The sequence below is a fragment of the Brachybacterium tyrofermentans genome (genome assembly GCF_039526165.1).
In the GTDB taxonomy this organism is placed as follows: Bacteria; Actinomycetota; Actinomycetes; order Actinomycetales; family Dermabacteraceae; genus Brachybacterium; species Brachybacterium tyrofermentans.
This window is the reverse complement of the sequence record NZ_BAAAIR010000045.1, coordinates 1-98,749: the sequence shown is the minus strand read 5'-3', so window position 1 is coordinate 98,749 and position 98,749 is coordinate 1. Positions and strand designations below refer to the sequence as shown.

At 71.2% G+C, this 98,749-nt stretch carries 78 protein-coding genes, 2 tRNA genes and 1 pseudogene; 39 read left to right on the top strand and 42 right to left on the bottom strand.

The features are described 5' to 3' along the window. A pseudogene (locus tag ABD093_RS14125) lies at positions 1–523 on the top strand (hypothetical protein); the annotation flags it as partial. A 9-nt stretch (positions 524–532) separates the two neighbouring features. Here the strand turns inward: ABD093_RS14125 and ABD093_RS14120 are convergent. Beyond that, a complete protein-coding gene (locus ABD093_RS14120; RefSeq protein WP_343925337.1) occupies positions 533–2,104 on the bottom strand; it encodes a DUF3375 domain-containing protein in 1,572 nt (523 codons plus the stop codon). Positions 2,105–2,291: 187 nt separating this feature from the next. Between ABD093_RS14120 and ABD093_RS14115 the strand changes: the two genes are divergently transcribed. Both ABD093_RS14115 and ABD093_RS14110 read left to right on the top strand, forming a co-directional pair. Beyond that, entirely contained in the window at positions 2,292–5,309 is a 3,018-nt protein-coding gene (locus ABD093_RS14115) for a glycoside hydrolase family 2 TIM barrel-domain containing protein (protein WP_343925335.1), read from the top strand. A 188-nt stretch (positions 5,310–5,497) separates the two neighbouring features. Next, positions 5,498–6,274: a hypothetical protein gene (locus ABD093_RS14110; protein ID WP_343925333.1), complete on the top strand. Its 777-nt coding sequence runs from the start codon at positions 5,498–5,500 to the stop codon at positions 6,272–6,274. A gap of 80 nt (positions 6,275–6,354) precedes the next feature. On the opposite strand, the gene tgt is transcribed toward ABD093_RS14110, so the two are convergent. Further along, positions 6,355–7,578 (bottom strand): tRNA guanosine(34) transglycosylase Tgt, encoded by a 1,224-nt coding sequence (tgt, locus tag ABD093_RS14105; protein ID WP_377802283.1) that lies wholly within the window; start codon positions 7,576–7,578, stop codon positions 6,355–6,357. A gap of 398 nt (positions 7,579–7,976) precedes the next feature. On the opposite strand from tgt, the gene ABD093_RS14100 reads away from it, so the two are divergent. Genes ABD093_RS14100 through ABD093_RS14080 form a run of 5 tightly spaced genes read left to right on the top strand, consistent with a single transcriptional unit; the run spans position 7,977 to position 18,405 of the window. Beyond that, positions 7,977–10,583 (top strand): acyltransferase family protein, encoded by a 2,607-nt coding sequence (locus ABD093_RS14100; RefSeq protein ID WP_343925329.1) that lies wholly within the window; start codon positions 7,977–7,979, stop codon positions 10,581–10,583. 13 nt (positions 10,584–10,596) lie between these two features. Then, positions 10,597–12,666, top strand: coding sequence for a DUF6541 family protein (locus ABD093_RS14095; protein WP_343925327.1), 2,070 nt, complete (start codon positions 10,597–10,599; stop codon positions 12,664–12,666). 40 nt (positions 12,667–12,706) lie between these two features. Further along, on the top strand, positions 12,707–14,017 hold the full coding sequence (locus ABD093_RS14090; protein ID WP_343925325.1) for a M18 family aminopeptidase: 1,311 nt from the start codon (positions 12,707–12,709) through the stop codon (positions 14,015–14,017). A gap of 18 nt (positions 14,018–14,035) precedes the next feature. Next, a complete protein-coding gene (locus tag ABD093_RS14085; protein WP_343925323.1) occupies positions 14,036–16,252 on the top strand; it encodes an acyltransferase family protein in 2,217 nt (738 codons plus the stop codon). Then, entirely contained in the window at positions 16,249–18,405 is a 2,157-nt protein-coding gene (locus ABD093_RS14080) for an acyltransferase family protein (RefSeq protein WP_343925321.1), read from the top strand. Before ABD093_RS14085 ends, ABD093_RS14080 begins: the two co-directional genes overlap by 4 nt. Positions 18,406–18,435: 30 nt before the next feature. Here ABD093_RS14080 and ABD093_RS14075 read toward each other — a convergent pair whose 3' ends face one another. Beyond that, positions 18,436–18,726 (bottom strand): hypothetical protein, encoded by a 291-nt coding sequence (locus ABD093_RS14075; protein ID WP_343925319.1) that lies wholly within the window; start codon positions 18,724–18,726, stop codon positions 18,436–18,438. A gap of 98 nt (positions 18,727–18,824) precedes the next feature. Between ABD093_RS14075 and ABD093_RS14070 the strand changes: the two genes are divergently transcribed. Beyond that, on the top strand, positions 18,825–19,394 hold the full coding sequence (locus ABD093_RS14070; protein WP_343925317.1) for a hypothetical protein: 570 nt from the start codon (positions 18,825–18,827) through the stop codon (positions 19,392–19,394). 1 nt (position 19,395) lies between these two features. Here the strand turns inward: ABD093_RS14070 and ABD093_RS14065 are convergent, their stop codons facing one another. After that, positions 19,396–20,991, bottom strand: a complete 1,596-nt coding sequence (locus ABD093_RS14065) for a glutamyl-tRNA reductase (protein WP_343925315.1) — start codon at positions 20,989–20,991, stop codon at positions 19,396–19,398. A gap of 286 nt (positions 20,992–21,277) precedes the next feature. Here ABD093_RS14065 and hemE point away from each other — a divergent pair, with 286 nt between their 5' ends. The 8 genes from hemE (at position 21,278) to hemL (ending at position 30,259) form a co-directional block, all read left to right on the top strand. Next, on the top strand, positions 21,278–22,333 hold the full coding sequence (gene hemE / locus ABD093_RS14060) for a uroporphyrinogen decarboxylase (protein ID WP_343925343.1): 1,056 nt from the start codon (positions 21,278–21,280) through the stop codon (positions 22,331–22,333). Then, entirely contained in the window at positions 22,330–23,796 is a 1,467-nt protein-coding gene (locus ABD093_RS14055; protein WP_343925313.1) for a protoporphyrinogen/coproporphyrinogen oxidase, read from the top strand. Before hemE ends, ABD093_RS14055 begins: the two co-directional genes overlap by 4 nt. Before the next feature lie 122 nt (positions 23,797–23,918). Continuing rightward, entirely contained in the window at positions 23,919–24,650 is a 732-nt protein-coding gene (hemQ, locus tag ABD093_RS14050; RefSeq protein WP_343925311.1) for a hydrogen peroxide-dependent heme synthase, read from the top strand. A gap of 37 nt (positions 24,651–24,687) precedes the next feature. Then, positions 24,688–25,932, top strand: coding sequence for a ferrochelatase (locus ABD093_RS14045; RefSeq protein WP_343925309.1), 1,245 nt, complete (start codon positions 24,688–24,690; stop codon positions 25,930–25,932). Then, positions 25,929–26,945, top strand: a complete 1,017-nt coding sequence (gene hemC / locus ABD093_RS14040) for a hydroxymethylbilane synthase (protein WP_193118275.1) — start codon at positions 25,929–25,931, stop codon at positions 26,943–26,945. Before ABD093_RS14045 ends, hemC begins: the two co-directional genes overlap by 4 nt. After that, positions 26,945–27,784 (top strand): uroporphyrinogen-III synthase, encoded by an 840-nt coding sequence (locus ABD093_RS14035; RefSeq protein ID WP_193118276.1) that lies wholly within the window; start codon positions 26,945–26,947, stop codon positions 27,782–27,784. Before hemC ends, ABD093_RS14035 begins: the two co-directional genes overlap by 1 nt. A 70-nt stretch (positions 27,785–27,854) precedes the next feature. Beyond that, a complete protein-coding gene (gene hemB, locus ABD093_RS14030) occupies positions 27,855–28,862 on the top strand; it encodes a porphobilinogen synthase (protein ID WP_193118277.1) in 1,008 nt (335 codons plus the stop codon). 65 nt (positions 28,863–28,927) lie between these two features. Continuing rightward, a complete protein-coding gene (hemL, locus tag ABD093_RS14025; protein WP_343925306.1) occupies positions 28,928–30,259 on the top strand; it encodes a glutamate-1-semialdehyde 2,1-aminomutase in 1,332 nt (443 codons plus the stop codon). Positions 30,260–30,391: 132 nt separating this feature from the next. Here hemL and ABD093_RS14020 read toward each other — a convergent pair whose 3' ends face one another. Next, positions 30,392–30,937 (bottom strand): hypothetical protein, encoded by a 546-nt coding sequence (locus ABD093_RS14020; RefSeq protein ID WP_193118279.1) that lies wholly within the window; start codon positions 30,935–30,937, stop codon positions 30,392–30,394. 133 nt (positions 30,938–31,070) lie between these two features. Further along, the gene (locus ABD093_RS14015) at positions 31,071–32,876 is read right to left on the bottom strand and encodes an HNH endonuclease (protein ID WP_226850531.1); all 1,806 of its coding nucleotides are present in this window, start codon (positions 32,874–32,876) and stop codon (positions 31,071–31,073) included. Between the two features lie 543 nt (positions 32,877–33,419). On the opposite strand from ABD093_RS14015, the gene ABD093_RS14010 reads away from it, so the two are divergent. From ABD093_RS14010 to ABD093_RS14000, 3 genes are all read left to right on the top strand, one after another. After that, positions 33,420–33,493 (top strand) — tRNA-Met (locus ABD093_RS14010). Between the two features lie 166 nt (positions 33,494–33,659). Then, the gene (locus ABD093_RS14005; RefSeq protein WP_319021630.1) at positions 33,660–34,334 is read left to right on the top strand and encodes a pentapeptide repeat-containing protein; all 675 of its coding nucleotides are present in this window, start codon (positions 33,660–33,662) and stop codon (positions 34,332–34,334) included. Between the two features lie 92 nt (positions 34,335–34,426). Continuing rightward, on the top strand, positions 34,427–34,783 hold the full coding sequence (locus ABD093_RS14000; protein ID WP_193118406.1) for a VOC family protein: 357 nt from the start codon (positions 34,427–34,429) through the stop codon (positions 34,781–34,783). Positions 34,784–34,852: 69 nt separating this feature from the next. On the opposite strand, the gene ABD093_RS13995 is transcribed toward ABD093_RS14000, so the two are convergent. Genes ABD093_RS13995 through ABD093_RS13965 form a run of 7 tightly spaced genes read right to left on the bottom strand, consistent with a single transcriptional unit; the run spans position 34,853 to position 43,138 of the window. Further along, a complete protein-coding gene (locus ABD093_RS13995) occupies positions 34,853–35,455 on the bottom strand; it encodes a CoA-binding protein (RefSeq protein ID WP_193118407.1) in 603 nt (200 codons plus the stop codon). Continuing rightward, complete coding sequence (locus ABD093_RS13990) at positions 35,452–36,831, bottom strand: O-acetylhomoserine aminocarboxypropyltransferase/cysteine synthase family protein (protein WP_343925341.1); 1,380 nt, start codon at positions 36,829–36,831, stop codon at positions 35,452–35,454. Before ABD093_RS13990 ends, ABD093_RS13995 begins: the two co-directional genes overlap by 4 nt. Positions 36,832–36,860: 29 nt before the next feature. Then, positions 36,861–38,099, bottom strand: coding sequence for a dimethylsulfone monooxygenase SfnG (sfnG, locus tag ABD093_RS13985; RefSeq protein WP_343925300.1), 1,239 nt, complete (start codon positions 38,097–38,099; stop codon positions 36,861–36,863). A 56-nt stretch (positions 38,100–38,155) separates the two neighbouring features. Further along, positions 38,156–40,243: an acetate--CoA ligase gene (gene acs / locus ABD093_RS13980; RefSeq protein ID WP_343925298.1), complete on the bottom strand. Its 2,088-nt coding sequence runs from the start codon at positions 40,241–40,243 to the stop codon at positions 38,156–38,158. Continuing rightward, positions 40,240–41,172, bottom strand: a complete 933-nt coding sequence (locus tag ABD093_RS13975; protein WP_343925296.1) for an ABC transporter permease — start codon at positions 41,170–41,172, stop codon at positions 40,240–40,242. The genes acs and ABD093_RS13975 overlap by 4 nt, the downstream gene beginning before the upstream one ends. Beyond that, positions 41,169–42,209 (bottom strand): aliphatic sulfonate ABC transporter substrate-binding protein, encoded by a 1,041-nt coding sequence (locus ABD093_RS13970; RefSeq protein WP_343925294.1) that lies wholly within the window; start codon positions 42,207–42,209, stop codon positions 41,169–41,171. The genes ABD093_RS13975 and ABD093_RS13970 overlap by 4 nt, the downstream gene beginning before the upstream one ends. After that, positions 42,206–43,138 (bottom strand): ABC transporter ATP-binding protein, encoded by a 933-nt coding sequence (locus tag ABD093_RS13965; RefSeq protein WP_343925292.1) that lies wholly within the window; start codon positions 43,136–43,138, stop codon positions 42,206–42,208. Before ABD093_RS13965 ends, ABD093_RS13970 begins: the two co-directional genes overlap by 4 nt. A 540-nt stretch (positions 43,139–43,678) precedes the next feature. On the opposite strand from ABD093_RS13965, the gene ABD093_RS13960 reads away from it, so the two are divergent. Continuing rightward, the gene (locus ABD093_RS13960; protein ID WP_193118413.1) at positions 43,679–44,572 is read left to right on the top strand and encodes a C40 family peptidase; all 894 of its coding nucleotides are present in this window, start codon (positions 43,679–43,681) and stop codon (positions 44,570–44,572) included. 166 nt (positions 44,573–44,738) lie between these two features. Here the strand turns inward: ABD093_RS13960 and ABD093_RS13955 are convergent, their stop codons facing one another. From ABD093_RS13955 to ABD093_RS13945, 3 genes are read right to left on the bottom strand one after another with little or no spacing between them, the layout of a single operon-like run. Continuing rightward, on the bottom strand, positions 44,739–45,434 hold the full coding sequence (locus tag ABD093_RS13955) for a GNAT family N-acetyltransferase (RefSeq protein ID WP_343925290.1): 696 nt from the start codon (positions 45,432–45,434) through the stop codon (positions 44,739–44,741). Beyond that, positions 45,431–46,549, bottom strand: coding sequence for a glycosyltransferase family 4 protein (locus ABD093_RS13950; RefSeq protein ID WP_343925288.1), 1,119 nt, complete (start codon positions 46,547–46,549; stop codon positions 45,431–45,433). Before ABD093_RS13950 ends, ABD093_RS13955 begins: the two co-directional genes overlap by 4 nt. Before the next feature lie 10 nt (positions 46,550–46,559). Further along, positions 46,560–47,708, bottom strand: coding sequence for an NAD-dependent epimerase/dehydratase family protein (locus ABD093_RS13945; RefSeq protein WP_343925286.1), 1,149 nt, complete (start codon positions 47,706–47,708; stop codon positions 46,560–46,562). A 154-nt stretch (positions 47,709–47,862) separates the two neighbouring features. On the opposite strand from ABD093_RS13945, the gene folP reads away from it, so the two are divergent. Beyond that, positions 47,863–48,906 (top strand): dihydropteroate synthase, encoded by a 1,044-nt coding sequence (folP, locus tag ABD093_RS13940; RefSeq protein ID WP_226850590.1) that lies wholly within the window; start codon positions 47,863–47,865, stop codon positions 48,904–48,906. Between the two features lie 21 nt (positions 48,907–48,927). On the opposite strand, the gene ABD093_RS13935 is transcribed toward folP, so the two are convergent. Then, on the bottom strand, positions 48,928–52,239 hold the full coding sequence (locus tag ABD093_RS13935; RefSeq protein WP_343925283.1) for an alpha-mannosidase: 3,312 nt from the start codon (positions 52,237–52,239) through the stop codon (positions 48,928–48,930). A 162-nt stretch (positions 52,240–52,401) separates the two neighbouring features. Next, positions 52,402–53,238, bottom strand: coding sequence for a serine hydrolase domain-containing protein (locus ABD093_RS13930; RefSeq protein WP_319021633.1), 837 nt, complete (start codon positions 53,236–53,238; stop codon positions 52,402–52,404). A gap of 246 nt (positions 53,239–53,484) precedes the next feature. On the opposite strand from ABD093_RS13930, the gene ABD093_RS13925 reads away from it, so the two are divergent. The 9 genes from ABD093_RS13925 (at position 53,485) to ABD093_RS13885 (ending at position 64,617) form a co-directional block, all read left to right on the top strand. Beyond that, positions 53,485–54,237: a L,D-transpeptidase family protein gene (locus tag ABD093_RS13925; RefSeq protein ID WP_193118417.1), complete on the top strand. Its 753-nt coding sequence runs from the start codon at positions 53,485–53,487 to the stop codon at positions 54,235–54,237. Positions 54,238–54,573: 336 nt separating this feature from the next. Then, positions 54,574–55,305: an FHA domain-containing protein gene (locus ABD093_RS13920; RefSeq protein ID WP_343925280.1), complete on the top strand. Its 732-nt coding sequence runs from the start codon at positions 54,574–54,576 to the stop codon at positions 55,303–55,305. Positions 55,306–55,312: 7 nt separating this feature from the next. Then, entirely contained in the window at positions 55,313–55,840 is a 528-nt protein-coding gene (locus ABD093_RS13915; protein WP_193118419.1) for an FHA domain-containing protein FhaB/FipA, read from the top strand. After that, positions 55,837–57,228, top strand: coding sequence for a PP2C family protein-serine/threonine phosphatase (locus ABD093_RS13910; RefSeq protein WP_193118420.1), 1,392 nt, complete (start codon positions 55,837–55,839; stop codon positions 57,226–57,228). Before ABD093_RS13915 ends, ABD093_RS13910 begins: the two co-directional genes overlap by 4 nt. After that, a complete protein-coding gene (locus tag ABD093_RS13905; protein WP_343925277.1) occupies positions 57,228–58,619 on the top strand; it encodes an FtsW/RodA/SpoVE family cell cycle protein in 1,392 nt (463 codons plus the stop codon). Before ABD093_RS13910 ends, ABD093_RS13905 begins: the two co-directional genes overlap by 1 nt. Further along, positions 58,616–60,061, top strand: coding sequence for a peptidoglycan D,D-transpeptidase FtsI family protein (locus ABD093_RS13900; protein WP_343925275.1), 1,446 nt, complete (start codon positions 58,616–58,618; stop codon positions 60,059–60,061). The genes ABD093_RS13905 and ABD093_RS13900 overlap by 4 nt, the downstream gene beginning before the upstream one ends. Then, positions 60,058–61,632 carry a serine/threonine-protein kinase gene (locus ABD093_RS13895; protein WP_343925273.1) on the top strand — a complete coding sequence of 525 codons (1,575 nt, stop codon included), beginning with the start codon at positions 60,058–60,060 and terminating at the stop codon, positions 61,630–61,632. The genes ABD093_RS13900 and ABD093_RS13895 overlap by 4 nt, the downstream gene beginning before the upstream one ends. Further along, a complete protein-coding gene (gene pknB, locus ABD093_RS13890; RefSeq protein WP_343925271.1) occupies positions 61,629–63,938 on the top strand; it encodes a Stk1 family PASTA domain-containing Ser/Thr kinase in 2,310 nt (769 codons plus the stop codon). Before ABD093_RS13895 ends, pknB begins: the two co-directional genes overlap by 4 nt. Then, positions 63,931–64,617: an anthranilate synthase component II gene (locus ABD093_RS13885; RefSeq protein ID WP_343925269.1), complete on the top strand. Its 687-nt coding sequence runs from the start codon at positions 63,931–63,933 to the stop codon at positions 64,615–64,617. The genes pknB and ABD093_RS13885 overlap by 8 nt, the downstream gene beginning before the upstream one ends. 87 nt (positions 64,618–64,704) lie before the next feature. Here the strand turns inward: ABD093_RS13885 and ABD093_RS13880 are convergent, their stop codons facing one another. Genes ABD093_RS13880 through ABD093_RS13870 form a run of 3 tightly spaced genes read right to left on the bottom strand, consistent with a single transcriptional unit; the run spans position 64,705 to position 66,394 of the window. Then, a complete protein-coding gene (locus ABD093_RS13880; protein ID WP_343925267.1) occupies positions 64,705–64,884 on the bottom strand; it encodes a hypothetical protein in 180 nt (59 codons plus the stop codon). Then, positions 64,884–65,627 carry a class E sortase gene (locus tag ABD093_RS13875; RefSeq protein WP_343925265.1) on the bottom strand — a complete coding sequence of 248 codons (744 nt, stop codon included), beginning with the start codon at positions 65,625–65,627 and terminating at the stop codon, positions 64,884–64,886. Before ABD093_RS13875 ends, ABD093_RS13880 begins: the two co-directional genes overlap by 1 nt. Beyond that, positions 65,624–66,394 (bottom strand): DUF881 domain-containing protein, encoded by a 771-nt coding sequence (locus ABD093_RS13870; protein ID WP_343925263.1) that lies wholly within the window; start codon positions 66,392–66,394, stop codon positions 65,624–65,626. Before ABD093_RS13870 ends, ABD093_RS13875 begins: the two co-directional genes overlap by 4 nt. A gap of 115 nt (positions 66,395–66,509) precedes the next feature. On the opposite strand from ABD093_RS13870, the gene ABD093_RS13865 reads away from it, so the two are divergent. The 3 genes from ABD093_RS13865 to ABD093_RS13855 all read left to right on the top strand — a co-directional run bounded on the left by ABD093_RS13865 (position 66,510) and on the right by ABD093_RS13855 (position 68,485). Next, on the top strand, positions 66,510–67,103 hold the full coding sequence (locus ABD093_RS13865; RefSeq protein ID WP_343925261.1) for a cell division protein CrgA: 594 nt from the start codon (positions 66,510–66,512) through the stop codon (positions 67,101–67,103). 147 nt (positions 67,104–67,250) lie between these two features. Then, positions 67,251–68,303 carry an LppM family (lipo)protein gene (locus ABD093_RS13860; RefSeq protein ID WP_343925259.1) on the top strand — a complete coding sequence of 351 codons (1,053 nt, stop codon included), beginning with the start codon at positions 67,251–67,253 and terminating at the stop codon, positions 68,301–68,303. A gap of 109 nt (positions 68,304–68,412) precedes the next feature. Beyond that, positions 68,413–68,485, top strand: a tRNA-Arg gene (locus tag ABD093_RS13855). A gap of 204 nt (positions 68,486–68,689) precedes the next feature. Here ABD093_RS13855 and ABD093_RS13850 read toward each other — a convergent pair. From ABD093_RS13850 to ABD093_RS13820, 7 genes are all read right to left on the bottom strand, one after another. Further along, the gene (locus ABD093_RS13850; protein ID WP_343925257.1) at positions 68,690–69,943 is read right to left on the bottom strand and encodes a Gfo/Idh/MocA family protein; all 1,254 of its coding nucleotides are present in this window, start codon (positions 69,941–69,943) and stop codon (positions 68,690–68,692) included. Beyond that, positions 69,933–70,697, bottom strand: coding sequence for a ThuA domain-containing protein (locus ABD093_RS13845; RefSeq protein ID WP_343925255.1), 765 nt, complete (start codon positions 70,695–70,697; stop codon positions 69,933–69,935). The genes ABD093_RS13850 and ABD093_RS13845 overlap by 11 nt, the downstream gene beginning before the upstream one ends. A gap of 470 nt (positions 70,698–71,167) precedes the next feature. Continuing rightward, entirely contained in the window at positions 71,168–71,533 is a 366-nt protein-coding gene (locus ABD093_RS13840) for a hypothetical protein (RefSeq protein ID WP_193118480.1), read from the bottom strand. 53 nt (positions 71,534–71,586) lie between these two features. Continuing rightward, complete coding sequence (locus tag ABD093_RS13835; protein ID WP_193118481.1) at positions 71,587–72,165, bottom strand: histidine phosphatase family protein; 579 nt, start codon at positions 72,163–72,165, stop codon at positions 71,587–71,589. A 6-nt stretch (positions 72,166–72,171) separates the two neighbouring features. Then, positions 72,172–73,881: an FAD-binding oxidoreductase gene (locus ABD093_RS13830; protein ID WP_343925252.1), complete on the bottom strand. Its 1,710-nt coding sequence runs from the start codon at positions 73,879–73,881 to the stop codon at positions 72,172–72,174. Next, positions 73,878–74,885, bottom strand: coding sequence for a lysophospholipid acyltransferase family protein (locus ABD093_RS13825; protein WP_343925251.1), 1,008 nt, complete (start codon positions 74,883–74,885; stop codon positions 73,878–73,880). The genes ABD093_RS13830 and ABD093_RS13825 overlap by 4 nt, the downstream gene beginning before the upstream one ends. Before the next feature lie 4 nt (positions 74,886–74,889). Next, positions 74,890–75,666: an SDR family NAD(P)-dependent oxidoreductase gene (locus ABD093_RS13820; RefSeq protein WP_343925249.1), complete on the bottom strand. Its 777-nt coding sequence runs from the start codon at positions 75,664–75,666 to the stop codon at positions 74,890–74,892. Positions 75,667–75,811: 145 nt separating this feature from the next. Between ABD093_RS13820 and ABD093_RS13815 the strand changes: the two genes are divergently transcribed. After that, positions 75,812–78,088: an HAD-IB family hydrolase gene (locus tag ABD093_RS13815; RefSeq protein WP_343925247.1), complete on the top strand. Its 2,277-nt coding sequence runs from the start codon at positions 75,812–75,814 to the stop codon at positions 78,086–78,088. Positions 78,089–78,410: 322 nt separating this feature from the next. Further along, on the top strand, positions 78,411–79,307 hold the full coding sequence (locus tag ABD093_RS13810; protein ID WP_343925245.1) for a hypothetical protein: 897 nt from the start codon (positions 78,411–78,413) through the stop codon (positions 79,305–79,307). Between the two features lie 116 nt (positions 79,308–79,423). Here ABD093_RS13810 and ABD093_RS13805 read toward each other — a convergent pair whose 3' ends face one another. The 5 genes from ABD093_RS13805 to ABD093_RS13785 form a co-directional block, all read right to left on the bottom strand. Next, positions 79,424–80,290 carry an amino acid ABC transporter ATP-binding protein gene (locus ABD093_RS13805; protein WP_343925243.1) on the bottom strand — a complete coding sequence of 289 codons (867 nt, stop codon included), beginning with the start codon at positions 80,288–80,290 and terminating at the stop codon, positions 79,424–79,426. Beyond that, on the bottom strand, positions 80,290–81,294 hold the full coding sequence (locus ABD093_RS13800; RefSeq protein ID WP_377802279.1) for an amino acid ABC transporter permease: 1,005 nt from the start codon (positions 81,292–81,294) through the stop codon (positions 80,290–80,292). The genes ABD093_RS13805 and ABD093_RS13800 overlap by 1 nt, the downstream gene beginning before the upstream one ends. After that, positions 81,291–82,235 (bottom strand): ABC transporter substrate-binding protein, encoded by a 945-nt coding sequence (locus ABD093_RS13795; RefSeq protein ID WP_343925241.1) that lies wholly within the window; start codon positions 82,233–82,235, stop codon positions 81,291–81,293. Before ABD093_RS13795 ends, ABD093_RS13800 begins: the two co-directional genes overlap by 4 nt. A gap of 75 nt (positions 82,236–82,310) precedes the next feature. Beyond that, positions 82,311–84,506 carry an ABC transporter ATP-binding protein gene (locus tag ABD093_RS13790; RefSeq protein WP_343925239.1) on the bottom strand — a complete coding sequence of 732 codons (2,196 nt, stop codon included), beginning with the start codon at positions 84,504–84,506 and terminating at the stop codon, positions 82,311–82,313. Further along, positions 84,506–86,242 (bottom strand): ABC transporter ATP-binding protein, encoded by a 1,737-nt coding sequence (locus ABD093_RS13785; RefSeq protein WP_343925237.1) that lies wholly within the window; start codon positions 86,240–86,242, stop codon positions 84,506–84,508. Before ABD093_RS13785 ends, ABD093_RS13790 begins: the two co-directional genes overlap by 1 nt. 189 nt (positions 86,243–86,431) lie before the next feature. Between ABD093_RS13785 and ABD093_RS13780 the strand changes: the two genes are divergently transcribed. Together ABD093_RS13780 and ABD093_RS13775 are read left to right on the top strand one after the other, a co-directional pair. Beyond that, the gene (locus ABD093_RS13780) at positions 86,432–87,136 is read left to right on the top strand and encodes a DUF6318 family protein (protein WP_343925235.1); all 705 of its coding nucleotides are present in this window, start codon (positions 86,432–86,434) and stop codon (positions 87,134–87,136) included. Between the two features lie 649 nt (positions 87,137–87,785). Continuing rightward, positions 87,786–88,604, top strand: coding sequence for a hypothetical protein (locus ABD093_RS13775; protein ID WP_343925233.1), 819 nt, complete (start codon positions 87,786–87,788; stop codon positions 88,602–88,604). Positions 88,605–89,037: 433 nt separating this feature from the next. Here ABD093_RS13775 and ABD093_RS13770 read toward each other — a convergent pair whose 3' ends face one another. From ABD093_RS13770 to ABD093_RS13735, 8 genes are all read right to left on the bottom strand, one after another. After that, positions 89,038–89,910, bottom strand: coding sequence for a class I SAM-dependent methyltransferase (locus tag ABD093_RS13770; protein WP_343925231.1), 873 nt, complete (start codon positions 89,908–89,910; stop codon positions 89,038–89,040). 58 nt (positions 89,911–89,968) lie between these two features. After that, positions 89,969–90,193, bottom strand: a complete 225-nt coding sequence (locus tag ABD093_RS13765; protein WP_343925229.1) for a hypothetical protein — start codon at positions 90,191–90,193, stop codon at positions 89,969–89,971. A gap of 11 nt (positions 90,194–90,204) precedes the next feature. Continuing rightward, the gene (locus ABD093_RS13760; RefSeq protein ID WP_343925227.1) at positions 90,205–90,456 is read right to left on the bottom strand and encodes a hypothetical protein; all 252 of its coding nucleotides are present in this window, start codon (positions 90,454–90,456) and stop codon (positions 90,205–90,207) included. A 117-nt stretch (positions 90,457–90,573) separates the two neighbouring features. Next, positions 90,574–92,463 carry an ABC transporter ATP-binding protein gene (locus ABD093_RS13755; RefSeq protein ID WP_343925225.1) on the bottom strand — a complete coding sequence of 630 codons (1,890 nt, stop codon included), beginning with the start codon at positions 92,461–92,463 and terminating at the stop codon, positions 90,574–90,576. Further along, positions 92,460–94,868: an ABC transporter ATP-binding protein gene (locus ABD093_RS13750; RefSeq protein WP_343925223.1), complete on the bottom strand. Its 2,409-nt coding sequence runs from the start codon at positions 94,866–94,868 to the stop codon at positions 92,460–92,462. The genes ABD093_RS13755 and ABD093_RS13750 overlap by 4 nt, the downstream gene beginning before the upstream one ends. Further along, positions 94,865–95,374, bottom strand: coding sequence for a DUF456 domain-containing protein (locus ABD093_RS13745; RefSeq protein ID WP_343925221.1), 510 nt, complete (start codon positions 95,372–95,374; stop codon positions 94,865–94,867). Before ABD093_RS13745 ends, ABD093_RS13750 begins: the two co-directional genes overlap by 4 nt. Before the next feature lie 208 nt (positions 95,375–95,582). After that, positions 95,583–95,909, bottom strand: a complete 327-nt coding sequence (locus ABD093_RS13740) for a branched-chain amino acid transporter permease (RefSeq protein ID WP_343925219.1) — start codon at positions 95,907–95,909, stop codon at positions 95,583–95,585. Further along, positions 95,902–96,942 (bottom strand): AzlC family ABC transporter permease, encoded by a 1,041-nt coding sequence (locus ABD093_RS13735; RefSeq protein WP_343925217.1) that lies wholly within the window; start codon positions 96,940–96,942, stop codon positions 95,902–95,904. The genes ABD093_RS13740 and ABD093_RS13735 overlap by 8 nt, the downstream gene beginning before the upstream one ends. 74 nt (positions 96,943–97,016) lie before the next feature. Here ABD093_RS13735 and ABD093_RS13730 point away from each other — a divergent pair, with 74 nt between their 5' ends. Next, entirely contained in the window at positions 97,017–97,472 is a 456-nt protein-coding gene (locus ABD093_RS13730; RefSeq protein ID WP_343925215.1) for an Lrp/AsnC family transcriptional regulator, read from the top strand. Here ABD093_RS13730 and ABD093_RS13725 read toward each other — a convergent pair. Further along, on the bottom strand, positions 97,447–98,658 hold the full coding sequence (locus ABD093_RS13725) for a VanZ family protein (RefSeq protein WP_343925213.1): 1,212 nt from the start codon (positions 98,656–98,658) through the stop codon (positions 97,447–97,449). The genes ABD093_RS13730 and ABD093_RS13725 overlap by 26 nt on opposite strands. Between the last annotated feature and the right edge of the window lie 91 nt (positions 98,659–98,749).

The window sequence follows — 98,749 nt, the reverse complement described above, 5'->3', positions numbered from 1 at the left end:
ACACCTCGTCCGAGATCTCGCGTCGCGCCACCACCCAAGACTCGCCCGCACGAACACGACACCACTTGATCAACGCGCCCTAGCGCTGCCCCGGCTGATCCCGGCCGCCGGCGAGCTCACCATGGCGTCAGCCGGAATCGCCCAGGCGGTGCTGCTCGCCGCGATCGCACTGCTCGTCGCCACCGGCCATCACGACATCGCCTCGCTGCAGTGGGCGCTGATCCCCCTGGGCATCGCCCAGGCCCTCATGTTCGGACCGGTGCTGCAGACCGTGCTCTCCCGCACCCCGCAGTGGGCGGCCGGAGTGAGCAGCGGCCTGTTCGCCACCGTCCAGCAGCTCGGGCTGACGCTCGGGGTGGCGCTGCTCGGGGGCCTGTTCTGGACCCTGGCCGGGCCCGAGCAGGAGCACCTGGAGCACGCTCTGGTGACGGTGTTCTGGATCCATGTGGTGTGCGCGCTGCTCTTCGTCGCGCTCGCCCATTCCCTCCGGGCGCACCGGGAGACGGCACCGACCGCCGCGTGAGACGCCGCGTCACTCCACGGGCACGTCATCCAGGAAGAAGTACGACGGGACGCGGGCGGCGTACTCATTGCCGTCCAGCTCCTGCCAGCCGACGATCTCCGTGGAGCCCTCGCGCTCCTGCGCATAGTTCGTGGCTAGGAACATCAGCCCGATGACGCTGGCGAGCCCCTGATCGGCGGGCTTCGCCCGCAGCACGTCCCCGATCGAGGCCTGGCCGCTGACCCCGCGCACCTCGTTGACCGAACCGGTCAGTCCCACGATGTCGATGTCGTTGGTGCGCACCAGATCCTGCAGCACCTCGATGCTCAGCGACGTGGCATCGTGCACCTCGGCCTCGGCGGGGGCGCCGGGGTCGGTGGGATCCTTCAGCCGGTGCTGGGCCACGGAGGACAGCTGCACGCGGGAGAGGTCCAGCTCGAGCGGGAACGGGGTGCGCGTGGGGACGTCGTCCTTCTGGGAGAGGGCCACGCCCTGCGCCTCCTGCAGGGCCTCGAGCAGCACGCGGTGCTGGCGGAAGTCCTGGGAGCGCACGAAGCGTGCCAGCGAGCGGTACAGCTCGGTCTTGACGTCGAGCACCTCCTGCGCGGGCTCATAGAGGTCGCTGAACACGTTGGCCAGCTTCTCGCGCTCGCTGCGCTGGAGGGTGCGGGAGAAGTCGCGCTCGAGGAGCCGGTCCACGAGCTCCTGCGTGGTGCGGGTCTGGACCGGGTCGTTGAGCATCCGGAAGAACGCGGTGAAGGTGCGGCCCACGGTGGACTGGCCCAGCAGGTCGTCCCCGGCGAGCAGCTGCTCGAGGATCTCGCCGCGGGAGGACTCCGGGGAGAGGATCTGCTCACGCAGGTGGAGGTCCACGGCGCGCAGGTCCTCGCGGTACTGGAGGAAGTCGCCGGAGAGCTCGGCGGCGATCTGCAGGATGTCGCGCAGGCGGTCGGTGGAGGCCTCGGCGCTGGGGAGCATGAGCTCACCCTCGGCGAGGTTCCGGATCTCGGCCTCGATTCCCTCGCGGCGGCGCTGCAGATCCGCCAGGCGCACGTCGCGGTCGGTCTCCGTCTCCTGGGCGAGGCGCTCGAACTGCTGGACCACGAGCTGTAGGCGGGACTGCGTGGTGGTGGGCCGATGCTCCTCGAGGGAGGAGATGAACTGGATCGCGTCGATCGTCGCGGGGGACGGCTCGAAGGTGGTCTCGGTGTGCTGCGGGTCGTCACGGCGGGTGAGGTAGCCCTCGCGCACCCAGCCGTCGACGTACTCCGCGGCGCTGCGGCCGCTGCGCTCCTCGGCGTCGGGCTCCGCAGCGCCGGCGGCGCCCGCCTGCTCGACGCCGTCGGCCTCCGAGGCTGCGGCCGGATCCTCGTCATGCAGCAGAGCGAGATGCGCGCCGACGCGGGCGATGAGCTCGCTGCGCGCCAGCCGACGGTCCCCGGCCGGGAACACGGACTGCAGGATCGCCAGCACGGCGGGAGCCTTGGTCGCCGCGAGCAGGCGCCAGGTGCTTGCCCGGCGCAGCTGCTCGTAGGCCTCTTTGCGCGCGGAGACAGCGTCGCTGCGGCGGTCGGTCCACCGGTTCGGCTCGGTCGTGGTCACGAGAAGGGAGTCTACCGGCGCGGACGGCAGGGGTCGGCGACCCTCAGTGATCGTCCCGTGCGCTCGCGAACGAGCACCCTGTCGGGGCCGCACTGACAGCCGCTCCGCGTTCCGAGTAGCCTTGGGTACGGGAACGTTCACGAAACCACTCCGGACGTCCCACCCAGACTTCAGGAGGAGCCCACCGATGAGCACACCCCAGCCGCTCGCCGACCCGACCGACCGCTGGTGGGAGGAGCTCCCCGCGGGCCGCAACCGCCTCCGCGGCCGCGCGCACCTGCACTCCGACGCCCGCGAGCTGAGCCTCGACGGCACCTGGGACTTCCGCTACGGGACCCGGGCCGACGGCTCCGACCTCGGCGAGAGCGCCGAGATCGAGGTGCCGGGACTGTGGCAGCTGCAGGGCTACGGCGCCCCGCAGTACACCAACGTCATCTACCCGATCCCGCGCGACGTCCCCCATGTGCCGGACGAGAACGCCACCGGGCACTACTCCCGCACGCTCACGATCCCGGCCGACTGGGCCGGTGAGCTCTCCGGCGGCGCCCGCGTGCTGCTGCGCTTCCAGGGCGTGGACTCCGCGGCGAAGATCTGGATCGACGGGACCGAGATCGGCGTCACCGCCGGCTCGCGCCTCACCCAGGAGTTCGACGTCACCGAGGCGCTCGCCGCCCCGTCGGCCGCGGGCGGGAAGGGGGAGCACCGGCTGGACGTGCGCGTGGTGCAGTGGTCGGTGAACACCTACGTCGAGGACCAGGACATGTGGTGGGCCTCGGGCATCTTCCGCAGCGTGGACCTGCTGCTGCGCCCCACGGGCGGCATCCACGATCTGGTCACCGTCGCCGACTTCGACCCTGCGACCGGTGCCGGCACCCTGCGCGCGACCGCCTACGACTTCGGCGGCGCCGAGCTGCCCGCCACCGTCGAGGTCCCAGGCCTGGACCTCGTCTCCCCCACCGGAGCCGACCCGATCGCCGTGGGCGCGGTGCGGCCGTGGTCCGCCGAGGATCCGCATCTCTACGACGTCACCGTGCGCACCGACTCCGAGACCGTGACCCTCCGCGCCGGCTTCCGCCGCGTCGAGGTGGACGGCGAGATCTTCCGCGTCAACGGCGAGCGCATCGTGTTCCGCGGGGTGAACCGCCATGAGGCGGATCCGGTGGTGGGCCGCGCCCAGCAGCCGGCGAACCAGGACCTCGACGTCGCGCTCATGAAGCAGCACAACCTCAACGCGGTGCGCACCTCCCACTACCCGCCCCACCAGCGGTTCCTCGAGGTGTGCGACGAGGCCGGGCTGTACGTGATCTGCGAGGGCGACTTCGAGACCCATGGCTTCCACGCCGATTCCACCTGGGGCGAGGACGGCTCCGGCGCCGCCGAGGGCCCGGCGCAGAACCCGCTGTTCGAGGAGTCGCTCGTGGAGCGCTCGGAGCGTTTCGTGCGCCGCGACCGCAACCACGCCTCGATCATCATGTGGTCCATCGGCAACGAGGCCGCGAGCGGCCCGGTCACCGAGGCGATGGTCGCCCAGGTGCGCGCCACCGACGACACCCGCCCGGTGATCTACGAGCAGGACTACGCCGCGGAGTACGTGGACGTGTTCTCGCTGATGTACTCCACGGTCGACGAGAGCGAGCAGATCGGGAAGCGGGACCTCTCCCCCGAGTACCAGGACAAGCTCACCAGGATGCTGCGCAGCTTCGCGCTCGAGGTGCCGGAGGGCCACTTCGCGAACCCACCGGCGCTCTCGAAGCCGTTCCTGTGGATCGAGTACGCCCACGCGATGGGCAACGGATCCGGCTCCCTCCAGGAGTACATGGAGCTCACCGAGCAGTACCCGGCGCTGCACGGCGGCTTCATCTGGGAGTGGATCGACCACGGCCTGGAGACCACCGACGCCGAGGGCAACCGCATCTACGGCTACGGCGGCGACTTCGGCGAGCGCCTGCACGACGGCAACTTCGTGGCCGACGGGCTCGTGCTCCCGGACCGCACCCCCTCGCCCGCGCTGCTCGATGCGAAGCACCACTACTCCCCCGTGGGCCTCGTGGTCTCTCCCGGGAGCGTGCGGATCACCAACCGCTACGCCTTCTGCGACCTCACCCACCTGCGCGCTGAGGTGTCCCTGGACGCGCAGGCGAGCTGGCAGGAGCTCGAGCTGCCGGCTATCGCTCCCGGCGAGGCCCTGGACGTGGCACTGCCCGTGCACGACGGCGCGAGCACCACGGTGCGGCTGAGCACGCGTGAGGCGCAGGGCCCCGTCCCGGCCGGGCACCTGATCGTCGCCGCGGACCACGTCGATGCCGAGCGTCGCCGCGCCGAGGTCACCCCGTCGGCCGGAACGCCCCTCACCCCGGAGCAGGCCGAGGACGGCACCTGGGCCCTCGGCCCGGCCCGCTTCGATGACCTGGGCCGTCTCGTGGGCGTCGGCGAGCTGGCGATCGAGCAGGCCGGCGTGGACCTGTACCGCGCCCCGGTGGACAACGAGCGCGCCCGCACCCACTACCCGCTCGAGGCCCGCTGGAAGCGGATCGGCCTGGACGTCGCGAGGCGGCGCCTGGTCGAGATCACGGCCGACGGCGCGACCCTGGTGGTGCGCAGCCGCCTGGGCCTGGACGGCTCGGCGCTGGGAGCGGACGTCACCGAGCGGTGGAGCGCGGAGGCGGGCAGCTCCGAGGGCTCCGGCAGTGTCGGGGTCGAGGTGACGGTGTCCCCGTCGGCGATCTGGCCGGAAGACCTGCCGCTGCCGCGCATCGGCTGGACCTTCGCGCTGCCGTCGGCCCCCGATCAGGTGGAGTACACCGGCTACGGCCCGCACGAGTCCTACCCCGACACCGGCGGCGGCACGACGTTCGCGACCTGGAGCTCCTCCCTCGAGGACTTCCAGGTGCCCTACGTGTTCCCACAGGAGAACGGCAACCGCGCCGACGTGGTCCGGGCGGCGCTCCGGGGAGGCTCCGGCGGCGGTCTGGAGCTGCAGGCGCCCGACGGTCTGGGGCTCGCGGTGCGTCCCTGGTCCAGCGCCGAGCTGGATGCGACGGCTCACGACGGGGCTCTGCATCCCGACGGCCGCACCTGGGTCACGCTCTCGTCGGCGCTGCAGGGCGTGGGCTCGGCCGCCTGCGGACCGATCCCGCTGCCGCAGTACGTGCTCTCCGCACGGGAGGAGACCTTCTCCTTCCGCCTGAGCACGCTGCTCGACTGACGGGGCGGCACGACTGACTCGGCTGCACGACTGAGAGCTCTGCGCAGCTGAGCGCCCACACCCTGAGCACAGGGCGTGGGCAGCAGGGATCCCCGGTGGGGATCTCCCTGTGATCACCGCGTCGCCCCGAGCCGATAGCCTGGCTCGGGGCGTCGCGCGGACTCCCCGGAACACCTTCAGGGGGACGTATGACGCAGGGGTACGGATCGGGCGACGGACAGCGGCCGCAGTGGGGCCAGGGCGAGCAGCCCGGCCAGCAGCCCCAGTGGGGCCAGGATGCCCAGTCGCCCCAGTGGGGCCAGCAGGTCTCCCCGGCGCAGGCCCCGGCCCAGCCGCAGTGGAACCAGGTGCCCTCGCAGGTTTCGTCGCAGCCCGGCTCCTCGGCTCCGAACGGCTACCCGGGTACGGCGCCGTCGGCCCACCCCGGGGCCCCGGGATATCCCGGGTCCGGCGGCATGACCGGGGTCCGCGCGAACACGACTCTCGCCAAGGTCGCCCAGGCGATGCTGATCCTGCTGATCGCCGTGATCGCGGTGCGCGTGATCCGCGAGGTCGTCAGCGTCATCACCACGCTCATCTCCGGAGCGGCGATCTCCGGCGGCTCCATGGACGGCGGCATGGCCGTCGCCGGCGGCGGCGTGGTCCTGGGCCTGCTGTTCCTGGCACTCAACGGGCTGGTCTCGATCGCCCTGCTGGCCGTCTCGATCTACGTGGCCGTGCAGGCCTCCGGTCGCGGCCGCACCGGCGCGATCATCGTCGCCGCGACGCTCCTGGTGGCGGTGGTCCTCTACTGGATCCTCTACGGCATCTACTACGGGGTGATGATCAACGCCACGGACTACTCGATGATCGGGGTCATGTCGGTCCTCTACCTGATCGCCGAGGTCATCCGCTCCCTGATCGTCTTCGCCGCCCTGATCGTGGGCACGCTCATGGCGCGACGCTGGGTGAAGCAGAACGCCTGAGACCGACGACCGCCCCGTTCAGGACCTGAACGGGGCGGAGTCGTCCCTGCCTGGGGCAGAGCCCGCTCAGCGCGGTCCGCTCAGCGGGCCTCGCCGTAGTAGGCGCCCGTGGTCTCCTCGCGCAGGGCGTCGAAGTCACCGCTGATCAGCGACGCCCGGATCTGATCCACCAGGCGCACCACGAAGCGCTCGTTGTGGATCGTGCACAGGGTCGAGGAGATCATCTCCTTGGCGCGGAACAGGTGGTTCACATAGGCGGCGGTGTAGTGCGTGCAGGTGTAGCAGTCGCAGGTCTCGTCGATCGGCGCGAACTGGCGGCGGTACTTCGACCCGGTGAGGTTCACGCGCCCGGTGCGGGTGTAGACGGCGCTGTTGCGCGCCACCCGGGACGGGGAGACGCAGTCGAAGGTGTCGGCTCCCGCGGCGATCGCCACGAACAGATCGTCGACCTCGCTGATGCCCAGCAGATGGCGGGGCTTCGCGTCGGGCAGCTCATCGGTCACCCAGCCCACGATGGTGCCGAGGTTCTCCTTCTCCAGCGCCCCGCCGATCCCGAAGCCGTCGAACGATGACCCCTCCACGTCCATCGCGCCGAGGTCCCGGGCCGCCTGGCGGCGCAGGTCCTCGTGCTGGGCGCCCTGGATGACGCCCCACAGCTGCTGGTAGGGGCGATGGGTGCGCTCGTCGGTGAGGCGGGCGTGCTCGGCCAGGCACCGGATGGCCCACAGCCGGGTGCGCTCGAGCGCCTGCTCCTGGTAGCCGCGGGAGTTCATCAGCGTGGTCAGCTCGTCGAAGGCGAACATGATGTCCGCCCCCAGCCCGTGCTGGATCTGCATCGAGACCTCGGGCGTGAAGCGGTGCACGTCGCCGTTGAGGAAGGAGCGGAAGGTGACGCCGTCGTCGTCGACGTGAGCCAGGCGCTCCTTGCCCTCGGCGACCGCGTCGTCCTCCCCCGAGGAGGTGCGGGCCTTCTCCCCGCCGGAGAACTCGCTGGAGAGCACCTTCTTGAATCCGGCTCCGAGGCTCATCACCTGGAAGCCGCCGGAGTCGGTGTAGGTGGGGCCGGGCCAGTTCATGAAGGCGCCCAGGCCTCCGGCCTCGTCGATCAGGTCGTGGCCGGGCTGGAGGAACAGGTGGTAGGCGTTGGCCAGCAGAGCCTGCGCTCCGAGCTCGCTCATCGACTCCGGGAGCACGGCCTTCACGGTGGCCTTGGTCCCCACCGGCACGAAGGCCGGGGTGCGGATCTGGCCGTGCGGGGTGGAGATCACCCCGGCGCGGGCCTTCTCCCCCGCGCGGGCGACGATCTCGAAGCCGGCGTCCGACGACGCGGCGGCCCGGCCCGTGGGATCAACGGCCGAACCCGTGGGGCCGACGGCCGGGCCTGTGGGATCAGGAGTGCCGGCCGGAGCAGCGGGGGCGGCGGAACGAGGAGGCTGTGCAGTCACCGGCCCATGATCCCACGCCCCCATGACGCGCCCAGTTCCTGGGATGCCGGATCCACTAGGATCCAGCCCAGGACGCACCAGCGGCGAACGTCCCGCCGGGTGCTCCGGCGCAGGCGGCATCACGGGAGGGGACCACGATCACGACGCCCAGCGATCCGTCGACCTCGCGCCCCGACGCCGAGCCTCACCGCTCGACCCACCGCGCCTCCCCCAGCTCGTCCGACACCCCGTCCCACCGCCATCGCGCGGCCCGCCCCGTGAGCGAGGGGGACGCCGCCGCGTCCCCCTGGGAGCAGGCGGCGCTCGACGACACCGCGGGCACAGGAGACGCCGGGAACGCAGAGGGCACCGACGGCACCGAGAGCCCCGCGCCGTCCCTCGCCGACGACCTCGAGGACTGGACGCAGGAGCCCGCGACGGCCGCGCCCCCGCGGCGGCCCTCGCGCTCCGATGTCTCCGCATGGATCGCCGGGCCGCTGCCCACGACGACCTCCTCCCTGGACGACTGGCTGCAGGGCCCCATCGAGCTGCACGTCGAGCGCGAGGCCGAGGACGCCTGGTCCACCGCCGGCTCCGTCACCGGGACCTGGCGTCCTCCTGCCGAGCACGGCCGGTCACGGTCCTCGCAGCCTGACGGCGCGGACGGCGCGGACGGCGCCACGGGCCCCCCAGGCTCTGCAGGATCTGCAGTATCCGCGGACAGCCCCGGCGCACGCCCCGAGGCCGACGACGCACGCCGCGCCGGTCCCGTCTTCCGCCATGAGCTCCATGGCCTGCGCGCCGTCGCCCTCGGCCTGGTGGCGATCTATCACATCTGGCTCGGCCGGGTCTCGGGCGGCGTCGACGTCTTCCTGTTCCTCTCCGCCTTCTTCCTCACCGGGACGTTCGTGCGCCGTCTGGAGAGCGGGCGCCCCCTCGGCATCCCCCGCTACTGGCTGCACACCTTCAAGCGCCTCCTGCCACCGGCCGCGGTGACGATCCTGCTCGCCCTCGCCGGCACCGCCGCCTTCCTGCCGTCCTCGCTGTGGCCCACGGTGATGCAGGAGGCGGTGGCGTCGGCCGCCTACGTGCAGAACGCCCTGCTGGTGTTCCTGCAGGTCGACTATCACGCCCGAGATGCCGGCGGGGCCTCGCCCTTGCAGCACTTCTGGTCACTCAGCGTGCAGGGGCAGGCCTTCGTGGTGTGGCCGCTGATCTTCCTGCTGGTGGTGCGCCGGGCCCGACGGGGGAAGAGCGTGCGCGGGCCGCTGATCGTGCTCGTGCTGCTGATCGGTGCCGCCTCGCTGACCTGGTCGGTGATCTCCACCCAGACCCAGCAGCAGGTCGCCTACTTCGACACCGCCGCCCGGATGTGGGAGTTCGCCGCGGGCTCGCTGCTCGCGCTCGCGCTGCCGGTGATCGACCGGATCACGGGGGCGCATCGCCCGGAGGAGGGCAGGCCTCCCCGGCTCCGGCTGGCCCGCGCGCTGACCGGCTGGGCGGGGATCGCGGCCCTGCTCGCCTGCGGCATCGTGCTGGACGTCTCGACGATGTTCCCGGGCTGGATCGCGATCGTGCCGCTGGCCGCGGCGGGTGCCGTGGTGGTCGCCGGGCACTCCGGGCACCGCTGGGGCGTCGATGCGCTGCTGTCGACCAGGCCGGCCGCCTTCGTCGGCGACATCTCCTATGCCCTGTACCTCGTGCACTGGCCGATCCTCGTGCTCTGGCTGCACCACAGCGGCCAGCAGCGCGCGGGCCTGCTCGACGGCCTCACGGTGCTCGCCGGGTCCGTGCTGCTGGCCTGGCTGGTGACCCGTGCGGTCGACGCCCCGGTGCGTCGCTCCCGCTGGCTCGAGGCCCGTCCCTGGCGCGCCCTGACCGCGATCGCCGCGAGCTTCGCCCTGGTCGCCGTCGCCTCCGGCGGCTGGTGGCTGGTGCTGAACCGGGCGGCGGAGTCCCCGCCCACCGCCGAGCAGGCCCTGCCCACCGACGAGGTGGCGTCCGAGGCGCCCGCCGTCATCCGACCTGCCGGCTGGCAGCTGGGGTCCGAGTGGCCGGATCTGCCCCACAGCTGCGCCGGGCCGTGGGCCCCGTCCGACAGCTTCCCGCACGTGGCCTGCCAGCAGCTGCTCCCGGGTGATGCGGAGCCCGCCGGCACCCTCGTCGTGGTCGGGAGCTCGCACTCGCGCCAGTACATCCCAGCCCTGATCCCGTACGCGACCCAGCACGACCTGCAGATCGTGAACCTGTCCATGGACGGCTGCTCCTTCATCGTGGGCGAGCCGCGCGGCGCCTACTGCCGCGGCTACGAGGACTACGCGCTGTCCTACATGGACCAGATCGACCCGGACGCCGCCCTCACCACCGTCACCGAGGCCCACCCCGAGAGGCCGGAGACCCTGCCGGCCGGCACCGAGGCGGCCGTCCAGGCGCTGCTGGACCGCGGCATCGACGTGATCGGCACGCGGGATGCCCCGCGCTGGGAGCAGGACCAGTACCAGTGCGCCGAGACGATCATCGAGGGCGGCGGCACCCCGGTGGACGCCGACGAGGGCTGCGGCGCCGACGTCGAGGCGAAGCTCGCCGCGGAGAACCCCGCCGCACCCTTGGCCGATCTCCAGCCCGCGACCGCGGACGGTGCGGGGGACGACACCGCTGACGGCGCTGCTGACGGTGCTGCTGACGACGCGGGCGACGACACCGCGGAGGTCGTCCTGCTCGACGTCACCGAGGAGATCTGCCCCGAGGGACGCTGCTCCCCCATCCTCGGGGACACCTACGTCTTCATGGACGACAACCACCTGACCCGGACCTTCGTGGAGGGCACGCTGGTGGCGCCCATGTCCCGGGAGCTCCAGGCGCACGGGACAGCCACCTCCGCATGACACCATGTGCGACATGTGGACCGACGTGATCCCCGGGGTGCTGGCCGCCCTCGTCCTGCTCGTCTTCCCCGGACTGGCGATCCTCCTGTCCACTCGGGTCACGGCTCCCACCGCCCTGGTCGCCGCCCCCGCCGTGTCCCTCGCCGCGATCGCTGCCTCGACCCTGGTCACCCGGGTGCTGGGGGCGTCCTGGGGGCTGCTGTGGGTGCTGGGGACCACGCTCGCGATCGCCGCCGTCTGCGCGGTCTGGACCTGGGCCACGCCGTGGGGCCGACGCATGCCGCGCTGGGCGCCGCTGTCCGGCGCGGCCGCCGCGCAGTACCTGATCGGCCAGATCATCGCCCTGCTGTTCATGGTGCCGCTGTATCTCAAGACCCTGGTCGGGCCGACGACCATCGCCCAACGGTTCGACAACGCCTTCCACCTCAACGCGATCGAGGCGATCCGGCGCACCGGGGAGGCGACCCCCTTCGACACGGGCGCCCTGCTGCGCGGGTCCTTCTATCCCAACGGCTGGCACACGGCGGCTGCCCTGGTGCAGGACCTCAGCGGGCTCGAGCTGCCCCAGTCCGTGCACGCGCTCGCACTGGTGACGATGCTCGGCGTCTGGCCGCTGAGCATGTGGCTGCTGATCGAGGTCCTGGTCAAGCCCTCCCCCGCAGTGCGGCTGGTCGTCGGCCCGCTGCTGCTCGCCTTCCCCGGCTTCCCGCTGGTGCTGATGGACTGGGGGCTGGTGTACCCGACCATCCTCGGACTCGCGGTCGCCCCGGCCCTGGCCGCCGCCCTCGTGCACCTGATCGAGCGCCGGACGCTGCTGAGCGCTCCGGTGCAGTCCTGCCTGCTCGTCGGCCTCACCGGGATCGGCGTGGGCATCGCCCACCCGGGATCTGCGCTGGTGGGCCTGATCATCGTGCTCCCGCTCTCCATCGCCGCTCTCATCCGCCACGTGGACAGCTCGCTGCGCCGCCGGCGCAGCCCCGTCGACGAGCAGGTGCCTGACGCCGAGCCCACGCCCGCACCCGCGTCGACGCCCACGCCCACGCCCACGCCCACGCGTCGCAGCATCCCGCGATCCGACCTCGTCTGGGCTGGTCTGCTCACGGCGCTCTCGGTGGCGATCGCCGGGATCTGGCTGGTGATGACCCCGTCGACCGCCACCGCCCCGTGGGAGTCCTTCGAGACCGTCCCGCAGGCGCTCGGCGAGATCGCCATGGGCGGGGCGATGGGCCGGCCCACCCTCACCGTGGTCGCCCTGCTGTGCGGCATCGGCCTCCTCGGCGCCTTCCTGGGCACGGGCCGCGATCGCTACGTGCTCCTGGCTCTCGCGGGCCCCGGGCTCGTGTACTGGGCCTCGGCCTCCTTCGACGACGGATTCTGGCGAGACACCCTCTCCGGCTTCTTCTACCGCGACAGCTACCGCACCGCCGCGGCGCTGACCCTGGTCGCCGTCCCGGTCGCGGTGAAGGGCGCGGACGTGATCGTCCGCGCTGCGCGCGCGCTGTTCTCCACCGCCGCCAGAGGCCACCTCGAGGCCCGCACGCCCCATCCTCTCGTCGCCGCCCTCGCCTCCGTGCTGGTCGGAGCCCTCGCCTCGACGGCCCTGGCCTCGCACGTCTCCCAGGACAAGGAGATCCGCGCCCAGTTCGATCACGCCTCCGAGGCGTACCGGACCTGGGAGATCTCCGATCTCGTCTCCGTCGACGAGTTCCGCATGTTCGACGAGCTGCCGGGACTGGTCCCGGACGACGCCTATCTCATCGCGGACCCCTGGGAGGGCGGCGGCCTCGCCTACGCCTTCTCGGACCTCGACGTCAGCCGGATCTACATGACGGTGGCCCGCACCCCCGCGGAGAAGCATCTCGACGCCCATTTCGAGGACATCGCCACGGACCCTGAGGTGTGCGAGGCGCTCCCCGAGGGCCGTCCCCTGTACTACCTCGACCTCGACGACCACCGCCTCGGCGACGACGACGCGGAGGAGTCCGGATACCTCGGGTACGACGACATCACCGCCGACACCCCGGGCTTCGACCTCGTGCACGAGGTCGGAGAGGTGCGCCTGTACGAGGTCGACGCGTGCTGACCGTCACGCGCACGTCACCTCTCGATGGTTCAATGTCGTCGTGACTACGTTCTCCGCCGCCGCCCCCTCGCCCCCTGCCCGCGCCACCGCCCTGGACCTCGGTGAGTTCGTCTCCGCCTCCCCGTCGAGCTTCCATGCCGTGGCCGAGACCGCCCGTCGGCTCGAGGAGGCCGGCTTCACCGAGCTGGCGGAGACCGCCCCCTGGGAGGCGGCCGAGGTCACCGGCGACCGCTTCGTGATCCGCGACGGCTCCCTCATCGCCTGGTCCACCCCCGACGGCGTCGACACCGGCACGCCGTGGCGCATCGTCGGCTCCCACACCGACTCCCCGGGCCTGAAGCTCAAGCCGAACCCGCAGCTGGGCGCCGAGGGTCTCGCGCAGGTCGGCGTCGAGATCTACGGCGGACCGCTGCTGAACTCCTGGCTGGACCGTGAGCTGCGCCTGGCGGGCCGTCTCGCCCTGGCCGACGGCACCACCACGCTGGTCGCGACGCCCGGCATCCTGCGCGTCCCCCAGCTCGCGGTGCACCTGGACCGCGCCGTGAACAAGGACGGCCTGCAGCTGGACCCCCAGCGCCACCTGCAGCCGATCCTCGGCTACGGCCCGCTGGACGTGCGCGAGGTGCTGGCCGCCGAGGCGGGCGTCGCGCAGGCGGACATCGTCGGCTTCGACGTGGTGACCGTCGACTCGCAGGCGCCGGCCCTGTTCGGCGCGCACGAGGAGTTCCTCGCCTCCGGGCGCCTGGACAACCTCACCTCCGTCCATGCCGAGGCGCTGGCCCTGATCACGGTGGCCGGCAGCCCTCGCAGCGCGGGCTCCGACCCGATCGCGATGATGGTCGCCAACGACCACGAGGAGGTGGGCTCCGCGTCCCGCTCCGGCGCCGCCGGCCCCTTCCTCGAGGACGTGCTGGTGCGGATGCACGCCGCTCTCGGAGGCGACGAGGCCTCCCGCCGCAGGCTCCTCGCCTCCTCGATGGTGCTCTCGGCGGATGCCGGCCACGCCGCCCATCCCAACTACCCCGAGCGCCACGATCCCGTCACCCGCCCGCGGCTCGGCGAGGGCCCGATGCTGAAGATCAACGCCCAGCAGCGCTACGCGACCGACGCCGTCGGGATCGCCGCCTTCGCCGCCGCCTGCGAGGCGGCCGAGGTGCCCTACCAGCAGTTCGTCTCGAACAATGCGATGCCCTGCGGGTCCACCATCGGCCCGATCACCGCGACCCGGCTGGGGATGACCACGATCGACGTGGGCATCACGCTGCTGTCCATGCACTCCGCCCGGGAGATGTGCGCGAGCGCCGATCCGCTCCTGCTGCAGCAGGCCTGCGCCGCCTTCCTGCGCGGCTGAGCGGGACCCGCTCCCCTGATGTCCCGTTCCTCCCCGGCGCCTTCCGCGACGCCGCCCTCCGAGGTGCCGTCGCTCACCACGCCGGCCTCCGCCTCACCCTCCTCTGCCGCACCGTCCTCCACCGCACCGTCCTCGACCACGCAGGCGGGCCGCTACCGACCCGAGCTGCACGGGCTGCGCGGCCTCGCGATCGGCCTGGTGGTGCTCTACCACGTGTGGTTCGACCGGGTCTCCGGCGGGGTCGACGTGTTCCTCTTCCTCTCCTCGTTCCTGCTGGTGGGGACGTTCCTGCGCCGGATCGACCGTGGGGAGCGGACCCGCCCGGCGGCGTACTGGGGGCGCACGTTCAAGCGCCTGCTGCCGCCGACGGCCGTGGTCTCCCTGGCGACGCTCGCCGGGGTGTATCTGGTCCTCCCGCCGGAGCGGTGGATGCCCGCGCTCGACGATGCGATCGGCTCCCTGCTGCACATCGAGAACTGGGTGCTGATCGGACGGGGGGTGGACTACTACGCGGCCGCGGAGGCCGGCCCGTCGGCCTTCCAGCATTTCTGGTCGCTGTCCATCCAGGGGCAGGTGTTCCTGGCCTGGCCGCTGCTGATCGCGCTGGGCGTGCTCCTGGCCCGCGCGCTGCGGCGCTCCGTGCGCTCCGTGCTCGCGGTGCTGTTCACGATCGTGCTCGTGCTCTCCTTCGCCTGGTCCGTGCACTCGACGGCCACCCAGCAGGACATCGCCTATTTCGATACCTTCGCCCGGCTGTGGGAGTTCGCGGCGGGAAGCCTGCTGGGCCTGCTGCTGCCGGCCTGGGAGGAGCGCTCCGCGGAGCGGCGGCGCCGGCGGGGCCGGCATCGCGGACCGGCGACGGGCGTCTCCTCCTGGCGCGTGGTCGCCGGATGGGCGGGGATCGCGGGCCTGGTCTCCTGCGGTCTGCTGATCGACGTGCAGGGAGCCTTCCCGGGGTGGATCGCGGCCTGGCCGCTCGCCGCCGCCGGGCTGGTGCTCGCCGTCGGCACCACCGGTCACCGCCTCGGCGTCGACCAGCTGCTGGCCACCGGCCCGGCGAAGCTGCTCGGCGACATCTCCTACGGCCTCTACCTCGTGCACTGGCCGCTGCTGACCCTCTACCTCGCCCACACCGGGAAGCAGCGCGCCGGCGTGCTCGACGGCCTCCTGCTGATCCTCATCTCCCTCGCCGCCGCCTGGCTGCTGACCCGCCTCGTGGACACCCCGATCCGGCGGTGGCCGTGGGCATCGGCGAGAGCCTGGCGCTCCGGGGCTGTGGCCGTGATCTGCCTGGCGCTCGGACTGACCCCTGCCCTCGCGGCCCAGCAGTACCTGGTCGCCCAGCAGCGTGAGGCCGAGGCCCGAGCGGTCGCCGACAACCCCGGCGCGCGGGTGCTGGACCCGGACTTCACGCAGCACCCCGATGCGGATCCGTCGGCCGCACCGCTGCCCACCGCCGCCCTGCTCGGGAAGGACTGGGTGAGCGGGGAGGAGCAGTGCACCGGAGATCTCGCCCCGCAGGGCGCGGAGCGGGACACCCTCGATGCCAGCTGCAAGGTGGTGCAGGGCCCCGAGGGGGCGCCGGTGATGGTGAGCGTGGGCAACTCCCGTCTCGAGCAGTTCAGCGCCTCCCTGATCGAACTCGCGAAGAAGGAGGGCTGGACCCTGGTCACGATGTGGAAGGGCGGCTGCGCCTACACCCCCGATGCCACGCTCGATGTGCCCGACTGCAACGCGTTCAGCGCCGACGCGGAGGCCTATCTGGACCGCGTCGCCCCCGACGCGGTCGTCCTGAACACCACCTTCTTGGACCGCGAGGGCGCCGAGGAGGTCATGCCCGGGATGGAGACCACCCTGCCGGAGCTGGCCGCCACCGGCACCCAGGTCGTGGCGATGCGCGACCTCCCCCGGATGCCCGTCGACCCCGCGGCCTGCACCGCGGAGAAGGGCGCCGAGGACCCGGACTGCGCCCCGCCGCTGCCGGAGCCGCTCCAGCAGGAGCGCCCCGATGCGCAGCTGATCGCCGGGACCCAGGGCGCCGCCGGGACGGGGCGCGCGGGCGGGACCGTGGTGCCGCTCGAGGTCAACGACCTGGTGTGTCCCGAGGAGATCTGCACACCCGTGATCGGCAACGTGGTGGTCTCGCTCGACGAGGACCACCTCACCGGCACCTACGGCGCGACGATGCAGGACGCCGTGGACGCCAGGCTGCGCGACGAGGGCTTCAGCTGGTGAGCGCCGCCACGGTGCCCTCGTCCCCGGGACCCTCGACCCCGGGATCCTCGTCCCCGGGCTCGTCTGCTGCGGTCTCGGCAGCACCCCCGGCCTACCGCCCCGAGCTGCACGGTCTGCGCGGCCTCGCGATCGCGCTCGTCGTGCTCTACCACGTGTTCATGGACCGGGTCTCGGGCGGGGTGGACGTCTTCCTGTTCATCTCGGCCTTCTTCCTCACCGGCAGCTTCGTGCGCCGGATGGAGGCCGGGAGGCCCATGGCCCCGATCGCCTACTGGGCGCGCACGTTCAAGCGGCTGCTCGCCCCGGCGGCGGTGGTCGTGCTGGCCACCCTCGCCGCCGTGCGGCTGTTCCTCCCGCCGAGCACCTGGATGCCCGCGATCCACGACGCGATCGCCTCGATGCTCCAGGTCGAGAACTGGCTGCTGATCCACCGGGGCACGGACTACGAGGCCGCCGCGACCACGGCGACCTCGCCGCTGCAGCACTTCTGGTCGCTGTCGATCCAGGGGCAGGTGTTCCTGCTGTGGCCGCTGCTGTTCGCGCTGTGCGCGGTGATCGCCCGCCGCTCCCGCGTGGCCCCGCGCCGCGTGGTGCTGATCGCCTTCACGGTGATCGCTCTCGCCTCCTTCGCCTGGTCAGTGGTCTCCACGGCGACCCAGCAGCAGACCGCCTACTTCGACACCACCGCGCGCATCTGGGAGTTCGCGGCCGGCTCGCTGCTGGCCCTGCTCCCGACCGCCGCCCCGGCCGATGGCACCCGATCCGCGCGGACCCGTCGGCTCCGGGTGGGGCTGGGCTGGGCGGGCCTGGCGGTGCTGATCTCGACCGGGGCGCTCATCGACGGCCGATCGATGTTCCCGGGCTGGATCGCCGCGATCCCGCTGCTGGGCGCGACGCTGGTGTTCCTCGCCGGCACGAGCGGATCCCGCCTCGGCGCGGACCGTCTGCTGCGCTCACGCGCCTTCTCCTTCCTCGGTGACATCAGCTACGGGCTGTACCTGATCCATTGGCCGATCCTGGCCATCGCCCTGGTCGCGACCGAGCGGGAGGCCGCCGGGCCGCTCCTGGGCCCCGCCATCATCGCGATCAGCGTGCTCCTCGCCGTCCTGCTCACCCGCTTCCTGGACACCCCCGTGCGCCGCTGGCCCTGGGCGAACCGTTCGCCCCGACGGGCGGGCATCGTGGTGGTCGCGGTGCTCGCGATCGGCCTGGTCCCGAGCCTCGGCGCCAAGCAGCTCCTCGAGGAGGCGGCGGAGGAGGCCGAGCGTCGGGCGACCGCGGACAACCCCGGGGCGCGCGCTCTCGATCCCGGCTTCGTGCCCCACCCGGAGGCGGATCCCGATGCCGCTCCCCTGCCGTCGGCCGCCACCCTCGCCCAGGACTGGGAGCACCTGCCCGAGGAGTGCTCCGGGGAGTTCGCGCCGGTCGAGGGGATGCTCGAGGGGTCCTGCCGGATGACGGAGGCGCCCGAGGGGGCGCCGGTGATCATCGCCGCGGGCAACTCGCGCCTCGCGCAGACCGCGGTCGCGCTGAGCGGCCCCGCCCAGGAGAACGGCTGGCGGCTGATCATCCTGCGGGCGCCGAGCTGCGTGTTCACCCCGGGCATCGACTCCTATCTGGGCGCTGAGTGCGACGCCCACAACGACGCGGCGCTGGACTACATCGACCAGGTGGGCCCGGAGGCCGTCGCCGTCTCCACCACGATGGTGCTCCATGAGGGGCCCGAGCGGGTGGACCGGGTCACCGAGGAGACGGTGCCCGCACTGCTCGCGGACGGCACCGACGTGATCGCGCTGCGCGACGCCCCGCGCATCGCCGAGAACCCCGTCGCCTGCCTCGAGGCAGGCGGCACGGTCGAGGACTGCACCCAGCCGCTGGAGCGGGACACGATGCCGCAGCAGCGCCCGGACGCCGCGGTGCTCGAGGAGCTGGCCGCCCGCAGCGAGGAGGGCGACGTCGGCGGGGATGGTGGGGAGAGCGGTGAGGTGTTCCCCGTGGACCTGCTGCCGATCACCTGCCCGCAGGACGAGTGCCCGCCGATCATCGGGAACATCCACGTCATGTTCGACGAGGACCACCTCACGGCGACCTACATGGAGTCCGCCGGCCCGGAGACGGAACGGCAGCTCGAGGAGGCCGGCTTCCGCTGGTGAGGCGCGGGCTCAGGGGACGTCGGGCCCGGTTCAGCCCTCGTCGAGGGCGCGCCGGGCGAGCGTCTCGACCCTCGACACGGCGGCACGGACCGGGCCGACGAGCTCGTGGTCGGGCCCGTACTCGCGCTGGGCGTCCTTGAGCAGCTCGTCGACCTGGACGAAGGCGTCCTCGAGCTGTCCCGTCTCGGCGGTGGCGACGGCCAGCTCGGTGCGCAGAGCGATCGCCTCGGGGACGAGCGCGGGGGTGTGGGAGTCGTCGCTGGCGAGCAGCTCGAGCAGGCGGCGGGTGGTGTCGTGGACACGCTGCTGCGGTGTGCTCATCGGGGGCTCCTCCGGAGTGGGACGGCGAACGGGGCAGGAACGATCCTACGGGGCGCGATGCCGCCGTCCGCCTCGGTGCGCAGTAGTCTGAGCAGGCCATGGAGATCAATCCCTACGAGTCGCGTCTGCGCATGCTGCAGCAGATCGACGGGGTGCAGATGCAGCGCGAGGCCTCTCCCGACGAGGAGACCGCCGGGTGTCCGGGCTGCCCGTACTTCTGGACCTGCCCGGTCCCGCATCGCGGCGAAGAGGTCAAGGCTCCCGTCGACATCGAGTTCGCCGATGTCGAGGACGTGCTGGGCCCGCGGGCGGCCTACGCCCCGCGCGATGAGTCCGACGTCGGCTGGACCGACGACTGGGTGGATGAGGACGGCCTGCGCGTCGAGGAGCCCGGCTCCCCCGAGCTCCTTGGCTCCCCGGAGCTCCCTGGTTCCACGGAGTTCCCTGGTTCCACGGACCTCCGGGCGGGGCTCGACGATCCGGACAGGCCCTCGGAGCCGGCGGACGACGTGAACGGTGAGGACGACGAGAACGGTGAGGACGGCGACGTGAGGGAGGCCCCGTCGTCCGCCGAACGCCGGGGGCGCACGTCCCCCCGGAGGTCAGCGGCACCCGCAGAGCGCGGCCGACGGCGCGCGTCGCGCTGGAACTTCTTCCGACGACGCTGAGTCAGGCGTCGCGCCCGCTCCGGCGTGCCGGTGCGGATCCGGAATCCGCCGGGGCATGGTCCACGGGGCACTGCCCCTCGCGCAGCGCGGCCCGGGCGAGGGTCGACACGGAGACGTCCGCCGGGCCCGGGTCGGCACTGCGCCCGCCCTGCCCGACGGCATCTCCCACCGCCGCGCCGACACCAGCGCCGACGGCAGCACCAGCACCAGCACCAGCACCAGCACCAGCACCAGCACCAGCACCAGCGATCGTCGTGCCGAACACGGGCGGGACGGTGCGGTCCACGCGCATCCAGCCGGCCGGGGCCGCGCCGGCCGGCTCGGGCTCGACGTCCGCCGCACCGCGTCCGGAGGAGATATCGATCCCGAAGATCGTGTGGAACGCCTCGACGTAGGCATCGGCGAAACCGGTCTCGGCGAGGTGACGGGCACGCTCGGCGGGCTGGTGCATGACCTTCGCGAGGATCCTGCGCACGCTGCGCTCGAGCACGTCGGCCGTCTCGCCGGAGACCTCGCGGCGCAGGCGGTCGACCTCGTCGTCCGCGGTGTCGGCGACCTCGCGGCGCAGGGCGGCCATCGCGGGGTCGATCCGCCGCACCTCCTGCTGCACACGGAACGCCTCGACGTTCTCCTCGATGATGTCGCGGGCGATCCGCAGCGCCGGATCATCGCTCGCGTCGACCCCGACCTTGAGGTCGGCGAGCCCGAGCACCGTCACTCCCTTGAGGTGGCGCACGAGCGGGTGCAGGTCGGAGCGCAGGGCGAGGTCGAGCACGATGGTGCGACCGGCCGTGAGGAACTGCTCGGGGAACAGCGAGGTGCCCCGCCCGGAGCAGGACAGCACCAGGTCGGCGTCCCGCAGAGTGGAGTCGAGCTCCTCGGGGCCGACCATGCGGGCCCCGTGGCGCTCCGCGAAGCCGGCCGCCCGGCCGGAGGGCGAGTACACCCGCAGATCGGTGACGCCGCGGCGGGAGAGTTCGGCGATCCCGAGCCGCGCGTAGGCACCGGTGCCGACGATGAGCGCGGTGCGCCCCTCGAAACCGCCCAGCTCGACGCCTGCACGGTCCACGGCGACGGACGCCCCGGAGCGACCGGAGGCGCCGACGGGGGCCTGGGTGGCGACCCGCTTCGCGCAGCGGAAGCCGTGCTGGAAGAGGTCGTGGAGCATCGAGGTGGTGCGGCCCGCGAGGCGTGCGGCCTCGTAGGACTGGCGCACCTGACCGGCGATCTCGGCCTCGCCGAGCACGAGGGAGCGCAGCCCGGAGGTGACCTCGTAGAGGTGCTGCGGCACGGGGGTGTCCATCGCGGCGTCGAAGCACAGGGAGACCACGTCGCGTTCGAGGCCGCTGGTGCGGGCCACGGCGTCGATCACGAGGTCCACGCCCTCATGGAAGCGGTCGGTGTCGAGGTAGACCTCGAGGCGGTTGCAGGTGCTCACCACGACGTGGCCGGCGATGATCGGGGCTGCCCCGCTGGTCCCGGTGCGTTCGGCCTGGAGGGCCTCGATCGCCGCGGGCAGGGTGGGTGCGTCCCGGGTGAGGGCGTCGAGCACATCGAGATCGAGGTGCTCGTGGGAGGCACGGAGGGCAGCGAGCATGGGCGCCAGTGTAGGCCCGCCCGCTGGGCTGAATGGCGCTCTCGGATCCGATGTGCACAATAGGTGTGTCATGACACAGAACCCCACGTCAGAGCCTTCTTTTGCCGACATCGCGTCAGATTCTTCGCGACGCATGTCAGATAACGGGATCACCGCAGGCCCGAGCACCGGCACCACCCCTGACGACCTCACCGCGGCACCCTTCGAGACCCCCTCGGACCCCACTGCAGCGGGGTCCGTCCTCCCCTCCGAGCACCCCGCCCGACGACCCGTCGCGGAGGGCGGAGTGTCCGATTCGTCCGTCCTGCGGGAGCTGCGAGGTGACCGAGCAGACACCCCCAGCGTGTGGTTCATGCGACAGGCGGGACGCTCCCTCCCGGAGTACCGCGCCCTGCGCGAGGGCACCACGATGCTCGACTCCTGCGTGCTCCCCGAGATGGCCGCGGAGATCACCGTGCAGCCCGTGCGCCGCCACCGCGTCGACGCCGGCATCTTCTTCTCCGACATCGTGGTCCCCGCCCGCCAGGCCGGCCTCGGCGTCGAGATCAGGCCCGGGGTCGGACCCGTCTTCGACCACCCGATCCGCACCGCGGCCGACGTCGACGCCCTGCCCCCGCTGGGCGATGACTACGAGGCCGCGCTCGACCCGATCCGCGAGGCCGTGCGCCTCACGGTGGCCGAACTCGGCACCACGCCGCTGATCGGCTTCGCCGGCGCCCCCTTCACCGTGGCCAGCTACATGGTCGAGGGCGGCCCCAGCCGTGACCACCTGCGCACCCGCGCCCTGATGCGCTCCCAGCCCGAGGTGTGGGCGCGCCTGGCGAGCTGGGTCGCCGAGCTCTCGGGGCGCTTCCTGCGGGCCCAGGTGCTCGCCGGGGCGTCCGCGGTGCAGCTGTTCGACTCCTGGGTGGGTGCGCTGTCGGAGGATGTATATCGCTCCGGCGTGCAGCGCCACTCCGCAGCGGCTCTCGCCCGGGTCGCCGACCTCCCGGTGCCGCGCATCCACTTCGGCGTGGGCGCCGCGCATCTGCTCACCCCCATGGTCGAGGCGGGCGCGACGGCGATGGGCGTGGACCACCGGCTGCGGCTGGACCAGGCTCTCGACATCCTCCCGGAGGGCACCCCGGTGCAGGGCAATATCGATCCCGCCGTGCTGTTCACCTCCGAGGAGGCACGCTTCGCCGAGGCCCGCGCCGTGCTCGAGGCCGGCTCCCGCGCGAGCGGCCACGTGGTGAACCTCGGCCACGGCGTCGCCCCCGACACGGATCCGCAGGTGCTCACCGATCTGGTGAGCTTCCTACACGAGCAGGACGCTCACCGGCAGGGCACGCACCAGGCATGAGCGAGCGCACCCTCGTCGTCGGCGGCGGACTCGCGGGCCTGCTCGCAGCCCGCCGCCACCAGCGCGCGGGGCACCGGGTGGTGCTCCTGGAGGCCGGCGATCCGGTGGGCGGCGCGATCGCCGACGTCCGGATCGCGCGTGACCCGGACGACGGCAGCACCAGCACGGATCCTGCCGCGCAGCTCGTCCTGAACGCAGGCGCCGAGGCGTACTCGATCGGCTCCGGTGCCGTGGATGCCCTGGTCGCCGAGCTGGGCCTGGCCGAGCAAGTCGTCAGCCCGCGCGAGGGCCTGAGCAGCCGCGTGGTCTCCGCTGCCGGGGTGCACCGGGCGCCGGGCGGCTCGCTGCTCGGCATCCCGGGGCGGCCCCTGGCGGCCGACGTCCGGGCGGTGCTGGGCCTGCGCGGCGCCTTGCGCGCGAGCCTCGAGCGCCTCCTGCCCGCGTCCGTCGGAGCCCGTCCCGGGGCGACCGTCGCCGAGGTGGTGCGCACCCGGCTCGGCGCCGCGGTGCTCGAGCGCCTCGTGGCACCCGTGGTCGGCGGGGTGCACTCGGCCGATCCCGCGACCCTCGAGTTCGCCGCCGCCTCCCCGCAGCTGAGCGCGGGCCTCGCCGAGCACGGCTCCCTCGTGACCGCCGTGCGGCGCCTGCGGGGCCGCAGCACGGGCAGCGCCGGGACCCGCGTCCACACCCTGGCCCCGTCGCTGGGCGCCCTGCCGGCGGCGCTGCTCGAGCAGTTCCTCGCCGCCGGGGGGATCGTGCGCACCTCCGTGGTGGCCACCGCGGTGCTCCGCGGCGCGACCGGGTGGCAGGTCCGCACCGCCGCCGGCGAGACCCTCGAGGCGGATCGTCTGGTGCTCGCCTGCCCGCCCGACACGGCCCACGACCTGCTGACGGCCGAGCCCGGGGAGCAGCAGGCGGGCGCGATCGGTGCCGTGGCACGGATCGCCTCGGCGATCCCGCAGACCCCGTCGGCCCCCGTGCGCCTGGTGGTCCTCGTGCTCGACGCTCCGCCTCTGGATTCCTTCCCCTCTGGCACCGGCGCCCTGGTCGCCCCCGGAACGGCGGGCGTCCGCGCCAAGGCGCTCACCCATGCGAGCGCCAAATGGGCGCATGTGCAGCGCGCCGCCCGCGAGGCGTTCCCGTCGGCCGCGAGCCCGCACGTGGTGCGGCTGTCCTTCGGCCGTCCGGGCGAGGAGCTCCCGGATCCCGCGGGGATCGTCGACCTCGCGCTGGCCGATGCCTCCCGCATCCTGGGGGTCGCGCTGCCGCGCGAGCAGCTGCTCGCCGCGCATGTGATCGACTGGGACCGTGCCATGAGGCAGCCCCGCCCGGGGCACCGCGCCGCCCTCGACGCGCTCACCGCCGTTCTGGGCGAGGAGCCGTCCCTCGAACTCGTCGGCTCCTGGAGAGCCGGCACCGGCATCGACGCGATCGTCCGCGCCGACGCCGCGCTGTCCCCCTGACCCCACGACCGCACGACCGCATGACTGCGCGACCCACGAACCGTGCACCTCCGGAGCATGCACCTCTCGACCCGCTGGACCCGCTCGACCCCTCACGACCCTGCAGTGGAAGGACATTCCTCATGACTGACGCGAAGACCCCCTCGACCGATCCCGAGCAGATCGCCCAGACCACGCGCTACACGAGCTACACGGTGTTCCGCCGGATCTCCGGCCTCACCGAGGACGGCGAGGTCACCACCGAGCAGATCACCGCCGCGCTCGGCGAGGTCACGTCGCTCATCGAGACCGCCTCCGACGGCGACGTCGAGATCCTGGGCTTCTACGACGTCTCCGGCTTCCGCGCCGAGGACGACCTCATGCTGTGGCTCGCGGCCGACAGGCCCGAGGCGCTGCAGGCCGCGCTGCGCGAGTTCGAGAACTCCCTGCCCGGCACCTGGCTGAACCGCGAGTGGGCCTCCGTCGGTGTGCACCGCATGGCCGAGTTCGCCCGCGGCCACGTGCCCTCGTTCATGGTCCCGGAGTTCTCGCGCAAGCAGTGGATCACCGTGTACCCCTTCGTGCGCAGCTACGACTGGTACCTGCTGCCCGACGACGAACGCAACCGCATGCTGCGCGAGCACGGAATGCTGGGCCGCGAGTACCCGCAGGTCAACGCCAACACCGTGGCCGCCTTCGCGCTCGGTGACTACGAGTGGCTGCTCTCCTTCGAGGCGGACGACCTCCACGACCTCGTCGACATGATGCGTCACCTGCGCTACTCCGATGCGCGCCTGCACGTGCGCGACGAGCTGCCCTTCCACACCGGCCGCCGCCTCGACTCCCTCGCGGACGTCGCCGCCCTGCTCGCCTGACTCGCCTGACACCCCACTTCTTGCGAAGGAACCTTCCGTGACTGACCCCACCACGTCGACGCCCCTCCCCCGCACCGTCGACCCTGCCTCTGCGACCCACACCCGTCGCGGAGAGTCCAAGCCCTTCGACGCGATCCTGTTCTCGTCGTTCGGCGGGCCCGACGGCCAGGAGGACGTGATCCCCTTCCTGCGCAACGTCACCCGCGGGCGCGGCATCCCGGACGAGCGCCTCGAGGAGGTCGCGGGCCACTACCGCGCCCTCGGCGGCCGCAGCCCGATCACCGAGCAGAACGAGGCGCTGATCGCCGCTCTCGAGCAGGAGCTCGCGGGCCGCGGCATCGACCTCCCGATCTACTTCGGCAACCGCAACTGGGCGCCCTACAACGCCGACGCGGTGCGCGCGCTGCATGCCGATGGCCACCGCCACGCCCTCGGCCTGGTGACCAGCGCCTACTCCTCGTACTCCTCGTGCCGCCAGTACCGGGAGGACTTCGGGATGGTCCTCGAGGAGACCGGCCTGGTCGACGAGGTGAGCATCGACAAGGTCCGCGTGTACTTCAACCATCCGGGCTTCCTCGAGCCCGTGGTCGACGGGCTCGGCCGCGCGCTGGCGAGCCTCGCCTCCGCCGGGCACGACGCCGAGCGGGTCGCGGTGCTGTTCTCCACCCACTCGGTGCCGACCTCGATGGCCGATGCGTCCGGCCCGGAGGAGACCCGCGTCGAGGGCTCCGGCGGCTGGTACGTCGAGCAGCATCTCGCGGCCTGCCGCTGGGTCATGGACCAGCTGCACGACGATTCGCCGGAGCTTCCCGACTGGCAGCTGGTCTATCAGTCCCGCTCCGGCGCCCCGCACATCCCGTGGCTCGAGCCCGACGTCAACGACGTGATCGCGCAGCTCGCCGAGGAGGATGCGGCCGACGCCGTGGTGGTGGTCCCGATCGGCTTCGTCACCGACCACGTCGAGGTCGTGTGGGACCTGGACACCGAGGCCAAGGAGACCGCCGAGGAGAAGGGGCTCGCCTTCCGACGGGTCGCGACCTCCGGCGAGGATCCCCGCTTCATCGCCGCCCTGGCGGATCTGGTCCAGGAGCGGCTGGATGCGCAGTTCCCGCGCCGCGTGGTGACCGACTTCGGGGGCACGCCGGACGTGTGCGGCGCGAACTGCTGCGTGGGCCGGATGTGCCGCCCCACCACGAGCGCCGTGGATTCGGCCGACGACGTGGCCCGCGCCCGGTCGGAGGCCGCCGCCGGAGCTGCCGCGGCAGCGGGAGCCTCCTCATGACGGCCACGCTCCCCCCTCTGACCATCGGCACCCGCGCCTCGCAGCTCGCCCTGACCCAGTCCGGCCAGGTCGGCTCGGCGATCGTGGAGGGGACCGGTCGCGAGGTGGAGCTCGTGCACGTGAGCACCCATGGCGACCGCGACCGCGTCAGCCCGCTCGCTCAGATCGGCGGCACCGGCGTGTTCGTCACCGCCGTGCGCCAGGCGCTGCTGGACGGCACCGTCGACGTGGTCGTGCACTCCTGCAAGGACCTGCCCACGCAACCGCTCGAGGAGATCACCCTGGCCTCGATCCCGGTGCGGGAGGATCCGCGCGATGCGCTGTGCGCGCGCGACGGGATGACGATGGATCAGCTGCCCGAGGGCGCCCGGGTGGGCACCGGCTCGCCGCGTCGTGCCGCGCAGCTGCTGCGCGCACGCCCTGACCTGGACGTGGTGGGGATCCGCGGGAACATCGAGACCCGTCTGGCCCGGGCGCTCGGGGACGAGGCGGATCTCGACGCCGTGGTGCTCGCCGCCGCCGGTCTGCAGCGAGTGGGCCGGGGCGCCGTGATCAGCGAGCTGCTGAGCGTGGAGATCATGCTGCCGGCGCCCGCCCAGGGCGCGCTGGCGGTGGAGGTCACCACAGCGGCCCTGCACGGTGAGACCGCGGAGACCGCAGAGACTGCGGAGACCTCGCCGGCCTGGTTCGCCGCGCGGCTGGCAGCCGTCGACGATCCCGCCACCCGCGCGGCGGTCACCGCGGAGCGGGCGCTGCTGCGCACGCTCGAGGCGGGCTGCTCCGCCCCGGTCGCCGCGTATGCGGAGATCGCGGACGGCGAGCTCGCGCTGCGCGCATTGGCGATCCGGCCCGACGGCAGCCACGTCGTCGAGGGCACCGCGCGAGTCGGCTTCGACCTCGTCGAGGACGATGCCTCGGGCACCGCCTCGATCCCCTTCCTGCTGGGCGCGGAGCTCGCCGCGGATCTGATCGAGCGCGGCGCCGGGGAGATCCTCGAGGCGGCGAAGGCCTGATGAGCGAGGGCCCAGGCCACGTCGGCCCGTCCCGTCCGGTCCTGGTCACGCGGCCTGCCGGCCGTGGGGACGGTCTGGTGACCCTGCTCGCGCAGCATGGGGTGGTCGTCGAGCACCGGCCTCTGACCCGTCTCCTCCCCGTGAGAGGGCCGGAGGTCGATCTCGCCCGCGAGCGCCTCGCAGCCGGGCAGTACTCGCACCTGGTCCTCACCTCCCGCACCGCGGTGGAGGCCTTCTGCCTCGCAGAATCTCCCTCGGCAGACTCGGCCGGATCAACCGGATCAACCGGATCAACCGGATCGCCCGGTGCGCCCGCGCTCCCCGCCTCCCTCGGCGTTCCCCCGCACACGCAGGTGGTCGCCGTGGGCGAGGGCACCGCGGCAGCGCTGGCAGCGATCGGGATCCGGGCCGACGTCGTCGCCGCCGGCTCCGGCGCTGCCCTCGTGGAGGCGATGCCGGTCGCGAGCTCGACCCCGACGTCCCGGGTGCTGTTCCCTGCCTCCGGCGCCGCCTCGCCCACCGTGCCCGAGGGGCTGCGGTCGAAGGGCTATCGCGTCGACCAGGTGACCGTGTACCGGCCCGAGCCCGTCGATCTCCCGGAGGCCTCCGCGCAGGCGCTGCGCACCGGCGGTTACAGCGCGATGGTGCTGACCAGTCCCATGATTGCGCGCCGTGCGGCGGCGATCGGGATCCACCCCTCCACCGCGATCCTCACGATCGGCGACCCGACCAGCGAGGCGGTGCGTGAGGCCGGCCTGAGGGTCACCCTCCAGGCCGAGGAGCCGACCGACGCAGCCCTCGCCGCCGTCGTCGTGCGAGCGCTCGACCTCGGCCCCTGACCGCCGCTCCTCTTCCCGGATCCCCCGCCCGCTCTTCCACCCGTCCCCTCCATCCGCAAGGAGCCACCCCATGACCCTCCCCGTCGACCGACCCCGCCGCCTGCGCTCGAGCGCCGCCATGCGCTCCCTGGTGCGGGAGAACACCCTGCGCCCGGCGGATCTCGTGCTGCCGATGTTCGTGCGCGAGGGGGCGAACGAGAACAAGCCCGTGAGCTCCATGCCCGGCGTCGTCCAGCACACGATGGATTCCCTGGTGCGCGCGTCGACCGAGGCCGCCGAGCGCGGCGTCGGCGGCGTGATGCTGTTCGGCGTGCCCGAGCACAAGGACGCCGTGGGCTCCGGGGCGACCGACCCCGACGGGATCCTCAACCGGGCTCTGGCGCGCCTGCGCTCCGAGCTGGGCGACGAGACCGTGATCATGGCCGATCTGTGCCTGGACGAGTTCACCGACCACGGGCACTGCGGCGTGCTCGACGCCGACGGCCGCGTGGACAACGACGCCACCCTGCTGCGCTACCGCGAGATGGCCCTCGCCCAGGCCGAGGCCGGCGCCCACCTGCTGGGCCCCTCGGGGATGATGGACGGCCAGATCGCGGCGATCCGTGAGGAGCTCGATGCGGCGGGGCATCTGGAGACCGCGATCTACGCCTACACCGCGAAGTACGCGTCGGCCTTCTACGGACCGTTCCGCGAGGCCGTCGACTCCTCCCTGCAGGGCGATCGGCGCACGTACCAGCAGGATCCGGCGAACGGCCGCGAGGCGCTGCGCGAGCTGGAGCTCGACCTCGCCGAAGGTGCCGATCTGGTGATGGTCAAGCCCGGGCTGCCGTATCTCGACGTGCTGCGCGAGGTCGCCCAGATCTCGCCGGTCCCCGTCGGCGCCTACCAGGTCTCCGGCGAGTACGCGATGATCGAGGCGGCCGCGGCCAACGGCTGGATCGACCGGGACCGCATGATCCTCGAGTCGCTGCTGGCGTTCCGCCGTGCCGGGGCCTCGACCGTGCTGACCTACTACGCGAGCGAGGTCGCCCAGTGGTACCGCGACGGGCTGCCCGCCCACCTGCGCGAGTTCCGCTGAGGCCAGGCACCCCGACCGGCTCACCCAGTCCACCCACCTCCCGCGACCCCTCCAGGAGACCTCCCATGACCAGTGCATCCTCCGCCGACCTCTTCACCCGCGCCCAGAAGGTGATTCCGTCCGGGGTCAACTCCCCTGTGCGCGCCTTCGGATCCGTGGGCGGCACCCCGCCGTTCCTGACCTCCGCGAAGGGCGCCCTGCTGCAGGACGCGGACGGCCGCGAGTACGTGGACCTGGTGGGGTCCTGGGGGCCGATGATCCTGGGCCATGCCCATGAGGGCGTCGTCGAGGCGGTGCGCGAGGCCGCCGGTCGCGGACTCTCCTTCGGGGCGCCGCAGCCCGGCGAGGTGACACTCGCCGAGGAGGTCATCTCCCGCATCGCCCCCGTCGAGCAGCTGCGCCTGGTCAACTCCGGGACCGAGGCGACGATGAGCGCGCTGCGCGTGGCCCGGGCGGCGACGAGCCGCGACGTGATCGTGAAGTTCGCCGGCTGCTACCACGGCCACGTCGACGCCCTGCTCGCCGAGGCGGGCAGCGGGGTCGCGACCTTCGCGATGCCGGGCTCCGCCGGCGTGACGGCGTCGACCGCCCGGGACACCGTGGTGCTGCCCTACGGAGATCGGGAGGCCGTGACGGCGCTGTTCGCCGAGCGCGGCTCCGAGATCGCCGCGATCATCACCGAGGCGGCGCCCGCGAACATGGGCGTGGTCACGCCGCCTGAGGCCGACGGCATCGGCTTCAACCGCTTCCTGTCGCAGACCGCGCACGCGAACGGCGCACTCCTGATCAGCGACGAGGTGCTCACCGGGTTCCGGGCGAGCCGTGAGGGCTACTACGGGGTCGACGGCCCCACCGGGGTCGCTGGGGCGGATGATGCCTGGGCGCCGGACCTCATGACCTTCGGCAAGGTCATCGGCGGCGGGCTGCCCGTCGGCGCCTTCGGCGGCCGGAAGGACCTCATGGGGCTGCTGGCACCGGCCGGTCCGGTGTACCAGGCGGGAACCCTGTCCGGGAACCCGCTCGCCACGGCGGCGGGTCTGGCGACCTTCGCGGGCCTGGACGAGGCGGCCTACGAGACTCTCGGGGCGGCGTCGAGCACGCTGCAGCAGCTGGTGGCCGACGCTCTCACCACGGCCGGGGTCCCCCACGTCATCCAGAGTGCCGGGACCCTGTTCTCGGTGTTCTTCCGCGAGGATCCGGTGACGGGTTATGCGGACGCGAAGGCGCAGGACACCGCGGCCTTCACCCGGTTCTTCCACGCGATGCTCGAGGCAGGGGTCTACCTGCCTCCGTCGGCCTTCGAGGCATGGTTCGTCTCCACAGCGCACACGCCGGAGGTGCTCGATCGCATCGCCGCTGCGCTGCCGGGAGCGGCGAAGGCTGCCGCCTCGGCGTGAGCTGACCGCGGCGTGAGCTGACCGCGCGCCCTCAGGTGAGGGCCCGGGGTCTGGGCACCGGGAGTCGGTGCCCAGACTCAGGGACTCAGGGACTCAGGGACTCAGGGACTCAGTGCCGCATGCCCGAGCTCATCAGGCGTTGCCCGGGGCGACGCTCCGGACGGTCGCTCGGATCACGGCGCGAACTGCGATCACGACGAGAGCGATCAGTGCGAGCAGGCTGACGAGGTGGAGGACCCCGGCCCACGGCGAATGGTCGGCTCCGCCGATCCCGAACGTGTCGGCCAGAGTCATCCCGGCGGGGAACGACGCCACGAAGTACGCCGGTGTGCCGAGCATGAGCAGCCCGAGCATCGCCACCAGCATGCCTGTGGTGGGGATCCGTCCGCGCCACCCGATGATCGTGATGAGCACGGCGATCAGGGGACCCAGCGCCAGGACGACGATCATCAGACCCCACCCCATGGTGTCGGCGGTGTTCCCCACCGCCGCGCTGATCTCTCGCAGCGAGCTGCCCGGCACCGCCGCGAGCGGGTTCAGCACCTGGATCTGAAGGGCTGCGAAGACGGCATAGGCGAGAACCAGCGCCGTGCCCCCGACCCCGATCCATCGAGAAGCCGGATTCGCCCTGGTTCTGATGCTCGGTGAGGCGGCGGCCGAGGCGTAATACGTGGTCATGACGAGATCCTGACACCAGGGGCCCCCACGGCGAGGGAGAAGTTGTGGAGGTCTCGGGGGCGTCCTGGGCATCGGTGCGCGCGGGCCTGGCTCGGGGCGGAGTTCCCGGCCCCGAGGAGACCGCTCCCGCAGATCAGACAGACTCCCGCCCTTCATCCTGGGTGGACCCTCGTCCTCTGCCCTGCGTGGGCCCTCGTCCTCGGGAACTGCGCCGAGGTACGCGACGGCGCTTGCTCACCCGGGTCCTTGTCCTGGTGTCCCCTCGGCGGCGAGATGCACGGATCTGACGCACTCGGCGATAACGGCGAGGGCCGCCGGCCGGTGCCTCCCTGTCGGACGGAGTCGACCTGTTGGATGCGGGCGACTTGGTGGACGCGGTTGACCTGTTGGTTGCGGTCGACTCATCGGGTGGAGTCGATGTGTCGGATGCTCGGGACGAGTCCTGCCCTCCCGACGCCATCGGTGGACTCACGGCCTCCTCGGACGGACCGAGCGGCTCTGGCGTGGTGGTGCGGGTGACGCCGTTGACGCTGGTCCACGTGACGCTGTGCCCCTGGGTCTCCGGAGCATCGTCCCGTTCGACGCTGCGCGTCTGCTGCTCCTTGTCGTTGCAGAAAACACAGTCACCGTCTCCGTTGTCCAGGCAGGTGTGACCGCCCTCGGAGTAGGGCTTGATGTGGTCCGTCTGGCGGATGGGGGCGTCGCAGAAGGGGCCGCGGCAGGTCACGTCGCGCCAGAGGATGAATCGTGCGAGCGCCGGAGGGAAGGCTCGGGCTGTGGACTCCATGGCGACGAGCTCACCGGTGGTGGGGTGCGTATAGAGGCGTCTGAGCTCGGCTCGAACAGCAGGCCCGTCCTCCCCCAGCGCCTCGTCCATCACGTTCTTCTTGCTGCTGAGCGCGGCGCGCAGCTCCTCACGGAGCGATTCGGAGGGCACCGGCCCGTATCCCTCGATATGGGCGATGTCGCCCTGGCTGGGAGTGAACAGAGCACGGTCGGTGATGATCACCCCGATGTCGAGGGTCATGGGGGCCATGCCCGTCTCGCGACCCAGGAGCGTGTCCACGAAGATATCCGCCTGGATGGCCTGGTGACCCCGGCGGTCCCCCTGGGCTCGCAGTTTCTCGGCGTCGAGCGAGAGGCGCTTGCGGATCAGTGCGGCGTCCAGGGAGGGGAGCCGCGCGGAGACGGTCGCCATACCGTGCTCGCCAGGCCGCACTGTGACGTGACGACGGGTGCGGGCATACTGATGCCGTCGCGCCTCCCCCTGTGGGTCCGCTGCCTCGATCTGCCGTGCGACCTCGCGCTTCCATCTCTTGGTGCCCGCACCGTCGAGGGCAGGAAGCCGCTTCGCGAGACCGCGATCCACCTGCTGGCGCTGCTCCGGGGACAGGGGCGCGACGGAGGCGGCTGCGCTGTGGACCTTCTCGAAGGTCACCTGCCCCGTCACGATGGCCTCGAACATCTCCGGCATGGACTCGACCATGCGTCGGCACGAACCCAGGGTGCGCCCGGCACCGGACGGGGAGCGGTGGGTGATCATCGAGATCTCCCGGGTCGCAGCGCGCTCGGCCCGCTTGTCGAGGATCGCCTCCGGGGCCATGGCTGTGATCTCCTGAGCGGCGTTCGCCGCCTCCTGCGCATGGGTCTCGCGACGAATCGATTCCGCCAGGCTCACAATGGCTCGAGCCTCGAGCGCCTCCAGGGCGGAGCGCTGTTCATGGAGCCGCCCGACGACAGCGGAGTAGTGCGCCGACAGCCGCTCCGGGCCGTCGAGAGCGAACATGGCGCCCGGTTCGAGAGCGAGCTCCGCGAGCAGATAGGACTGGTCTCCGAGCAGTTCCGCGAGAGCGACCGGGCCGCCGTGCCGCAGAACATCGAGCTGCCGGCGGGTGGGGTCCCCGTCGTCCGCGTCGACATCCTGCGAATCCGTGTTCATGCCTCTATTGTTCCGCCGGGCACCGACAAAAGAAAGAGCGGGTCACAGAATGTGGATAACCTCCATGCACCTTCTCGGCCCTGCGGATCGCTCCGCTGATTTCACCGCCCGACGACCCCCGACCCCCGACCCCCGACCCCTCAAAGCTCACTGACCGCCCCCGAGCAAGGAGCCTGCACGACATGCCTCACCACGGCACACAACATCCCAGGTCAACAGCACGCACGACATCCCTTCACACCGAGACTCGCCGCACCGCACGCCACTCATCGGCCGCCTCGATACTCCCATTGTGGATAAACCACCCCTGGGGAGGAAAGGTTGGCTATTGCCTCTCCACGACACATTTTCTGATCGCCCACCAGCACGATGTGGAAAACCACCCTGTGGGGAGGAAGGATGATTTCCGTCGAACGTCCCGAAGAACCCGGACGACGCCCCGAGTCAGCAGGAGTCGGCTCATGACAGGATGCTCGACACCGCCGCTCACGGACCTTCAGGATGGGCTTCGTCGCCGGGCGCTCGCCTCCGGACCTGGCGTCACGCTCCGTAGCTCAGCCCGGTAGAGCAGCTCCCCCATAAGGAGGCGGTCGCAGGTTCGATTCCTGCCGGAGCGTCGTCGTCACTCGACAGCCCGTCGGCGCCACCCGTCGGCGCCACCCGTCGGCATCACCCGTCGTCGCAGCCCCACGTCGTCGCCCGTCAGCCCCGCCACGTAGTCTCGGAGTCGTCTCCCGCCACTGCAGTCCCGTCGCTGCAGGAGGCCCCACCCCCGATCTCGAGGTGTCCCCCATCGCACGCCGGAATGCCACCACCAAGAAGCCTGTGCTGAGTCGACTCATCCTGCCCGACCTCGAGCCGGCGGACGCCGATCAGCTCGAGGCTCACGACAGCCACGAAGGGCTCCGGCTCGAGGGGGCGGACCTCTCCGGGCTCGACCTCACCGGCGCCACCTTCACGGAGTGCGAGCTGGTGGGCGTCACGGCGCACACGACCACGCTGACGCACGCACGGCTGATCGAGACGCGCCTGGAACGGCTGAACGCCCCGGTCCTGGACGCGACCCGCAGCACCTGGCGCGACGTCGAGCTGAGCGGGTCGCGGCTCGGCGCGCTGGACATCTACGACGCGGAGATCCGCTCCACCCGGATCGTGGGCAGCAAGTTCGACTGGATCAATCTGCGCTCCTCGACGCTCGAGGACGTGCTCTTCGAGGACTGCACGATCGACGAGCTGGACCTCGCCGGCGTCACCGCCACGCGAGTCGCCTTCGTGAACTGCCGCGCCAGCAGCGTCGCCCTCGCCCACGCCCGATTGAAGGACGTGGATCTGCGAGGGCTCGAGATGGGCGCGATCAGCAACCTCGAGGGCATGTCCGGCGCAACGCTCGACGCCCAGCAGGTCACCGAGATGGCGCCGGCGTTCGCGAGCCACCTGGGGATCCGCGTCGAAGGCTGACCACGCCCTCTCCACTCCCGAGTCCCGGACGCCGACGCTCCTCGTGCACTACGGTGCGAGAACCGCTGGCACCCTGCCGAAGGAGCATCCCGATGACCGGAATCCGCGCTCTCACCCTCGTCCTCGACGAACCGTCCTCGATCGCGAGCGCCCTGCGCGACGCGCTCGGCTGGACCATCGAATCCGATGTCGGCAGTTTCGCCTCGCTGACTGCGCCGGGCAGCATCCCGCTCTGGATCAACGCCCCGGCCCCGGGCGACGAGACGTCCCGCGGCGTCGTGATCCACATGCACTGCGACGACGTCGACGAGGCGTTCCAGCAGGCGATCGAGCGCGGCGCGCTCGCGGTGCGGGAGCCGGTCGACATGGACTTCGGCGAGCGCTCCGCCTGCGTGCAGATCCCCGCCGCCCCCGGCGTCACGATCGACTTCTCGCGCCCGCTGGGTTGATGCCCACCCCGGTCAGCAGAACGCGGGCCGAGGTGATCCCCGACCCGCGCCTGACTTGCGAGCGTACGCTCAGCCGCGCCCGCTGAGGCGCTGTTTCCGCGAGGTGATCTCGCCCGTGTTGAACCCGGCCAGGTGCAGTCCGCCGTGGAAGCGGGCGTGCTCGATCTTCACGCAGCGGTCCATCACCACGTCGAGCCCGGCGGCCTCGGCGATCGCCGCGGCCTCCTCGTTCCACGAGCCCAGCTGCAGCCACAGCGCCTTCGCGCCGACGTCCACCGCCTCCTGGGCCACGCCCGGCAGGTCGGCGTCCTTGCGGAACACGTCCACCAGGTCCGGCACCACCGGGAGGTCGGCGAGCGAGGCATAGGCCGGCTGCCCGAGGATCGTGTCGGCCCGCGGGTTGACGAAGTACACGTCGTACGGCGAGCTCGAGCGCAGGTAGGTCGCCACGAAATAGCTGGCCCGCGAGGGGTTCGCCGAGGCGCCGACGATCGCGATGCTCTTCGCCCGACGCAGGATCGCCAAGCGATCTGGGGCCGACGGACCCTGCCAGGTGCGCAACGGGGCGCCTGCCTCGGTCGCCCCGGTCTGGCCTGACGGGCCCGACGGGGCTGAGGGAACTGGCGGGACGGCGCAGGCCGAGCCCGCACCCTCCACACTGATGCCGGTCATCGTGTCTCCTCCGTCCGCTGGGTCCCTGTCGCCGTGGTGATCGCCTGGTCCAGGTCCCACAGGATGTCGTCGATGTCCTCCAGGCCGACCGAGATGCGGATCAGGTCCGCCTTGACGCCGCCTGCGGCGAGCTGCTCCGGGGAGAGCTGCTGATGGGTGGTCGAGGCGGGGTGGATCACGAGCGTGCGCGCGTCACCGATGTTCGCCAGGTGCGAGGCGAGCTGCAGGTTCGCGATGACCTCCTCGCCCGTCGCCCGGGCGGCAGCGGCTTCTTCCTCCTCGGTCCCGAACTCCCCCGTCGGCCGCACGCCGAAGGCGAAGACGGATCCCGGGCCGAGCGGCAGGTACTTCTGCGCCCGCGCATGGTGCGGATGGGACGGCAGCCCCGCCCAGGTCACGTACGAGATCCGCGGATCCTCCTCGAGCCACTGCGCGACGGCCGCGGCCCCCGCGAGGTGGGCGTCGATGCGCTGCGGGAGCGTCTCGACGCCCTGCAGCAGCTGGAAGGCGGACTGCGCGGGCAGCGATGGGCCGATGTCGCGCAGCTGCTCCGAGCGCAGCTTGGTGAGGAAGCCGTACTCGCCGAAGTTGTCCCACCACCTGATGCCGCCGTACGACACGACCGGCTCGGTCATCTGCGGGAAGTTGCCGTTGCCCCAGTCGAAGCGGCCCGATTCCACGACCACGCCGCCCAGCGTCGTGCCGTGCCCGCCGAGGAACTTCGTGGCGGAATGGATCACGATGTCGGCCCCGTGCTCGAGCGGACGCACCAGGTAGGGGGTCGCCAGCGTCGCGTCGACCACGAGCGGCACCCCGTGCTCATGGGCGAGGGCGGCGAGGCCCTCGAGGTCGGCGATCTCGCCGGAGGGGTTGCCGACCATCTCGACGTAGAGCACCTTCGTCTCCGGCCGGAACGCCGCGCGGAAGTCCTCCGGGTCCGACGAGGGCACGAAGGTGGTCTCCACGCCGAAGCGGCGCAGGGTCACGTCGAGCTGGGTGACGGTGCCGCCGTACAGCTGCGCAGAGCTCACCACGTGGTCGCCCACGCCCACGAGCGCGGCGAAGGTGATGAACTCCGCGCTCATCCCCGAAGCCGTCGCGACCGCACCGATCCCGCCCTCGAGCGAGGCGATGCGCTCCTCGAAGGCCGCCACGGTGGGGTTGCCGATGCGGGAGTAGATGTTGCCGTACTTCTGCAGGGCGAAGAGGTTCGCCGCGTCGGCCGCATCGTCGAAGACGAACGAGGTGGTCTGGTAGATCGGGACCGCTCGCGCGCCGTGCTGGGCATCGGGCGTTCCGCCCGCGTGGAGGGCCCGGGTGCGGAACCCGAAGGTGCGCTCCGGGCTCGGCGCGGAGGCAGCATCGGAACCGGGCACGGCCGATGGGGACTGCTGAGTCGTCTCGTTCACGCAGACACCCCCACCGTCGACGGGTGATCCTCGGGCAGCGTCTCGGCGGTCGCCGCGGCGGCCTCCTCGGCGCTCACGCCGGGCACCACGGGCAGCAGGTCGGTGTTCAGCTCGGTCCCCTGCGCCCGGGCGAGGTCCTTCTCCTTCTCGCGCACGATCGGCATCACGTCGCGGCCGAAGGCGGCGGTCTCCTCGGTGAAGTGGAGGTAGCAGGTCAGCAGCAGGTTCACGCCCACCTTCTTGTACTCGATGATGCGGTCCGCGATCTCCTCGGGGGTGCCTATGAGCTGCGTCTTGAAGCCGTCGTTGTACTGCACGAGGTCCTCGAAGGAGGAGTCGGCCCACATGCCCTTGCCGTCCTTGGTGGAGGCGCCGGCCTCCTGCACGGACTGCCTGAAGCCCTCGACGGCGGGACGGTGCGCCTTGGCGACGATCTCGCGCAGGGTCTCCTCCGCCTCCTTCCGGGAGTCCCGCGCGATGACGAAGCCGTTCAGGCCGAACTTCGGCGCACGACCGGCCTCCTGGGCGGATGCCAGCACGCCGGCGACGTTCTCCTGGTAGCCCTCGAGGGTGCGGCCGTTGGAGAAGTACCAGTCGGCGACGCGGCCCGCGGTGGCCTGTGCGGCGGTGGAGTTGCCGCCGAAGAAGATCTCCGGGTGCGGGCGACCGGGCACGTCGACGGGCTTGGGCGAGAGGGTGAAGTCGTCGATCGAGTAGTACGTCCCGTCCTGGGAGTAGCCGTTCTCGGTGAGCAGACCGCGCAGCGCGGAGATGAACTCCTCGGTGCGCACGTAGCGCTCGTCGTGCTCGAGCCAGGGCAGCCCGAACTTCACGAACTCGTCCTTGAGCCAGCCGGAGACGATGTTCACCGCGGCGCGACCGCCGGAGAGGTGGTCCGCGGTGATCAGCCACTTGGCGAGCACCCCGGGGTGCCACATGCCGGGGTGGAAGGCGGCGATCACCTTCAGGCGCTCGGTCGCGCCGAGCAGGGCGAGGCTGAAGGCGGAGGCCTCGTGCTGCTTGTCCGCGCCGTAGCTCGCGGCGTAGCGGGTCTGGGTCAGCGCGTACTCGAAGCCGGAGTTCTCCGCGACCTGGGCGAGGCGCGAGTTGTAGGGCAGCTGCCAGTCGGTGCGCTGCTCGATGGTGGAGACGACGAGGCCTCCGGAGACGTTCGGCACCCAGTACGCGAACTTCAGCGGCGTCTCGAAGGTCGAGGCGGGGACGGTGGTGGTCATGGGTCCTCCAGGGTCGTGGGTGGGAATCGACGTCGGGGTCCGGGTCGGAGTCTGGGTCAGGGGTGCGGAGCGACGGCCGGGTCGTCCGCGGGGAGCTCGGCGAGCACCGCGGCCACGGCGTCGACCGCCTCCGGGTTCTGCAGGGATGTGACGTCCCCCAGCGGCTGCGGGGTGCGCCCCGCACGCCGGGCGCGCTCGGCATGGACCAGCTGGGCGAGCAGGCGCCGCATGATCTTGCCGGAGCGGGTCCGCGGCAGGTCCGGCACCTCGATCACGAAGCGGGGCTTGGCGATCGGCCCGATCTCCGTGGCGACCCGGGCGCGGAGAGCTCCCGGGTCCAGAGCTGCCGTGCCCGAGGGGATCACGAACACGGCCACGGCCTGCCCGGTGAGCGGGTCCTCGACGCCGGCGGCGCCGACCTCCTGCACCGACCGGTCCGCGACCAGCGCGGATTCGATCTCGATGGTGGAGAGCCGATGTCCGGAGACGTTCACGACGTCGTCCAGGCGGCCGAGGATCCAGAAGCAGCCGTCGGCGTCGACCGTGGCGGAGTCGCCGGCGACGTAGTAGCCGCCGTGCTCGCCCCGGCCGGCGTAGTCCGCCCAGTAGGAGTCGCGGTAGCGCTCGGGGTCGCCCCACACGGTGCGCGCCATCCCGGGCCAGGGCCGACGGGCCACGAGCGTGCCGGCCACACCCGTGGGCTGCTCGGCGCCCGCCGCGTCGACGACGGCCATGTCGATGCCGGGCAGCGGCACGGTCGCCGAGCCGGGCTTGAGGGTGGTCACGCCGGGCAGGGGCACGAGCATCGAGGCGCCGGTCTCGGACTGCCACCAGGTGTCGATGATCGGCAGCACGCCGCGGCCGAAGGTGCGGTGGAACCACACCCAGGCCTCGGGGTTGATCGCCTCGCCGACGGTGCCCAGCAGGCGCAGCGAGGACAGGTCGTGCCCGGCGGGCAGCTCGTCCCCGAACCAGCTCATGAAGGTGCGGATCAGGGTGGGCGCCGTGTAGTAGACGGTGACGCCGTAGCGCTCGATGATCTCCAGGTGCCGCTCGCGGGTCGGCTCGCCGGGGGTGCCCTCGTAGATGACCTGCGTGAGCCCGTTGGAGAGCGGACCGTAGATCTCGTAGGTGTGGGCGGTGACCCAGGCGAGGTCCGCGGTGCACCAGTGGACGTCGTCGCTCGTCGCGTCGAAGTGCGCCCAGTGCGACCACGAGGTGTGCGTGAGATAGCCGCCCGCGGTGTGCACGAGGCCCTTGGGCTTCCCGGTGGTGCCGGAGGTGTAGATGATGAACAGCGGATGCTCGGCGTCGAAGCTGCGGGCCTCGTGCTGATCGCTCGCCGTGCCCACGCTCTCGTGCCACCACACGTCACGGCCCGGGGTCCAGGCGATGTCCTGGCCCGTGCGGCGCACGACGAGCACGTGCTCGAGGTCGGGCAGGTCGCGGGCGGCGTCGTCGGCCTGGGACTTCACCTCGACCGCCGTCCCGCGGCGGTACTGGCCGTCGGAGGTGACCAGGAGCTTCGCCCCGGTGTCCTGCAGGCGGAAGCGCACCGCCTCGGCGCTGAACCCGCCGAAGACCAGGGAGTGCACGGCGCCGATGCGGGCGCAGGCCAGCGCGATGACGACGGTCTCCACGAGCACCGGGAGGTACACGACCACGCGGTCGCCGGGCACGATGCCCAGATCCGTGAGGGCGTTGGCGGCCCGGCTCACGCGGCGCTGGAGGTCCTCGTAGGTGACGGACTCGCGGTCCCCTCCCTCTCCCTCGAAGTGCAGGGCGACCTTCGTGCCCCTCCCGGCACGCACGTGGCGGTCCACGCAGTTCTCGGCGACGTTCAACCGTCCGCCGACGAACCAGCGGGCGGCGGGGACGCTCAGCACGCCGGTCGCGGGATCCGTCGTCGGCGGCTCCCACTCGTGGGCGGTGTGCCAGGGCTCGGCCCACTCCAGGCGGCGCGCGGCGGCCTCCCAGAAGGCGGTGGGATCCGCCGACGCCGTGGCGTAGATGCTCGCGTCCACGTTCCATGTCCCCTCGAGCGCGGGGTCCGGCGCGAAGGCGCGGGTCTCGACCAGTCGGGTCTCGGTCGGTCGGCTCTCAGCCCGTCGAGTTGCAGTCTGTCGGTTCTCGGTGATGCTCATGTCCACCGCCTCAGCAGCTTCTTCTCGGCGATCCCCAGCAGGGCGTTGGTCAGGCTGCCCAGCAGGGCGAGCAGCACGATGGCCAGCAGGATCCGGTCCACCCGGCCGGTCTGCTGGGAGTCGTTGAGGATGAATCCCAAGCCCATCGAGGAGGCGATCAGCTCGGCGGCGACCAGGAACAGCCAGGCCTGGGCGAGCGCGAGGCGCAGCCCGGAGACGACCGAGGGCACCACGGCGGGCAGCTGGATCGTGCGGAAGAGCGACCAGCCGCGCAGGCCGAAGCAGCGCCCGGCCTCGACCAGATGGGGGTCGATGTGGCGCAGCGCGGCGGCGACGGTGGTGAACACCGGGAAGAAGGCACCGATCGCGATCAGCGTGATCTTCGATTCCTCCCCGATCTGCAGCCACAGGATCAGCAGCGGCACCCAGGCCAGCGAGGGCACCGCGCGCAGGGCGGCGAGCGTCGGGTTCAGCAGCGCGTCCCCCGCGCGGGACAGGCCCACGACGGCGGCGACGGCGAGGCCCACGACGGAGCCGGCCGCGAAACCGATCAGCACACGCTGCACGGAGATCGCGATGTGCAGTCCCAGCTCGCCGCGCCCGAGGAGCTCGGCGCCGGCCTGCACGACGGCCCACGGACCGGGCAGGCGATAGGCGGGGACCAGCTCGGCGGCGGTCGTGAGCTGCCAGGCCAGCAGGATCAGCAGGGGCAGCACGGCGCCGGCGGCGAGGCGCACGCCGGTGCGGTCCCAGACGGTGCGGGGAGCGGACGGAGCATCCGCTCCGGCCCGGCCCGTGCCCCCGCCTGCGCTCCCGCCCGTGCTCCCGTCGGCGCGACGGGCGGCGTCCAGCGCCTCGGCCTCGGCGGTCCGCCCGGCGGCGCTCGCGGCGTCGACGACGAGGGCGTCGCCGGATCCCGGCACGCTCATTGCTTCTCCACCGCGGCGGTCGCGAAGTCGGCGTGGAGGATCTCGCCGCGGGCCGTCTCCACGGCCTCGGCCCCGCCCCGGACGTCCCCGGAGTCGGAGAGCATCGGGGAGATCGCCTCGAGCACGGCGAGCTGATCCTCGCCGGGCACTCCGGAGACGTCGAGGTTCGAGCGCTCCTGGATCACGGTGGTGGCGACGGCGAGGTCGATGCTCGCCGCGTCGGCCAGCAGCTGCGCAGTCTCCTCGAGGTTCTCGAGCGCCCAGGTGCGGGCCTGCTCGTAGGCGTCCACGACCACCTGGGCGACGTCCGCGTGGTTGTCGATGAAATCCTCGGTGGCGTTGAGGAAGCCGTAGGTGTTGAAGTCGACGTTGCGATACACCAGCTGCGCACCGGACTCCTTCTCGGCGGCCGCCATGATCGGGTCCAGGCCGGACCACGCCTCGACGCTGCCGCCCTCGAGGGCGGAGCGTCCGTCGGCGTGCTGCAGGGGCTGGAGCTCCACCTCGTCGACGCTGAGGCCGGCCTCGGCGAGGGTCTGGACCAGGAAGAAGTAGGGGTCGGTGCCGGGGGTCGCGGCAACAGAGCGGCCCGCGAGATCCGCGGGGCCGGTGATGTCGCTGTCCTCGCCGACCACGAGGGCGGACCACTCGGGCTGGCTGTAGATGTCGATGACCTTGATCGGGGAGCCGTTGGCGCGCGCCAGCAGCGCGGCCGAGCCGGCCGTGGAGGCGACGTCGGCCGATCCGGAGCGCAGGAACTCGTTGGCCTTGTTGGAGCCGGCCGACTGCACCCACGTCACGGTCACGGCGCTGCCGAGAGCGTCCTCGATCAGCTTCTGGTCGCGCACCACGAGGCTGAGCGGGTTGTAGGTGGCCCAGTCGATGGTGAGGGTGCCGGTGCTCCACTCCCCCTCGCCGCCGCCTGCGCTCGCGGTGTTCTCGGACCCTTCGCCGGGCACGCAGGCGGCCAGGCCCATCCCGGCCATCGCCGAGAGGCCGAGGGCGGTGGCGGTGCGGCGGCTGATGCGAGGGGTCATGAGGAGATCTCCGTGGTGGTCTGGGCGGGCTGGATGGGCTGAGCGGGCTGAGCCGGCTGAACCGGCTGAGCGGGCTGAGCGGGTTGGGGCGAGTGGACGCCGAGACCGGCGAGCAGCTCGACGCGGAGCTCGGCCAGGGAACGGTCGGCGCGATCACGGGGGCGGGCGCCGGGCACCTCGAGGGTGCGGGCGATCGAGTCGGCGGCGGGGTCCTCGAGAAGCGAGCGCAGCAGCAGCACCCGGTCGGCCAGGTAGAGGGCCTCCTCGACGTCGTGGGTGACGACGAGGACGGTGGTGGGCTCGGCGGCGTGGATCTCGAGCAGCAGGTCCTGCATGCGCAGGCGGGTCAGCGCGTCGAGCGCCCCGAAGGGTTCATCGAGCAGGAGCACCTCGGGGCTGCGGGCGAGGGCCCGGGCCAGGGAGGCGCGCTGGGCCATGCCGCCGGAGACCTCGCGGGGACGCTGGGTCGCGGCGTGCTCGAGGCCCACGAGCTGGAGGAGCTCGCGCACGCGCTCGCGTCCTTCGCGCCGTCCGGTGCCGCGAGGCAGGCCGAGGGCGACGTTGTGCTCGAGGGTGCGCCAGGGCAGCAGGCGCGGCTCCTGGAAGGCGACGGCGGTGCGGGGATCGGTGCCGCGGATCGCCGTGCCGCCGATGCGGATCAGGCCCTCGGTGGGGGAATCCAGGCCGGCGACCAGGCGCAGCAGGGTCGACTTCCCGCAGCCCGAGGGACCCACCACGGCGAGGATCTCCCCGCTGGGCAGATCGAGGTCCAGACCGCGCAGCACGTCGCGGGCCCCTTGCGCGGACGGGAACGAACGGGCGATCGACTCGAGCCGCACCCCGCTGCGGGGCGTCGATGAACTCCCGTGACGTTCCGGGAGGCCGGAGCGCGCGACGGGTGCGGAGTCGACATGCACGGTGCTGGTCATGCCTCGCATCATGGTGGCGGACACGCCGACGATGCCAGCGCGGCGTCATAAGACGAAACATTCAGGACGGGTAGCCCCGCTATGCACCGTCACCCTGGTTCACGGACGAGACCTGGGACACAGCCCTCGCCGAGGGCACAGTTCTCGATCCGGACTCGGCCCACGCTCCGGACGATCCAGGCTGTACGCCGCACGTCGCACGACGCATAGCGCCCGATGCGGGTCGAGTGTGACGTGCAGGGCGAGGCGTGTGGCGCGGGCCATGCTCCACTTCCATATCGCGCCATGTTCCGGCCACCTCGCGGGCCCGCGGGTCAATAGACGACAAATCCCGCGACCCGTCTCGTTCAAACCCCTCGATTCGGACGCGGTCCGCTCCTAGCGTTGAGGCCTCATCCCCCGGACGCCCCGGCTGTGGGCACCGATCATTCGGGCACAGGCTCCCCGGGCACCATCGTCCGTCAGGACAGCACCGCTCCACCGAGCACCGCGTCGCGGGATGCGACAGACCACCAGCAGCACGCGAGAAGGATCAGACCCATGACGCACCAGAACACGCACCGCGCCCTCGGCCGCGCCGTCACGCCCCTCACCGCCAGCCGCCGCGCAGCTCACGTCTTCGGCGGAAGCGCCGTCCTCGGCACTGTCCTCGTCGGCACCGCCTTCGCCGGCGGCACCGCCGCGATGGCCAACGACGAGGCCCTCATGGGCTCCGACCAGCCCGCCACCACCCAGTCCGCGCCTGAGCAGACCGCGTCCGAGCAGTCCATCGAGACCCAGCCGGCCTCCGCCGAGACCTCCTCGCAGTCCTCCTCGGAGACGCTGCGCCAGGGCGATTCCGGCGCCGGCGTCGAGGAGCTGCAGGATGCGCTGAACGCGCAGGGCGCGGATCTTCCCGAGACGGGCTACTTCGGCTCCATGACCGCTGACGCGGTCGTCGAGTTCCAGGCCGCGAACGGCCTCCAGGTCGACGGCGTGGTGGGTGCGGACACCCACAGCGCGCTCGGCGGCGGCTCGGCAGAGTCCGCTCCGGCCGAGGCCACCCAGGCCAGCGCCCCCTCCGCGGGCGCCTCCGCGGTCCCGGCGAGCGCCAGCTCCGCGAGCGGCGACTCGATCATCGACGCCGCCCGCTCCGCCATCGGCACCCCGTACTCCTGGGGCGGCACCTCGCTGAGCGGCATGGACTGCTCCGGCCTGGTCGCCTACGCCTACGAGGCGGCCGGCATCGACGCGCCGCGCACCAGCAGCCAGCTCGCCAGCCAGGGCCGCAGCATCTCGCAGTCCGAGGCCCAGCCCGGCGACCTCGTGATCTGGCCCGGCCACGTCGCGATCTACGCGGGCGACGGCCAGATCATCGACGCCTCCGGCTCCCAGCAGGAGGTCGTCGAGCGCGGGATCTGGGGCAACCCGACCGGGTTCGTCACCTACCGCTGATCCGCCCCTGCGGCCTCAGCGCCGACAGATCGAGGCCCGGTCCCGCAGCATGCGGGGCCGGGCCTTCGTCATGCCCGCCCGACCGACGGAGCCGTGGCTGAGCTCTGCAGAAAACAATCGACCAACGACCAACGACCGACGACCGACGACGAGAAGCGATCTGCGATCAGCGGCGCAGACGGTGCTCCAGGGACGCCTTCACGCCGGTCCACTCGTCGGCGAGGATCGAGTAGACGACCGTGTGGCGGATCGTGCCATCGGGCATGATCCGGTGCGCACGCAGGATGCCGTCCTGCTGCGCGCCGAGGCGCTCGACGGCGCGGCGCGAGGTGATGTTCAGGTGATGCACCCGAAACTCGACACCGAGGCAGCCGAGCTCCTCGAAAGCATGGGTGAGCAGGGCAAGCTTCGTCGCCGCGTTCAGCCCCGTGCCATGGGTCGAGCCGGCCATATAGGTGGTGCCGAGCTCGAGGCGACGGTCCCGGAGCGAGATGTTCAGGAAGGTCGTGTGGCCGACGACCCGCCCGCCGTCACGCTCGAGCACGGCCCACGAGACCGTGCTGCCCGCCTCGTCGGAGGCGCACTGGGCGGCGACGCGCTCGGCGACCTGCTCCGGCGCCGGCACATGGGGCGCATAGGAGATCCGCCAGATCTCCCCGTCGGCCACCACGGCCCGGAGCCCCTCGACGTGCTGGGGGCCGAGGGGCTCGAGGCGCACACGCTCGTTCTCCAGGACGACGGGCTGCGGCCGGTCCATCGCAGAGGTCGGGACCGACGCCGTCGCCGTGAGCGCGGCGGCGCGGCCCGCGGGCGCTGGAGCAGCGGGCGGTGTGCCCGCCGGGGTGGTGGGGGTTGCGCTCATCGGTGCTTCTCGATCGCCATCTCGTAGTAGTGCAGGAGATCGTCGGAGGCGTTCTCCCAGGAGAACTGCTCCGCCTCGGCGCGCGCGGCCGTGCGGATCCGTGCCCGCAGGGCGGAGTCGGCGAGGCGGTCCAGCGCGGCATCCAGCGTCGCCTCGTCGCCCGAGTCGAAGAGCAGCCCGTTCTCCCCGTCGGTGACCTGCTCCATCGTCGGCCCCGAGCGGGCGGCGACCACCGGGAGCCCGGAGGCCATCCCCTCGAGGATCACCAGCCCGAGGGTCTCGGTGACGGAGGGGAACACGAAGGCGTCGGCGCTCGCGAAGGCGCTCGCGAGCTCCTCCCCCTCCATGAAGCCGGGGAACAGGGTCGCCGTCCCCGCGAACAGCGTCTCGAGCTCATGGCGGTACGGTCCGTCGCCCACGATCGCGAGCGCCACGTCATCGCGCCTCTCCATCATCGAGCGCAGCCGGTGGATCTCCTTCTCCGCCGCGAGCCGGCCCACGAAGACCAGCAGCTTCTTCTCCGGATGGCCCTGGGAGAGGCGCTCGCGCATCCCCGCGCTCGCGTACCGGGGATCGAAGGTCTGCGTGTCCACGCCGCGGCGCACCACATGCAGGTTCTCGATCCCCTTCTCCGCCAGCTCGGCCTTCATCGACTCCGAGGTCGCGAGATTGATGTCGGCCAGCGCGTGGTTGCGCTTGATCTGCCACCACACCGGACGCTTGCCCCAGCGGTAGGCCCGGTAGAGGTCCAGGTAGCGCGGGATGTGCGTGTGATAGCTCGCCACCAGCGGGATCCGTTGCCGCTTGGCGGCATAGGCCCCGGAGGAGGCCAGCAGGATCGGCTGGGCGGCGTGGACGACATCCGGATGGAACCCGCGGATGATGCCGTCCACCGTGGGGTTGGGGAGGGTGAAGCGCCGGTGCTTGTAGAACGGCAGCGTCACCGGCTTGATGCCCACCACCCGGGCGCCGTGGTGCTCGGTGACACCCAGCTCCGGGGCGATCACCATGACCTCGTGGCCCAGGTCGGTGAACCGCTCGACGGCGTGGCGCAGACGTGTCACCACGCCGTCGACGGACGGCAGGAACGTCTCCGTGACGATCGCGATCTTCACGGAAGGATGCTCACTTCCAGGTCACGGTGGGCATGACCAGCTCGCGCTTGACGCGGTCGGTGTTGTTCATCGCGACCCTGAGGACCTCGGTGAGGTGCTCCTCGGTCAGCAGGTGCGGCTCCAGGCCCAGCGAGAGCAGGTTGGTGTTGACCGCGTTGTAGTAGTGGTCGTACTTCTCCACGCGCGGGTTCTCCGTGGTGGACAGCGAGACCTCGTTGCCGAGATCCGCGGCCACCTTCTGCACCTTCTCCGCCAGCTCCTTGACCGAGAACTGCTCGGTGAACTGGTTGTACACGCGGAACTCGCCGCGGTCGGCGGGATTCTCGCAGGCGATCTCGATGCAGCGAACCGTGTCCTGGATGTCCAGGTAGCCGCGGGTCTGGGAGCCGTTGCCGTAGACCGTGAGGTCGTGACCGATGGCCGCCTGGACGATGAAGCGGTTCAGCGCGGTGCCGAACACCGCGTCGTAGTCGAAACGGTTGACCAGACGCGGGTCCAGGCGGGTCTCGGCGGTCTCCAGGCCGTAGACCACGCCCTGGTTCAGATCGGTGGCGCGGATGCCCCAGATCTTGCAGGCGAACATGATGTTGTCGCTGTCGTGCACCTTGGTGAGGTGGTAGAACGAACCGGGCTGCTTGGGGAAGGGCAGGCGGTCCTTGCGACCCTTGTGCTCGACCTCGATCCAGCCCTCCTCGATGTCGATGTTCGGCTGGCCGTACTCGCCCATCGTGCCGAGCTTGACGAGGTGGCAGTCCGGCGCGAAGTCCTTGATCGCCCACAGCACGTTGAGGGTGCCCTCGACGTTGTTGCGGTGGTTCTCGATCGCGTGCTCGCGGTCGATCATCGAGTAGGGCGCGCTGCGGTGCTCGGCGAAGTGCACGAACGAATCCGGCTGGATCTCCTGGAAGATCGCGGCGACCGCGTCGTAGTCCGTGAGGTCCGCGATCTTCACGGCGATGTCCTTGCCGGAGACCTCCTTCCAGACCGCCACCCGCTCCTCCAGCTCGAGGATCGGGGTCACCGAGTTGGAGCCCAGCTCCACATCGATGTCCCGACGCACGAGGTTGTCCACGATGGTGACGTCGTGGCCCTTCTGCGAGAGGTACAGGGCCGTGGGCCAGCCACAGAATCCATCTCCACCGGCGACGACGATCTTCATCTCGTGAGTCCTCCCAAAAAGGTCCAGGTCCCGGCCGCTGCGTTCATGCTGGCGGCCGAAGTACGACAGTGCGTGTCCACTACTCTTAACGTAGTGCAGGTCGCGGGCTCCTCAAAGACGAGGAAAGCCCGCCTTAACAGCGGAGGAACGTGCCATGACGAACGCGGACGACCGGGGTGTCGAGGGTTCGTCAGTGCGTTCCGACCCGGCAGAATCCACTGTATCCCGCACGCCTGAGGCATCGATGGGCGTCCCGCCGGTTGCCGCATCTGTCGCGACGGCGGGTACTCCTTGTGCCTCGGAGGCCAGCGTCGCGATCACCTCGGAGCCTGCCGAGCAGCTCGCCCCGCGGCCCCTCCCCGACACCCGCACCCGGGTGCTCGTGATGGGCATCGTCAACCGCACCCAGGACTCCTTCTTCGACGAGGGCCGCACCTGGGGGCTCGATGCCGCGGTCCGGGCCGGGATCTCCGCCGCCGAGGCCGGGGCCGACCTCATCGACGTCGGCGGGGTGAAGTTCGCGCCCGGGGAGCCGCTGCCGGCGGCGGAGGAGATCGACCGCGTGGTCCCCGTGATCTCCGCGCTGCGCCGCGAGCTGCCCGCGCACGTGCTGCTGTCGGTGGACACCTTCCACGCCGTCGTCGCCGAGGCGAGCATCGCGGCCGGCGCGGACCTGATCAACGACACGACCGGGCTGTCGGACCCACAGATGGCCGCGACGGTCGCGCGCACCGGGGCCTCCCTCGTGATCACCCATTCGGTGGCCGCGCCCCGGCAGGCCTACCCCCGACCGCAGTACGACGACGTCGCGGAGGAGGTGCGGGAGTTCCTCGCCGCCCGCCTCGAGCGGGCCCTGGAGGCCGGGATCGACCGCGAGCGGATCGTGCTGGACCCCGGGCCCGACCTCAACAAGAGCACGCTGCAGACCCTCGAGGTGCTGCGCGACTGGTCCGAGTACACCGCGTTCGGTCTGCCCGTGCTCGCGGCCCTGTCGCGCAAGGACGTCATCGGGGAGTCGCTGGGCCTGCCCAAGGAGGAACGTCTGGAAGGCTCGCTGGCCGCCGCCGCCTGGGCCGTGCACCAGGGTGCCCGGATCCTCCGCGTCCACGACGTGCAGGCCACGGCCCGCTTCGTGCAGATGCTCGAGGTGATGGCCGGCTGGCGCGACCCCGCCGGCCCCCTCGTCCACAACACCTGAGAGCAGCTCTCTCCCTCAGGCTCAGCCGCGGCGGGTGATGCGCAGGGTCTTGATCTCGAAGGGGTGGAAGGTCAGCTCCACGTCTCCGGCCCCCGCGCCGTCGCCCAGCCATGCGCTCGCGGCACCGACCCGGCCGCCTGTGCTGTCTGAGCGGTCGGCGCCGTCCCCGGTGCGCTCGAGCGCGGAGCGGAAGGCCGGGGCATCCTCGGGGAAGGGTCGTTCGAGCAGGTCCACCACGCTGACCTCTCCCCCGCCGAGCGCCGCGTCCAGCTGCACGCGTGTCGAGGCACGCGCACCGGCTGATTCGTAGAGCCGCACCACGAGGTCGCCCGAGCGGTCCTCGGCGAGCTTCACGGTCTCCACCAGCACGCTCGAGGCGTCCACGGTGACCAGCGGTGCCGAGGCCGTGGTCGCGACCGCGGCGCTCACCGCACGCTCGGGCAGGTTCAGCCGGTAGCCCTCCTCGATGGCCTCGGCGATGCCGGCGCCGGGGCGCACCGCGACGCGCAGCGTGTACCGACCGTGGTCCGCGCCGGGGTCGGGGAACTCCGGGGCACGCACCAGGGTCAGACGGGTGGTGGTCGTCGTGCCGCCGTCGGCCTCCCGGAGCGTGCGCAGCACGTCGTGCCCATAGGTGGAGTCGTTGGCGATCGCCACGCCGTAGCCGCCCTCGGCGAGGTGCACCCAGCGATGGGCGCAGGTCTCGAAGCGGGCGAAGTCCCAGCTGGTGTTCACGGGGATCGGTCGGTCGATGTGCCCGAACTGGGTCTCGCTGCTCATGGTCGCCGCCCGCACGTCGAACCCGAAGGCGAGCTTCAGGGCCTTCTTCCGCTCGCGCCAGTCGATGTCATGGACGATCTCGAGTGACTTGTCCTCCGGGCGCAGCACATAGGTCTTCACGATCGTGGAGCCGGCGCCGGTGACCCCGGAGGTGTCCGTGCCCTCGGCGACGGCGGTGGAGCCGCTGGCAGCGGAACCACTGGAGGTGGAGTCGCTGGCAGCGGAGTCGCTGGAGGTGGAATAGGTGAAGGAGACCCGCACGCCGGCGCCCTCCTCGGTGACCTCGACCCCGGTGGGCGCCTCGAGATCGCGCACCACACGGCGGTAGAACTCGTCGATGTCCCAGGCGTCCCACGCGTTGGGGGTGTCGCGATGCAGCTGGAGCAGCGCGCCACGGGCTCCGGGGGCGATCGACTCGCGGCCCGTGGTCCGGTCCACGAGGGAAGAGATCGCGCCCGAGGAGTCGAGCACCGCGCGCAGCGCGGAGTTCTCCACGGAGATGGTGTCGCCCGCGCGGATCACGACCACGCCCTCCGAGTTGCTGCACACGGGGCCGACGCCATAGGCCGGGATGCCGCGGCGCGGCACCGGCGCGGTGTTCACCAGCAGCCGGGGCCCGTCGGCCCCGTCGGCCCCGGTGGAGCCGGTCCCGTCGATCCCGTCGATCCCGACGGAGCCTGTCGCGCCGACCCCTGGCCCGTCCCCGAGCGCGGCGAGCGCCCCGGCGATGATCGCCTCGGCCCGCTCGGCGGTCGCGGCGTGCCCCTGCTCGGCCTCGCGATGCACCCAGGCGATCGAGGAGCCGGGAAGGATGTCGTGGAACTGGCCCAGCAGCGTGGCCTCCCACAGGTCCGCGAGCTCCTCGTAGGGGTACTCGACGCCGACCCGGATCGCGGCGAGGGAGGCGAGGAACTCGGCCTCGTGCAGGAGGTGCTCGCTGCGGCGGTTGCCCTGCTTGGTGCCGAGCTGCGCGGAGTAGGTGCCGCGGTGCAGCTCGAGGTAGAGCTCGCCGTTCCAGATCGGGGCATCGGGATACTCGGCCCGTGCCCGGTCGAAGAACTCCTGCGAGGTGCCGAACTCGACCTTCGGGGAGCCCTCGAGGTCCGCGGCGCGGCGCCCGGCGGCCATCATCTCGCGGGTGGGCCCGCCACCCCCGTCGCCCCAGCCGAAGAGGTCGATGCCGATGCGGGAGCGGCCCTTCTCCTTGAAGTTGCGCTCGAAATAGGCGAGCTCCTCGCCGGAGAGCATCCCGTTGTAGGTGTCCGCCGGCGGGAAGTGGGTGAACACGCTGGTCCCGTCGAGGCCCTCCCAGCGGAAGGTGTGGTGGGGGAAGGAGTTGACCTGGTTCCAGGAGACCTTCTGGGTGAGGAAGTTGTCCTGCCCGGCGAGCGCAGCGATCTGCGGCAGCGCGGCGGAGTAGCCGAAGGAGTCCGGCAGCCAGGTCTCCCGTGTCTCGACCCCGAACTCCTCGAGGAAGAACCGCTTGCCGGCGACGAACTGGCGGGCCATGGCCTCGGAGCCGGGCATGTTCGTGTCCGACTCGACCCACATGCCGCCCACCGGCACGAAGCGCCCGGCGGCGACGTGGCCCCGGATGCGGGCGAACAGCTCCGGGTAGCGGTCCTTCAGCCAGGCGAACTGCTGGGCCGAGGAGGCGGAGAAGGTGAGGTCCGCATCGCTCTCCAGCAGTGCGCAGACGGTGGAGAAGGTGCGCGCCACCTTGCGGACGGTCTCCCGCACGGGCCACAGCCAGGCGGAGTCGATGTGGGCGTGGCCGGTGGCGAGAACGGTGAGCGCGGAGCCGTGCGCCGGGCTCTCGAGCACCGGTCGCAGCACGTCACGGGCGGCGTCGACGGTGCCGGGCAGGTCATCGGGATCGGCGGTGTCGCAGGCGGCCTCGAGCGCCCGCAGGATCTCGTGGCGCCGCTGGCCGGCCTCCGGCAGGGAGACCATGAGGCCGACGAGGGCGCGCACGTCCTCGGCGAGCTCCCAGATCCGCACGTCGCGGCGGGACAGCCGGAGCTCGCTGATCGTGTAGAGCTCCTCCTCGGGAATCGTGGCGAGATCCCCGAGCGGGGTGGGCGCGAAGGTCCAGTCGCCGGGGACCATCGGGTTCGCGGCGCATTCGAGGTAGTAGTCCAGCTCCTCCCCCGGCGCCACCGGCAGATAGCGGTTAAAGGGGTTGATCGCCTTCACGGGCACGCCGTCGGGAGTGAAGACCAGCGCCTCTGCCTGGAAGCCGGGCTGGCCGGTGAAGGAGAGGTTGACGATCAGCTCGGGGGCGCTGGTCCCGTCGTCCGCCCAGTGCGCAGGGACCGTGCCGGTCACGTGCAGCCAGGTGGTGGACCAGGCCCGGCCCAGCGGGGCGCCGACCTCGATCGGGACGTACTGCGGGGCCTGCTCCGTGATCGCCTCGCGCGGAGGGATCGGTTCACCGGGGACGCGATACGCGGTGATCGTCACCGGTGCGGTCTCCCGGGAGATCGCCGGCGCCAGGTGGTCCTGGCTGAAGCGGCGGATCCGGGCCTCGGTGAGTTCCCTGTCGTCGAACATGCAGCTGCTCCTCGGGGCGCGCTCGGCGCCGAGCTCGTCGGGGCCGGACGCACCGGCCGTGGTTCGCGGCGCGGCCGGAGGGCCGCGGAGGATGCATCGACTGTATAGACCTCGCCCGGCAGGCGTCATCCCCGGGAGGACGGGTGGGGCGCCGCGGCCCGCTCAGCGCCCGAAACGCGCGAGGATCGCGTCGGTGAGCCCCGGCCAGATCCGCACGTGGGTCTGACCGAAGCGCTCCGCCCCGAGGAATGAGGCGGTCAGCCCTGCCGTCGGATCCACCCAGAGGAAGGAGCCGGACTGACCGAAGTGCCCGAAGGTCTCCGGGCTCGAGGCGGATCCCGTCCAGTGCGGGGACTTGCCGTCGCGGATCTCGACGCCCAGGCCCCAGTCGTTGGGCTTCTGCCGGCCGTAACCGGGGAGGATGCCGGCGAGGCCGGGGAACTGCACGGACGTCGCCTCGCGCCACAGATCTGGCGAGATCAAGGTGGGCTCGAGCAGCTCGCGGCCGAGTGCCAGGAGGTCGCGGATGCTCCCGCGGTATCCGGCGGCCGGCGACCCGGTGAGCTCGACGTCGCGCAGCCCGAGGCCCTGGACCACGGTCTGCTCCAACCAGTCGTCGAGGTCATGGCCGGTGGCCTCCTCGAGATGGGCGGCGAGCACCTCGAACCCGGTGTTGGAGTAGATGCGCCGGGCACCCACAGCGCCGACGACGTCCTCGCCGTCGAAGGCGTAGCCGGCGGTGTGGGCGAGCAGGTGACGCACCGTGGCGCCCTCGGGGCCGGCCGGGTCCTCGAGATCGACGAGGCCCCGGTCCACGGCGATCAGGGCGCCGAGCGCCGTGAGGGGCTTGGAGAGGCTGGCGAGCTCCCAGACCCGCTCGGGGTCGCCCTGGGTGTGCACCGTGCGCTGCGCGTCGGACACCCCGAGCGCGTGCTCGAAGTCGGCATCGACAGGGATCGCGGGGTCGGCAGGGATCTCGGGCTGGGTCTCGGGCTCCACGCCGTCAAATATGGCATATCCCCGATCGGTGCCCGCTCCGACCCCGGCATCAGGCTGTCCGGTTCGTCCGGTACGTCCCGGCGACCAGCGGAAATACAACCTACGCACCAGTCACCCCACAACCTGCACATCTTGCCTCTTGTTTACTCAATCGCACCCAAGGCATGATGCACGTGGCGTCACGTCGTCGTGACGTCGGGGAAGGGCCCGCCGCGACCGCTCCGGGCCGAACGACAAGGGGGAACCATGTCTGCACCGACCTCAGCCCGCACCGCCGAGAGACCGACCCCGCCCGGGTCACAGCTCCTGCCGATCGCGACGCCCTCGCGCCGCACCCTGCTGCTCGGGGTGGGAACCCTGGGCACCGGACTGGCCGTCGGCATCGGCCCGGCGAGCGCCGCGCCGACGCTGCGCAAGGGCTCCCGCGGCTCCGCCGTGACGAAGCTCCAGAAGGATCTGTGGCGACTGAAGTTCTGGTGCGGCACGGCCGACGGCAGCTTCGGCCACCTGACCCAGCAGGCCGTCTACGCCCTGCAGAAGGTCGCCGGCCTCAGCCGTGACGGCGTCGTCGGACCGAACACCTATGCGGCGATCCGCAATGGAGCCCGCCCCTCGCGCAGGATCACCTCCGGCGTCGGGTTCGAGGTGAACCTGAGCCGTCAGATCATCATCGCCACCACCGGAGGGAAGCTCTCCTACATCCTCAACACCTCCACCGGCAGCGGCAAGCGCTACTACTCCGGCGGCCGCTGGAAGACGGCGACCACCCCCAAGGGCAGCTTCCGGATGTACAGCCTCTACAGCCGTGGCTGGCAGAGCGGCCCGCTGGGCTCCCTGTACCGCCCCGGCTATTACGACAGGGGCTGGGCGATCCACGGATCGAACTCGATCCCGAGCTATCCGGCCTCCCATGGCTGCTCCCGCATCTCCACCGCGGCGAGCGACATGCTGTGGACCCGCAGCTGGTTCAAGTCCGGCCGGCGCGTGGTCGTCTACTGATCACACCTGCACTCCACCCAGCTCGCTCGGCACCACCGAGCACACGAGCAGCTGTGCCCGACAGAGCCCGACAGAGCACAGCCGCGCACGAGCCCGACAGAGCGCAGCTGAGCACGAGCGAGCACCACAGAGCACGACGCAGCAGCCCGCGGGGCGGCGCGACAGGGACCTTCGGGACCCGCCTGCGCCGCCCCGTCCTTTACGAGACCTGCACGAATCCCTTGCCGTCCCCCCGCCCCGTCAGCCCGTCGAGCGCCTGACCACGCGCTACGATCGAGGAGGCATACTGCCCCGTCTTCCGTCGGGGCGCAGGGACAGCGACAGCGAAGGACCACCGTGGGGATCTTGGATCGGATCGAGCGCGGGCTCGACCGCGGCGTGACGAGCATGTTCTCGCCCGGTCGCGGCCAGCTGAAACCTCTCGACCTCGCGCAGGGGCTCAAGCGCGAGTGCGATGACCAGATCCAGGTGCTCGACCGCACCCGGACCCTCGCCCCGAACGTGTACACGATCTACCTGCACCCTCAGGACTTCGAGCGCTTCGGATCCTGGCAGGACACCCTGATCGACGAGCTCCAGCGCGTGCTCATGGAGCATGCCGAGAAGCAGCGCTATATGTTCGTCGGCGGCGTGAGCGTGGATCTGGCCGAGGACGACGAGGTCCGGGCGGGCCGCTTCGAGACGGAGTCCCGCACGGAGCGCGGCAGCGTGGCGCCTGCGACCGGCGCCGCACAGGCCGAGACCGGCGGCAGCCCGATCATCGAGATCGACGGCCAGCAGTACCTCCTGACCGGCCCGGTGACCGTGATCGGCCGCGGCGGGGACTCCGACATCATCCTCGAGGACACCGGCGTCTCCCGCCATCACCTCGAGCTGCGGGCCGATCCGACGGGCGGGCCCAGCGGCACCGGCGAGCTCGTCGCGACCGACCTCGGCTCCACCAACGGCACCTTCGTCGACGGCGAGCGCATCCGCACCCCCGTCGCCCTCCAGGACCGCTCGCTGGTCAAGATCGGTCGCACCCGGCTGACCGTGCGGCTCCCCGCCGCCGGCCAGGTCAGCTGGTGAGCGCCGCATGAGCGAACTGACCCTGGTCGCCCTCCGTCTGGGCTTCGTCCTGGCGCTGTGGATCTTCGTGATCGTCGTGGTCCTGGTGCTGCGCAACGATCTGTTCGGGACCACCGTGGTCACCCGCTCCAGCCGCGACCCGCGTCGTGATCAACGCCCCGCCGCCGGACCGCCGGGAGGCGCGGCCGCCCCGGCCGGCGCCGACTCGGGCTCGGCGCGCACGGACCCCGAGGTCACCGCGACGGCGATGGTCGTCACCGCCGGGCCGCTGCGCGGCACCTCGCTGACCCTCGGCTCCACGCCCATCCTCATCGGCCGGGCCCCCGAGTGCACCCTGGTGCTGGACGACGACTACGCCTCCAACCGCCACGCCCGCGTGTTCCAGCGTGAGGGCGAGTGGATGGTGGAGGATCTGGGATCGACCAACGGCACTCTGCTGTCGGGTCGTCGCATCGACGGGGCCGTGCCCTTCCGGCCCGGCGCCCAGGTGCGGATCGGCCGCACCGAGATCGAGCTGAGACGAGGTCCGCGATGAGCATCGCCCTGCGATACGCCGCGCGGTCCGACGTCGGCCTCGTGCGGTCCAACAACCAGGACTCGGGCTATGCCGGCAGCCACCTGCTGGTGGTCGCCGACGGCATGGGCGGTCACGCCGGGGGCGACGTCGCCTCCTCGGTGGCCATCGGGCGCCTCGCGCGCCTGGACTCCGAGACTCCCGCCTCCGACATCGTCGCCACCCTCGAGGAGACGGTGCTCGACGCCAATCAGGAGATCCTGCGCCGCGCGCGGGACGAGCCGCAGCTGCGCGGCCTGGGCACCACGATCACGGCGATGCTGCGCGCGGAGGGCAAGTTCGCCCTCGCCCACATCGGAGATTCCCGCGCCTACCTGCTGCGCGATGACGAGACCACGCAGATCACCAAGGACCACACCTTCGTGCAGCGGCTGCTGGACGAAGGGCGCCTGACCGAGGAGGAGGCCGAGCGCCACCCCCAGCGCTCGGTGCTGATGCGGGTGCTCGGCGACGTCGACGCCGATCCCGAGCTCGATCTCTCGCTGCGCCCCGCCCACCCCGGCGATCGCTGGATGCTCTGCTCGGACGGCCTCTCCGGCCTCGTCTCCCTCGACACCATCGATGCCACCCTGCGCGGCTTCGAGGATCCCGGCCAGTGCGCCGAGGAGCTGATCCAGCTGGCCCTCAAGGGCGGCGGGCCGGACAACATCACCTGCGTCATCGCCGACGTCGTCGACCTCGACCAGCTCCCGCGCGGGGAGGAGGCGCCGTCCACCGCACCGCAGATCGTGGGCTCGGCGGCCCGCAACCGCCATCGGCCGACGACCGCGTCCGGGCCCGCCGCGAAGGCCGCAGCGCTCACCCGTGAGGAGCCCTCGGCTCCCTATGAGGACTCCGACTTCTCCGAGGACGAGCCGCCCCGCCGCAGCCCGTGGCCCGCACTGGTCGCCGTGCTGCTGCTGGTGGCCGTCCTCGGCGGCGCGCTCTGGGCGGGATACGCCTGGTCGCAGCGCCAGTTCTATGTGGGCACCGACGGCACGAACGTCGTGCTCTATCAGGGGCTCTCCCAGGACCTCGGCCCGATCTCCCTGTCCGAGCCGGTCGAGGTCTCCGAGATCGCCCTGGACGAGCTCCCCCAGGTGACCCAGCAGCAGGTCACGAACACGATCACCGCCGGCGACCGAGAGGCCGCCGAGGAGATCATGGACCGGCTCGAGCAGTCGGCGCTGGCCAACCGGCCCCCGCCGGTGGTCACCGACCCCGCACCCTCCGACGGCGGCGGCGAGGCGTCCGACGGCGGGGGCGACGCCTCCGACGGGGGCGGCGCCCCGCTCGAGCAGAGCACCGGACTCACCTCCGACCGTCCCGCGGAGACTCCCTCCCCGCCGGATGAGGGCGAGGAGTCGTAATGGCCACGATCGTGTCCTACACCGCTCGCCCGCGCCGGCTGACCCAGGCCCTGCTGCTGGCGTTCGCGGTGGTGATCGGAGTCGGCGCCTACGCGCTGGTCGGGCTGGGCCGCTTCGACGAGGTCCCCGCCGACCTGATGCAGGTCGGCGTCGGGTCGGCCGTGCTCGCCGCGGCCCTGCAGGTCGTCGTCATGTGGCGCACCCCGTATGCGGACCCGGTGATCCTGCCGCTGGTCGTGCTGCTGAACCTGCTGGGCATCGCCATGATCAAGAGCGTGCACGCCGCGAACGAGATCTACGGCCTGCGCACCTCCGCGAGCGCTGATCGGCAGATGCTGTGGGGCATCGTCGGCGTCGTCCTGTGCCTCGTCGTGCTGGTGCTCCTGCGCGACCACCGGCGCCTGCGTCGCTACACCTGGATCAGCGCCGTCGTGGGCGGCGTGCTGCTCCTGCTGCCGCTCGTGCCGGTGATCGGCGACTCCCGCAACGGCTCGCGGATCTGGATCAACATCGCCGGCAACAGCTTCCAGCCCGCCGAGCTCGCCAAGATCGCCTTCGCGATCTTCTTCGCGGGCTACCTGGTCTCCCGCCGCGACACCCTGGCCCTGGCCGGGCCCAAGGTGCTCGGCATCCACCTGCCCCGCTGGTCCGACTTCGGCCCGATCCTGGTGGCCTGGGGCTTCGCCATGGCGGTGCTGGTGTTCGAGACCGACCTGGGCACCTCGCTGATGTTCTTCGGGCTGTTCGTGGCGATGCTGTACGTCGCCACGGACCGGCTGAGCTGGCTCGTGATCGGCGCGGTCATGTTCCTGCCGCCGGCCGTGTTCGCCGCGACCCAGATGAGCCACGTGCGCACCCGCCTGACCTGCTGGCTGGACCCGCTCTCGAGCGACAACTACAGCAGCTGCGAGCAGATCAACCAGGGACTGTTCGGGCTCGCCAACGGCGGCATCACCGGGGCGGGCCTCGGCGAGGGGCGCCCCGACGTGGTCCCCCACGCCGAATCCGACTTCATCTTCACCTCCTTCGCCGAGGAGCTCGGCATGGTCGGCGCGTTCGCGCTGCTGCTGCTCTACCTGCTCCTCGTCCAGCGGGCCATCCGCGCCGCCGTCGGCATCTCCGACGGCTTCGGCACCCTGCTCGCCGGCGGGCTCGGCTTCACGCTCGCCCTGCAGGTGTTCGTGGTCGTCGGCGGCGTCACCCGCGTGATCCCGCTGACCGGCCTCACCCTGCCGTTCCTCGCCGCGGGAGGCAGCTCCCTGGTGTGCAACTGGATCATCGTCGGCATCCTGGTGCGGCTCTCCGATGCCGCCCGTCGGCCCGCGGCCCGCCAGGTCGAGGGCCTCGACGCCCCTGCCGCCCCGCGCCCGGCCCCGGAGGCGGTGTCATGAACAAGCCCCTCCGTCATGTCTGGCTCGTGGTGGGCGTGCTCTTCGTGCTCCTGTTCACCTCGACCACCTACTTCCAGGTCGTCGCCCAGAGCCGGTTGAACGCCAACGGACAGAACCTCCGCACCACCTACAACGAGTACGGGCGCCATCGGGGCCCGATCGTGGTGGACGGCGAGGCGATCGCGAACTCGACCGCCTCCGGGGACACCTACGGGTACCTGCGCGGCTATGACCCCGGCGCCATGTACGCCCCGGTCACCGGCTACTACTCGGTGGTCTACGGGTTCTCCGGGATCGAGCGCTCGCTCAACGACACCCTCTCCGGGGAGGCCGATGCGCTGTTCTACCACCGCATCTCCGACATCCTCTCGGGCAAGCAGGGCCGCGGCGCGACCGTGGAGCTCACGCTCGACGCGAAGGCGCAGGAAGCCGCCTGGGACGCGCTGGACGGCCGCCGCGGCTCGGTGGTCGCCCTGGATCCGGAGACCGGCGCGGTGCTGGCCATGGTCTCCTCTCCCAGCTACGACCCGAACAAGCTGGCCTCGCACGACACGGCCGCCGTCCAGGAGGCCTGGTCGCAGCTGAACGACGATCCGGATCGGCCGATGACCAACCGTGCGATCGGCGGCGACCTCTACCCGCCCGGCTCGGCCTTCAAGCTGGTCGTGGCCTCGGCCGCCCTCGAGTCCGGCGACTACACCGCCGACTCGGTGATCCCGGGTCCCGGCACGTACACGCTGCCGAACTCCTCATCGGTCATGAACAACTTCTCCGGCGGTCGCCAGGAGCCCTGCGGTCCGGACGACGAGTCGACCCTCGCCGAGGCGCTGCGCCAGTCGTGCAACACCTCCTTCGCCCAGCTCGGGGTCGCGGTCGGCGAGGACCAGCTCGCCACGACCGCCGAGGAGTTCGGCTTCGGCCAGCGGCTGGAGATCCCTCTGTCGGTGACGCCGTCGAGCATCGGCACCGATCTGGACGATGCCCAGCTGGCCACCACGTCGATCGGCCAGTACGAGGACAGGGTGACGCCGCTGCAGATGGCGATGGTGGCGGGCACGTTCGCCAACGACGGCGTGGTCATGGAGCCGCAGCTGGTGCAGGCGGTGCGCACGAGCGACCTCTCGACGGTGGCGGAGCTGAGCCCGAAGGAGCTCGGCCAGCCGCTGAGCGCCTCGAACGCCGCGCAGATGCGCCAGATGATGGTGGGCGTGGTAGAGGACGGCACCGGCACGGCGGCGGCCATCGACGGCGTCGAGGTCGGCGGCAAGACCGGCACCGCGGAGTGGGGCGAGGATCGCGCCGCGCACTCCTGGTACGTCGGGTACGGACAGGTCGACGACCAGAAGATCGCTGTCGCGGTCGTGGTCGAGGAAGGCGGATACGGGTCGCGCACCGCGGCACCGATCGCCCGGGATGTGATGGAGGCGGTGATCAATCCATGAGGACAGAGCCAGGGCTCGTGCTCGAGGGACGCTACGAGCTGACGTCGCTCATCGCCACCGGCGGCATGGGACAGGTCTGGAAGGGCCTGGACCAGGAGCTGGACCGCGATGTGGCGATCAAGGTGCTGCGTGAGGAGTACGCCGGGGACGACGGCTTCCTCAAGCGGTTCCGCGCCGAGGCGCGGCATACCGCTGCGCTCTCGCACGACGCGATCGCCGCGCTGTACGACTACGGCGAGCTCGACGGGCGCGCCTATATCGTCATGGAGCTCTGCCCGGGGCGCCCGCTGTCGGACATCATCGAGGAGAACCCCGGCGGCCTGCCCGAGAAGCGGATCGTCTCGATGCTGATCGAGCTCGCACGCGCCCTGGACGCCGCCCACTCCAAGGGCGTCGTGCACCGCGATGTGAAGCCGGAGAACGTGCTCGTCGACGAGCAGGCCGACTGGTCCATGAAGATCACCGACTTCGGGATCGCCCGCAGCAAGGACCAGGCGCGGCTGACGAAGACCGGTCTCGTCATGGGCACCGCCCAGTACCTCTCCCCCGAGCAGGCGATGGGCAAGCAGGCCACCTCGCTCTCCGACATCTATGCCCTGGGGATCGTGGCCTACGAGATGCTCGCGGGCCACCGACCCTTCACGGGCTCCAGCCAGGTCGAGATCGCGATGGCCCAGGTCAAGCAGCAGCCGCCGGAGCTGCCGGAGGCGATCAACGCCGATCTGCGGCACCTGGTCATGATGACCCTCGCGAAGGCCCCGGCGAACCGTCCCCGCTCCGCGGCGGCCGTCTCCAGGATCCTCGAGGCGATCCAGCGCGGGGTGGAGCCGCACTTCACCACCGGCGCGATCCCCGTGACCCGCGTCGAGGACCATGACTGGACGGGGGAGAACGCGGTGCGCCCCGCGGGCTCCACCGGGGAGCAGCCGCGGCGAGGCCCGGGCACCTCGCCCACGGGCACCCGCACGGCGGCGATGCCCCTGCCGCTCTCGGGCCGGCGGGGCATCCGCCACCGCTCGGGAGGGTCCGCCCGCTCCGCGATGTCGGCGACGTCTGCCGCCTCCGCGGCATCGGGACCCTCCGCCGCCTCGGCCGGCTCCGCGTTCTCCGCGGCGTCGGCCCGATCGGCGGCCTCCCCGGCTCCGGCACCGCGCTCGATGCGCAGCGCGCCGACGGACCGCGCGGCCGGGGGCCGTGCGGCTCCCGGCGGGACGGCCGGGACCGCAGGGACCGGCGCTGCCGCGGGAACCGGAGCGGCCGCGGGACCGGGAGCGCGAGCGGCTCAGGGGTCCTTCGGTGCGCGCCCGCTGGGCGATGTGGACACCGCGGCATCGTCCCGGACGGTGCGCGGGACCTCGACCGGTCGCCGCATCGGACCGCTCTCGATGCCGGGCCTGATCCTGGTGATCGTGCTGGTCGCGGTGATCGCCGTAGCGGTCGCTGGCGGTATGGGCTGGCTGCCCGTCGGGGCGATGGGCGTTGATCACGTCGGCTCGGAGGAGACAGCGTCAGCACGTACGATGATCGGATCGGTCGGTGTCGGCCACGGCACGAGGACGGGTGTGGAGTGAGCGAAGAGAAGGTGGTCCTGGGGGGTCGCTACACCCTGGGAAAAATCCTCGGGACCGGCGGCATGGCCGAGGTGTTCCTCGCGGAGGACTCCCGCCTGCATCGCACCGTCGCCGTCAAGGTGCTGCGCTCCGACCTGGCCCGCGATGCGAACTTCCAGGAGCGGTTCCGCCGTGAGGCGCACAGCGCCGCCTCCCTGAACCACCCCTCGATCGTCGCCGTGTACGACACCGGCGAGGAGCATCAGCGCACCATCACCGGCGCGGACGTCACCATCCCGTACATCGTCATGGAGTACGTGCACGGCGACACCCTGCGCGCGTACATCGACCCTCAGGACCCGATGGACGCCCATCAGGCCGGCGAGATCATGGCGGCGCTGCTGAGCGCCCTGGAGTACTCGCACCGCGCCGGGATCGTGCACCGCGACATCAAGCCGGGCAACGTCATGATCAACGACGCCGGCGCCGTGAAGGTCATGGACTTCGGGATCGCGCGCGCCATCGCCGACGCGACCAGTGCGATGACCGCCACCCAGGCCGTGATGGGCACCGCCCAGTACCTCTCCCCCGAGCAGGCTCGCGGCCAGCTGGTCGACGCCCGCTCCGACATCTACTCCGCCGCCTGCGTCATGTACGAGATGATGACGGGCCGCCCGCCGTTCACCGGCGACACCCCGGTCTCCATCGCCTACCAGCATGTGCGCGAGGAGCCGACCCCGCCGTCGGCCTACAACCCGGCGATCACCCCGGCGCTGGACGCCGTGATCCTCACCGGCCTGGCCAAGGACCGCGAGGAGCGCTACCCGAGCGCGGTGGCCTTCTCGCGGGACATCGCCACCGTGGTCGGGGGGCGCGCGCCCGCGCTGGTCGCCGGCGCCGTGCCGTCCGGGACCGATGCCGACGCCACGACCGTGCTGGGTCCCGTCGACGACGCCACCGAGGCCCTGCCGGCGATGGCCGGCGCTGGAGCGGTCGGCGCCGCCGGGGCAGGGGCCGCCGCGAACTGGAGCACCGACCGGACGCCTGCCGTGACCGGCGGGCTCGCCGCGCACCAGGCCCAGGAGGTCGAGGAGGAGCCGGAGCGCAAGCGGCCCTGGTGGCTGATCATCCTGGTGATCGTCGCCGTGCTGGCGCTGGCCGGCGCCGCATTCGCCTACTTCCAGCTCGGGAAGGACGACGGCCCCGAGACGGTGCCCGTCCCCGCCGTGGCCGGGCTCAGCGAGGACGAGGCGAGCGCGAAGCTCGCCGAGGTCGACCTCACCCCGGAGTTCGACCAGGTGCAGTCCCAGGACGTCGACAAGGGGCTGGTCATCGAGACGGACCCGGGCGAGGGCGAGGACGCGCCCGTCGGCTCCACCGTCGCCGTGAGCGTCTCCGCCGGCCCCGAGGCCGTCAAGGTCCCCGCGGACCTCGAGGGCATGACGCGCGACGAGGCCCAGCAGGCCATCGAGGATGCCGGCCTGGTGATGGTCGTCGGGGACGAGGAGGACGCCCCGCAGGAGCAGGGCACCGTCACCCGCGCCAGTCCGCAGAGCGGCTCCACGGTGCCTGCCGGCACCGAGGTCGAGGTGCGTCTCGCCTCCGGCATGGTCGAGGTCCCCGATGTCACGGGCACCCAGATCGAGAAGGCCACGGAGGTCCTCGAGGCCCGCGGCTTCGAGGTCCCCGAGCCCTCGGAGAAGGAGGACGCGGACGCCGATCCCGGCTCCGTGACCTCCCAGACCCCGACCGCAGAGGCCGGCACCCAGCCGTACGGCTCCAGCGTGGATCTCGTGATCGCCGCCGCCCCCGGCCCGGTGAAGGTCCCCAACGTGACCGGCCAGACCCTCGAGGACGCCCAGGCGACCCTCAAGGAAGCCGGCTTCGGGACCACCCAGGAGAGCGAGGACTCCGACAGCGTGCCGGAGGGGCAGGTCATCCGCACCGATCCCGAGGCCAACGCGTCGGTCGAGCGAGGGTCCACGGTGAACATCATCGTCTCCAGCGGCCCGAAGGAGACCCCGACACCGACCGAGGACCCGACGACGGAACCCACCGAGGAGCCCACCACGGACCCCACCGAGGAGCCCACCGAGGATCCGACGACGGAACCCACCGAGGAGCCGACGACGGAAGAACCGACCGAGGAGCCGACGACGGAGCCCACGGACGAGCCCAGCAAGACGCCGACCGACGAGGCCGCGGGGAACGGCAAGGGCGACGGGAACAGCAGCGTGAACAGGAATGCGAACGCTGACGGGAACGGGAACGGGAACGGGAACGGGAACGGGAACGGGAACGATGGGAAGGGCAGCACCGGTGAGTGAGTCCGCGGTCTCCGCAGCGAAGGGGCCGAGCAGCGAGGGTGCCCGCATCCTCGTGATCGACAACTACGACAGCTTCGTCTACACGATCGTGGGCTATCTGCAGCAGATGGGTGCCCGCACCCAGGTGGTGCGCAACGACGAGGTCCCCGCCGATGACTCCGGCGCGGTGGACCTCACGGGCTTCGACGGCGTGATGGTCTCCCCCGGCCCCGGGAACCCCAGCACCGCCGGCCGCACGCTCGACGTCATCGGGGCCTGCGCGCACGGCTCCGTGCCGATGCTCGGCGTGTGCCTGGGCCACCAGGCTCTCGGGCAGTACTTCGGAGCCACCGTGGGTCACGCCCCGCAGCTCATGCACGGCCGCACCAGCCCTGTCACGCACGAGGGCCGCAGCGTGTTCGAGGGCGCGCCCTCCCCGATGACGGCGACCCGATACCACTCGCTCACGGTCGATCCGGCGACGGTCCCCGACTCGCTCGAGGTCACCGCCCGCACCGCCGACGGCATGATCATGGGGCTCGTGCACCGCGAGCTGCCGCTGCACGGCGTGCAGTTCCATCCCGAGTCCGTGCTCACCGAGAACGGCCACCTGATGCTCGCGCGGTTCCTGCAGCTGTGCGACGGGGTCGACGCCGTCGAGCGCTCCGCGGGGCTGCAGCCGCTCATGACCGCCGGCTGACCGGACGACCCGCACCGGCCGGCGGGCGCCATCGGCCGCCGGTCTCGCCGGTCATCGGGCTCGTCGGCCGTCTCGCCGGTCGCCCCTCTAACCGGCCGTCCCGGCTGCCGCTGCGCCCACCAGCCCGTCGTTGAACGGCATGTAGGGCGCGATCGCGGGGAACACCCAGCCGAACAGCGCCACGACGATCAGCGCCAGCAGCACCACGACCAGCAGTATCCGGGCCCACAGCGGGCCGGGCAGATGGCGGAACATCCAGGCGTACATCAGGTCTCCTCCGTGGTGGCGAGGGCCTCGGGGATGCCGTCGGCGCGATCGGTCCAGTAGGCGAACTCCGCGTGGACGATGTATCGCTCTCGGGCCGAGTACATCGGATGGCAGGCGGTCAGCGTCATCATCTGCTCGGTCGGCTCCGCGCCGGGCTCCCCCGGGGCCGGGGCGATGACCTCCACCGCGGAGGGGTCCACGATCAGCGACTCGGTCACCTCGTACACGTAGAACGCGTCGGCCGTCTCGACGACGATCGGCTCGCCGGGCTGCAGGCTCGCGATGTCCTCGAAGACCCGACCGTAGGTGTTGCGGTGCCCGGCGACCGAGAAGTTCCCGACCTCGCCGGGGAGGGCCGTGTCCGGGTAGTGGCCGGCGCCCTTGACGTTGAGGACCTCCTCGAGGCTCACCCCTTCGGCGAGCGGGAAGGTGTCGCGGTCGAAGGTCGACACGTGCATGGTGCCCCAGACCCGGTTCTCCCCCAGGGTGTCGGGACGCGGCGGCGGACCGTCCTGGGCAGGAGCGATCGTCTCCTGGTCGACGCTCCCCCAGTCGTCCTGGAGGCCGGCGATGATGCCGGACTGCTCCCGGTCCGCGACGACGTCGGTCCACCACAGCTGCCAGACCAGGAACAGGAGGAGCAGGGCACCGAGGGTGAGCAGCAGCTCGCCGACGATGCCGATGGCAACGGCGAGAGGGCTCGGTCCGTGCCGATGCGTGGGGGTGGAGCGTCTGGCCATCATCCAGCTTTCGCGATGTCGAGGGTCAGGGATCCTTCGAAGGCGGGGAGGGTGGCGGCATCCACGGTCTCGACACGTTCGCCGAGACCCACGTAGTCCACCCATTCACGATATACCTGCACCCCGGGTGTCGTGTCGAGCTCGGCCAGCATCTGATCGGTCGGGCCGATCACCGTGATCACGAACGGCGGCGAGTAGACCCGCCCCTCGAGCAGGAGGGTGTTGCCCGCGCAGCGGAAGGCGCTGCCGTTGACGACCCGCTGGTCCTGCAGCATCATCGCCTCGGCGCCCCCGGCCCACAGCGCGTTGATGTAGGACTCCATGTCCTGCTGGTGCACCACCAGATCATCCGGCTCGACATCGGGGATCGAGCCGAGCGTGCTGGTGGGGGCGTCGGTCAGGGTGATCTTCAAGGCCGGCCCGCTGACCTCGCTGAGCCCGACGGCATCGGCGACGACGGTGGTGCGCTCCTGGGTGGCCGCGTCGCCGCTCCCGGCGGAGAGCTCCTCGATCTCGGCGCGCTTCTCCGTCGCGTCGCCCGTGAGCTGCTCGATGGTGCGGCCCCGTTCGTGGAGCACGCCGACGACATCGCCGCTCTCGTCGCGGATCGAGCTCCCGCCGGAGATCCGGGCGGTGGTCGCGAACAGCACGCCGCACAGGATCATCACCAGGGCGAGACCGACCCGCTGCCGGGGACCGGGGGCTCGCCGCGGAGGGCGGCCCGATGAGGAGCCCTCGGGGCCGGACGATCCAGCGGTATCCGCAGCCATGACCCCTCCTCGCTTCGCACGCTCAGTCCACGCGCATTACCCTAGGCCAAGGTCCGTATCTGCGGACCCGTGCGGCACGCCCGCGCGACAGGCAGTCTCGAGGGAGCACCTTTTCATGGCCAGGAGCAAGAAGAAGTCGTCCGCACGGGCGGCATCGGCAGCGAAGGCCGGAGCCGTCGAGCCCGCGACGGACGATCTCGACGAGCTCACGACCGTCGCGGATACCCCGGACGCCTCCCCGGCAGCCACGGACAGCGTCGCCGGCAAGGACCCCGTGAAGCGCTCGCGCGCGACGGCGAAGGACGCGACGACGAAGGATGCGAAGGCCCCGGCCCCGGCCAAGGGCTCGCGCAAGGCGTCCGGGAAGTCCACGGGCAAGAACGCGGAGAAGGCCTCCGACACGGACTCGGGGTCGACCAGCGGCAGCGAGGTCAGCGAGAAGGCGAAGGACGCCACCCGCTCCACCTCGCCGAAGAAGGCCGCCGCCGCGGAGACCGCGCGCACAGGCCGCCGTCGCGTCGCCGCCGAGGCCCCGAACCCTGCGTGGCTGGCCCCGACGGCCGTCGTGTTCCTCCTCCTGGGGCTGGCGTACCTCGTCACCTTCTACCTCTCGGGCGGCACCCTGCCCCTGCCCATCGGCGACTGGAACCTCGCGGCCGGCTTCGGCGTGATGCTGGTCGGCGGCGGCATGCTCATGTTCTGGAAGTAGTTCCTCCGCGCCGCAGTTCTCCGGTTGATGCTGCGGTGGGGAGTTCTCCCCACCGCACAGAGGATTCTGTCCAGGTATCCTGAATCAGATCCAGCGCGCTGTCAGCGCGCAGTGCTGACGATTCCAGCATCACGCGACGGGGGAACCATGAAAACCATTTCAGCTCGGCGACGGCTCTATGCCCTGCTCGTCCTACCGTTCGTGCTGCTCCTCGCGGGCTGCGGAAAGATGCACGCGGAGTTCGAGGTCAAGGACGTCGACTCCATGCAGGTCTCCTTCGACATGGGGTTCAAGCCCTCCTTCGTCGAGAGCGAGTTCGACAACGCGCAGGCCATGTGCGACGACATCGAATCGGACGAGCCCATCGGCACCGTGACGATCGAGGCCTACGAGGAGGACGGCCTCTGGGGCTGCCGCTTCTCCGGCCCCATGGAACGCTCCGAGTTCGGGTCCGGCATGGAGCTCGCGGAGTCCGATGGCGAATACCACCTGACCATGGACATGGGATCCGAGGCGCTCACGCAGGCGGATCTCGACATGTTCGCGTCCCTCTACGGCGCAGACGTCTCCGATTTCGATTTCAAGATGACCTTCACCTTCCCGGGCAAGGTCCTCGAGTCCCAGGGCGGCACGATCGACGGCAACACCGTCACGTACACGGACATCGTCGATTTCTACAGCGGCGTGGACATCACGGCGGAGTCGGGCGGATTCCCGTGGCTCATCGTGATCATCATCGTGGTGGTGCTCGGATTCCTGCTGCTGCTCGTGCTCGCAGCGATCATCTTCTTCGTGATCCGCGCACGCCGTAAGAAGACCTCGAACGGCGCTTCGGGCACAGGCGTCCCGGCGGCCTTCGGCGGCGCTGCTGCCGGCGCGGCCTCGATGCCCTCAGGCAACACCCCTCCCGCCACGCCTCAGAACGGGCAGCAGTGGGGCCAGGCGTCGCCTCCTCCCGCAGCACCCCAGGACGGCCAGCAGTGGGGCCAGGCATCACCGCCGGCCGCCGCACCCCAGGACGGCCAGCAGTGGGGCCAGGCATCACCGCCTCCCGCAGCACCCCAGGACGGCCAGCAGTGGGGCCAGGCATCACCGCCGGCCGCTCCGCCGAGCGATCAGGACCAGCCGTGGAACCAGCAGCGCCCGGACTCTGAGAACCCGCAGGGAGGGAACCAGCCCCCGCAGAATCCGGGCTGGTGATCCCAGGTCCAACCGCCGATCCTGGAGTCGTGTGAGGAGCGTCATGACTCCAGGATTGGCGCGGATCGGAGCGGTCAACTATTGTTGACCAGGTCAGTTCAACTGACAAGCGCCCGTAGCTCAACGGATAGAGCATCTGACTACGGATCAGAAGGTTGGGGGTTCGAATCCCTTCGGGCGCACCGCAGGATGAAGCCCCTCACAGCACCGAGAAGTGCTGTGAGGGGCTTCTTCGTGCACTCTGCCTGTCTCTGCGGACTCGGGATGATGCCGGGGCCCGCGCGGGGCTCCAGCTCTCGAAGCCACGGCAGCAGACCCCCTGAATGCGCCGGACCCGGCAGGCCAGCGATCGGCTTACCGGGTCCGGTGTCGTCCTGCAGGGCTGGTCACTGCGCGGCGGCGAGCACCTCGCGCACCGAGCTCCAGGACTGCATGAGCTCGCGGGCACCTTGATGGGCCTCCGCAGCGATCGCCTCGAGACGGGCCTGCTCGAGCAGCTCGTCGATCTCGACGCGCTGTCCGCGCTCCACGGAGGCGACGGCCGCCTCGACCATCGCGAAGCTGAGCAGGTTCTCGTGCACCTCGCACATCGGAGTGCGCCCTTCACGCAGCGCGCTGACGAACTCGATGAGCGAGGCGGCGATCTGGTCGGGCTCCTCCCCCGTCTCGGCGTCCACAGCGGCCTGGAGGCGCTCGGTGGCGGCCTCGTCCTCGGTGCCGAGCACAGGCACCCCCTTGCCGTCCCAGGTGGCCGAGCCCTGCTGGGCCCCGATCCGCCACTCGCTGTTCCAGTAGGTCGGCAGCCCGCGGGCGTTCCAGGTGCCGTTGTAGACGAACAGCGACCCGTCGGACATCTCGAAGGTCGCCGTGACGGTGGCGTCGTGCTCGTACACGCTCCACTCGGGCTGGGCGCCGCGCGCGGTGACCGCGACCGGGTCGGCATCCATGATGTAGCGCGCGGTGTCGAAGGCGTGGATGCCCATGTCCCGCAGCAACGGATGCTGCTGCGTGCGCCGGTAGCCCTCCATCTCGGTGAACAGCGAGAAGAAGGCGCTGGTGAGCACCGTCGGCCCGTGTGCGGCGACGAAGCTGCGCAGCTGGCGCACCTGGCGGAAGAACCGCCGTGACTGGGACACCATGAACGGCACCCCCGTCAGCTGGGTGTGCGCGAGCAGGCTGATCGCCTCGTGCAGGTTCTCGGTGACCGGCTTCTCGCCGAGCACCGGGATCCCGGCGTGCAGCGCCTTCACGGTGACGGGGTGATGGGCGACCGGCACGGTGGGATCGATCAGCAGATCCGCGCCGACCTCCAGGGCCAGGTCCACGCCGTCGGTGCCTGCGGCGATGGCCGACGGATCGGCCGCGCCGGACTGCTCGATGACCTTCTGCGGGGCGCCCTCGACGAGGTCGGCGACGCCCACCAGCTCGGCGACGCCGCTCGCGACGACCTCGCGGGCCCACCAGCTGCCCATGCCGCCGGCGCCGACCACGACCACGCGGGCCGGACGGTCCGAGGGGAGCTTCGGGAAGCCGGTCAGGTGGGGGGCGAGGGTCGGAGCGGCCGACGTGTCGGTGCCCTGCTCCGCGGCGAGATCCGCGGCCGAGAGGGATGCGGTGGAGAAGTCGAGATCAGATGACACGCGAGACCTCCTCGCCCCGGAACCAGTCGCGCGGCGCGTTGGCGATCTTCACGGGCTCGGCCGGGCGATCCTCGGGGCGGGCCCACACCACGGCGTTGGCCAGCACGCGCTGGATCTCGCTCTGGCGGTAGACGGGGTACTCCTGGTCGCCGGGGCTGAAGTAGAAGACCTTGCCCTTGCCGCGGCGGAAGGCGGCGCCGGAGCGGAAGACCTCGCCGCCGGCGAAGGACGAGACGAAGACGAGCTCGTCGGGCGCCGGGATGTCGAACATCTCGCCGTACATCTCCTGGGCGGGGATGACGATCGGGTGCGGGACCCCGCGGGCGATGGGGTGGGACCCGTTGACGGTCCACACCCGCTCCTCCTCGCCCTCGTTGCGCCACAGCAGCGAGCAGGTGGTGCCCATGAGCGCCTTGAACGGCTTGGAGTAGTGGGCCGAGTGCAGCGGGATCAGGCCCATGCCCTCGTGGACGCGGCGCACCACGCGGGCGACGACCTCGTCGGGCACGTCCTCGTGGGCCATGTGGCCCCACCAGGTGAGCACGTCGGTCTCGGCGAGGGCCTCCTCGGAGAGGGTCTCCTCGATGTCGTCCAGCAGGGCGATCCGCACCTCGGCGTCGACGCCGTCGGCCGCGAGCACGTCGCGCAGGCCCCCGGCGATCACGGTGTGCATGCCCTCGGGGTAGATCTCCTGGACCTTCGGGTCGACCTTCTCGTGCCGGTTCTCGCCGAACACGGCGATGCGCAGTGTCATTGCAATCCTCTGTGATGTGGAAGGTGCGCCGAGGGCTACCCCGTCAGCGCGGTCCGTCCATCGTAGGGGTGGATTCCCACGAGGGAAACGTTCTGTCCACGACGCGCCGCATCCGGTGTGTCGAGCGCGGGATCGCGCGCCCCCACGGTGCCCGCACGAGGCAGAGGGGAGACCGATGTGCGGCCGACGCGAAGCCGCCTGCGTCGTCGCCTTCCGGGCCGACTCGCCCGTGGCGGCACACGGGCGAACCGTGACCCGTCTGTGACGCATTACTCACCAGTAGCCAACTATGGTCGTCGACGGGTTCCCTCAATGGCGAGGGGACCTGCCCGCCTGACGAGCAGGCCCTCCGCCCGCAGGCACCCGATCTCCTGCGCGGCGCGTCCTCAGGCCCTGCGCGATCTCAGACTCAGCGCGGTCTCAGGCACTGCACGGTCTCAGGCACTGCGCAGTCTCCAGCGTGCGCGGCCTCAGGCTCTGCGCACCTGCACGAGAAGGCCCAGGTGCTCGAGGTGCGCCTCGAGGGCGTCGGCGGTCTGCTGATGCGCACGGGCCGCACGGCGACGGCCGAGGGACCCGCCGAGTGCCGCACCCGCTCCCTCACCCCAGCGGTACCGGACCTCGGTGCCGGGCTCCCGCTCCCGGAGCTCCACCGGTGCGGTCAGGAAGAACCCCTCTCCCGCCAGGGCACCGAGCAGGATGGTGCGCCGGCGGCTGCCGCACTCGTAGTCGATGCGGCCCTCGCCGCGCTCCCGGCGGGCCCAGCCGCGGTCGTGGAAGAAGGCGTCGAGGAGCTCCTGTGCCTCCGTGCGCCCGCCGCTCACCACGAAGACCACTCCAGGGACCGCTCCCGGCGCCCCGTGCGCCCCTCGCGCCGACCGCGCATCGCTCACAGGCGGGCCGACCCGATCCGACGCAGCTCGGCGTTGCCCAGGTGCGGGACGTCCCGATGGTCGTGCGGATCCATGCCCTCCCCGATCGCGAGGGCGATCTGCAGGATGTCCCCGTGGGCGACGAGCACGACGGGGGCGTCGGCCGCAAGGGCATCCGCGGCGCGGAGCACCTGGTCCACACGGGCCGCCACGACATCGACCTGCTCCACGTCGTCGGCATGTTCCCCGCGCGCCCGGTCGACCGACCACACCAGGTCATACGCGCTCGCGGGGCCCTCGTCGTGCGTGCCGAAGCCCCGCTCCCGCAGCCGTTCGTCGAGCCGGGGCGCGGCGGCCCCGATCCCGTGGGCGAACTCCTCGGCGGTCTGCAGGGCCCGGGCGAAGTCGCTGGAGACGAGGAGCGTCGTCTCTCCCAGCCCCTGCTCGAGAGCGCCGCGCGCCGTGGCCTGCGCCTGGCGTCGGCCCAGAGCGGTCAGGCCCACCTGCGTCAGGGCGCGCGGCCCGGGCAGCGAGACGATCCGCCCCTCCACGTTGGCGGTGGATTCCCCGTGCCGCAGCACCCAGACGTCACTCATGGCCGCTCAGGGCGTGGTGACCTTGCCCGGGTTGAGGTTCCGCCCGGGGTCGTTGTCGGCGAACAGGCCCTTGACCATGCGCACGCCGACCTCGCCGATGTCCTCGGTGATCCACGGCTGATGCTCGGTGCCCACCGCGTGGTGATGGCTGACCGTCGAACCGAGGTCCACGAAGCTCTGCTGCACCGCGTTCTTGGCCGTGAAGTACTGCTCGAGAGCCTCCTCGTGCGAGGAGTACGGGAAGGCGAAGGTGAAGTAGAGGCAGGCCCCGGCGTGGTAGCTGTGCGACATGTGGGAGAACATGAAGCCCGGCAGGCCCTGCTGCTTCTGCGCCGTGTGGAACGCCTCGAAGGCCTTCGCGTGCACGGCGTTGAGGTTCGACCAGGTCGCGCCGGTGTCGCAGACGTCGCCGAAGACCTGGTAGTTCAACATGAAGTCGCGCAGGTACGGGGTGTCGAACTTCTTCTGGTCGTAGATCGCCCCGGGGCCCGCGCCCAGCGTGATGCCGCCGGCGTGCTTCACGATCTTCTTGACGATCGACTTCTGCTGGTCGACGGACTCCTTCGAGCCCTCGAAGCACACGTAGGAGATCGACATCTCGTTCGTGGTGTCCCAGCCCTTCGAGCGCAGGTAGGCGAACAGCCCGTCCTGCACCTTCGAGGCGACCTTGCCCTTGGTGGAGCTGGGCTCCTTGACCATGGCGAGGCTGAACTCGGTCTCGGGACCGTCGGAGAGCCGGGTGAAGGTGGGCGAGACGTCGGTGGAGCGGGCGATCGCGTGCATGCCGCGGATGCCGTGCTCCCAATCCGGGTACATATAGGCGATGACCTGGCGCACCGGCGCGAGGCGATGCACCTGCACGGTCGTCTCGGTGATGATGCCGAGGCGGCCTTCGCTGCCCAGGATCATCTCGTGCACGCTGGGTCCCGAGTCGCGCCCCGGGATCGCCTTGGTGTGCGCGATGCCGTCGGGGTGGACCATGCGCAGCCCGCGCACGATGTCCTCGATGTCGCCGTACTTGTCGGACTGCATGCCCGAGGAACGGGTCGCGGCCCAGCCGCCGAGGGTCGAGTAGGTGAAGGAGTCCGGGAAGTGGCCGACGGTCCAGCCCAGGGCGTTGAGCTGCTCCTCGAGGTCGGGCCCGTAGACGCCGGCCTCGACGCGCGCGAGGCCCGCGGTGTCGTCGATCTCGAGGACCTCGCGCATGCGGCCGAGGTTCATGGTGAGCACGGGACGCTGCTCGGTGACGTCGGGCGTGACCGAGCCGGAGATGCAGGAACCGCCGCCGTAGGGGATCAGCACCAGGTCCTTCTCCAGGACGATGCGGAGGATCGCGGCGACCTCCTCCTCGGAGTCCGGGTAGATCACGGCATCGACCAGGCGCTCGAAGTCACCGGCGCGCACGCGGAAGAGGTCGGGCAGCGAGCGGCCGAAGGAGTGGAGCACGCGGTACTCGTCGTCGTCGACCAGGTTCTCCTCGCCGACCACGCCGGTCAGCAGCGCACGCACGTCGGCGGGCATCCGGCTCGAGGGCACGTCGAAATCGGCCAGATCGGGCTCGACCGGGGTGTCCTTCGCCGCGAGATCCACGCCGATCTTGTTCTTCGCCAGCGGGGCGAAGGCGGGCTTGTTGTCGTACCGGAAGGTGACGTCGTCCAGACCCCACCCCCACCACTTGTGCCGCTTGACCTCTCGGGCGCTCAGCCGGTCGCTCATGCGGTTTCCTCCTCGTCCGGGGCGTCCGCGCCCAGGACCTCGTCGTGATGCTGCTCGTACAGGTCTTTGACGCGCCCGCGGATCCGGTCGGAGAAATCGACCGCGGATTCGTCCTCGTCGGAGATGATCGGCTCCCCGAAGACGACGCGCACCGGAGGGCGGCCCTGCGGCCAGTTCCGGCCCTTGGGCATCGCCTCGTAGCCTCCGACGATCGCCGCCGGGATGACGGGCACGCCGACGCTGATCGCGAGGGCCGCTCCGCCGGGTTTGAAGCTGGTCATCTGGCCGCTGCTCTGGCGACCGCCCTCCGGGAAGACCAGGATCGGCACTCCGGCGCGCAGGAGCTTGCGCGAGGTGCCGGAGTTCTTGCGGTTGCCGCCACGATCGATCGGGAAGGCGTTGAGCATGGTGCGCACGAAGATCCGACGGAAGAAGTGATCGAACCAGTAATCGGTCGCCACCCCGGTGGAGAGCAGGCGACCCTGGGCCCACGGCAGGCTGAGCGCCAGCAGGGGCCCGTCGACATGGCTGGTGTGGTTCGCGACCAGCACGAACGGCCCCCGGACGCTCTTGACGCGCCGGTGCATCACGACCTGCGGGGTCACCGCGGACCTCACGACCATCCGGAAGATCACCCGCTGCAGCACGAAGCGGACCCCCGAACGCCATCGTGAGCGGTACTTCGCGAGATCCCCCTCGGGCTTCTCCCAGCCCTCTCCGCGCGAGCGGGCCGAGAGCGACTCCATGAGGCGTCGGCCGGCGCTGGGCTGCTTCGCCTCGCCGGGCTGCTTCGTCTCGCCGGCCGGACCGTCAGGAGCGTCACCGCCGGACTCCCCCTCGGCGTCCTCATCGGTGTCGACGAGGTCGTCGGCAACCGCGTCGGCGTCCTCGACAGAGCCAGAGGGGTGCACGTGGCCTGCGGCGCCACCGGATCGCGCCGGGAAGGCGCCGCCGGCAGGATCGACGGTGTCCTCGGGGTCCTGCGCGGAGTTCTGCGGGGTCATGCGATCACTTCTCCCGGCTGCGACGGTGGCTGAGCCGTGCGCTCAGTCGGGCCACGATCCCACGAGGAGTCGTGCGCAGGACACCGGCGATCCCCTTCCAGCGCAGAGAAGGGATCGAGACCGGCTTCCCGCGGGCCACATCGCGCAGGCACTCCTCGACCAGGCGGTCGGCGTCGAGCCACAGGACGCCCGGGATCGAGGACCCCTTGATCCCTGCGCGGTTGTGGAACTCGGTGCGCACCCAGCCCGGCATGAGCGCGGTGACCTGCACGCCGGTGCCTGCCAGCTGCACTCCGAGCGACTCGGAGTAGTTGCCCACCCAGGCCTTGATCGCGGAGTAGTTGTTCTGGGTCACCAGGGCGCTCACGGAGCCCACGTTGATGATCCAGCCACGGCCGCGCTCGCTCATCCCCCGGCCTGCCGCGCCGCCGAGCTTCAGCACGGCGCGGATCATCACCTCGAAGCCGAGGTCGTGCGCGGAGATGTCCTCCTCGAGAAGGCTCGCCTTCACCGAGAAGCCGGCGTTGTTGACGAGCACGTCGACCGGGTTCGTCGCCGCGACGAGGCGGTCGGCGACGCGCTGCTGCGCCTCGCGGTCGGAGAGGTCGGCGACGATGGTCTCGACCTCGACGCCGTACTCGCGCCGAAGCTGCGCGGCGGATTCGTCCAGGCGGGAAGGGTCACGCGCGACAAGAACGAGGGAAGCTCCGCGACCAGCGAAAGCTCTCGCGAAAGCGGCCCCGATGCCCGCGGTGCCACCGGTGATCAGGGCCCTATGCATGGCGGCTACGATACACTAGAGCCGCCCTGACCAGCGCGGGAAACACCCCTGGTGAGGCCGTCCCGAGGCGCGGCGAACGCGACTCGCTCGAGGCTCGGGCGCCATAACTTCCACGTCCTGCCGTACCCGTCCATAGAGGGAATCCATGTCGAACAGCACACCGTCCGCCGACCAGTCCGCCAGCAGCGGCGGGCACCGCGACGGGGATCGCCGGATCCTGCTGACCGGCGTCACAGGATTCCTGGGCCAGGCGGTCCTGCGGTCCCTCCTGGAGACCACCGACAACACCTACATCACCGCCGTGGTGCGCCCCAAGGGCTCCCTCAGCGGGCTCAAGCGCCTCGAGCAGCTGCTGCGCAAGCCGGTCTTCTCCTCCTGGGCCGACGCGCTCGGCGAGGGTGGCAAGGAGACCGTGAAGGCTGCGTTCGACGCCCGGGTCTCCGTGCTCGAGGGCGACCTCACCGATATGCCCGCCATCGAGGATCCTTTCGACGTGGTCATCCACTCGGCGTCGTCGGTCTCCTTCGACCCGCCGATCGACGAGGCCTTCCGCACCAACGTCGGCGGGGCGCGGAACCTCTACGAGGCGCTGCTCGCCTCCGGCCAGGACCCGCACGTCATCCACGTCTCGACCGCCTACGTCGGCGGCATCGCCAAGGGCCTCCGCCAGGAGGGATCGCTGCAGACCGACGTCGACTGGCGCGCCGAATACCAGGCCGCGGTCGACGCCCGCACCCGGGTCGACGCCGAGTCCCGTCGGCCCGAGACCCTGCGCTCCCAGATCCGCGGCGCGACGCTGCGCACCGGCCGCATGGGTCCCAAGGCCGTCGCCTCCGCCTCCGAGGAGGCCCGCCGCGCCTGGGTCGACGAGCGCCTGGTCGACTTCGGCCGCACCCGCGCCCAGTCCGTGGGCTGGACCGACATCTACACCTTCACCAAGGCGATGGCGGAGCAGGTCGCCGAGGAGCTGTGGACCGCCAACGGCCACCGTGTCTCCTTCGTGCGGCCCTCGATCATCGAATCCGCCGTCCAGAACCCGTATCCGGGCTGGATCGACGGCTACAAGGTCGCCGACCCGCTGATCATGGCCTACGGCCGCGGCGCCCTGCCCGAGTTCCCGGGCCTGGCGGACTCGATCCTCGACGTCATCCCCGTGGACTTCGTGGTCAACGTGATCGTGGCCCTGGCCACCCAGGACGTCTCCCGTCGTGGCGACGACGCCTACTACCAGGTGGTCTCCGGCGCCTCGAACCCCCTGCCCTTCCACGAGATGTTCACCGCGGTGCGCGAGTACTTCGTGGAGAACCCGCTCGAGGACGACGAGGGCAAGGCCATCGAGGTCCCCGCCTGGACCTTCCCGGCCGTGGAGATGGTCGAGCAGCGCTTCCGGGCCAAGGAGCTCGCCGCGAAGGCCGGGGCAACCGCCGTCGCCTACCTCCCCGCCACCAAGCGCACCCGGGCGTGGACGTCGGACCTGCACAAGGCGACGTCCGGGCTGACCACGCTGCGCATGTACATCGAGCTGTACCGCCAGTACACGAAGACGGAGATGGTCTTCGACGACGCCAACACGCGCGCTCTGCGGGACGAGCTCTCTGCGGACTTCCTCTCGGACCACGACTTCGACGTCACCGGGATCGACTGGCGCGAGTACTTCACGAAGCAGCACCTGCCGGCCGTCACCGACCTCACCAAGGCGTACTCCCGGGCGAAGTCCGCCCAGCGCAAGCGCAGCTCGCGCCCCGCGCCGGAGCTCAAGCAGAACGAGAACGCCCTGGCCGTCTTCGATCTCGACGGCACCGTGCTCGCCACGAACATCGTCCAGCAGTACTTCTCGGTGGTCCGTGCGACGCGTCCCCGCCGGTCCTGGCCCGCCGAGATCGGCGGCCTGCTCGCCGCCGTCCCCGGGTACCTGCGGGCGGAGAAGCGGGACCGCTCCGAGCTGATCCGTACGGTCAACCGCCGCTACAAGGGCTACCGCAGCGACGAGCTGCGCTCCCTCATGCAGGGTGAGGCCGGGCGCCGCATCCGCGCGTCGATCCGTCCCGAGGCCCTCGAGACGATCGAGCGCCACCGTGCCGCCGGGCACCGGACCGTGCTGGTCAGCGGCGCGCTCGACGTGCTCGTGGAGCCGCTCGCGGGTCTGTTCGACGAGGTCGTCGCCACCCATATGGATGAGGACGCCTCCGGGGTCATGACCGGCTACCTGGCCACTCCCCCGCTGGTCGACGAGGCCCGCGCGAACTGGCTGCGCAAGTACGCCGACCTCCACGGCGCGGACCTGACCTCGTCCTACGGCTACGGCGACTCCCACGCCGATGCCTCCTGGCTCGAGCTGGTCGGCTCCCCCACCGCCGTCTCGCCGGACCTCGGCCTGTACGGCGTGGCGAAGAAGAAGCGCTGGCAGATCCTGGAGTGGTGACGCGCTGAAGGCGGTGAACCGCTGAGCGTGATGGTCCGGTGAGCGTGATGGTCCGGTGAGCGGACCGCTCCAGCCGGCCCCGTCCCTCCAGGCGTGATCGATGAGCAGCCCCGTCGCCGTGCGACGGGGCTGCGTCGTGTCCGGACGAGGGCAGTCCGAGAGCGCGCTATGGGGAGCACGGCACGGGGACTCCTCCCCATCGCCCCTGCGCAGGAGCCCTGCTACCGTCGATCCCAGGTCGAGCGGCAGATCCCGGGTGGGAGCTGCGAGGCCCCGGGACGGCGATGGTCGCGGTTCCGGATCCAGCCGAGAGGGGACCATCATGACCAGGACGATCTACGCCCGCGGAGCAGCTCTGGCCGCCGCGACCATGCTGGCGCTGACCGCATGCGGCAGCTTCGGCGAGACCGAGGCCGACCGTGAGCCGGCCGAGCAGGGGCAGGGTCAGGACAGAGAAGGTGACGGCGCCGACGAGGGTGACGGCCAGGGCGACGACGCCGAGGGCGCGTCGGAGGACGGCTCCTCCGCGGAGGAGCGCGACGACTCCGACGGTGATACCTCCGAGGACACCGGGTCCGGCGACGAGGCCGACGACAGCGCCGACGAGGGGTCGGACGGCGACACTGCATCGGGCGAGGACGCGGGCGCCGACGACGCTGAGGGCACCGACGCCGATGCCGGTACCGACACCGATACCGACACCACCGATCAGGGTGATGATGCCGCCGACGGTGAGGACGCCGCAGCTGGTGAGGACACCGCCGCCGCGGGCGAGCCCACCGTCGTCGAGATCGGCACCGAGCTCGTCGACGAGGAGACCGGCGACGTCGTCACCATCCTCTCCGCCGTGCGGGGCAACCCCACCGACTTCTACGCCGCGACGGACAACCCCGACGGCGAGATGATCTACCTCGAGGTGACCGTGACTCCCGGCGGGCAGTACGGCGGGGTCGTCAGCCAGTCCGACTTCTACCTGGAGGACGACGGCGAGGAGGTCAACTACGCGGCGAGCGCGGACGAGGAGCTGACCGCCGCCGGCTTCGAGTACTTCGAGGGAGCACCGCGTCGCGACGGCGAGGCCACCGGCTACATCCCGATCTACGTCGAGACCACGGGCGACACCCTCACGGGCTCGTACGTGCGTCCCGAGGCAGAGGTGATCGGTGAGGACACCGTGATCCCCGAGTTCCGGGGCGAGTTCGAGATCCCGGCCGTCTGATCGCCGCGGTCGGGGACCAGCCACCGGCCCAGCGAGAGGCCACAGCACAGCAGGGGCGCACCGCTATCGCGATGCGCCCCTGCTGTGCTGCTCCGGACCGAGGGCCACGCCTCCGGTCAGAGCACCGAGGCGAGGAAGTCCTGGAGGCGGTCGGACCTCGGGGTCTCGATGAGCTCCTGGGCGGTGCCCTGCTCGACGATCATGCCCTCGTCCATGAACACGACCCTGTCGGCGACCTCGCGGGCGAAGCCCATCTCATGGGTCACCACGATCATGGTCATCCCGCCCTCGGCGAGCTCCTTGAGCACGGCGAGCACCTCGGCGACGAGCTCCGGGTCCAAGGCGGACGTCGGCTCGTCGAAGAGCATCAGCTCGGGCTCCATGGCCAGGGCGCGGGCGATCGCGACGCGCTGCTGCTGGCCACCGGAGAGCTCGGAGGGGTAGTGGTCGGCGCGGTCGGACAGCCCCACCCGCTCCAGCAGGGCGAGCGCCGATTCCTTCGCCTCAGCTTTGGAACGGCCGAGAACCTGGATCGGAGCCTCCATGATGTTCGCCAGGGCGGTCATGTGCGGGAACAGGTGGAAGCGCTGGAAGACCATGCCGATGCGGGAGCGCTGGCGGGCGATCTCGGCGCTGGGCAGCTTCTGCCAGCGACCGTCGGCCAGGGGCTCTTCGGCGTAGCCCTGGGTGACGCCGGCGATGCGCACGCGCCCCGCCGTCGGCTCCTCGAGCTGGTTGATGCAGCGCAGCAGCGTGGACTTGCCCGAGCCGGAGGGGCCGATCAGCACGGTGACCTCGCCCGGTGCGACGGAGAGGTCGCAGTCCTTGAGCACGTGGAGGTCGCCGAAAGCCTTGTGGATGCCCTCGAGCTGGATGAGCGGCGCGGTCCCGGATGCGGACGTGGCATCGGGCGCGGTCCCGGATGCGGCATCGGGCGCGGGCGCGTCCTCGGGCGTGGGTGCGGGCGTGGCGGCGTGGGTCATCAGAGCTCCACCTCCGGGAGCGAGTCCTTGGGGGTCGTGCCGGAGTTGTTCACGGCGGACTGGCGCGAGCGCTTCGGGGCGGCGCCGCCCGTGCGGTCATCGAAGCCGCGGCCGAAGTACCGCTCGAGGAAGAACTGGCCCACCATGAGCACGCTGGTGATCGCGAGGTACCAGATCGCGGCCACGATCAGCAGCGGTATCGGGGCGTAGAGCCTGTTCGATATCGCGTTGGTGGCGAAGGTCAGATCGAGGGTGAAGGGCACGGCGAGCACGAGCGAGGTCGTCTTCAGCATGCCGATGGTCTCGTTGCCCAGCGGCGGCACGATCACGCGCATGGCCTGCGGGATGATGATGCGCCGCAGGATGTTGCCGTTGCCCATGCCGAGCGCCTTGGAGGCTTCCGTCTGCCCCTTGTCCACGGAGTTCAGGCCCGAGCGGATGATCTCGGCGAGGTAGGCGCCCTCGTTCAGGCCCAGGCCCACCACGGCCGCCCAGAACGCCGGGAAGTAGTCGCGGGTGGAGAACGAGAACCACTCGGGGCCGAAGGGCACGCCCAGCGCGATCTTGGGGACGATCACGGTGAACAGGCCCCAGAACACCAGCTGGGTGTACACCGGGGTGCCGCGGAAGATGAAGATGTACGCCCAGGAGACGCCGCGCAGCACCGGGTTCTCGCTGCGGCGCATGATCGCGGCGGCGAGGGCCACGACGGTGCCGAGCACCATCGCGAGCACGGTGATCAGCAGCGTCCAGCCCACGCCCTGGACCACCTTGACGTCCAGGATGTAGGTCGCCACGGTGGGCCAGTCGAAGACGGGGTTGGTGATCAGGAAGTTGATCAGGCCCAGCGCGACCAGCGCGACGACGACGGCGCTGATCCAGGTGCCGGGGCGCGGGCTGCGCTTGGCGCGGATCCGGCCCGGGATCGGGTCGGCGGTGCGACGGCCGGTCGCAGGGCCTGCCGAGGCTGCGCCGGAGGCGGGGGCGGGGGTCTGTGTGCTCACTGCTGCGGGTCCACTTCCGAGGTCTCGATCATGCCGTTCTCGTTGCCCCAGGCCACGAGGATGTCGCGGAGGGCGCCGGAGTCGATGAGGTGCTGCACCGCCGCGCGGATCGCCTCGGCCAGCTCCGGCTGGTCCTTGGCGACGACGATGCCGTTCAGCGCCGCATCCTCGATCTCGCCGACCTCCTCGAGGGTGCCTCGCGAACGGTCCACCGCGTAGGCGACGACGGGCGAGTCACCGATCAGCACGTCGGCCTTGCCGCCGGCGACGGCGGTCGCGGCGTCCGCATTGCCGACGTAGGGCTGGTCGACGATGCCGTCGCCGCCCGCGTCCCGGCACTCCTGGTCGCGCTCGACGACGACGTCGTCCATATAGGTGCCCACCTGGTGGGCGACGCGGGTGCCGCACAGGTCAGGCGGAGCGATGCCGTAGGGGTTCCCGGTCTTCACGGCGTAGGACATCCCGGCCGCGAAGTAGGACACCATCGAGACCTGCTCGAGGCGTTCGGGGTTGATCGTGAAGCTCGAGATCCCGACGTCGTACTTCGAGCCGATCGACGGGATGATCTGCGCGAACACCGCGGATTCGGTGCGGGTGGTCAGGCCCAGCACCTTGCCGATGGCGGCGAGGATGTCCATGTCGTAGCCGACCGCCCCTCCCCCGGAGCCGACGAACTCACCGGGCGCGTAGTTCAGGGCGGCGCCGTTGACCAGCTCACCCCGCTCGCGGATCTCGGCGGGCACGAGGGCGGCGAGCTCGGGCTGCTCCTCGATGCTGTCGACGTCGACCTCAGGGATCGCGTTGGTCTCGGCGTCCAGGCGCACGGAAGCGTCAGTGCAGGCGGCCAGAGCCGGCGCGAGGACCGCGCCGCCCAGGGCGAGCGGCAGCGCGCGCAGCAAGGTGCGCCGACGGGGAGGCCGACGAGAGCGGAGGGAAGTCACGGGTGAATAGTATTCACATGGATGCATGAAAACAAACCGATGTTGGGTGGTTCACCGCGACGGCCGCGGAGCCCCTCAGCCCAGCTGCATGCTGCCGGTCTCGGTGGAGGGCTCCTCGTCGTGGGCGGCGTCGTGGGCGGCATCGTGTCCGGCGAGCTCCTCCTCCGCGTCGATGTCCACGGCGGCACCCTCGAACTGCGAGCGGTACAGCCGGGCGTAGGCCCCGCCGGTCGCCAGCAGCTGCTCGTGGTTCCCCTGCTCCACGATGTCGCCGTCCTCCATCACGAGGATGAGGTCCGCGTCGCGGATCGTGGAGAGGCGGTGCGCGATCACGAAGGAGGTGCGGCCCTCGCGCAGGCGGTTCATCGCGTTCTGGACCAGCACCTCGGTGCGGGTGTCCACGCTCGAGGTGGCCTCGTCCAGGATCAGCAGGCTGGGCGTGGCGAGGAAGGCGCGGGCGATGGTCATCAGCTGCTTCTCGCCGGCGGACAGCGAGGACTCGTCGTCGTCCACGATCGTGTCGTAGCCCTCGGGAAGCTGCCGGGCGAAGTCGTCCACGTGGGTGGCGCGGGCGGCCTCGAGGACCTCCTCGTCGGTCGCGTCCAGGCGCCCGTAGCGGATGTTCTCCCGGAGCGTGCCCTTGAACAGCCAGGTGTCCTGGAGGACCATGCCGGTGCGCTCGCGCAGCTGGGCGCGGGTGAGGTCGCGGATGTCGATCCCGTCGATCGTGATCCGGCCGCCGTCGACCTCGTAGAACCGCATCACGAGGTTCACCAGCGTGGTCTTGCCGGCGCCCGTGGGGCCGACGATCGCGACGGTGTGCCCGGGATCCGCGACGAGGGACAGGTCGCGGATCAGCTCGCGCTCGGGGGTGTAGGAGAAGCGCACGTGCTCGAACTCGACGCGGCCCTCGTGGATGCCGGCCGCGGCGGTGTCGACGGTCGTCTCGGGCTCCTGCTCGTCGGCGTCCAGCAGCTCGAAGACCCGCTCGGCGCTGGCCACGCCGGACTGGAGCATGGTGGCCATCGAGGCGACCTGGCTCAGCGGCTGGGTGAACTGGCGTGAGTACTGGATGAACGCCTGCACGTCGCCGAGGGTGAGCTGGCCGGAGATGATCCGCAGCCCGCCCACGATCGCCACGACCACGTAGCTGAGGTTCCCCACGAACATCATCATCGGCATGATCAGCGACGAGACGAACTGGGCACCGAAGGTGGCCTTGAACAGCTTCTCGTTGCGCTCCTCGAAGCGCTGCGCGATCTGCTCCCGGCGGCCGAAGACGGTCACCAGCGAGTGACCGGTGTAGGCCTCCTCGACCTCGGAGTTCATCACGCCGGTGGCGTCCCACTGCTGGGCGAACAGCTTCTGCGCCTTGGCGCCGACGACCGCTGTGAGCAGCACGACCACGGGGATCACGGCGAGCGCGATCAGGGAGAGCTGCCAGGAGATCGTGAGCATCATGACCAGCACGCCGATGACCGTGAGGATCGAGTTCACGAGCCCCGTCACGGTGTTCATCAGAGTGTTCTGGATGTTGTCGATGTCGTTGGTGACGCGCGAGAGGATCTCGCCGCGCTTCATCCTGTCGAAGTAGGCCAGCGGCAGGCGGTGCAGCTTCTCCTCCACCTCGCGGCGCATCCGGTACACCATGCGGTAGATGACCCGGTTCAGGGCGACGCCCTGGATCCACATGAGCAGCGCCGAGCCGACGAACAGCGCCACCGCGAGGGCGAGGGTCTGGTGGAGGGAGGTGAAGTCGATGCCCTCGCCGGGGGTCAGGTGCATCCCCGAGAGGAGGTCCGCCATCTGGCCTTCGCCGCGCTCGCGCATCTGGGCGATGACGTCGGCCGGATCGGCTCCCGCCGGGAGATTCTTGGAGATCAGCCCGGTGAAGATGATGTCGGTGGCGCGGCCCAGGATCTTCGGGCCGACGACGCTGAGCGCGACGGATACGAAGCCGATGAGGATCGCGCCGATCATGAATTTTCGCTCGGGACCGATCTCGCGCAGCAGGCGCCTGGCCGAGGGCCAGAAGTTCTTGGCGCTCTGGCCGGGGCGCAGGCCGCGCTCGGCGTCCTTCTCGCTGGCGATCTCGTCGGCGGCCTTCGCCTCGTCGCCGGCCGCGGCGTGGCTCGTCGCGGTATCGCCGGCGGACGTGCCATCAGCGGATGTACCGCGGGCCGTCGCATCGCGGGCGGTCGCGTCGCCGGGAGTCGTGCCGTCTGCTGCGCCGCCGGCTGCCGACTCGCGCTTCTTCTGGAAGGGAGACATCAGGCCACCTCCTCCTCGACGCCCTGCGAGCGCACGATCTCCTGATAGGTCTCCGAGGTCTCGAGCAGCTCGGTGTGGGTGCCCTGGTCCACGATGCGCCCGTTGTCGAGCACCAGGATCAGATCGGCGTTGGTGATGGTGGTGACGCGCTGGGCGACGATCAGCATCAGGGCGTCGCGGGTCTCCGGGACCAGCGCCGCGCGCAGCTTCGAGTCGGTGGTGAGGTCCAGCGCGCTGAACGAGTCGTCGAACAGGTACAGCGACGGCTTCGCGGCCAGCGCCCGGGCGATGCACAGCCGCTGCCGCTGACCGCCGGAGACGTTGGTGCCTCCCTGGGCGATCGGCGACTCCAGCTCGGTGGGCATCGCGGCCACGAAGTCGCGGCCCTGCGCGACGCTCAGCGCGTGCCACAGCTCCTGCTCGTCGGCCGCCGGATTGCCGAACCGCAGGTTCGAGGCGACGGTTCCGGAGAACAGGTAGGGACGCTGCGGGACCAGGCCCACCCTCTCCCAGAGCACGCGGGCGTCGAGGTCGCGCACGTCGTGGCCGTTCAGCAGCACGCGCCCCTCGCTCGCATCCATCAGGCGCGGCACGAGGTTCACCAGCGTGGTCTTGCCGGCGCCGGTGCCGCCGATGATCGCGACGGTCTGGCCGGCGCGGGCGGAGAAGGAGATGTTCTCCAGCACCGGGCGCTCGGCGCCGGGATACGTGAAGGAGACGTCCTCGAAGGTCAGCTCGATGGGACCCTCGATCTCGCGCACGCCATCGGTGCGCTGGACGACGCTGGTGTCCGTGTCGAGCACCGCGGAGATGCGCTCGGCGGAGACCATCGCGCGCGGGATCATCATCGTCATGAAGGTCGCCATCATGACCGCGATCAGGATCTGCATCAGGTAGGCGATGAACGCGGTGATCGAGCCGACCTCCATCTGCCCGGAGTCGATGCGGGGCGCCGCCACCAGCAGCACCATCACGCTGGAGACGTTGAGGATGAACATGATGATCGGGTTGATGAGGATCATCAGCAGGCCGATGCGGCGGTTCAGGTCGGTGAGCTGGTCGTTGACCACGCCGTAGCGCTCGCGCTCGCGGTCCTCGCGCACGAAGGCACGCAGCACGCGGATGCCGGTGATCTGCTCGCGCAGCACCCCGTTGATGTCGTCGATCTTGCCCTGCATCTGCTTGAACAGCGGCGCGGCACGGAAGATCAGGATGCCGACGGCGACCAGCATGACCGGCACCATCACGGCGATCAGCCACGCCATGCCCGGCTCCACGCGCAGCGCGAGGACCACGCCGCCGATGCCGGTCACCGGGGCCTGCACCAGCATGTTCAGGCTGAAGAACACCAGCATCTGGACCTGCTGGACGTCGTTCGTGGAGCGGGTGATCAGCGACGGCGTGCCGAACTCGCTCAGCTCGCGCGGTGAGAACGAGGAGACCTTGGAGAACACGGTGGTGCGCAGGTCCTTGCCGACCCGCATCGCCGAGCGGGCGGCGAAGAAGTTCGCGGCCACGAGGGCGATGACGTTGCCCAGCGAGATCAGCAGCATGATCTTCCCGAGCTGCCAGATCACCGGGACGTCCGCCTTGGCAACGCCGTCATCGATGATGTCGGCGTTCAGGGTGGGCAGATAGAGCGCGGCCAGCACGCCGACGATCTGGAACAGCACCACCAGGAGGATCCAGAGCCAGTACGGCTTCACGGACCTCAGGACGAGTCGCAGCAGGGTCACGTGGCTCCTTCGATCACGGCACGGGCCAGACCGTGCCGGTGCGCCGCAGGAAGCCTAGTCCTCCAGGCACACAAAGGGCATCAGACTTCCGTCGGTGCGGCGTCCGTACGGCGGCCGTACGGCGTCCGCACTGCACCCGTCCGGCGTCCGTCCGGCCTCCACGGAGGCCCGTGCTCTACCGTGGTCCGCGTGAACCGACCTGTCCAACGCCTCATCATCGCCGTCCTCGCCCTCGTGCTGGTGGTGTCCGTCGGCGCTGTCGGGATCAGCTCGCTGACGGGCAACACCCCCGACGACGAGAAGCAGGGGGAACAGCCGTCGGCCGCGAACCCCGACGACCGGCCCACGGCGGACCCCGCGGATCAGCCCCCGAAGCCCGAGCTGCCCCGCCCCGAGGAACCGGCCGGCCTCACCGAGCAGACCTCCGAGGGTGCGCAGTCCACGCTCACCTACCTGCTCGAGTCGTACACCTACATGATGACCACCGGCGACACCTCCGTGTGGGAGGACTCCGTGGACCCCAACTGCCAGGTGTGCACCACCTTCCTGGGCAACGCCCAGATCCTCCACGAGCAGGGCGGCTACCTCGTCGACGGCGAGTTCGACGTGCGGTCGACGGGCTTCTCCGGCACGGGCGAGCCGCCGGCCACCGGTCAGGTCGTCGCGGACTTCACGCAGGAGGCCAGCATCATCGTCGACGATCCGAACCTCCAGGCCAGCCCCGTCGACGAGGTCTCCGGCCAGCTGATCGCCCAGGTCGCCTGGGACGGCTCACGCTGGCGCGTGACCGACATGAGCATCGCCCCGGGCCCCGGCGGCGGGGCCTCCGACGCCGGCGGTGCGAGCGACGCGGGCGGGACCGGCGTCGCGGATGGGGCCGGCGACGCGGGCTGAGCCGGCGTCGCGGGCTGGGCGGGCGTCGCGGGCTGGGCGGGCGTCGCGGGCTGAGCCGGCGTCGCGGGCTGGGCGGGCGTCGCGGGCTGGGCGGGCGTCGCGGGCTGGGCGGGCGTCGCGGGCTGGGCGGGCGTCGCGGGCTGAGCCGCGCCGTCACTCGCACCCCGTCGAGTCCCTTCAGGCACTCCAAGCGTCGAGCATGCACCACGTGTCGTTGAGAGCGGCCTCAACGACACCTGGTGCTTGATACCGAGCAGTAGCTGGAGCAGCTGGCCGCTCAGCCCCGAGCAGTAGCTGGAGCAGCTGGCCGCTCAGCCCCGAGCAGTAGCTGGAGCAGCTGGCCGCTCAGCCCCGAGCAGTAGCCAGATCAGCTGGCCGCTCAGCCCCTGTCAGTAGCTGGAGCAGCTGGCCGCTCAGCCCCGGCGCGCTGACCCGCGCATTGTGGATGAGCGAGTCTCGTTGACAGCTCGGCGCGCATTCTGATCCCATGCCGAGACCGCCCTCGCCCCTCCCCGCGACGTTCCCCTGGAACGTGTTCACGCGAGCAGAAGCGGCACGGGCAGGGATTTCCATGGAACGTCTCCGCCGCGCGGACCTGAAAAGACTGCGAACCGGCCTCCTCGCCCGGACCGCGGCGGAACTCGTCGAGATGGATATTGCCTCCGCCCTGTGCCGATCCGATCCGGACGCAGTAGTCGTCGGGGTGAGCTCCGCCAGGATCCAGGCGCTCCCACTTCCCTTGCGTCTCGAGAAGTGGAGCGAAGGCACCCCGGTGCACATCTCCTTCCCGCCGGGCAGGAGGACAACCGACGACGTGATCAGCAGACATGCGCTTGTCCTCGCGCCCGGCGATCTCCGCGCAGCGTCGTTCGTCCATCCCGCGTCCGACGCAAGCAACTCGAACCGACTCGTGCTGCCGCTGCGACTCACATCTCGCGCCCGAACCTGGCGAGATCTCGCCCGAGCCCTGTCGCACGCCCGGCTGGTCGCGATCGGTGATCACCTGGTGCGTCGACCTCGCCCAGACTTCGAGTTCGGCAGATCTGAGCCCTGGTGCTCGCTCGAGGACCTGGCGCTCCAGTGCACCGGTCGGCATGCGCAGATTCTGCGCGCTGCCCTGCAGGACGTGCGCGTCGGCGCGGATTCTCCCCGCGAGACGATGCTTCGTCTCGCCTTCGCGGAGGCGGGGCTGCCCGAACCGGAGATCAATGTTCCCCTGGTCGGCTCAGACGGCCGTGCTCGGCACACCCCCGACTTCCAATGGCCCGCCCACCGGATCGCCGCGGAGTACGACGGCAAAGGCCACAGCGAACCTGATCAGGTGAAACGCGACATCGCGCGAGCCCGGCGGGTGCGAGATGCCGGCTGGACCGAGGTTCGCCTGTTCGCCGCCGACGCCGAGAACGACTGCGCGGGCGCGGTGGACCAGGTTCGGCGAGAGCTGCGGTCCAAGGGGTGGGTGCCCTGACGTCGCCTCCCAGCGGCACCGGCACCGGCACCACCACCGCACCGACCCGCCCCGCCCCGCCCCGCCCCGCAACGTTTCCAGCACCGTCATCGGGATCGGCATCGGCGCCGTCCAACCCGCACCACGTGTCGTTGAGCGGCCTCTCACCGACACTCAGTGCACTCTCGATGACACTGACACGACGACAGGCTCAGTACGACGAGGCCTGCGGCCGCGGGGTCAGAGGACAGCGAGCAAGCAGCTGGCGGTAGGCGGCCGGGCAGCTGGCGGTGGGCGGCTGGCGGTGAGCGGTGAGCGGTGGGCGGCTGGGCGTCTGGGCGGCTGGCGGTGAGCGGTGAGCGGTGGGCGGCCGGGCAGCTGGCGGTGAGCGGCTGGGCAGCTGGCGGTGGGCAGCTGGCGGTGAGCGGCAAACGGCGAGCGGCGAGCGGACGCTCTACAGGCTCCCTGTAACCCGGTAGAGGAACAGGTCGGTGCGGTACGGGACGTGGACGGTGCTGCCAGGGGCGTGGCCGAGGTGGTCGTGGAGGTACCAGTCGAGGTTGGCGAGCACCTTCGCGCGGCGCTCCTCGGGGGCGGTGATGACGTAGCTGCGGGTGCGGGCGAGGTCGATGACATCGCCGGTGACCATCGGGTCCTCCCACTGGTGCACGCTGCGGCTCGCGAGTGCGAGGCCGGGACCGACGGTGGGGGTGAAGTCCTCACGGTGGATGTCTCCGGCGTGCATGATCCGCGAGAGGCGGTGAACCCAGGGGATCGTCACGTCGAGAATGTTCCACACCAGGGCGAGCACGCCGCCGGGGGCGAGCAGTCGCGTGACCTCGTCAGATGCCGCCTCCGCGTCGAACCAGTGCCACGCCTGGGCGACCGTGACCAGCTCCGCCGAGGAGTCCGGGAGGCCAGTGGCCTCGGCCGGAGCGACCTGCGTGGCGAGCGTGGACAGCGTGTCGAGCGTAGGGGCAGCAGGCGCGGAGCCCGCGTCTGGATCGGCCGACGGGCCGCGCCGCAGCGCGGTCTCGAGCATGGCGCGGCTGGTGTCCACCGCAGTGACGGCGAGGCCCCGCTGCGCGAGCGCCCACGACAGCTTGCCGGTGCCGGCTCCGAGGTCGACGGCGCGGGGCCCCGCGCCGCTCACCTCAGCGAGGATCGCGTCGAGCACAGCAGGCGGATAGCCGGGCCGGAGGCGGTCATAGTCCTCGCCCTGGCTCTGGAAAGCCGCCGCGAGAGCGCCCTTGCGCTCCGCACTTCCGAAGCGAGGCTCATCGCGTGCGGAGATCGCAGGGACAGGAGGGTCTACGGGATCCGGCACGGCCAGGATTCTAAGTCCTTGAGTGCATGAGAACAGCCAGGCCGGATGCGCGCCCGGCTCAGTCTTCGATATAGCCCGTCTCCGGGTCGATCTGCTCGAGGAAGTTCCGAATGTTCGCCAGATGATCAGCCGTCTCCAACGGTGGTGAGTTGTGCGCAGCGAGAGAGAATCCATACTGCGCATTCGGGCCCGAGATCCAGTCATAGCTGTAGTTGCCGGGAGCACCGAGCGAGACCATGAAGACCTCCCCGTCGCACTCAATCCTGGAAGACACCAGCGTCACCACCATCCATGTCAGTAGGTCCCGTTCTCGGTCAGCAACCACGGTGCGGCGAGGCAGATCGCGAGAGCGATGACGAGGGTGAGGCCTGCCAGGGCCAGCTGCCAAGGCGCTGTCTTTCGCCCGCGCACCAGGGCCACGATGCCGAGCACGGTCATCACGAGCGCGAGCAGACCGCTGAGAAGCGACACCGGGATGAGCGCCAGAACGCTCTCGAGCCAGTCGTGACGCTCCACCGCCTGCGAGGAGCCGTGCTTCGTCCCCATGGTCCGTCCCCTCATGCACTCGCCCGTCGATGCTGGCCGACGCAGGGCGTCCAGCCCTCCGGTCGCCCTGCCCGGGCAAGACTGCCCAGCGTCTCGGCGGATGTCGATGGGGAGTTCTCACCGCGACGCGCGGTGCGCCACCCAGGAGCGATGCAGGCCCGCGTAGATCCCGCCCTCGAGTTCGACCAGCTCGGCGTGGGTGCCGTGCTCGGCGAGGTCGCCGCCGTCGAGCACCATGATCCGGTCGGCGCGCTCCGCGGTGGAGAGGCGATGGGCGATGGTGATCGTGGTGCGGCCGCGGGCGAGGCCGTCGATGGCCTGCTGCAGGCGTACGTCCGCCGCGGGGTCCACGGCGCTGGTGGCCTCATCGAGCACGATCACGTCGGGGTCGGCGAGATAGGCACGGGCCAGGGCGACCAACTGCCGCTCTCCGGCGCTGAGGGACTCGCCGCGCTGGCCGACGGGGGTGGCCAGACCCTCGGGGAGCTCGTCGGCCCAGGTGCCCAGGCCCAGCTCAGCGAGCGCCTGGTGCATCTCGGCCTCGGTGGCGCCGGGCCGGCCGTAGAGGAGGTTGCCGGCGACCGTGGTGTCGAAGAGGAAGCCCTCCTGCGGCACCATGATCACGCGCGAGCGCAGCGAGGCGTACGGGATGAGGTGTACGGGCACCCCGCCGATGAGCAGCTCGCCGCTGGCGGGATCCATCATGCGGGTCAGCAGCTTGGCGAAGGTGGTCTTGCCGCTGCCGGTCTCCCCCACGATCGCGATGCGGCTGCGGGCGGGGAGGTCCACCGTGATGCCGTGCAGCACCTCGGGGCCCGTCGGGTAGGAGAACCGCAGGTCGCGGATCTCGATGTCGAGCAGACCGTCGGGCAGCTCGTCCGCGCCGGGCACGGGATCCAGGCGCTTTCCGGTGTGGGGGTCCATGGCGCCGCCGGGGTCGGCGACGTCGGCCGGGGTGTCGAGCACGCCGAGCACGCGCCGCCAGCCGGCCACCGCGTTCTGGGCCTCGGAGAGCATCTCGATGCCCATCCGCACCGGCTGGCTGAACAGCGACACGAGGAAGACGAACGCTATGACGCCGCCGGCGGTGAGGTCCGCGCCGGGCAGGTTCGCGCCGAACGCCTCGGTGCCCAGCAGGATCCCGACCACGACCACCACGGCAGTGGCGAGACCGTCGGCCGATTCGGAGAGGAAGAAGGAGGCGGACTGCGGCTTCAGCACGGAGAACTGCGCGTTGCGCACGTCCCGGACCCGCTCGAACTGGCCGGCGCGGGTGCGATCCTCGACGCCGTAGGCGCGCACGGTGGCGGCGCCGACGAGGGACTCCGACACGGAGCCGAGCATGGTGCCCACGTTCGCCCGGACCTGCTGGAAGCGAGCGCGGATGCGCTTCTGCAGCGACCCCATGATGAACAGGATCGGGATGTAGCAGATCCACACCACGAGGGCGAGCGGCCAGGAGTAGAAGGCCATCACGGCGGTGGCGAGCACGAGCTGCATGCTCATCACCACGAGCATGATGCCGCCGAAGCTCATGAACTGGCTGACGGTGTCGACGTCGCTGGTCACGCGGGAGACGAGCGCGCCGCGCTGCTCGGTGCCCTGGGTGAGCAGCGAGAGGTCGTGGATGTGGCGGAAGGCGCGCTTGCGCAGGGTGGCCAGCGAGGTCTCGGCGAGCCGGAACAGCCGACGGTTCATCAGCACGTTGCAGGAGGCGGTGACCAGCAGGACCAGGGCGGCGAGACCGGCGGCGCCGGCGACGAAGGCGAGGTCGGGCTGTTCGGGGGCGATGATGCCGCGGTCCAGGATGGACTGCACCGCGATCGGCACGACGACCTTGCCGCCGGTGGCGACCACGGCCAGCAGCAGGGTGATCCAGATGCCGCGCAGCAGCTCCGGGGTCAGCGCGAGGCCGCGCCGGATCGTGTGCAGCGCGGACTCGTCGGCGGTGGTCTCGCTGCCGAGGGCGGAGGACTCGGCGCGGTCGGCTGCGGGTGCGGCGGTCATCGGCCATCCTCCTTCTCGTCGCGCGGGGCTGAGTCGGGTGCGGGGCGCGCCTCGTGGCGGCCGACGGGGCGCGGCGGGTCCGGTTCCGGGCCGACGTGGTCCGCCTCCGCACCGTCCGGGCCGACGGGACGCGGCGCATCCGGGCCGACGGGGCGCGGCTCCACACCGTCCGGGCCGACAGGGTCGAGCTCGGTCGGATCCGGCGGGAGCGCATGCATCGCCCCGGTGGTCGCGGGCGGCTCGCACTCGCACTCCCCATCGGGGGTGACATCCTCGCGGCGGTACCTGCCCTCGCCGTGGCGCTCCACCGCGGCGGAGACGGTGCGGGCCCGGTCGGCGTCCACGGCGATGCTGGGATCGGGGCCGTCGCTGGGCTGCGGTCCCGACGACTCGAGCAGGTTGTGGGAGATCGCCGCTTCGTCGTACGCATCGACCAGGGAGCGGTAGCCCTCGCTGCCCGTGCGCAGCTCCTCGTGGGTGCCGCTGGCGGCCACGCGCCCGTGGTCGAGGAAGACGACCTGGTCGGCGAGGGAGATCGTGGACTTGCGGTAGGCGATCAGCAGCAGCGTGGACGAGGTCATCTCGCGCCGGATCCCGTCGAGGATCGCGAGCTCCACGGTGGGGTCGCAGGCGCTGGTCGCATCGTCGAGGATCAGCAGGCGGGGCCTGCGTGCGAGGGCACGGGCCAGGGCGATGCGCTGGCGCTGCCCGCCGGAGAGCGATCCGCCGCGCTCCCCCAGCTCCGTGTCGAGGCCGTCGGGCAGGGCGTTCACGAAGCTCTCGGCCTGGGCCACGCGCAGCGCCCAGCGGATCGTCTCCTCGTCGATGTCCTCGCCGAGGGTGACGTTCTCGCGCACGGTGTCGTCGAAGATGAAGGCCTGCTGGAGCACCAGGGCGACATCCGCGGTGAGGGCGTCGGCCGTGAGGGTGCGCAGGTCCGCGCCGTCCACGGAGATGGCGCCCTGGTCGGGGTCAACGAGCCCGGCGGCGAGCAGGGCGAGGGTGGACTTGCCCGAGCCGGTGGCGCCGACGACGGCCAGCACGCGCGTGCCGGCGCCCGGATCAGCGCGCAGGGTGACCCCGTGCAGCGCCGCAGAGGTGCGCAGATGGTCTTCGGCGCGTGCGCCGCGACCGAGGATGACCTGGGCGGGGTCGTCGCGGTAGACGAAGGAGACCTCGTCGAAGGTGAGCACGCCGGGACCCTCGGGCAGGGCGTCGGGGCCGTAGGTGCGCTGCTCGGTGACGTCGAGGATCTGCTGCACGCGGCCGCCGCCGACGACGGTGCGCGAGAGGTCGCCGAGCACCCAGCCGAAGGAGCGGATCGGCAGGGACATCAGCGTGAACAGGTACGCCACCTCGACGAGCTGGCCGGTGGTGAGGTGCCCGTCGCCGATGCGCCAGGCGCCGAGCACGGCGACGGCGAGGATGCCGAGGTTGGGCAGGGCGTCGATCGCGGGGTCGAACCAGCCGCGCACGTAGCCGAAGCGGATGCCCGTCTCGCGCAGGTCGTCCGCAGCGCGGGTGAAGCGCTTCTCCTCGACGTCCTCACGACCCAGGGACTTCACGACGTTCGCGCCGTCGAAGGACTCGTGGGCGATCTCGGCGACCTCGGCGCGCAGCCGCTGGGAGCGCACCGCGATCGGCGTCGCGAAGCGCTGCAGCAGCACGTTGAGGATGATCAGCAGCACGATCAGGCCGAGCATGACCAGCAGGATCACGGCGTCGATGCGGGCCACGACGATCGTCGCGTACACGAGCATCACGATCGTGGACAGCGCGAAGGGGAAGGGCGCCATCGCGAAGAACGCGGCCTCGACGTCGGAGTACACGGAGCTCAGCAGGGTGCCGGTGGACTGCCGGCGGTGCCACAGCAGCGGCACCTTCGCGTAGACGGCGGTGAGGCGCTCGCGGTAGAGGCGGAACAGGTCGAACTGGGCGGCGGCGGCGAAGATGCGGCGGGCCATCACGGTGACCGCGCGAGCCACGGCGATGCCGAAGATCGCCAGGCCGCCGCCGACGATGAGTCCGATCTGGGGCTCGCCGCCGGCGAAGGACGGCACGACGACGTTCTCGGTGACGCGCCCGATGATCGAGGAGGTCGCGATCTGCAGCAGCGCGAAGACCGTCGCGCCGAGGACGGCGAGGGAGAACCAGGTGCGCTGCTCCCAGGACCCCTTGAGCAGGCGCTTCAGGCCCGGGACCAGCACGGCCGGGTGGTCGCGCTCGATGTTCGCGATAGGTCGCGGCGCGGGGCCGGGCGCGGCGGCGTCGGTCGCGGGGGCAGAGGCAGGGGCGTTGGCATCGGTCGCGCGGGCAGGGGCGTTGGCGTCGCGCGCTGGAGCGTTCGCGGTGGCGTCGGGCGTGGTGTCGGGAGTCGCGGCGGAGCGCGGTGCGGGGGTGGTCATGCGGTCACGAAGTGGACGACGACACCGATCGCGAACACGATCGTGGAGAGCATGGCCAGCGAGAACTCGATCATGATGCCCACGCCGAGCGCCTTGACCGCGATCCAGGCGGAGCCGATGCCCTTGCTCAGGTCCTTCTGCCGCACGGCCTCGCTGATGCACAGGCCGAGCACGAACCCGATCGGGAGGCCCAGGAGCGGGATCACGAAGAAGCCGACGATGCCGGCGGCGAGGCCCACATAGATCGGCCACATCGGCACCTCGGCGGCGTGCAGCTTCCTCCCGGTGAGCACGTAGCTGGTGGTCATGCCGATCGCGCTGAGCACCAGCACGATGGCGAAGACGATCCAGGCGGGCCAACCGCCGATCACGATGGCCCAGATCAGGGTCGCGATCGCGATCGTGATGGTGCCGGGCAGCACGGGGACGACGATCCCGGTGAGTCCGACGATGTAGGCCAGACCCGCCAGGACGGTGACGATGATCTGGGCGGTGAGGGAGTCCACGGGTCCTCCGGAAGAGCTCAAAAGGTTTCAGTCCCCGGGGGTCGCGTGAGCGTTCACGGCCAGGATGCGGGGCGGCGTCGGCCCCGACGGACAGGGCTCCGTCCATCCTATCGGGAGGGTCCGACGGATCGCCCGGATCGGTCGCGGAATCAGAGGCAGCGGCAGGGGCAGGAGCAGGAGCAGGGGGTCATGCTGCGCCTGGTCAGGGTCAGAACAGATTCACCAGGAGCACGAAGGTGAGAGTGCCGAGCCCGACGCTGAGCAGCGTGCGTCGGCCGCCCAGCAGATGCGCGGCGATGGTCACCGCAGTCGCGATCGCCGCTGGGACGAGGCGGGCAGGATCGGCGTCGATCGAGGTGCGCAGGGTGGAGACGGCGAGGATGGCGAGGATCCCCACCGGCATCCACAGCGCCATCACGCCCACGAAGCGCGACTCCTGCAACGGACCGAGGATCGCGAAGGGCACGGCCCGCAGGGAGAACGTGATGACCAGGCCGATCACGAGGACCGCCAGGTAGTACCAGGTCTCAGGCATGGTCGACCCCTTGCGTGGCGCACGACGAATCCCGGGTGGTGTCCTGCGCGGCGGGCCGACGTCGATCCGTCCTCCTCGCGGTGAGCAGGTAGCGCACGGCGAGCAGGGACACGAAACCGATCATGCCCACGAACAGCGCGGATCCCGGAACCAGCAGCAGAGCGAGGCTCAGCGCGAGCCCGGCCAGCAGCAGCGAGGGCACCTGGCGGCGGGATCGGCAGGCGTCGAGGGTGAGCGTGATGAACAGGGCGCACAGGGCGAATTCGAGGCCTTCGATGCGGTCCGGCAGGAATGAGCCGATCGCGACTCCCACGAGTCCGCCGCCCACCCAGTAGCTCTGGAAGGCGAGCTGCATGGCGACCAGTCGCGCGCCGGTCCAGGTGCCCGGCCGCGCGGCGGAGACGGCGTAGGCCTCGTCGATAAGCGCGTAGACGGAGTAGAGGCGGGCCAGCGGGTGGCGCACCACGCGCAGCGGGAAGGAGAAGGCGTAGAAGACGTGGCGGAAGTTCACGAGAACTGCCGTGAGCGCGATCGTCGCCAACGGGGTCCCCACGGCCATCAGCCCCACGAGCAGCAGCTCGACGGAGCCCGAGAACAGGAAGATCGACAATCCCGGGGCGACCCACCAGGGCAGGCCGGTCTGCACCACGAGCATGCCGAAGGCGATGCCGATGGGGAACATGCCCAGGCCGGCCGCGAAGGAGAGGCGCACGCCGGTGGCGATCTCCTGACGGCGCGTCCCGGCGGTCTGCGGAGGATCGGCGGGGGCAAGAGCGGGCGCGCTCTCGCCGACAGGGATGGCGTCGAACGCATCGCGCACCTCCGTGGCGTGCGCCCGCTCGTCGGCCCCGCGCTCAGCCCCACGTTCTGCCTCTCGCTCGGCCCCGCGCCCGGCCCTCTGCTCGGCCCTCTGCTCGGCCCCGCGGTCGGCCCCACAGCCGGCTCCGGGCAGTGGGTCATAGCCGGGGCCCGTCGGCGCCGCCGCCGTGCGGCCATTCCGGAGGCCACCCTCTGCGCTGATCAATTCCGTCACAGGAGCAATCATCGCAAGATCAAGGCTTCTGAGGATTGCGCATGCAGCAGTCCAGATGCCCTACCATGCAATATATGAGCATTGATGACGTGGATCGCGCAATACTCGAGTACCTCCGTGAGGACGGGCGACTCTCGAACGTCGCCCTGGCCGATCGCGTGCACCTCACCCCCGGTCCCTGCCTGCGCCGGGTGCAGCGCCTGGAGGCCGACGGCGTGATCCTCGGCTACTCCGCGCAGGTCTCGCCGGAGGCGCTGGGGCGGGCCTTCGAGGTGATCCTCGACGTGGACCTCACGGCCTATGACCGGGGCACGGTCGAGCACTTCGAGACCACGGTCGCCGCCTTCGACGAGGTGATCGAGCTGAACCGCCTGTTCGGCTCCCCCGACTACTTCGTGCGCGTCGCGGTGAGCGACCTCGAGGCGTACGAGCACTTCCTCACCGAGCAGATCATCACGATCCCGGGGGTCTCGAAGATCTCCTCCCGCTTCACGATGAAGGTGCTCAAGAGCCAGCGTCCGTCGAGATAGACGGCGGCGAATACGGCGGTGTCGAGTCCGACGGCGTCGAGATCGATGGTGTCGTCGGCGTCCTCCGGTCCACCATCTGCGCGCCGCTGATCCGCCCGGACAGGCCGTTGCGGTCCACGAACAGCACCACCACCAGGGTTCCGAGCACCACGGCGGCCGCGGCCGCGTTCAGCAGCGAGGGCACGAGCGGCACGTGGGCTCCGGCGGCGAGATCGGCAAGGCCGGGCGCCAGGGCATAGACGCCGGCCACCGGCAGGGCACGCAGCAGACGACGACGGCGGCTCCCCCGTCGGCCGTCCCACAGCGGCCGGATCGCGACCAGCCGCTGCCCGGGCGAGGCGCCGCTCCCCCGTAGCGCCGGCAGCACCACCGTGAGCAGCACGCCGGCGAGAAGCGCCACCGGTTGCAGGAGCGCGGCGGTGGTGAGCGCCGCGTCGGGCAGCTCCCTCGCCCCTGTCGCGACCGTCCAGACGAGCGCCATGGCGAGCACGGCGACGGTATGCAGCATCGCGGGCATCACGGAGATGAGAGCGGCATCGAGCGCCGAGCCCAGCAGGCGACGGATACGGGTGACGGGCTGCGGGGGCAGCGCGGCGAGGGCCGCCGGGCGCGGGACCCAGCCGGCGACGAAGGGTGCCGCCACGGCCCCGACCAGGGCGCCGGCGGTGTTCGTGAGCAGGTCATCGACGTCCGCCACGCGATAGCCGCAGTCGTAGATCCCCCACAGGCCGGTGTACTGCGTGGTCTCGATCAGCAGCGAGGCGGCGAGACCGAGGAGGATCGCCGTGGGGATCCCTCGCCCGGTCATCGCGCGCACGAGCAGTCCCAGCGGGATGAACAGCACGATGTTCAGCAGCGGCTGCGCGATGGTCGCGAGGGCGAAGGAGGAGCCGATCCCGTTCTCGCCGACGATGCGGGCGATATCGGCGATCACCGCACCCGGGATCACCTGCAGCGCGCCGCCGTTGCGGCCCACGCACACCGACGGATCCGGCAGCGGGAGCAGCGTGTACGCCACCAGGGCCACCCCATAGACGGACAGCGCCGCGGTGCCCAGCAACCGCGTGAGGCTGAGCCGGCCGTACGCCGAGTACTGGACGAGGAGGGCGGGAACGAGGACGCCGAGGAACACGACCGTGCCGCCCACCAGGGCGAAGGGGATCTGCCAGGTCCACGTCTCGATCATGGTCCCAGCCTAGCCTCGATCTTTCATGGGGTCGGTAGGTCCGCTCGGTCGGCGTCGTTGCCGATCTTTGCGGACTCATTCTGGCATGAGG

Bases quoted from the DNA above. Each gene is read 5' to 3' on its own strand.
- ABD093_RS14115 (WP_343925335.1), top strand. From the start codon at position 2,292: ATGAGCACACCCCAGCCGCTCGCCGACCCGACCGACCGCTGGTGGGAG.
- ABD093_RS14110 (WP_343925333.1), top strand. From the start codon at position 5,498: ATGACGCAGGGGTACGGATCGGGCGACGGACAGCGGCCGCAGTGGGGC.
- ABD093_RS14095 (WP_343925327.1), top strand. From the start codon at position 10,597: ATGTGGACCGACGTGATCCCCGGGGTGCTGGCCGCCCTCGTCCTGCTC.
- ABD093_RS14085 (WP_343925323.1), top strand. From the start codon at position 14,036: ATGTCCCGTTCCTCCCCGGCGCCTTCCGCGACGCCGCCCTCCGAGGTG.
- ABD093_RS14075 (WP_343925319.1), bottom strand. From the start codon at position 18,726: ATGAGCACACCGCAGCAGCGTGTCCACGACACCACCCGCCGCCTGCTC.
- ABD093_RS14070 (WP_343925317.1), top strand. From the start codon at position 18,825: ATGGAGATCAATCCCTACGAGTCGCGTCTGCGCATGCTGCAGCAGATC.
- ABD093_RS14065 (WP_343925315.1), bottom strand. From the start codon at position 20,991: ATGCTCGCTGCCCTCCGTGCCTCCCACGAGCACCTCGATCTCGATGTG.
- ABD093_RS14055 (WP_343925313.1), top strand. From the start codon at position 22,330: ATGAGCGAGCGCACCCTCGTCGTCGGCGGCGGACTCGCGGGCCTGCTC.
- hemQ (WP_343925311.1), top strand. From the start codon at position 23,919: ATGACTGACGCGAAGACCCCCTCGACCGATCCCGAGCAGATCGCCCAG.
- hemC (WP_193118275.1), top strand. From the start codon at position 25,929: ATGACGGCCACGCTCCCCCCTCTGACCATCGGCACCCGCGCCTCGCAG.
- ABD093_RS14035 (WP_193118276.1), top strand. From the start codon at position 26,945: ATGAGCGAGGGCCCAGGCCACGTCGGCCCGTCCCGTCCGGTCCTGGTC.
- hemB (WP_193118277.1), top strand. From the start codon at position 27,855: ATGACCCTCCCCGTCGACCGACCCCGCCGCCTGCGCTCGAGCGCCGCC.
- hemL (WP_343925306.1), top strand. From the start codon at position 28,928: ATGACCAGTGCATCCTCCGCCGACCTCTTCACCCGCGCCCAGAAGGTG.
- ABD093_RS14020 (WP_193118279.1), bottom strand. From the start codon at position 30,937: ATGACCACGTATTACGCCTCGGCCGCCGCCTCACCGAGCATCAGAACC.
- ABD093_RS14015 (WP_226850531.1), bottom strand. From the start codon at position 32,876: ATGAACACGGATTCGCAGGATGTCGACGCGGACGACGGGGACCCCACC.
- ABD093_RS14000 (WP_193118406.1), top strand. From the start codon at position 34,427: ATGACCGGAATCCGCGCTCTCACCCTCGTCCTCGACGAACCGTCCTCG.
- ABD093_RS13995 (WP_193118407.1), bottom strand. From the start codon at position 35,455: ATGACCGGCATCAGTGTGGAGGGTGCGGGCTCGGCCTGCGCCGTCCCG.
- sfnG (WP_343925300.1), bottom strand. From the start codon at position 38,099: ATGACCACCACCGTCCCCGCCTCGACCTTCGAGACGCCGCTGAAGTTC.
- acs (WP_343925298.1), bottom strand. From the start codon at position 40,243: ATGAGCATCACCGAGAACCGACAGACTGCAACTCGACGGGCTGAGAGC.
- ABD093_RS13975 (WP_343925296.1), bottom strand. From the start codon at position 41,172: ATGAGCGTGCCGGGATCCGGCGACGCCCTCGTCGTCGACGCCGCGAGC.
- ABD093_RS13970 (WP_343925294.1), bottom strand. From the start codon at position 42,209: ATGACCCCTCGCATCAGCCGCCGCACCGCCACCGCCCTCGGCCTCTCG.
- ABD093_RS13965 (WP_343925292.1), bottom strand. From the start codon at position 43,138: ATGACCAGCACCGTGCATGTCGACTCCGCACCCGTCGCGCGCTCCGGC.
- ABD093_RS13960 (WP_193118413.1), top strand. From the start codon at position 43,679: ATGACGCACCAGAACACGCACCGCGCCCTCGGCCGCGCCGTCACGCCC.
- ABD093_RS13955 (WP_343925290.1), bottom strand. From the start codon at position 45,434: ATGAGCGCAACCCCCACCACCCCGGCGGGCACACCGCCCGCTGCTCCA.
- ABD093_RS13945 (WP_343925286.1), bottom strand. From the start codon at position 47,708: ATGAAGATCGTCGTCGCCGGTGGAGATGGATTCTGTGGCTGGCCCACG.
- folP (WP_226850590.1), top strand. From the start codon at position 47,863: ATGACGAACGCGGACGACCGGGGTGTCGAGGGTTCGTCAGTGCGTTCC.
- ABD093_RS13935 (WP_343925283.1), bottom strand. From the start codon at position 52,239: ATGTTCGACGACAGGGAACTCACCGAGGCCCGGATCCGCCGCTTCAGC.
- ABD093_RS13925 (WP_193118417.1), top strand. From the start codon at position 53,485: ATGTCTGCACCGACCTCAGCCCGCACCGCCGAGAGACCGACCCCGCCC.
- ABD093_RS13915 (WP_193118419.1), top strand. From the start codon at position 55,313: ATGAGCGAACTGACCCTGGTCGCCCTCCGTCTGGGCTTCGTCCTGGCG.
- ABD093_RS13910 (WP_193118420.1), top strand. From the start codon at position 55,837: ATGAGCATCGCCCTGCGATACGCCGCGCGGTCCGACGTCGGCCTCGTG.
- ABD093_RS13905 (WP_343925277.1), top strand. From the start codon at position 57,228: ATGGCCACGATCGTGTCCTACACCGCTCGCCCGCGCCGGCTGACCCAG.
- ABD093_RS13900 (WP_343925275.1), top strand. From the start codon at position 58,616: ATGAACAAGCCCCTCCGTCATGTCTGGCTCGTGGTGGGCGTGCTCTTC.
- ABD093_RS13895 (WP_343925273.1), top strand. From the start codon at position 60,058: ATGAGGACAGAGCCAGGGCTCGTGCTCGAGGGACGCTACGAGCTGACG.
- ABD093_RS13880 (WP_343925267.1), bottom strand. From the start codon at position 64,884: ATGTACGCCTGGATGTTCCGCCATCTGCCCGGCCCGCTGTGGGCCCGG.
- ABD093_RS13875 (WP_343925265.1), bottom strand. From the start codon at position 65,627: ATGATGGCCAGACGCTCCACCCCCACGCATCGGCACGGACCGAGCCCT.
- ABD093_RS13870 (WP_343925263.1), bottom strand. From the start codon at position 66,394: ATGGCTGCGGATACCGCTGGATCGTCCGGCCCCGAGGGCTCCTCATCG.
- ABD093_RS13865 (WP_343925261.1), top strand. From the start codon at position 66,510: ATGGCCAGGAGCAAGAAGAAGTCGTCCGCACGGGCGGCATCGGCAGCG.
- ABD093_RS13860 (WP_343925259.1), top strand. From the start codon at position 67,251: ATGAAAACCATTTCAGCTCGGCGACGGCTCTATGCCCTGCTCGTCCTA.
- ABD093_RS13845 (WP_343925255.1), bottom strand. From the start codon at position 70,697: ATGACACTGCGCATCGCCGTGTTCGGCGAGAACCGGCACGAGAAGGTC.
- ABD093_RS13835 (WP_193118481.1), bottom strand. From the start codon at position 72,165: ATGAGTGACGTCTGGGTGCTGCGGCACGGGGAATCCACCGCCAACGTG.
- ABD093_RS13830 (WP_343925252.1), bottom strand. From the start codon at position 73,881: ATGAGCGACCGGCTGAGCGCCCGAGAGGTCAAGCGGCACAAGTGGTGG.
- ABD093_RS13825 (WP_343925251.1), bottom strand. From the start codon at position 74,885: ATGACCCCGCAGAACTCCGCGCAGGACCCCGAGGACACCGTCGATCCT.
- ABD093_RS13820 (WP_343925249.1), bottom strand. From the start codon at position 75,666: ATGCATAGGGCCCTGATCACCGGTGGCACCGCGGGCATCGGGGCCGCT.
- ABD093_RS13815 (WP_343925247.1), top strand. From the start codon at position 75,812: ATGTCGAACAGCACACCGTCCGCCGACCAGTCCGCCAGCAGCGGCGGG.
- ABD093_RS13810 (WP_343925245.1), top strand. From the start codon at position 78,411: ATGACCAGGACGATCTACGCCCGCGGAGCAGCTCTGGCCGCCGCGACC.
- ABD093_RS13805 (WP_343925243.1), bottom strand. From the start codon at position 80,290: ATGACCCACGCCGCCACGCCCGCACCCACGCCCGAGGACGCGCCCGCG.
- ABD093_RS13790 (WP_343925239.1), bottom strand. From the start codon at position 84,506: ATGTCTCCCTTCCAGAAGAAGCGCGAGTCGGCAGCCGGCGGCGCAGCA.
- ABD093_RS13775 (WP_343925233.1), top strand. From the start codon at position 87,786: ATGGATATTGCCTCCGCCCTGTGCCGATCCGATCCGGACGCAGTAGTC.
- ABD093_RS13760 (WP_343925227.1), bottom strand. From the start codon at position 90,456: ATGGGGACGAAGCACGGCTCCTCGCAGGCGGTGGAGCGTCACGACTGG.
- ABD093_RS13755 (WP_343925225.1), bottom strand. From the start codon at position 92,463: ATGACCGCCGCACCCGCAGCCGACCGCGCCGAGTCCTCCGCCCTCGGC.
- ABD093_RS13750 (WP_343925223.1), bottom strand. From the start codon at position 94,868: ATGACCACCCCCGCACCGCGCTCCGCCGCGACTCCCGACACCACGCCC.
- ABD093_RS13740 (WP_343925219.1), bottom strand. From the start codon at position 95,909: ATGCCTGAGACCTGGTACTACCTGGCGGTCCTCGTGATCGGCCTGGTC.
- ABD093_RS13730 (WP_343925215.1), top strand. From the start codon at position 97,017: ATGAGCATTGATGACGTGGATCGCGCAATACTCGAGTACCTCCGTGAG.
- ABD093_RS13725 (WP_343925213.1), bottom strand. From the start codon at position 98,658: ATGATCGAGACGTGGACCTGGCAGATCCCCTTCGCCCTGGTGGGCGGC.